85 protein-coding genes, 1 tRNA gene, 1 pseudogene and 1 riboswitch (1 of these 88 only partly in view) are annotated in these 97,124 nt (G+C 65.6%); of the genes and pseudogenes, 45 read left to right on the top strand and 42 right to left on the bottom strand.

The window, feature by feature from the left end:
• Positions 1–335: 335 nt before the first annotated feature.
• Positions 336–695 (bottom strand): hypothetical protein, encoded by a 360-nt coding sequence (locus ACIBG0_RS34590; protein ID WP_397038474.1) that lies wholly within the window; start codon positions 693–695, stop codon positions 336–338.
• A gap of 130 nt (positions 696–825) precedes the next feature.
• On the opposite strand from ACIBG0_RS34590, the gene ACIBG0_RS34585 reads away from it, so the two are divergent.
• Positions 826–2,832 (top strand): APC family permease, encoded by a 2,007-nt coding sequence (locus ACIBG0_RS34585; RefSeq protein WP_397038473.1) that lies wholly within the window; start codon positions 826–828, stop codon positions 2,830–2,832.
• Between the two features lie 136 nt (positions 2,833–2,968).
• Here the strand turns inward: ACIBG0_RS34585 and ACIBG0_RS34580 are convergent, their stop codons facing one another.
• Positions 2,969–3,814 carry an alpha/beta fold hydrolase gene (locus ACIBG0_RS34580; RefSeq protein ID WP_397038471.1) on the bottom strand — a complete coding sequence of 282 codons (846 nt, stop codon included), beginning with the start codon at positions 3,812–3,814 and terminating at the stop codon, positions 2,969–2,971.
• 505 nt (positions 3,815–4,319) lie between these two features.
• Here ACIBG0_RS34580 and ACIBG0_RS34575 point away from each other — a divergent pair.
• Positions 4,320–4,757 (top strand): annotated as a pseudogene (locus ACIBG0_RS34575) (CBS domain-containing protein); the annotation flags it as partial.
• Positions 4,758–4,763: 6 nt separating this feature from the next.
• On the top strand, positions 4,764–6,356 hold the full coding sequence (locus tag ACIBG0_RS34570; RefSeq protein ID WP_397038488.1) for a recombinase family protein: 1,593 nt from the start codon (positions 4,764–4,766) through the stop codon (positions 6,354–6,356).
• Positions 6,357–6,368: 12 nt separating this feature from the next.
• Here ACIBG0_RS34570 and ACIBG0_RS34565 read toward each other — a convergent pair.
• Positions 6,369–6,453: transfer RNA gene (locus tag ACIBG0_RS34565), tRNA-Leu, on the bottom strand.
• A gap of 157 nt (positions 6,454–6,610) precedes the next feature.
• On the opposite strand from ACIBG0_RS34565, the gene ACIBG0_RS34560 reads away from it, so the two are divergent.
• On the top strand, positions 6,611–6,967 hold the full coding sequence (locus ACIBG0_RS34560) for a winged helix-turn-helix transcriptional regulator (RefSeq protein WP_397038486.1): 357 nt from the start codon (positions 6,611–6,613) through the stop codon (positions 6,965–6,967).
• A gap of 4 nt (positions 6,968–6,971) precedes the next feature.
• Here the strand turns inward: ACIBG0_RS34560 and ACIBG0_RS34555 are convergent, their stop codons facing one another.
• Complete coding sequence (locus ACIBG0_RS34555) at positions 6,972–7,847, bottom strand: lysophospholipid acyltransferase family protein (RefSeq protein WP_397038470.1); 876 nt, start codon at positions 7,845–7,847, stop codon at positions 6,972–6,974.
• A 193-nt stretch (positions 7,848–8,040) separates the two neighbouring features.
• On the opposite strand from ACIBG0_RS34555, the gene ACIBG0_RS34550 reads away from it, so the two are divergent.
• Together ACIBG0_RS34550 and ACIBG0_RS34545 are read left to right on the top strand one after the other, a co-directional pair.
• A complete protein-coding gene (locus ACIBG0_RS34550; RefSeq protein WP_397038468.1) occupies positions 8,041–9,402 on the top strand; it encodes a M20/M25/M40 family metallo-hydrolase in 1,362 nt (453 codons plus the stop codon).
• An 18-nt stretch (positions 9,403–9,420) separates the two neighbouring features.
• Positions 9,421–9,957: a YbhB/YbcL family Raf kinase inhibitor-like protein gene (locus ACIBG0_RS34545; protein ID WP_397038466.1), complete on the top strand. Its 537-nt coding sequence runs from the start codon at positions 9,421–9,423 to the stop codon at positions 9,955–9,957.
• Positions 9,958–10,010: 53 nt separating this feature from the next.
• Here ACIBG0_RS34545 and ACIBG0_RS34540 read toward each other — a convergent pair whose 3' ends face one another.
• The 3 genes from ACIBG0_RS34540 to ACIBG0_RS34530 form a co-directional block, all read right to left on the bottom strand.
• Entirely contained in the window at positions 10,011–11,843 is a 1,833-nt protein-coding gene (locus tag ACIBG0_RS34540; protein WP_397038464.1) for an AMP-dependent synthetase/ligase, read from the bottom strand.
• A gap of 183 nt (positions 11,844–12,026) precedes the next feature.
• Positions 12,027–12,761 (bottom strand): GTP cyclohydrolase II, encoded by a 735-nt coding sequence (locus ACIBG0_RS34535; protein WP_397038463.1) that lies wholly within the window; start codon positions 12,759–12,761, stop codon positions 12,027–12,029.
• Between the two features lie 141 nt (positions 12,762–12,902).
• A complete protein-coding gene (locus ACIBG0_RS34530) occupies positions 12,903–14,405 on the bottom strand; it encodes a PfkB family carbohydrate kinase (RefSeq protein ID WP_397038461.1) in 1,503 nt (500 codons plus the stop codon).
• Between the two features lie 458 nt (positions 14,406–14,863).
• On the opposite strand from ACIBG0_RS34530, the gene ACIBG0_RS34525 reads away from it, so the two are divergent.
• Together ACIBG0_RS34525 and ACIBG0_RS34520 are read left to right on the top strand one after the other, a co-directional pair.
• A complete protein-coding gene (locus ACIBG0_RS34525) occupies positions 14,864–15,187 on the top strand; it encodes a hypothetical protein (protein WP_397038459.1) in 324 nt (107 codons plus the stop codon).
• Positions 15,184–15,573, top strand: coding sequence for a hypothetical protein (locus ACIBG0_RS34520; protein WP_397038458.1), 390 nt, complete (start codon positions 15,184–15,186; stop codon positions 15,571–15,573). Before ACIBG0_RS34525 ends, ACIBG0_RS34520 begins: the two co-directional genes overlap by 4 nt.
• Positions 15,574–15,643: 70 nt before the next feature.
• Here the strand turns inward: ACIBG0_RS34520 and ACIBG0_RS34515 are convergent, their stop codons facing one another.
• The 3 genes from ACIBG0_RS34515 to ACIBG0_RS34505 are packed head-to-tail and all read right to left on the bottom strand — an operon-like array spanning position 15,644 to position 18,028.
• The gene (locus ACIBG0_RS34515; protein ID WP_397038456.1) at positions 15,644–16,720 is read right to left on the bottom strand and encodes a quinone-dependent dihydroorotate dehydrogenase; all 1,077 of its coding nucleotides are present in this window, start codon (positions 16,718–16,720) and stop codon (positions 15,644–15,646) included.
• A gap of 4 nt (positions 16,721–16,724) precedes the next feature.
• The gene (locus ACIBG0_RS34510; RefSeq protein WP_040691094.1) at positions 16,725–16,970 is read right to left on the bottom strand and encodes a DUF5703 family protein; all 246 of its coding nucleotides are present in this window, start codon (positions 16,968–16,970) and stop codon (positions 16,725–16,727) included.
• Positions 16,970–18,028: a YncE family protein gene (locus ACIBG0_RS34505; protein WP_397038454.1), complete on the bottom strand. Its 1,059-nt coding sequence runs from the start codon at positions 18,026–18,028 to the stop codon at positions 16,970–16,972. The genes ACIBG0_RS34510 and ACIBG0_RS34505 overlap by 1 nt, the downstream gene beginning before the upstream one ends.
• A 154-nt stretch (positions 18,029–18,182) precedes the next feature.
• Between ACIBG0_RS34505 and ACIBG0_RS34500 the strand changes: the two genes are divergently transcribed.
• The 4 genes from ACIBG0_RS34500 to ACIBG0_RS34485 are packed head-to-tail and all read left to right on the top strand — an operon-like array spanning position 18,183 to position 21,552.
• Positions 18,183–18,539 carry a hypothetical protein gene (locus tag ACIBG0_RS34500; RefSeq protein WP_397038453.1) on the top strand — a complete coding sequence of 119 codons (357 nt, stop codon included), beginning with the start codon at positions 18,183–18,185 and terminating at the stop codon, positions 18,537–18,539.
• Positions 18,540–19,076 (top strand): hypothetical protein, encoded by a 537-nt coding sequence (locus tag ACIBG0_RS34495; protein ID WP_397038451.1) that lies wholly within the window; start codon positions 18,540–18,542, stop codon positions 19,074–19,076.
• Positions 19,077–21,170 carry an MMPL family transporter gene (locus tag ACIBG0_RS34490; protein WP_397038449.1) on the top strand — a complete coding sequence of 698 codons (2,094 nt, stop codon included), beginning with the start codon at positions 19,077–19,079 and terminating at the stop codon, positions 21,168–21,170.
• A gap of 31 nt (positions 21,171–21,201) precedes the next feature.
• Positions 21,202–21,552, top strand: a complete 351-nt coding sequence (locus tag ACIBG0_RS34485; RefSeq protein WP_397038447.1) for a YrdB family protein — start codon at positions 21,202–21,204, stop codon at positions 21,550–21,552.
• Positions 21,553–21,716: 164 nt separating this feature from the next.
• On the opposite strand, the gene ACIBG0_RS34480 is transcribed toward ACIBG0_RS34485, so the two are convergent.
• The 4 genes from ACIBG0_RS34480 to ACIBG0_RS34465 form a co-directional block, all read right to left on the bottom strand.
• Entirely contained in the window at positions 21,717–22,550 is an 834-nt protein-coding gene (locus ACIBG0_RS34480; protein ID WP_397038485.1) for a heme ABC transporter ATP-binding protein, read from the bottom strand.
• Positions 22,551–22,641: 91 nt separating this feature from the next.
• Positions 22,642–23,715, bottom strand: coding sequence for a FecCD family ABC transporter permease (locus ACIBG0_RS34475; protein ID WP_397038484.1), 1,074 nt, complete (start codon positions 23,713–23,715; stop codon positions 22,642–22,644).
• Between the two features lie 65 nt (positions 23,716–23,780).
• Positions 23,781–24,818 carry a hemin ABC transporter substrate-binding protein gene (locus ACIBG0_RS34470; RefSeq protein WP_397038445.1) on the bottom strand — a complete coding sequence of 346 codons (1,038 nt, stop codon included), beginning with the start codon at positions 24,816–24,818 and terminating at the stop codon, positions 23,781–23,783.
• A 28-nt stretch (positions 24,819–24,846) separates the two neighbouring features.
• The gene (locus ACIBG0_RS34465) at positions 24,847–25,824 is read right to left on the bottom strand and encodes an aldo/keto reductase (RefSeq protein WP_397038443.1); all 978 of its coding nucleotides are present in this window, start codon (positions 25,822–25,824) and stop codon (positions 24,847–24,849) included.
• A 237-nt stretch (positions 25,825–26,061) separates the two neighbouring features.
• On the opposite strand from ACIBG0_RS34465, the gene ACIBG0_RS34460 reads away from it, so the two are divergent.
• The 4 genes from ACIBG0_RS34460 to ACIBG0_RS34445 all read left to right on the top strand — a co-directional run bounded on the left by ACIBG0_RS34460 (position 26,062) and on the right by ACIBG0_RS34445 (position 29,211).
• A complete protein-coding gene (locus ACIBG0_RS34460) occupies positions 26,062–26,991 on the top strand; it encodes an undecaprenyl-diphosphate phosphatase (RefSeq protein WP_364348478.1) in 930 nt (309 codons plus the stop codon).
• Between the two features lie 16 nt (positions 26,992–27,007).
• The gene (locus tag ACIBG0_RS34455) at positions 27,008–27,748 is read left to right on the top strand and encodes a histidine phosphatase family protein (RefSeq protein WP_397038441.1); all 741 of its coding nucleotides are present in this window, start codon (positions 27,008–27,010) and stop codon (positions 27,746–27,748) included.
• 83 nt (positions 27,749–27,831) lie between these two features.
• A complete protein-coding gene (locus ACIBG0_RS34450; RefSeq protein WP_397038439.1) occupies positions 27,832–28,416 on the top strand; it encodes a DUF3090 domain-containing protein in 585 nt (194 codons plus the stop codon).
• Positions 28,417–28,419: 3 nt separating this feature from the next.
• Complete coding sequence (locus ACIBG0_RS34445) at positions 28,420–29,211, top strand: SCO1664 family protein (RefSeq protein WP_397038437.1); 792 nt, start codon at positions 28,420–28,422, stop codon at positions 29,209–29,211.
• A gap of 303 nt (positions 29,212–29,514) precedes the next feature.
• Here the strand turns inward: ACIBG0_RS34445 and ACIBG0_RS34440 are convergent, their stop codons facing one another.
• A complete protein-coding gene (locus ACIBG0_RS34440) occupies positions 29,515–30,387 on the bottom strand; it encodes an LLM class flavin-dependent oxidoreductase (protein WP_397038435.1) in 873 nt (290 codons plus the stop codon).
• 238 nt (positions 30,388–30,625) lie between these two features.
• Between ACIBG0_RS34440 and mshC the strand changes: the two genes are divergently transcribed.
• Both mshC and ACIBG0_RS34430 read left to right on the top strand, forming a co-directional pair.
• Entirely contained in the window at positions 30,626–31,864 is a 1,239-nt protein-coding gene (gene mshC / locus ACIBG0_RS34435) for a cysteine--1-D-myo-inosityl 2-amino-2-deoxy-alpha-D-glucopyranoside ligase (protein WP_397038433.1), read from the top strand.
• A gap of 125 nt (positions 31,865–31,989) precedes the next feature.
• Positions 31,990–33,027, top strand: a complete 1,038-nt coding sequence (locus ACIBG0_RS34430) for an MBL fold metallo-hydrolase (protein ID WP_397038431.1) — start codon at positions 31,990–31,992, stop codon at positions 33,025–33,027.
• A 337-nt stretch (positions 33,028–33,364) separates the two neighbouring features.
• Here ACIBG0_RS34430 and ACIBG0_RS34425 read toward each other — a convergent pair whose 3' ends face one another.
• Positions 33,365–34,024, bottom strand: coding sequence for a TetR/AcrR family transcriptional regulator (locus ACIBG0_RS34425; RefSeq protein WP_397038430.1), 660 nt, complete (start codon positions 34,022–34,024; stop codon positions 33,365–33,367).
• A 109-nt stretch (positions 34,025–34,133) separates the two neighbouring features.
• Here ACIBG0_RS34425 and ACIBG0_RS34420 point away from each other — a divergent pair, with 109 nt between their 5' ends.
• Positions 34,134–35,564, top strand: a complete 1,431-nt coding sequence (locus tag ACIBG0_RS34420; RefSeq protein ID WP_397038482.1) for a cytochrome P450 — start codon at positions 34,134–34,136, stop codon at positions 35,562–35,564.
• Positions 35,561–35,752 carry a ferredoxin gene (locus ACIBG0_RS34415; protein WP_397038429.1) on the top strand — a complete coding sequence of 64 codons (192 nt, stop codon included), beginning with the start codon at positions 35,561–35,563 and terminating at the stop codon, positions 35,750–35,752. The genes ACIBG0_RS34420 and ACIBG0_RS34415 overlap by 4 nt, the downstream gene beginning before the upstream one ends.
• 29 nt (positions 35,753–35,781) lie before the next feature.
• Here ACIBG0_RS34415 and fadD11 read toward each other — a convergent pair whose 3' ends face one another.
• The 3 genes from fadD11 to ACIBG0_RS34400 form a co-directional block, all read right to left on the bottom strand.
• Positions 35,782–37,626, bottom strand: a complete 1,845-nt coding sequence (gene fadD11 / locus ACIBG0_RS34410; protein WP_397038427.1) for a fatty acid--CoA ligase FadD11 — start codon at positions 37,624–37,626, stop codon at positions 35,782–35,784.
• Between the two features lie 143 nt (positions 37,627–37,769).
• Positions 37,770–38,903 (bottom strand): methyltransferase, encoded by a 1,134-nt coding sequence (locus ACIBG0_RS34405; RefSeq protein WP_397038425.1) that lies wholly within the window; start codon positions 38,901–38,903, stop codon positions 37,770–37,772.
• 375 nt (positions 38,904–39,278) lie between these two features.
• A complete protein-coding gene (locus ACIBG0_RS34400) occupies positions 39,279–40,448 on the bottom strand; it encodes a lipase family protein (RefSeq protein ID WP_397038423.1) in 1,170 nt (389 codons plus the stop codon).
• Positions 40,449–40,639: 191 nt separating this feature from the next.
• On the opposite strand from ACIBG0_RS34400, the gene ACIBG0_RS34395 reads away from it, so the two are divergent.
• Positions 40,640–41,353, top strand: coding sequence for a dienelactone hydrolase family protein (locus ACIBG0_RS34395; RefSeq protein WP_397038421.1), 714 nt, complete (start codon positions 40,640–40,642; stop codon positions 41,351–41,353).
• Positions 41,354–41,480: 127 nt separating this feature from the next.
• On the opposite strand, the gene ACIBG0_RS34390 is transcribed toward ACIBG0_RS34395, so the two are convergent.
• A complete protein-coding gene (locus tag ACIBG0_RS34390; protein ID WP_397038419.1) occupies positions 41,481–42,140 on the bottom strand; it encodes an enoyl-CoA hydratase-related protein in 660 nt (219 codons plus the stop codon).
• Positions 42,141–42,148: 8 nt separating this feature from the next.
• Positions 42,149–42,775 carry a TetR/AcrR family transcriptional regulator gene (locus ACIBG0_RS34385; protein ID WP_397038417.1) on the bottom strand — a complete coding sequence of 209 codons (627 nt, stop codon included), beginning with the start codon at positions 42,773–42,775 and terminating at the stop codon, positions 42,149–42,151.
• 216 nt (positions 42,776–42,991) lie between these two features.
• Between ACIBG0_RS34385 and ACIBG0_RS34380 the strand changes: the two genes are divergently transcribed.
• Positions 42,992–43,549 (top strand): TetR/AcrR family transcriptional regulator, encoded by a 558-nt coding sequence (locus ACIBG0_RS34380; RefSeq protein WP_397038416.1) that lies wholly within the window; start codon positions 42,992–42,994, stop codon positions 43,547–43,549.
• Here ACIBG0_RS34380 and ACIBG0_RS34375 read toward each other — a convergent pair.
• Entirely contained in the window at positions 43,538–45,397 is a 1,860-nt protein-coding gene (locus tag ACIBG0_RS34375; protein WP_397038414.1) for a Na+/H+ antiporter, read from the bottom strand. The two genes, ACIBG0_RS34380 and ACIBG0_RS34375, sit on opposite strands and share 12 nt — an antisense overlap.
• Positions 45,398–45,534: 137 nt before the next feature.
• On the opposite strand from ACIBG0_RS34375, the gene ACIBG0_RS34370 reads away from it, so the two are divergent.
• From ACIBG0_RS34370 to ACIBG0_RS34355, 4 genes are all read left to right on the top strand, one after another.
• A complete protein-coding gene (locus ACIBG0_RS34370) occupies positions 45,535–46,425 on the top strand; it encodes an alpha/beta fold hydrolase (RefSeq protein ID WP_397038412.1) in 891 nt (296 codons plus the stop codon).
• 42 nt (positions 46,426–46,467) lie between these two features.
• Entirely contained in the window at positions 46,468–47,094 is a 627-nt protein-coding gene (locus ACIBG0_RS34365) for a TetR/AcrR family transcriptional regulator (protein ID WP_397038410.1), read from the top strand.
• 432 nt (positions 47,095–47,526) lie between these two features.
• Complete coding sequence (locus ACIBG0_RS34360; protein ID WP_397038408.1) at positions 47,527–49,809, top strand: molybdopterin-dependent oxidoreductase; 2,283 nt, start codon at positions 47,527–47,529, stop codon at positions 49,807–49,809.
• Positions 49,810–49,948: 139 nt separating this feature from the next.
• The gene (locus ACIBG0_RS34355) at positions 49,949–50,335 is read left to right on the top strand and encodes a hypothetical protein (RefSeq protein WP_397038406.1); all 387 of its coding nucleotides are present in this window, start codon (positions 49,949–49,951) and stop codon (positions 50,333–50,335) included.
• Positions 50,336–50,534: 199 nt separating this feature from the next.
• Here ACIBG0_RS34355 and ACIBG0_RS34350 read toward each other — a convergent pair whose 3' ends face one another.
• From ACIBG0_RS34350 to ACIBG0_RS34340, 3 genes are all read right to left on the bottom strand, one after another.
• Positions 50,535–52,736: a molybdopterin oxidoreductase family protein gene (locus tag ACIBG0_RS34350; protein ID WP_397038404.1), complete on the bottom strand. Its 2,202-nt coding sequence runs from the start codon at positions 52,734–52,736 to the stop codon at positions 50,535–50,537.
• 397 nt (positions 52,737–53,133) lie between these two features.
• Positions 53,134–55,080: a glycoside hydrolase family 15 protein gene (locus ACIBG0_RS34345; protein ID WP_397038403.1), complete on the bottom strand. Its 1,947-nt coding sequence runs from the start codon at positions 55,078–55,080 to the stop codon at positions 53,134–53,136.
• 288 nt (positions 55,081–55,368) lie between these two features.
• Entirely contained in the window at positions 55,369–55,638 is a 270-nt protein-coding gene (locus tag ACIBG0_RS34340) for a hypothetical protein (protein WP_397038401.1), read from the bottom strand.
• Between the two features lie 539 nt (positions 55,639–56,177).
• On the opposite strand from ACIBG0_RS34340, the gene ACIBG0_RS34335 reads away from it, so the two are divergent.
• Entirely contained in the window at positions 56,178–56,930 is a 753-nt protein-coding gene (locus tag ACIBG0_RS34335) for a FadR/GntR family transcriptional regulator (RefSeq protein WP_397038399.1), read from the top strand.
• Positions 56,927–57,658 (top strand): cache domain-containing protein, encoded by a 732-nt coding sequence (locus tag ACIBG0_RS34330; RefSeq protein ID WP_397038398.1) that lies wholly within the window; start codon positions 56,927–56,929, stop codon positions 57,656–57,658. The genes ACIBG0_RS34335 and ACIBG0_RS34330 overlap by 4 nt, the downstream gene beginning before the upstream one ends.
• A 273-nt stretch (positions 57,659–57,931) precedes the next feature.
• On the opposite strand, the gene ACIBG0_RS34325 is transcribed toward ACIBG0_RS34330, so the two are convergent.
• Together ACIBG0_RS34325 and ACIBG0_RS34320 are read right to left on the bottom strand one after the other, a co-directional pair.
• A complete protein-coding gene (locus tag ACIBG0_RS34325) occupies positions 57,932–59,407 on the bottom strand; it encodes a flavin-containing monooxygenase (protein ID WP_397038396.1) in 1,476 nt (491 codons plus the stop codon).
• A 313-nt stretch (positions 59,408–59,720) separates the two neighbouring features.
• A complete protein-coding gene (locus ACIBG0_RS34320; RefSeq protein ID WP_397038394.1) occupies positions 59,721–60,353 on the bottom strand; it encodes a YitT family protein in 633 nt (210 codons plus the stop codon).
• 639 nt (positions 60,354–60,992) lie between these two features.
• On the opposite strand from ACIBG0_RS34320, the gene ACIBG0_RS34315 reads away from it, so the two are divergent.
• The 5 genes from ACIBG0_RS34315 (at position 60,993) to ACIBG0_RS34295 (ending at position 67,339) form a co-directional block, all read left to right on the top strand.
• On the top strand, positions 60,993–61,409 hold the full coding sequence (locus ACIBG0_RS34315; protein ID WP_397038480.1) for a Fur family transcriptional regulator: 417 nt from the start codon (positions 60,993–60,995) through the stop codon (positions 61,407–61,409).
• Between the two features lie 39 nt (positions 61,410–61,448).
• Positions 61,449–63,680, top strand: coding sequence for a catalase/peroxidase HPI (gene katG, locus ACIBG0_RS34310; RefSeq protein ID WP_397038392.1), 2,232 nt, complete (start codon positions 61,449–61,451; stop codon positions 63,678–63,680).
• A 192-nt stretch (positions 63,681–63,872) separates the two neighbouring features.
• Entirely contained in the window at positions 63,873–66,131 is a 2,259-nt protein-coding gene (locus ACIBG0_RS34305) for a serine/threonine-protein kinase (RefSeq protein ID WP_397038390.1), read from the top strand.
• A 123-nt stretch (positions 66,132–66,254) separates the two neighbouring features.
• Positions 66,255–66,578 carry a DUF4913 domain-containing protein gene (locus ACIBG0_RS34300; RefSeq protein ID WP_397038388.1) on the top strand — a complete coding sequence of 108 codons (324 nt, stop codon included), beginning with the start codon at positions 66,255–66,257 and terminating at the stop codon, positions 66,576–66,578.
• A gap of 44 nt (positions 66,579–66,622) precedes the next feature.
• A complete protein-coding gene (locus tag ACIBG0_RS34295) occupies positions 66,623–67,339 on the top strand; it encodes a metal-dependent hydrolase (RefSeq protein ID WP_397038386.1) in 717 nt (238 codons plus the stop codon).
• A 287-nt stretch (positions 67,340–67,626) separates the two neighbouring features.
• On the opposite strand, the gene ACIBG0_RS34290 is transcribed toward ACIBG0_RS34295, so the two are convergent.
• A complete protein-coding gene (locus tag ACIBG0_RS34290) occupies positions 67,627–68,112 on the bottom strand; it encodes a carboxymuconolactone decarboxylase family protein (RefSeq protein ID WP_397038385.1) in 486 nt (161 codons plus the stop codon).
• Positions 68,113–68,280: 168 nt separating this feature from the next.
• Here ACIBG0_RS34290 and ACIBG0_RS34285 point away from each other — a divergent pair, with 168 nt between their 5' ends.
• The 3 genes from ACIBG0_RS34285 to ACIBG0_RS34275 all read left to right on the top strand — a co-directional run bounded on the left by ACIBG0_RS34285 (position 68,281) and on the right by ACIBG0_RS34275 (position 71,845).
• Complete coding sequence (locus tag ACIBG0_RS34285; RefSeq protein ID WP_397038479.1) at positions 68,281–69,219, top strand: RNA polymerase sigma-70 factor; 939 nt, start codon at positions 68,281–68,283, stop codon at positions 69,217–69,219.
• A gap of 428 nt (positions 69,220–69,647) precedes the next feature.
• The gene (locus tag ACIBG0_RS34280; RefSeq protein ID WP_397038383.1) at positions 69,648–70,547 is read left to right on the top strand and encodes an SMP-30/gluconolactonase/LRE family protein; all 900 of its coding nucleotides are present in this window, start codon (positions 69,648–69,650) and stop codon (positions 70,545–70,547) included.
• A gap of 47 nt (positions 70,548–70,594) precedes the next feature.
• On the top strand, positions 70,595–71,845 hold the full coding sequence (locus ACIBG0_RS34275) for a lipase family alpha/beta hydrolase (protein WP_397038381.1): 1,251 nt from the start codon (positions 70,595–70,597) through the stop codon (positions 71,843–71,845).
• A gap of 15 nt (positions 71,846–71,860) precedes the next feature.
• Here ACIBG0_RS34275 and ACIBG0_RS34270 read toward each other — a convergent pair whose 3' ends face one another.
• Complete coding sequence (locus ACIBG0_RS34270; RefSeq protein WP_397038379.1) at positions 71,861–72,955, bottom strand: hypothetical protein; 1,095 nt, start codon at positions 72,953–72,955, stop codon at positions 71,861–71,863.
• Between the two features lie 170 nt (positions 72,956–73,125).
• On the opposite strand from ACIBG0_RS34270, the gene ACIBG0_RS34265 reads away from it, so the two are divergent.
• Positions 73,126–73,923, top strand: a complete 798-nt coding sequence (locus ACIBG0_RS34265; protein ID WP_397038377.1) for a HugZ family protein — start codon at positions 73,126–73,128, stop codon at positions 73,921–73,923.
• Between the two features lie 194 nt (positions 73,924–74,117).
• Here the strand turns inward: ACIBG0_RS34265 and ACIBG0_RS34260 are convergent, their stop codons facing one another.
• Entirely contained in the window at positions 74,118–74,492 is a 375-nt protein-coding gene (locus tag ACIBG0_RS34260) for a hypothetical protein (RefSeq protein WP_397038375.1), read from the bottom strand.
• A 572-nt stretch (positions 74,493–75,064) separates the two neighbouring features.
• Here ACIBG0_RS34260 and ACIBG0_RS34255 point away from each other — a divergent pair.
• Positions 75,065–75,751, top strand: a complete 687-nt coding sequence (locus ACIBG0_RS34255) for a three-helix bundle dimerization domain-containing protein (protein WP_397038373.1) — start codon at positions 75,065–75,067, stop codon at positions 75,749–75,751.
• Positions 75,752–75,877: 126 nt separating this feature from the next.
• Here the strand turns inward: ACIBG0_RS34255 and ACIBG0_RS34250 are convergent, their stop codons facing one another.
• The 4 genes from ACIBG0_RS34250 to ACIBG0_RS34235 form a co-directional block, all read right to left on the bottom strand.
• Positions 75,878–77,149, bottom strand: coding sequence for an ABC transporter substrate-binding protein (locus ACIBG0_RS34250; RefSeq protein WP_397038371.1), 1,272 nt, complete (start codon positions 77,147–77,149; stop codon positions 75,878–75,880).
• 37 nt (positions 77,150–77,186) lie between these two features.
• Entirely contained in the window at positions 77,187–77,963 is a 777-nt protein-coding gene (locus ACIBG0_RS34245) for an ABC transporter ATP-binding protein (protein WP_397038370.1), read from the bottom strand.
• On the bottom strand, positions 77,960–80,647 hold the full coding sequence (locus ACIBG0_RS34240) for an ATP-binding cassette domain-containing protein (RefSeq protein ID WP_397038368.1): 2,688 nt from the start codon (positions 80,645–80,647) through the stop codon (positions 77,960–77,962). Before ACIBG0_RS34240 ends, ACIBG0_RS34245 begins: the two co-directional genes overlap by 4 nt.
• 294 nt (positions 80,648–80,941) lie before the next feature.
• Entirely contained in the window at positions 80,942–81,574 is a 633-nt protein-coding gene (locus tag ACIBG0_RS34235) for a TetR family transcriptional regulator (protein WP_397038366.1), read from the bottom strand.
• A gap of 108 nt (positions 81,575–81,682) precedes the next feature.
• Between ACIBG0_RS34235 and ACIBG0_RS34230 the strand changes: the two genes are divergently transcribed.
• The 3 genes from ACIBG0_RS34230 (at position 81,683) to ACIBG0_RS34220 (ending at position 84,159) form a co-directional block, all read left to right on the top strand.
• Positions 81,683–82,189 carry a VOC family protein gene (locus ACIBG0_RS34230; RefSeq protein WP_397038365.1) on the top strand — a complete coding sequence of 169 codons (507 nt, stop codon included), beginning with the start codon at positions 81,683–81,685 and terminating at the stop codon, positions 82,187–82,189.
• 18 nt (positions 82,190–82,207) lie between these two features.
• On the top strand, positions 82,208–83,080 hold the full coding sequence (locus ACIBG0_RS34225) for a TIGR03619 family F420-dependent LLM class oxidoreductase (protein WP_397038363.1): 873 nt from the start codon (positions 82,208–82,210) through the stop codon (positions 83,078–83,080).
• 194 nt (positions 83,081–83,274) lie between these two features.
• Positions 83,275–84,159, top strand: coding sequence for an RNA polymerase sigma-70 factor (locus tag ACIBG0_RS34220; RefSeq protein WP_397038361.1), 885 nt, complete (start codon positions 83,275–83,277; stop codon positions 84,157–84,159).
• Between the two features lie 205 nt (positions 84,160–84,364).
• Here ACIBG0_RS34220 and ACIBG0_RS34215 read toward each other — a convergent pair whose 3' ends face one another.
• The 4 genes from ACIBG0_RS34215 to ACIBG0_RS34200 form a co-directional block, all read right to left on the bottom strand.
• Complete coding sequence (locus tag ACIBG0_RS34215) at positions 84,365–85,210, bottom strand: fructosamine kinase family protein (RefSeq protein WP_397038359.1); 846 nt, start codon at positions 85,208–85,210, stop codon at positions 84,365–84,367.
• Positions 85,211–85,498: 288 nt separating this feature from the next.
• Positions 85,499–86,284: a helix-turn-helix domain-containing protein gene (locus tag ACIBG0_RS34210; RefSeq protein ID WP_397038478.1), complete on the bottom strand. Its 786-nt coding sequence runs from the start codon at positions 86,282–86,284 to the stop codon at positions 85,499–85,501.
• Between the two features lie 57 nt (positions 86,285–86,341).
• Positions 86,342–86,872, bottom strand: coding sequence for a pyridoxamine 5'-phosphate oxidase family protein (locus tag ACIBG0_RS34205; protein WP_397038357.1), 531 nt, complete (start codon positions 86,870–86,872; stop codon positions 86,342–86,344).
• A 38-nt stretch (positions 86,873–86,910) separates the two neighbouring features.
• Entirely contained in the window at positions 86,911–87,507 is a 597-nt protein-coding gene (locus tag ACIBG0_RS34200) for a type 1 glutamine amidotransferase domain-containing protein (protein WP_397038355.1), read from the bottom strand.
• A gap of 112 nt (positions 87,508–87,619) precedes the next feature.
• Here ACIBG0_RS34200 and ACIBG0_RS34195 point away from each other — a divergent pair, with 112 nt between their 5' ends.
• Positions 87,620–88,723, top strand: a complete 1,104-nt coding sequence (locus ACIBG0_RS34195) for a glutamate--cysteine ligase (protein ID WP_397038353.1) — start codon at positions 87,620–87,622, stop codon at positions 88,721–88,723.
• A gap of 71 nt (positions 88,724–88,794) precedes the next feature.
• Positions 88,795–89,568: a DUF72 domain-containing protein gene (locus ACIBG0_RS34190; protein WP_397038351.1), complete on the top strand. Its 774-nt coding sequence runs from the start codon at positions 88,795–88,797 to the stop codon at positions 89,566–89,568.
• On the opposite strand, the gene ACIBG0_RS34185 is transcribed toward ACIBG0_RS34190, so the two are convergent.
• Positions 89,555–89,833 carry a hypothetical protein gene (locus tag ACIBG0_RS34185; protein ID WP_397038349.1) on the bottom strand — a complete coding sequence of 93 codons (279 nt, stop codon included), beginning with the start codon at positions 89,831–89,833 and terminating at the stop codon, positions 89,555–89,557. The genes ACIBG0_RS34190 and ACIBG0_RS34185 overlap by 14 nt on opposite strands.
• Before the next feature lie 179 nt (positions 89,834–90,012).
• Positions 90,013–90,129, top strand: a riboswitch (TPP riboswitch).
• On the opposite strand from ACIBG0_RS34185, the gene ACIBG0_RS34180 reads away from it, so the two are divergent.
• Positions 90,124–91,494 carry a purine-cytosine permease family protein gene (locus tag ACIBG0_RS34180; protein WP_397038347.1) on the top strand — a complete coding sequence of 457 codons (1,371 nt, stop codon included), beginning with the start codon at positions 90,124–90,126 and terminating at the stop codon, positions 91,492–91,494. Its footprint overlaps the riboswitch before it by 6 nt.
• A gap of 390 nt (positions 91,495–91,884) precedes the next feature.
• Positions 91,885–93,300: an alpha/beta fold hydrolase gene (locus ACIBG0_RS34175; RefSeq protein WP_397038345.1), complete on the top strand. Its 1,416-nt coding sequence runs from the start codon at positions 91,885–91,887 to the stop codon at positions 93,298–93,300.
• Between the two features lie 11 nt (positions 93,301–93,311).
• On the opposite strand, the gene ACIBG0_RS34170 is transcribed toward ACIBG0_RS34175, so the two are convergent.
• From ACIBG0_RS34170 to ACIBG0_RS34160, 3 genes are all read right to left on the bottom strand, one after another.
• Positions 93,312–95,336 (bottom strand): DUF4153 domain-containing protein, encoded by a 2,025-nt coding sequence (locus tag ACIBG0_RS34170; protein ID WP_397038343.1) that lies wholly within the window; start codon positions 95,334–95,336, stop codon positions 93,312–93,314.
• Between the two features lie 143 nt (positions 95,337–95,479).
• Positions 95,480–96,469 (bottom strand): ATP-binding protein, encoded by a 990-nt coding sequence (locus ACIBG0_RS34165; RefSeq protein WP_397038476.1) that lies wholly within the window; start codon positions 96,467–96,469, stop codon positions 95,480–95,482.
• A 65-nt stretch (positions 96,470–96,534) separates the two neighbouring features.
• Positions 96,535–97,124, bottom strand: the 3' portion of a protein-coding gene (locus ACIBG0_RS34160) for a response regulator (protein WP_397038341.1). It continues 112 nt past the right edge of the window; only the last 590 of its 702 coding nucleotides appear in the window; its start codon lies off the right edge, out of view; the stop codon is at positions 96,535–96,537.

Genomic DNA, 97,124 nt, shown 5'->3' with positions numbered 1-97,124 from the left:
AGCCACCCTATCGGTGGTTCGGATTGCTCTCCGGGGCTTCTACAACCCAACCATCGACTAGTCCGGACCACCTCCGGCGACCGCGCCAGGCCACGTTTCGGCTGCGGAACACATGGGTCAGAACCTTGAATCCGGCACGCCTTGCGCGATTGAACCTTCCGGAATGCCTTCTGAGGTTCGATAGTTGAGCATGTCGGCGCGTGTTCTGATCGTGGACCGTTGGCGATCCTGTTCCCGCACTCGGCCGGGGCCGACGCTACCCTCGGGTCGTCGGGTCGTCGGTTCGATCATGTGGTGTGCCTGTTATGAACGTTCAGCGAGTCCGGTGCTCGGATTTATCGCTCGCAGGCGTGATCGGTGTGTTCATAGAGTGCGCTCCATATGGCGAGGTGCGACAGTGATGCGACGGTGTCGACGCCTCGGCTGGTCAATCCGATCGCGTGGGTTGCGGTGGGAGGGCGGTCCCAGCTGCCAGGGCTGTCGGTGGTGATCAGTCCGTGCGCGGCGAGCACCCGCAACGCGGGTATCAGAGCGCTGCGACGGCCCGCGATGGTGGTGGCCAGCTCGGCGATGACATGCGGGCGGTTCGACAGCGCGTCGAGGACTTCGACGACGTGGCGGTGGCTTACCAGCTCGCGCAAGCTCGCGAGGTCGTCGGGTTGGTCGTTCACCGAACGGTGGGTGTGAGCGGACATTATGTTCGGACGGTAGCGGCGGATGAGTTGCTCGAGGTGTCTTCTTGACGCGCGTTTTTGGTGATCGGGCCGAATTATTTACGGAATGTCTACGGCTGTGCGTGCGTCGAGAGCCTTAGGCTGGCCCATCGTGGTTTCACCGGTCGACGTGGTCAAGCGTCTTGTGCTCGGGCGTCCGTTTCGTAGTGATCGGCTCGGTGAGACGCTGCTGCCGAAGCGTTTGGCGCTGCCGATTTTCGCCAGTGACCCGTTGTCGTCGGTGGCGTATGCGACACAAGAGATTCTGCTGATCCTCACCTTGGGTGGGCTCGCCTATATCCATTTGGCGCCGTGGGTGGGGGGTGCGGTCGTGGTGTTGCTGGCGGTGGTCGTTTTGTCCTACCGGCAGGTGGTGCAGGCCTACCCCTCCGGTGGTGGTTCCTATGAGGTGGTCGCGGAGAATCTGGGGCCGGTCCCGGGGCTGGTGGTCGCGGCGGCGCTGCTCGTGGACTATGTGATGACGGTGGCGGTATCGGTCGCGGCGGGTGTGGACAACATCATCTCCGCGGTTCCGGATCTGAATCCGTATCGGGTGGCGATAAATATCGGGTTCATCGCTTTCTTGACCGCGATGAATTTGCGTGGTGTGCGGGAGTCGGGGCGGGCGTTCGCGGTGCCGACGTATGCGTTCGTCGCCGGTGTGCTGGTGATGATCGCGGTTGGTCTCGGCCAAGCGTTGTTCGGTCACGCGCCGGTGGCCGAGAGCGCGCACTACGAGATCAACGCCCAACACATCGGTCTCAGTGGTGCGGCGGTCGCGTTTCTGGTGTTGCGTGCCTTTTCCTCGGGTTGTACCGCGTTGACCGGTGCGGAGGCGATTTCCAATGGTGTTCCGGCGTTCCGGAAACCGAAGGCGCTCAACGCGGCCCGCACCATGTCGGCGATGGGCATCATCTCGATCATGATGTTCTCCGGGGTGACCGCGCTGGCGATGATCTCCCACACCCGGGTCACCGAGGACACCTGCGATCTGATCGGGTTCCCCGGCGACTGCCACACCGATCCGCAGCGCACGGTGATCGCGCAGATCGCCGCGGCGGTATTCGGAGGCAACAGCGTGGTCTTCTACTACCTGATGGTGACCACGGCGCTGATCCTGGTCCTGGCGGCCAACACCGCCTACAACGGGTTTCCGCTGCTGAGTTCGATTCTGGCGCAGCATCGGTACATGCCGCGCCAGCTCCACACCCGCGGTGACCGGTTGGCGTTTTCCAACGGCATCATCCTGCTCGCGGTCGTCGCGGGCGCGTTGATCTACGCCTTCGATGGTTCGGCGACCCGGTTGATCCAGCTCTACATCGTCGGGGTGTTCACCTCGTTCACGCTGTGTCAGGCGGGCATGGTGCGGCATTGGAACCGTGAACTGGCCACGGCCACAACGGCCGGCGAGCGGGGCCGCATCCATCGAGCCAGGGCGATCAACGCGTTCGGTTCCTGTTTCACCGGCATCGTGCTGGTCGTGGTGATGATCACCAAGTTCAGCCACGGCGCGTACCTGGTGGTGTTCGCGATCCCGATGCTGGTCGCGTTGATGTATTCCATCCACCGCCACTACACCTCGGTGCGCGCCGAACTCGACATCGCCGACGGTGACGAGGAAACCCTGCCCAGCCGGGTGCACGCCATCGTGCTGGTCTCGGGCTGGACCAAAGCGGCGCGGCGCGCGGTGCAGTTCGCCCGCGCTACCCGCCCGGACACCCTGACCGCGATCACCGTCAACGTCGACGATGCCGATACCCGCCTGCTGGACCAGCAGTGGGAGCGCCGCAACGTGATCATTCCGTTGAAGGTGATCGAATCCCCCTACCGCGAGATCACCCGCCCGGTACTCGACTACATCAAACGACTCCGCCGCGACCAGCCCCGTGACGTCGTCAGCATCTTCATCCCCGAATACGTGGTCGGGCACTGGTGGGAGAACCTGCTGCACAATCAGAGCTCGCTACGGTTGAAGGCCCGGTTACTGTTCGAGCCAGGTGTGATGGTGACCAGCGTGCCGTGGCAGCTGCGATCCTCGGCATCGCGGGACTTATCGCGCGCCGAACACCACCCCGGCGAAGTACGCAAAGGCATCACAGCCGCGCCGCCGCCGAACTAGGCCGTGCTGATCAAGTGGTTTCGGGGGTGGGGGGCTGCTGTGGCAACCAGACCACGACACGACTGCCCACGCTGAGCTATAACGGTACGAATGCTGGCTTGGTGCATCTGTTGATCTGGGTTCAGGTAGTGGGCAGTTAGGCAACCTCGGCGACTAGTGACACCACATTGTCGAGGTGGCCTGGTGTGGTCAGGTGTCCCATGCCGGGGAAGACCCGAAGGTCGAGGTTCATGGTTCGGCGCACTGCCGGTGCCAGTCGCCGCGGTGGCAGGAACCGGTCATATTCCCCCACCCCGACTACACAGGGCCGCTCGGCGCGGCGGGCCAATAGCGCGGCGGGCAGCGGCGGCGGGGCTAGGGTGGTGCGGCAACAGGCGGCCATGAGGGTCATCCATTCCACCTCGATCTCTGGCGGGTCCTCGCCTGGGGCGACGAACAACCCGAGCATGCGGCGGGTGTGTTCGGCGGTGGGACGCCGTAGCCAAACGGCCGAAGCCAGCGCCAGTTTCGGGTCCACCGTCAGACGCATGAAACCAGCGGGTGAGACCAGTGCCCGTCCCGCGATCCGGGGCGAGTCGGCGGCCAAGGCCACTGCGGCGCCCAGCGAATTGCCCACCAGCACCACCCCGTCCACCTCCATGGCGGCCAGGACCTCCTCCAGCATTCGGCCGTACCAGGCCAGCCGGCCGCGGTGCGGCCGATGGGGGTCGCTGAGTCCGGGCTGACCGGGCAGATCCAGCACCGTGGTCGCCCAGCGGGCCGACAGCGCCTGCAACCACGGCAGCGCCACTGCGGCGTTGGAGCCGGTCCCGGGCACCACGACGACCCGCGGCCCTCCGGTTCCGGCTGAGGTAAGTTCGATTCGGCCGACGCCGGTGTCCAGAGTTGAGTTGACGAGTGGGAAGTCCGCTCGCGCCAGGGCTTGCGAACACCATTGCCGCACCGTGCGCTGACCACGCGGGTTCTTGTATACGGTCGGCATTGCGCCAGTGTGCCCCGGCGGGTCGTGCTTCGTCCAGCTCTCATGACGGGTGGTCGAAGTTGCAATACAGCGTTGGAATGGGATCGTTGGAACTCGATCTGAATCGGTTGGGGTGGGAGAACTCACTGCACAACCAGAGTTCGCCGCAATTGAAAGCGCGGCCGCTGTTCGTGTCGGGTGTGATGTTAACCAGCGTGCCGTGGCAGCTGCGGTCCTGACGATCCCGGGACCTGGCAAAGACCGAACATACTGCAGGCGATATACGTCGCGGAATCACCGGTCCGCCGTCCCCTCGGTGACGCCGACTCGGCATCAACCGACTTGCTCCGAGGCATCGTTTACGGCGTCTTTACTGTTGGCGCGTCGGGAAGTCTGGTCGGCAAACGTGGCCCGAGACCTCGGGGCACGTGGACCGAGCCGGGGAGTGGGCGCATGGTAGTGGCGTATTCGATCTTGACGTCTTTCCTACAGGTGATCACGCCGCTCGCCGACGTATCCTGCACATGTGCGCGCTGCTCAGATAGCCGAGGAATATCCGGTGGTCGCCATGGACACCGATGCCTCGGATGCGGCTTGGCTGCTGGCCCAGCATCGTTTGCCGGGCATTGTGGTGACCGATGGCGCGGGCGCCCCGCAAGCGGTGCTACCGGCCTCGCAGGTGGTTCGGTTCATCGTCCCGCAGTATGTGCAGGACGACCCGTCGCTGGCCGCGGTGCTCAACGAATCGATGTGCGACCAGGTCGCGGCGAAATTGCGTGGCAAGAAGGTTCGCGATGTCATCCCCGAACGGCTGAGCAAGGTGCCGCCCGCCAAAGCCGACGACACCATCATCGAGGTCGCCGCGGTTATGGCGCGGCTGCGCTGCCCGCTGATCGCGGTCATGAAGGGCAACGAACTCGTCGGGGTCATCACCGCGTCGCGGCTGCTCGAGGCCGCATTGCAGGGGCGGGTGTCGACCGAGGATCAGCAGGATCCGGAGGCGTCCCGGAATTGGCAGAGGGCGCGGGCGTTGACTGATCGGCACGGCGAGATTGTGGCCGAGTTTTTCGATGTCGGTCAGTCTCGGTCGATTCCCTGGAAACGTCGACCGCAAGCGACGCGGCTGCTGGAGGCGATAAGGGACCCGGATCGTGGTTTCGACGCGGTGGTGATCGGCGAACCGCAGCGAGCGTTCTACGGCAACCAGTACGGCCTGACCTTCCCGGTCCTCACCCACTACGGACTGCAGTTATGGGTACCTGAGGTCGGCGGTGCGGTCGATCCGGACTCCGAGGCCCACGACTTGGTGATGTCGGTGTTCGGAGGTATGAGCAAGGGCGAGCGCAACCGGATCAAGATACGGGTTCGTGCGGCGATGGCCGCCCAAGCCAGTGTCGAGGGCCGCTTCCTGGGCGGGCGGCCTCCGTATGGGTACCGGTTAGCCGACGCGGGGCCGCATCCGAATCCGGCCAAGGCCGCCGACGGGAAGCGGTTGCATCGGTTGGAAACCGATCCGGTGACCGCACCGATCGTGCGACGGATCTTTGCCGAATATCTCGGTGGCCGAGGGATTTACGGGATCGCGGAGGCGCTGACCCGCGACGATGTCGCGTCGCCGTCGGCCTACGACCCCGCACGAAACCGACACCGCCCCGGCGTGGCCTGGTCCAAGGGCGCGATTCGAGTGATCCTGTCCAACCCCCGCTACACCGGGCGGCAGGTGTGGAACAAACAACGCAAAGACGAAATCCTCATCGATGTCGAGGACATCGCTTTGGGGCATGAGACCCGGATGCGATGGAACGACCGTGACCAATGGGTCTTCTCCGATCAGCTGGTGCACGACCCGATCATCGACACCGACACATTCGAACGCGCCCAGCAGGTCTTGGCCGCGAAGGGAGCGGGCCGCAGAACGCGGGAACGACACCGCACCCACCACACCTACATGTTTCGCGGTCGGCTGCGGTGTGGACTGTGCCAGCGGCGGATGCAAGGCCAGCGAAGCCGGGACATGCTGCTCTACCGATGCCGGTACCCCAACGAGTACGCCCTGGCGAACAAAGTCGTCCATCCCCGCAATGTGTATTTGGCCGAACGGGATCTACTCGGCCCACTCGATGATTGGCTGGGCACCTGCTTCGCCCCGCACCGAGTTGCCGAGACCATAGATGCCCTCTACCGGGCACAACCCGACCATGACCTCGACCCGTCAGCGGCGGCCGTCGCACAGGCGATCGAGGATTGTGACCGGATCCTGGCCCGACACCGGGCAGCCTTGGAAGCCGGTGCCGACCCGCATCTAGTGGCGCACTGGATGGCCGAGGTGCAAGCCCGCCGTGCCGAAGCCCTCGCCCGTTCGCGGCCGATCACAAGGCAACGGCGAATGACCAGCGAGGAGATCGGCTGTCTCATCAAGGAACTCGGAGATATCCGGCACGTGCTGTCCGGGGCGGATCCGCTGGACAAAGCCGAGGTCTACCGGCACCTCAACCTGCAAATGACCTACCACCCCGCAAAACGACTCATGCGGGTCGAGACATCTCTCGACCCGCACAGTTGAGGTTATGGTAAGTGTCCGGAGGGGGACTTGAACCCCCACGCCCGATAAAGGGCACTAGCACCTCAAGCTAGCGCGTCTGCCATTCCGCCACCCGGACCGGTGTGCTCAGCAAGGTTATCGGATCGTGGCGGCGTTGACCAAATCGCGGGTTTAGCTGGTGATTTTCATGTTGCGGGCCCGTCTTGCCCGGGCTGGTGATGAGTACCTACGATTCGATCCAGTACTTCCCGATGCGCATGTGGAAACGGGTGGCGATGGGTGCGAAAAGATCCGGACCGTACTTCTGCGGCATCGACGCGGCGATGGATGTGGTGGGCGGTAAGTGGAAGGCGCTGATCCTGTGGGAGTTGGCGAATCACGGCGTGCGACGCTTCGGAGAACTGCGCCGCGGCCTGCCGGGTGTATCGGAGAAGATGCTGATCCAGCAGCTGCGGGAGCTGGAGGAGGACGGCATTGTGGATCGTGAGATCTACCGCGAGGTGCCGCCGAAGGTCGAATACCGGCTGACCGAATTGGGGAGCGCACTCAATGCGGCGCTGGGACCGCTTGGTGCGTGGGGGCGCGATCGGATCGACCGGATCGGCGCCGGGCGCGTCCACCCGCCCGCGTGATGGCTCATCCCAGGATCGGCAGCGTGCGTTCTTCGGCCAGCTTCGACAAGGCCTCCTGCATGATCCCGGTGACGTACTCGTAGCCACGATCCACATCCAGCTCCGACCCCAATATCTGGTTCAGGTCGATCGGCGGCAGGAATTCGACCGTCACCTTCGTCGGCAACGGAATATGCCCGGCGAGGTCGCTGATATTCAGGCCCCACGGCAGCGCCAGCGAAATCGGGAACACCTTCAATCGCAGCGTCCGATCCAGCCGCAGCAGCCGAGCGATCCGGTCGCCACGGGTGAGCATGAGGGCGTTCTGCTGCGCGCCGTAGTTCACGAACGGCACGATCGGCACGTCTTCTTCCCAGGCCAGTCGCAGGAATCCGGTGCGTCCGGCGAAATCGAGCTGGTCCTCCTCCCAGGTCGGGCGGTGCACCTCCCAGTCGCCGCCGGGATACACCAGCACCGCCGCACCGCTGCGCAATGCCGCCTTGGCACTGTCGCGATCGGCCGCCACCGTGCCGAAGCGGGACAGGAACATGCCGAGCAGCGGTACGGCCATCACCAGATTGTGGGCGAGTTGATAGAAGGGACGGTCGGGTCCGAAATAGTGCGCGAGCGCGAGGATCGTCACGACTGCCTCGGGGGAGACATTGCCACCGGAGTGGTTGCCTACCAACAGCACCGGGCCTGTTTCCGGTATCCGCTCCATACCGCGTACCTCCGCCCGGAAGTACGCGCGAACCAGCTGCCAGGACGGTCCGACCGTGTGGGCGATGAAGGCGGGGTCCCGGTCGTTCATATTCGCTTTGGGAACCCGCGCTCGGACCTGCTGGGCGACCCAGTCGGTCGCGCTATCGATCGGCGGCAATGACAGATTCGGCAGCTTCATGGGTCCGGCTTTCCGGTCAAGGATTTGCCCGAGACATACCCTGCAATGCCGCGACCACACAGCATCGGCGATTGCGATCAGCGTGAATCGACCCGAACCCGCGCGCGATCGTGCACCTCGGCGATGGCGGCGGATGCCATGCGGGAACGGCTATGGCGCCATGGGGGCCGTGTCAGGTGGTAGGAAAGGGTACGTGTCTGCAACTGGCGAAGTATCCGGTCCGAACACCACATCTCGTGCTGTCTCCGAGGTGGTCGAATTGGTCAGTACGCTGATCCGGTTCGACACCTCCAACACTGGGGATCTGGCCACCACCAAGGGGGAGCGCGAATGCGCGCAGTGGGTGGCCGATCAGCTGCATCAGGCGGGGTACACGACCGAGTACGTGGAGTCGGGCGCACCGGGTCGCGGAAATGTGTTCGCACGACTGAAGGGGGCCGATTCCAGCCGCGGCGCGCTGCTGATCCACGGTCATCTGGATGTAGTGCCCGCCGAAGCCGCGGACTGGAGTGTGCACCCGTTCTCGGGCGCGGTGCGCGACGGCTATGTGTGGGGGCGTGGCGCGATCGATATGAAGGATATGGTCGGGATGATGCTGGCCATCGCGCGCCAGTTCAAGATCGAGGGGACGGTGCCGCCGCGCGATATCGTCTTCGCCTTCCTCGCCGATGAGGAGAACGGCGGCAAGTGGGGTTCGCAGTGGCTGGTGCAGAATCGGCCCGATCTGTTCGAGGGCGTCACCGAGGCGGTAGGGGAGGTCGGCGGTTTCTCGCTGACCGTGCCACGCCCGGACGGCACCGACCGCCGGTTGTATCTGGTGGAGACCGCCGAGAAGGGACTCGGTTGGATGCGCTTGCGCGCCAAGGCCCGTGCCGGTCACGGTTCGTTCCTGCACGAGGACAATGCCGTGACGATCCTGGCCGCGGCGGTGGCGCGCCTGGGCAAACACACTTTCCCCCTGGTGCTTTCGGATTCTGTCGCCGAGTTCCTGGCGGCGGTTGCCGAGGAGACCGGCTTGGAGTTCGATCCGTCTAGTCCCGATATCGAGGGTCAGCTCGCGAAGTTGGGCACGATCTCGCGCATCATCGGCGCGACACTGCGCGATACCGCGAATCCGACCATGCTGCAGGCGGGTTACAAGGCGAATGTGATTCCGCAGACCGCCGAGGCGGTCGTGGACTGTCGCGTGGTGCCGGGACGGCAGGCGGCATTCGAGCGCGAGGTGGACGAGCTGATCGGCCCGGATGTCGAGCGCGAGTGGATCACCAAACTCGATTCCTACGAAACGACCTTCGACGGACATCTCGTCGATGCGATGAACGACGCCATTCTCGCCCACGACCCGCAGGGCCGCACCGTGCCCTATATGCTCTCCGGCGGCACCGACGCAAAGGCCTTCGCCCGCTTGGGTATTCGCTGCTTCGGTTTCGCACCGCTGCAACTTCCGCCGGAATTGGACTTCACGGCACTGTTCCACGGCGTCGATGAGCGGGTTCCGGTGCAGGCACTCGAATTCGGCACCCGGGTGCTGGAACACTTCCTGTTGAACAGCTGACGATCGAAAGGACTCACCGTGCCCGACTACTCCTACAACCCGTACGACGCACTGCCCGAGGTACCCAGCTTCACGGTGACCTCGGAGGATGTGGCCGATGGCGAGAGCTTCGGCAACGATCAGGTCAGCGGCGTGTTCGGCGCGGGCGGCAAGGATGTCTCGCCGCAGCTGTCCTGGTCCGGATTCCCCGCGCAGACAAAGAGTTTCGCGGTCACTGTCTACGACCCGGACGCACCGACCGCAGCCGGTTTCTGGCACTGGGCGGTGGCCAATATTCCGGTGAGCACCACCTCGCTGCCACGCGGGGCGGGCAGTGAGGGCGGGGTGCTGCCCGAGGGTGCGGTCACGTTGCGCAATGATGGCGCGTTCCCGGGATTCGTCGGTGCCGCGCCTCCGGCCGGACACGGTTACCACCGCTACTTCATCGTCGTGCACGCGGTGGATGTGGAGCGGTTGGAGATCGATGAGAACGGCACGCCCGCCTTCCTCGGGTTCAACCTGTTCTCCCACACTCTGGCCCGCGCCACCATCGTCGCCAAGTACGAGGTCGCCTAGCAGATAGTGGAAAATGACGGTGGCCCTGAGCTTTTGCTCAGGGCCACCGGTCGTTAGGAGACGTTCACCACCGATTCGGGCAGCGGCGTGGCGTAGAGCGAGGCGATCTCCTCGGCATATTTCGCCGCGATCGGGTTGCGCTTGAGCTTCATGGTCGGGGTCAGCTCGTCACCACCCGGCTCCCACGGTGTGCCGACTACCGTGAACCGCTTGATCTGCTCGACCCGCGACAGTTTGCGGTTGCCCGCGACGACCGCGGCCAGCACGTCGTCGAGGATCTCCTTGCGGGTGGCCAGTGCGGCCAAATCGTCGGCGGGCGCGTCGATTTCCTTGGCTCGAATGGCGGCGGTATCCGGATCGAGCACGATCAGCGCCGAGATGAACGGCTTGGCCTCACCGATCGCCACCACCTGACCGACCAGCGAGGAGGCCGCCTTGACCGCGTTCTCGATATTGGTCGGGGAGATATTCTTACCCGACTCGTTGATGATCAGTTCCTTTTTGCGGTCCACGATGCGCACATAGCCGTCGGCATCGATGGTGGCGACATCGCCGGTGGCCAGCCAACCGTCGGCGTCGAGTGCCTCCTTGGTCTTATCGGGCTGCTTGCGGTAGCCCGGGGTGACGATCGCGCCGCGCACCAGCAGTTCGCCGTCCTCGCCGAGCCGTAGCTCGAGGCCTTCGACAGCCCGGCCGACCGAACCCGGGCGCGGCTTGGCCAGTTCGGTGTAGGTGGCCACGCCGGTGGTTTCCGACATGCCCCACACCTCGCTGACGGTGAACCCGAGTCCGAGGAAGTATTCGAGAGTTTCGGCCGGGATCGCGGCGGCACCGGAGGCGGCAACCTTGAGGTTGTCCAGCCCGAGTGCGGCCCGCAGCTTCGACAGCACCAGCGCGTCGGCGAGCTTGTACTGCGCGGCGAGTACCGGGCTGCGCCCTTTACCGGCGAGATCGGCGCGCGCGGCGGCGATGCCGGTGTTGATAGCCCAGTTCGCCAGTGCCTTCTTCACCGGGCTCGCTTCGGTGGCCACCTTGCCGTCGATACCGGCCTTGATCTTCTGCCACACCCTGGGCACGCCGAAGAAGACGGTGGGACGCGCGTCGGGCAGTGCGGAGGCGATCTCACGCGGATCCGGCACACAGGTGATCAGGATGCCGGTGAGCAGGCTGATGGCATGGCCGGAGATGCGGTCGGCGACGTGCGCGGCGGGCAGATAGGAGATGGCGCGGTCGTCGAAGCCGACCCGCAATGGACCGTTGACCAGTGCGATGATTTGGGCCAGCACATTGCGGTGGGTGATCTCCACGCCCTTGGATGGGCCGGTGGTGCCCGAGGTGTAGATCAGTGTGGCGAGATCGTCGGGGGTCACCGCCTGCCAGGCGGCGTCGAAATCGAAGTCGGCGGCGGGATTTGCCTCGAGGTCGGCCAGGCTGACCGTATCGGCGGCCGGCCCGTCCACCACCACGATGTGCTCGAGCTGCACGCCCGCACCCTTGATGACGTCGAGGAAGGCGCGCTCGGTGATCACTACCTTGTTCTCCGCATTGGTGAACAGATGCGTGATCTGCTCGGGGGAGCTGGTGTTGTAGATCGAGAACGGGGTGGCGCCGAGATGCAGGGCGGCCGTATCGATCAGATTGAACTCGGGCCGGTTGGTGAGCATGATGCCGACGGTGTCGCCGTGGCCGACGCCGAGCCCGGCCAGTCCTGCCGCCAACGTGCGCACCCGCTCGCCGTATTCGCGCCAGCTGATCTGCGTGGTGCCCCCGACCGTCCGCAACGCGACCTGATCGGGTCGTAACTTCACGGTCTCCTGGAATGCCTCCGGCACCGTGTACACCGTCTTGCCGGACTCATGCGCGAAACCGATTTCTGTTGTCGTCATCTTCCCGTTCCCGATATCTCTGGCGTGAACCGCGCCCGGCATGCGACCGCATGGTTTCCATACGGTTCGAGACCCGCTGCTACTGATAGATTGCAAGCGACTCTATCTCATCGTGTCACGCGGTGTGATAGCACCATGTGGCGCGGCTCACTCATGGTAGCCAGACCGGGGTAATCGTGTCCGTTACTTGGACGCGGGGGGTGCTGGTTGCGTGGCGCGGCGACGAGCGCGCCGAACCGGGCCGCGGATGGTGAAAATGCGCCAGATGCGGCTCTTGCGTTTGAGTACCGGTTGTACGTCCGGAGCCCATGGCACCTCGCCCGTCGGGATGAGATGGCCACGGCGACGACGCTTCGATTCCAGATATGCCGCGGCCCGCGCACTGAGTGCAGTAGTCAGCAGCGGTTCCATGATCACCGTGAGACCGGCGGCACGCAGTTCGGCGACCTTGTCCGGATTGTTGGTGAGCAGACGCACCCGGGTCAGTCCCAGATCCTGCAGGCTTTTGGCCGCGTGCAGATAACTACGACTGTCGGCAGGGAATCCGAGCCGCTCGTAGCTGGTGAAGGTGTCAGCTCCCGACTGTTGACTTTCCCGGTAGCCCAGCGCCTTGGCGACCAGCCCGACACCGCGGCCCTCTTGTTCCAGGTAGACCAGGACACCCCTGCCCTCAGCCCAGATCAGGTCCAGGGACTTGTCGAGTTCCGGCCCGCAATCGCAATCATCCGAACCGAGACCCTCGCCGTATAGACACCGCGAATGCACCCGGACCAGACACCCATCGTCGGCTTCGCCGAAGACGAGCACATGCCCGTACTCGGCGCCGCCGGCCACTTCCATCACACGAACCTGCAGATCCTGCCCCTTGCGGGTGAGCCGATGGGCGGTCTCACCAAGCGTCGGCACAGCTGTGGTCAATGCTCCTCCGAAGACGATGGAATAGTTGGGTTTGCCGCCGTTTGCGGCGTGAGAAGATCCGGGCTGCCAGCGAACGACAAACTGTAACTCGATCACCGATTTCAGCGCTGTAAATCTCTTCGAGCCGCACCCTCGCGCATGTTACGCGCCGGCGCACTCTTCCCCGGCGAGCTGGACGATGCGGTCGATATCCCGAACCGATGGCATCGCGTCCGGAATGTCACCGAACGACTGGGTCGCGACCATGGCCGCGGTCGCCCAGCGGAATACCGGTTCGTCGGCCGGTCGGCCCGTTGCGACGATCTTCGACACCAGCGCGGCGGAGAAAGCCGCTGCGGCGCCCGGCGCATCCTCCAGTGCCACCGGAAAATCCGCGATATCGGCAGTGATCTCGTCAGACCTGACGATGCAACGGAAGCCATCGATCACGCAGACCCCGCGCACACCCAGACTGCGCAGCCGTTGCGCCACCTCGGTTGCCGACGCGGGCGCGTCCCCTGGCAGCAATGCGCGCAGTTCCCACGTCGAGCCGACGAGATAGTCGATGGTGCCGAAATGCTGGTAAAGGTACTGCGGCGCATTGATCGGCGGCGAGGGGTTCACCACCAACGATGGCCGCCGGTCCATCTCCCCGATGGCCGCCAACACATCTTTGATCGCATCGGAGGGCTGCTCGAAGGTCAATACGACCGCATCCGAACCTGCGAGCACCTCGCGAAACCGCGGTTCGCTCACCGCGTGCGCTCCCTGCCAGATGCGGTCGTCCTCGCAGCCGATTTTGCTGGAAACACCCGTGCTGGTGATCATGACCGCGGAGACATTCGTCGTCGCGCCATCGACCACCTTGACCAACTCGGTATCGACGTTCTCAGTCCGCAAATAGTTGAGAATGTGCTTACCGGCATCATCGCTGCCGACCGCTGAGACGAGTCGAGCCCGTAGCCCGAGGCGTGCGGCCGCCACCGCACGGTTGAGCCCCTTACCGCCCGCATGCACTTCAAAGCTGCCCGGCGTGGATTTGCCCGCCGATGGGATCTGGCCGATCCGGTAGATGTGGTCGATGAGCGCCGAGCCGATGACCGTGACCACACCACGGCGCGGCAGCGTATCCGGCAGCGTGATCAGCACTTTCGGTTCAGGGGTGAACCGGTAGTTCGGGGTCGAATAGGCCGCCGCGGCCGCGAGCTTGCCCGCCAATTCGGTAAATGCGCGTCGCTCGGGTGTGGCCCGCAATGAACGCACAGTCGGTGCGGGCGGTACGAAATCGGCGCCGTACGTCTCGTGCAGGCTCCGCCACTGCTCGGTCAGATACTCGCGACGCTCGCCGAGGTCGGCCGCGTACAAGCGCTCGAGATCTATTCCGGCCGGGGGCTTTTCACGCAACAGTCCCAACGACAGTTCGGCATCGGCGATCAACCGATTGGTCGGGTCCAGTTGTCGCGCGAGGTCACGAACGACGGGCAACACGACTTCCTCCGCCGACAGCCCCTCCTGCTGCGCCCGCTGGCGGATGACGGATAAATCCAGCAGGGCAGCCACGTCGATTTCGGTAGTACGCAACCGATCCGCACTCAGCCCCGAGCGTTTGCTGAGCCTGGTGAGGATGTTGCGGATGGCAATCGTGCGTGAGTCCAGCTGGACCATAGGCGGGCTTGTCCTCCATGACGCCGTGATCGTTCCTTGTACCACTCTCACGATATGCCAATCGTCCAGGGTTTAGCCGTTGAGCGAACCGGCAATTACCAACTTACAACGGCAATTGACCACACGGAACGGCAAATGCCGCACTGAGTTACGGCGACCAAGCGTCGTCCGCCAGATGACTCGGGAGGGCCCTGGTGATGAGAGTGATTCTGCTGATACGGCACGCACGGCGACGCGGGGAGCCAAGGGCCGGCGGCACACAAACCGAGCTCGCCGCGAACCTTGCCACGGTCTAGGCGAATCGAGTTCGCCGGGATGCTATTTCACCCGATCCCGCCGACTTCCTCGCCTGCTCCATCCGACAGTAACGAGCCCCGGCTGACCGTGAGGCAGGTCGACCGGGGCTCAGTGCGCCGAAATGCGGTCGGGGACAAGCTCTGGCATCCCTGGAGACAGTCGTGACGATCTATGAATGCAGCCGGTCGATGACCAGCAGCCGCACGCCCGAGGAATGGGCGTGGCGGGCGGGCCGCGAGGAACCGGCATGGCGATTGAGCTGGCTACCGGACCGGCTCAGCCGCGAACAGGCCTGGGCCGGAATGCGATTGCAGGAGATTCTGAGCCACCCGGACCTGGCATCGGACCACGAGACGCACGCGCGGACATTGGCCGAACAACTCGGTATCACCGTGCAGCAGGCACTGCGCACGCTGCACCAACGGATGCTCGACAGGAGCCCATTCGTGACCACGCTCGAATTGCTACACCGGAGGCACCCATGACCGTCGACACCACCGACTGGACCATGATCAGCGATATCACCCCCGAGTCGGCGTACCGCCAGAACAGGTCGGGGGCCGCGGTCTGGCGATTGAGCTGGCTGCCGGATCGACTGCTGACCCGCGAGCAGGCGCTCGCGGGCATGGAACTCGACGAGATCCTCAGCGATCCGGATATCGTGCACGATCGGCATGCCCATGCCGACGCGGCCATCCTGGCCGGACGTGTCGGCATCATCTCGGAGCAGGCGGTGATCCTGCTGTCGAAACGGATGCTGGCCCGACTACGCCACCGTCCCAACGGGATCCAGGGCGCCCCGATGGACTGTGAAGCCGCCGGGCGCGCCCGGATGTCGCTGCACGCCGACCGAACGCCGTGGGTGTTCTGAAAGCGGGCGGCGCCGCGAAGCATCGGCCGTCGGAGGGAACCTTCGGAGGCCATGGTGGTCGTGCGGTAGATCAGGTATGTGCTACGTGCTCCGCGCCGACCGCCTCGGCGATCGAGTGGTAACCGGCTTCGCGCAGCCGCTGGGCGATGCCGCGGTGGATGTGGCGCATCCAGAATGGTCCGCCGTAGATGAAGCCGGTGTAGCCCTGCAGCAGGGTCGCGCCGGCCAAGATGCGCTCCCAGGCCTGGTCGGCGGTTTCGATACCGCCGACCGAGATCAACACCAGACGATCGCCCACGCGCCGGTAGAGCCGCCGCAGCACTTCCAGCGAGCGCTCGGCGACCGGAGGACCGGACAACCCACCCGCACCCATGGCCGCGACCTCGCCGGGATCGGTGCGCAGGCCGTCGCGACGGATGGTGGTGTTGGTGGCGACGATCCCAGCGAGGCCGAGTTCCACCGCGAGATCGGCGACGGCGTCCACATCGTCATCGGACAGGTCGGGGGCGATTTTCACCAGCACCGGGACCTCGACGCTGTCGAGGACGGCCTGCAGCACCGGGCGCAGGGATTCAACGGCCTGCAGATCCCGCAGACCCGGGGTATTGGGGGAGCTGACATTGACGACGACGAAGTCGGCCAGCGGCCCGAGCAAGGATGCGCTCACCGCGTAATCGGCGGCCGCGTCGGCGGGTTCGACGATTTTCGTTTTACCGATATTCGCGCCGATCGGGACACCGCCGCGTCGATTGCGCAGATAGTCGGCCGCTGCTGCGGCACCGTGGTTGTTGAACCCCATCCGGTTGATCAGGCCATGGTCGGCGGGCAACCGGAAAAGCCGCGGCGTGGGATTGCCCGGCTGAGCCTGCGCGGTGACGGTGCCGATTTCAGCGAATCCGAATCCTAGGGGCGCCCAAGCGTTCACACCGTCGGCGTTCTTGTCGAATCCGGCCGCCAGCCCCAGCGGCGCGGGAAAGTCGATACCGAAGGCGTGGTTGCGCAGGATCGGGTCGTCGGTGGTCAGCATCTTCGTCATCGCCCAGCGCGACAGCGCGAACCGGGCCGCAAGCCGCATGACCGTGAACGCCAGATGGTGGATGCGTTCCGGCGGCAGCAGGAACATCAGGCGCAGCAGCAGTGAATACATGGCCTCACATTCCCGGTTCGGGCTGGGGTAGTAGTGCGGTTTTTCGGCGCCGCAGCAGCACCCGCCTGCTGCCGTCGGTGTAAGCGCGCACCCGCGACAATTCCCAGCCGCCGAATTCGGCTTGGATGGCCAGTCGCATCGAGGCCGTCACCCGGGTTACCTCCGGTGGGAGCCGCAGCGGCACGTATTCGTAGTCGTCACTGGTGGTTTCCCAGCTCGCCGGTAGCGCTGCGCGTGATTGTGGCGCCATCACTGCCCTTTCTTCCGCTGGTCCGCCCGGATCCGTTGCAGACCGTCTCCGGTCGCGGAACCGACGAACAGGTCACCGGTACGCTCGTCGATGGTCACCGAGTTCGGCTGGCGAACCGTCGGATAACGACCCACCTCTTTCGGTATACCCGTCGACAGGTCGAATCCGACGACTTCATTGCTCTGGGTACACGTCACCCACACGGTGTCGGACCGCTGATCGTAGGCAAGCGCGTAAGGCGACGATCCTACCGGGAATCGCTGCCGCAATACGAGCGGTCCGGCAGTGTAGACCAGCAGTTCGTCACCGGCGGTATCGGTGACGGTGATACGGCCGAACGGATCGGTGATCAGGTTGGTCGCGCCGTCACCCGCGCGCAGTGCCAGACCGAGGCGGTCTTTGCCGAGGTCGAGCTGGGTCAGCGAGGTCTGGCGGCGGTCCAGGACCGAGACATGGTTGCCAGTGACGGCGAGGGCATCGGCGGAGGCTAGCCCGGAAATGGTGCCGGTGACCGTGCCGTCGGGGGATAGTTCGCGCACTTTGCCATCGGCGGTGCCGACGAACAGCGTGCCGTCGTCGCGGTAGCGCACCGATCTGGCATCACCGTCCACCGGCACCTCGGTGGTCACGCCGGAGGTGATGTCGACTCGCATGATCCGGTGGTCGCCGGGGATCAGCACTTCACCCGGCTTGCCCTGTGCCAAGCCGGCACCGTTGGCGGGCAGCAGGAGGGTGCGCATCTGCTCGTTCGGCGCGCCGGTGGGATCGAGGCGGGTGAACGTCACGGGGTTGATGACGAACAACATTCTGCTGGTCTCGCGGCTCGCTTCGAGCGCGACAAGTTGTCCGGTGGCCGCCTCGGCCAATAGTCCGCCGACCGGGTTGCCGAGGCCCCATATGTCCCCGGCGGGGTGCGCACTCTGCTCGGGCGCGACCGCCGCAGTCGCCGCCGGTCGAGTCTCGAGCTTGTCGCTATCGGAAGCGGAGGAACATCCGGCGATCAGCGCCAGCACCGCCACACCCGCGAGCGCCGCGGGTAGCGAACCATATGGGCGCATCCACCGAACTCCTTACTACGACAAATCATCGGCTACCGCACCATCTGACCATGATGGCGCACTTGACCGGCGTACCGGGGTAGTCGCTGGCGGAGAATGTCGGCGATGGGGGTTACGGTTGACTTGAATCAATGTCCAATTCAGGGAGATCCGGTTGAAAGCCGACCATCCATCGGGATTTGCCATCGATGACATAACCGTTGGTCCGTTTGCTCACGGATTCGGCACTACGGCCGATGGCAGGCCCTATGCCTTTCGCACCGTGCGCTCCACCGTGGAGCTGGAGATCTACCGCGCCGACCTCGACAGTGATGTGCCCGGACCGGAGGACGTGGTCGCCGTCGCGCAGGCCCGCGCCACCGATATCGACCTCGACGACGAACGCAGCGTCGTGGCGCTGGTACGCGACATGATCCCGGATGCGATACCGGTCGAAACGGCCCCGGATCGAGACATGACAACCGTGCGGGCCCTGCTCGGGCGCATCAGTTCAGTCATTGATGGTATGTAGATGATGATGATGCCAAGCACACGATTCGTCCGTTCCGTGCTGACCGCGGCCACCCTGGTCGCGGTGGCCGCGGCATGCAGCACCGGGCCGGACGAGGCCTCGGTCGATGCCGCGCGTTCCTCGGCCAATGCCTCGCTGTCGTCCTCGATCGCTACCTCCTCCAGCGCCGCCCACCGACCACTGCCCTCCGCCACCGAATTGGACGCGCAGATCAAACGCGCCCTGGATCCGGCGCTGCCCGACTCCGAACGCACCGACCTCATCGAGGACGGCGAGGCCTTCCGCGACGCCATCCCGGACATGTACAAGGCGCTGCAAGACAATCCGCGCGCCGTTTACGGCGTCACCGACCCGGTCTTCGACAACCGCGACGGCACACTGACCGCGACTATGCGCCTGGACAAGGACGGCACCGGCACCGCGGTCCGCACCACCGTTGTGCATTTCGTGCTACTCGACGGTAAGTGGAAGATCTCGCGCACCGACCTGTGCGGCATTCTGCGCTCGGCCGACTACCGCACCGCGGCCTGCGGATAGATGATCGAATCCGGTTCGCTGCGGTGGGGTCGTCTCATCTACCGCCATCGCTATCTGGTGCTGGGCATCGCCATTGTCGCGGTGCTGCTCTCGGGCTGGTATGGCCGGGATCTGGCGGGCCGACTGACTCAGGAGGGCTGGTTCGACGACAGCAGTGAATCGGTGGCCGCCGCCAAGATCGCCGATACCACCTTCGGGCGCGACACCGACAGCGACATCATCCTGCTCTACACCGCACCCGAGGGCATGACCGTCGACGACCCGACCGTGCGTACGGCAGCGACGAATTCGCTGAAGCAGCTACTGGCCCATCACCCCGACCGGATCCTGAAAATCGACAGCTATTGGGACAGCCCCTTCGCCGGGCAGGCCACCGACGCCTCACACACCCATGCCTTCGCCAGTGTCGGATTGCGCGGAGAAGGCACCGCGACGGTCGAGAACTACACCGCGATCAAGGGTGAACTAGGTGCCGGGCACGCAGGCGGTGGGCCCGGCGGCACCACGGTGCAGTTGGCCGGGCTGCAACCGATTGTCGAGGGCATCAATCAGGGTATGCAGGACGATATCCGCCGGGCCGAGATCATCGCGCTGCCGATCGTGGCGATCCTGCTGTACTTCGTTTTCGGCGGGGTGGTCGGGGCGTTGCTGCCGGTGCTGATCGGCGCGATGACGGTACTGGGCACCCAGGGCACCATCCGGATGCTCACCGATCACATCGCCGTGAACGTCTTCGCCAGTGCGGTGGTCACTTTGGTGAGTCTGGGGTTGGCGATCGACTACGGACTGTTCACCGTGACCCGGTTCCGGGAGGAGTTGGCCGCCGGGCGCAGTGTGGAGGATGCGACGGCGCGCACCGTGGCCACGGCCGGGCGCACCGTGCTGTTCTCGGCCGCGATCATCGCGATCAGCCTGGCGGCGCTGTTCATCTTCCCGAACGGGGTGTTGCGGTCGGTGCCCTATGGCGGCATCAGCTCGGTGCTGCTCGCCGCGCTGCTGTCGGTGACGGCGCTGCCCGCGGTGCTGAGCATCGTCGGGCGGCGAATCGACCTGTGGGGTTGGCATCGGTTCTCGCGCAGCAAGACCGAGGCGCAAATCGACGCCGGATTCTTCTCGCGGTTGGCGACGTGGGCGATGCGGCGACCGTGGGCTGTGGTGGTACCGATCGTGCTCGGGCTACTCGCGTTGATTGTGCCGATCCGCAATATCGAGTTCGGCGGGATCAGCGAACGGTACCTCTCCGACGACAATCCGGCACGGGTCGCCCAGGAGCGGTTCGACCAGTTGTTTCCGAGTTTTCGCACCGAGCCGATCAAACTGGTCGTGGTCGGCGCGAATCCGCAGCAGCTCAGCGATATTCGCTATGAGGCGAGCCGAATTCCCGGTCTGACCGGGCGTTTCGAACCCGGTGCGCCGACCAAGGACGGGATCAATGTGCTCAACGCCGGTCTCGCCGACAAGCGCACCGCGGATGCGGTGATCGATGCGCTGCGGGCGATTCCGGAACCGTCCGGGGTGCAGATCATGGTGACCGGGGTGCCCGCGCTCGAACGTGACAGCATCAACGGGTTGCTGGTGCGGCTGCCGTTGCTGGTCGGACTCCTGGCGCTCGCGGCGTTGGCGATGCTGTATCTGGCCTTCGGTTCGATCGTGTTGGCGCTCAAGGCCGTTGCGATGAGCGCATTGAGTCTGGCCTCCACCCTGGGTGTGCTCACCTGGGTGTTCGTCGAGGGCCACGGGGCCGGGATCTTCGACTTCACGCCCGGGCCGCTGATGTTCGCGGTGCTGGCGCTGATCGTGACGGTGGTGTTCGGGCTGTCCACCGACTACGAGGTATTCCTGCTGTCGCGGATGGCCGAGGCACGCGCGGACGGCGCGTCGCCGCCGGAAGCCATCCGATCCGGCATCGCCCACACCGGCGGCGTAATCACTTCTGCCGCAGCGATCCTCATCGTGGTGACCGGCGCCTTCGGGTTCTCCGATCTGGTGTTGATGAAGTACATCGCCTACGGCATGATCGCGGCGCTGGTCCTGGACGCGTCGGTGGTCCGCATGCTGTTGACTCCCGCGGTGTTGAAACTCATCTGGCGTTGAGCGGGTCGCTGCGCGGGCGAGAGGATCGAGAATGACTGTGCTCAAAGGCGCGAACCTGGGCCTGATGTTTCTGCTGGAACTGGGCGTACTGGCCGCAGCGGCGAGTTGGGGCTTCACCCTCGATGCGAACCCGATCGTGCGCATCATCGCCGGAGTCGGCGCCCCCGCGGTATTCATCGCGGTGTGGGCGCTGTTCGCCGCGGGCGGCGGCACGAACGCGCGATACCCACTGACCGGACCGTGGCGCGGACTATTGGAAATCGCCTGGTTCGGCGGCGCTGCGGTGCTGATCGGACTTGCCTTCGCCGCGCTGGCCGGGATCGTGTTCTTCGCGCTGTGGGCGATCAACGGCGCGCTGCGGTTGCTGTGGCATCAGACCTGAGATCAACTGTTCGCACTCGGTCAGCCGCACTTCGTGTGGTCCAGTTGCGGCGCGGTGGTCCGTGATCGGGGCGGGACGGTGGCAAACTTCGGCAGCGCAGGTGGTCACGGACTTCGACGTAGGGAACGCGGCTGCCCTGTCGGTCGCGCGGTACGGCGGCGGGGTCAGCGGCGGACGGGGAGGACCAGTTGCGCGCCGGTTATCGGGTGGTCGAGGACTTCGACCGGGTGCTGGTAGACGCGGGTGAGCAGTTCAGTGGTGAGGACTTTGCGGGGTGGACCGTCGGCGGCGATGCGGCCGGATTCCAGGACGGCGACCCGGTCGGCGTAGGCGGCGGCTATGCCGAGGTCGTGCAAGACGACGACCACGGCGGCGCCCGCGGTGGCTCGGGCGGTGGCCAATCGCAGGACCGCTTCTTGGTGGCCGAGGTCCAGAGCGGCAGTAGGTTCGTCCAGCAGCAGGGTCGCGGTGTCCTGAGCGAGGACGCGGGCCAGGGCGACGCGGGCGCGCTCACCACCGGAGAGCGTCGGAAATGGCCGGGCGGCAAGGTGTTCCACATCCGCGGCGGTCATAGCGGCGCCGATCCGCTCGTCATCGAGATCCCGCCGCTGCGTCCGCACCCACGGCGCGCGCCCCATGGCGACCACCTCACGAGCGGTGAATGGGAATCCGACCGTGTGACTCTGCGGCAATACCGCCCGGCGCCGCGCCATATCCACATGCGACCAGTGGCCCAGCGCCCGTCCGTCGAGTTCGATCGTGCCCTGGCTCGGCTCCAATTCACCCGCGAGCGCCGCCAACAGTGTCGATTTGCCCGCGCCGTTCGGCCCCACGAGCGCGACGATCTCGCCCGCGACCACGTCGAAGTCGACCGCGTCGAGCACTCGCCGCGTATGCGCCCCCGACGCACCACGCCTGTCCACGCTCACACCGCTGGCCCGAAGCGTCACCGCACCCCGCTGCGGTGACACCGGCAACTCATGTGTGCGTGCGAACATCGAACCCAATCCCTCCAGAACTCCGCTCACACCCGCACCCCACCTGCGGGCGGGTACACCCGACCATTCGCCGATGATGCTGTCCGGCAACTCATGCCCAACCTCCCGCGCGAGCACGCGTACGGCGCAGGAGCCAGAAGAAGAAGGGTCCGCCGATGAGAGAGGTGAGCATGCCCAGCGGCAGGTCGGCATTGTGGACCAGGGAGCGGGCGGCAACGTCGGCGGCGAGGAGTACGACCGCGCCGACGATGGCGCTCAGTGGGATCAGGATGCGGTGGGCAGGGCCGACGAGCATGCGAACCACATGCGGCACGATCAACCCGACGAACAGCACGATGCCGGTGAAGGCGACACCCGCGGTGGCGAGGACGGCGACCACCACGATGACGTTGCGCCGCAAGCGCTCCACGTCCACACCCAGGTGTCGCGCGGCGGATTCACCGAGAGCGAGCAGGTCCAGGCGGGGCGCGATGAGCACCGCAGCGAGAATGCCGAGAGCGGCCAGTGGCGCCACGACGTGCACCGCATCCCAGGTGGCTCCGTTGAGACTGCCCAACTGCCAGAACACGATCTGATCGCGGGCTGCTGGAGTCGCGATGAACAGCAGGAACGCCATCAATCCACCCGCGAAGGCGTTGATCGCGACACCGGTGAGCACCAGCGTGACCACCTCGGTGCGCCCATTCGAGCGCGAGAGAAGATACACCAGCAATGTGGTGAGCAGCCCCGCCGCGAATGCGGCCGCGGCCACCGACCACGCCGCCACGAACGCACCACCCACCACGATCACCGTGCCCGCACCGACCGCCGCTCCCGCCGACACCCCGATCACACCGGGTTCGGCGAGCGGATTCGCGAACACCCCCTGCAACAATGCACCCGCTGTCGCCAATGCGGCTCCGACCAGGATCGCCAGCACCACGCGCGGGAACCGCACCTCCCACAGCGTCACCTCACCGGCCGGATGCGCGGGCATCGGCCCCCAGTCCAACCCGATCCGATGCAACACACTGCCCGCCACCTCGGCAGGCGTCGTCGGCACCTGACCGATCGCCGCCGACGCCAACGCCAATGCCACCAGCGCAGCCACCGCCACCGCGAACACGATCGCGGTGCGCGACCACCCCCGCGACTTGGGCGCAACGGGATGCGGACTGTGCGGCATCGCCGAGTCGGTCGTGGTGGTTCCCGCAGCCCTTTCGTTCACACCCACACCTGCCCGATCGCCGCTCATGCGGGTTCGGTGCCGTACACGGCCGCGCTGAGGGCGGCGATCACCCGCCCGGTATTGGGGCCGAAGCTCAACACCACCGAGTCGGCCATATCGACCACGCGCTTGTTGCGTCCGGCGGGTGTCTGCGCGATGCCGGGCACCTTCTCCAGCCCGTCGACGCCGCCGACCGACTTCAGCCCATCCGACATCACCAGCAGCACATCCGGCGCGGCCGCGATCATGGCCTCACTGGTGATCGCCACGAACGGCTCGGTCAACCCGGCCGCAGACCCCGCGTCGCGTGCGCCGAGAGCGGCGATGAGGGCGTCGGCGCCGGAGCCGGGTCCGGCGAGCATGGTGATGGCGGTGCTGCGCAGATAGAGGAATGCGATGGTGAGGGCTTTGTCTTGTGGGGGCACCGCAGCGCTGGCGGCGGCGATTTCGTCGCGGGTGCGCTGGGCCAGGGCCTGGCCGCGATCCGGTACACCGAGTGCGGCGGCGACGGCCTCGATCTGCGGTACCACCCCGTCCATCGTGCGCTGCGGATCGAAGTAGACGACGGTCACCCCCGCCGCGCGCAGTTGCTCGCGCACCTGAGGGGCGGCACTGGTGCTGTCGGTGAGGAAGACCGAAGGACGCAGCGCCAGAACGGATTCCACGTTCAGCGAACCACTGCCACCGGTCACGATCGGCAGATTCGCCACCGCGGGAAACCCGGCCGCGGTGCTGCGCCCGACCAGTTTGGCGCCCATACCCAACGCCCAGACCGTCTGCGCGAGGGTCCCGAAGCGGTCGGCGGCGATGATGCGACCGGCATCGGTGATGGTGACTTCGGCGCCGTCGAACGATCGGACGGTCGCAGGCAGTGTGGGCGTGGGTTCGGGCCCGATCGGCACCGGGTCGAGGTTTTCCAGCTTCGCGGTGACCGGCCCGCGCCCGCCCCTGCTCGTGACATCGCTGCTGGTACCGCAGGCCGAACCGACCAACAGGGTCAGTGCAAGCAGGACCAGGAGGGAACGCACCCCGCCGGATCGGACACGGTCGAGAAACCTCATGCAGGTAAGGCTAGCCTCCCTCATCGGTTCACCCCGCCGCGCGTGCGCTGACATCATCGAGCGCGGCCGCGATGGCGCGCGGCAGTTCCAGGGTCTCGGCGGCCAGCACCCCGGTCAGCTGGCCGATATCGCGTGCGCCGACGATCATGCTCGCGATGCCGGGACGGTCCCGGATCCAGGCCAGGGCGACGGCCAATGGTGAGGTGGCAAGTCCGTCGGCGGCGGTCACCAGTGCTTCGACCACCCGGGTCGCGTGGTCGTCGAGACGGTGCCGGATCTCGGCGGCGGTCGCCTCGTCCGCACCGCGCGAATCGGCGGGCACCCCGTCGCGGTATTTGCCGGTGAGAATGCCCCCGGCCAGCGGCGCGGTGGCGACCAAACCCACACCATGATGCTGGGCGGCGGGAATGAAATCGGTTTCGGTGTCACGGGTCAGCAGGGAGTACGGGGCCTGAGCGACGGTGACGGGCGCGACCGCCGCGAGGCTGGCGACCTGCCAGGCAGTGAACCCGCGCGCACCCGCATAGCGGACCCGCCCGGAGCGCACCGCGAATTCGAGAGTGGCGGCGACCTCGTCCAGCGGAGTCGCCGGATCCCAGGCGGCGACTTGCCAGATATCGAGATAGTCGGTGCCCAGTTCGAGCAGCGTCCGATCCAGCTGACGCAGCAGTGCCCGACGGGAAGTGTCCACCGCCGGACGCACCGGCTCCGGCTCGGGCACGTTCGGTCCGACGGGCGCGGAGGCGATCCGCGGTGTGACACCCGCGCAGCCACTGAGTACCAGATCGTCGCGGGAGACCAGGTCACCGAGCAGTTCGGCCAGAATCCGTTGTGCCGCACCACCGGCGTAGGCAGGGGAGGTGTCGACCAGGGTGCCACCCGCCTCGGCGAAGGCCACCAACTGCACCGCCGCATCGTCGGTATCGGTATGCGCACCCCAGGTGTGGGTCGCAAGTCCTATCCGGGACACCCGTAGGCCGCTGCGGCCGACCGTCCGCTGTTCCATCACCGTGCCCGCGCAATCGTCACGGCGCCAAGCCTAGAGTGTGGATACGCAACTCGACGCCCACCAGCGCCGTGGGTCGCAGGGTCGAGCCGGGCGTGCCGCCGCCGTCTCGGCACTGTACTGTCGCTGCGTGATTGCGGCGGTGGTCACAGTGATCGGATCGATCGCCGGACCAATTGCCCAGTAGGAACACATATTTCGGGCGGAAGTGGAGGCTGGTTCGTGGTCGGCGAGTCGATGACCTGGGTTCAGGCCTTGATTCTTGGTCTGGTGCAGGGTCTCACGGAGTTTCTGCCGATCTCCTCTTCGGCGCATCTGCGCATCGTGTCCTCGGTGTTCTTCGGCGATGACGCGGGCGCCTCGTTCACCGCGGTGACCCAGTTGGGCACCGAGGCGGCGGTGCTGGTGTTCTTCGCCAAGGACATCTGGCGGATCATCGTCGCGTGGTTCGCTGGCGTGCGCGATCGGCTGACCAGCCGCGGCGAGCCGGAACTGCCGCTGCACGATCAGCCCACCATGCGACTTCCGGTCATCACCGCCGATCACAAGCGCGTGCTGGACGAGCAGGCGCAGCGTGAACTGGACTACCGCATCGGCTGGTATGTGATCATCGCGACGATCCCGATCGGTGTGCTCGGGTTCCTGTTCAAGGATCAGATCCGCACCGGCGCCCGCAATCTGTGGCTGGTGTCGTTCATGCTGATCGCCTTCGCGCTAGTCATCGCGGCCGGTGAGTACTACGGTCGCAAGATCCGCCCGATCGAACAGCTGACCACTCGCGACGGTTTGATCATGGGCTTCGCGCAATGTCTGGCCTTGATCCCGGGTGTGTCGCGTTCGGGCGCGACCGCGACGGCGGGTCTGTTCCTCGGGTTGGAGCGCGAAGCGGCCGTGCGGTTCTCGTTCCTGCTCGCCATTCCCGCGGTGACGGCCTCGGGCCTGTTCAGCCTGCCGGATGCGTTCGAACCAGCGGGTGAGGGCCTCAATGCCAGCGGTCCGCAACTGCTGGTCGCGACGATTCTGGCGTTCGTGGTCGGGTATGCCTCGGTGGCGTGGCTGTTGAAGTTCGTCGGCAAACATTCCCTGGACTGGTTCGTCGGCTACCGCATCGTGCTCGGGCTGACGGTCATGGGCCTGCTCGCGAGCGGAGTGGTTTCGGCGACATGATCGTTAGGCTGGTGCCATGACGGTGATCCTGCTGCGGCACGGTGTTTCGACTTCGAATACCGCCCGCACCCTCGCCGGGCGTAGTGCGGGCGTCGATCTGACCGAGCACGGCAATACCCAGGCCCGCGCGGTCGCCGAACGCCTCGCCGCGCTGCCGATCGAGCACATCGTGCATTCGCCGCTACTGCGCTGTCAGCGCACGGTCGCGCCGCTGGCGGAAAAGCTCGGTCTGGAACCGGAATACGACGATCGGTTGATCGAGGTCGACTATGGCGACTGGACTGGTAAGGCGATCGCGGATCTGCTGAGCGAACCGCTGTGGAAGGTGGTGCAGCGGCATGCCTCCGGCGCGGTTTTCCCCAGCGGGGAAGGTCTGACGCAGGTGCAGGTCCGCGCGGTGGCCGCGGTGCGCGAGCATGATCGACATTTCGCCGAGAGGGCCGGTCACGATGTGTTGTGGGTGGCGTGCACGCACGGTGACGTGATCAAATCCGTGCTGGCCGACGCACTCGGCCTGCACCTCGACGGTTTCCAGCGCATTGTGGTGGAACCCGCCTCGATCAGCATCGTGCGCTATACCCCGACCGCACCGTATGTGGTTCGGCTCAATGACACGGGGGATCTGTCCGGTTTGGCAATCAAACCGCAACGGCCCGCCGCAGATTCCCCGGCTCCCGCGGACCCCGAAGCCGGTCCGGTTCCCGGTGGCGAGCTTGGTGCTACCCCGAGTGCGGATAATGGGAATGCGGAGCTTTGAGATTCCTTGTAAACGAGTAGGTGGCGTGTTGCGGAGTCCAGCGCCGCGGGTAGTCGATCAGGGTCACGTATCAGGAGGTGCAGATGTCTCGCGCAATCCACGTATTTCGCACCCCCGACCGTTTTGTCGCCGGGACCGTCGGTGAGCCGGGCGATCGCGCGTTCTACCTGCAGGCCGTGCAGGAACCACGGGTGGTCAGCGTGGCACTGGAGAAGCAGCAGGTGAAGGTGCTCGCCGACCGGATGGGTCTGCTGCTGGACGAGGTCGCGCGCCGCTTCGGCGCGGAGGTGCCGCCGCAGGCCGAGGACATCGCCGACAGTGACCCGCTGGTGACCCCGATCGATGCCGAGTTCCGGGTCGGCACCATGGGCTTGGGCTGGGACGCCGACGCCGGTGCGGTGGTGGTGGAGCTGCTCGCGATCACCGAAACCGAGGTCGACGAGTCAGTGGTACTCGATGACACCGAGGAGGGTCCCGACGCGGTGCGGGTGTTCCTGACCCCGATCCAGGCGCGGGAGTTCGCGTTGCGCTCCACCCGGGTGATCGCGGCCGGTCGGCCGCCGTGCCCGCTGTGCGGGGAACCACTTTCGGCGCGCGGACATATGTGTGTGCGAACCAACGGATACAAGCGCGGGGATATTTTCGGCGCGGCCGAGCTAGAGGAGTAGTCGGTGGCCGAGCCTCGGTGGCATACCGCGCAATTGACGGTGATCGGTCGGGTGACGACCGCGAGCAATGTCACCCTCGTCTGCGATGCGGATGGCTCCGACGGTGTTCGGGTGGTGTACAAGCCGGTGCGGGGGGAGCGGCCGCTGTGGGACTTCCCGGACGGCACGCTGGCCGGGCGTGAGGTGGCCTCGTATCGGGTCTCGGATGCGCTCGGTTGGGGTGTCATTCCGGAGACGATTCTGCGTGATGGCCCCTACGGGCCGGGCATGGTGCAGCGGTGGGTGGAGTCGGTGGACAATCACACCGATCAGGGCGACCGGCTGGATCTGGTGGATCTGGTTCCGATGGGCGCGGTGCCGGACGGGTTCTGCGAGGTGCTGCGCGCCCAGGACGCGGCCGGTAACGAGGTGTCGCTGATCCATGCCGACGATCCGCGGCTGCAGCGGATGGCCGTGCTCGATGTGTTGCTCAACAACGCCGACCGCAAGGGCGGGCACGCATTGGAAGGTGTCGACGGGCAGGTCTACGGTGTCGACCACGGCATCTGCCTGCACAGGGAGCACAAGTTGCGCACGGTGCTGTGGGGGTGGGCGGGCAAACCCATCTGTGACGGGTTGATGACCGATATCGCCGCGTTCGCCAAGGAGCTACCCGGCGCGCTCGCCGATGAGCTCGCACCGCATCTCACCGATGCCGAGATCGAGGCACTCGGCGATCGTGCGCAGCAGTTGCTGGACAATCCGGTGATGCCGATGCCGAGGACTTCGCGACCGATCCCGTGGCCCGCCTTCTGAGTCCGGGGGGCCTGCGATAGCGGACGGTGCGATGTTGCATCGAATGCCGAAATGCGCTGGCTGCCGAATTCGAGGGCAGATAACGGCGACCGGCTACCCGCCCCATCGCCACCATCGAATTCGGTCCGCGCCCGCAAGCCCATGCCGCCGAGCAGGGCGGCGCCGGCCGCTGATGCATTCCGCGCCATACCTATGACGCAACCTCGAATGCACCCAGATCGCATTCTCCGGAACGGACTCCGACAGCATCTTCGTCCTCGAAGCGGACCCCGTCATCGCGCCGGTCGAGCCGGCGTACCGCGGTCAGCTCAATAGCGGGCGGACCTCGGTCCCGGCGAAGCGGACGAATTCGATCAGGTCGGGATCGTCGTCGGTGGGTTCGAGCACGACGGTGTCCGCACCTGCCTCGGCGTAGCGGCGGACGGCTTGCGCGATGGCGTGTGCGTCGCCCGCGACGCCCGCCTCGGATGGGTGCTCGCCGGAGTTGCGTTGCTGGGCCGCCGTCAGGCGTTCGACCGCGTCCGGGCCCGTGGTGGTGAGCAGGTTGACGATGATCCGATGTGGCTCGCTGCGTTCGGCTTTCGCGCGACCTTCCTCGATGCGCGCTCGGGCGGCACGGACACCGTCGGGGGTGGTTCGCGAGGTGAGGATGGTGGCGTCGGCGAGTTCGCCGGACAGTCGTAGTGTCTGCGGGCCGGTCGCGGCGGCGGTGAGCGGTGGGGGCGTGCTGGGCGGCCAGTCCAGAGCCACATTGTCCAGGTGCACGTATCGGCCTGTGGCACTGACCTTCTCACCGTTCAGCAGTGCGCGCAGCGCATCCAACTGTTCACGCAGCAGCGTCATCGGCGATTCGACCCGTGCACCGATCTGTTCCATCCAGTCCTGCACACCGTGCCCGAAACCTGGCATCACCCGGCCCGGATGCAGCCGCAACAGCGCGGCCACCTCCATGGCCGTGAGCGCCACATTCCGCAGCGGCACCGGCATCACCCCGATCCCGACCCGCACCCGCTCGGTCCGCGCCAACACCGTTGCGGCGGTGGCGATCCCACCACCCCAGAAGCAGTCCTCCCACAACCACAGTTCTTCGAGACCGCTGTGCTCGGCCGCGGTCGCCACCGCGAGCAAGCGTTCCGGGGAAACCTGGGGCATCGACACCGCACCGAGAACAGTCACCCGTCCAACCTAGCGCGAGCCCGCCCGGCCCCGGCCGCATTCGAGCGCACGGTACTCGCAGCAAACTCAGCGACAGTGACCTGCGCCACTCGCGGCAATTCGATCCACCAGACGGCAAACATTGACATCCGAGTTTTACGACATCGGGGCAGGTCAGATCCGGGGTGGTTGCCATACAACCTACCGTTGCGAGCAGGGTGCGGCGCAACGGCCCACACCACACCTCTACCCTCGAATCATGCAGTCCTGGTCCGATACCGCCCTACCGACAATTCCCGGCGCAGGGCCACCGTTGCGGTTGTACGACACCGCTGACCGGCAGGTACGCCCGGTGACCCCGGGCCCTACGGCCACCATGTACGTCTGCGGGATCACCCCCTATGACGCCACCCATCTCGGGCATGCCGCCACCTACCTGACCTTCGACCTGGTCAACCGGTTGTGGCGGGATGCGGGCCACGAGGTGCATTACGTGCAGAACGTCACCGACGTCGACGACCCGCTGTTCGAGCGCGCCGCCCGCGACGGTGTGGACTGGCGCGATCTGGGCACCCGCGAGATCAATCTGTTCCGTGAGGACATGACCGCCTTGCGCATCGTGGCACCGCGCGACTACATCGGCGCCGTGGAATCGGTCGACGAGGTCATCGAATTCGTACAGAAGCTGCTGGCGTCCGGGGCGGCCTACACGGTCGAGGATGCCGAATATCCCGACATTTATTTCCGCGCCGATGCCACCGACCAATTCGGCTACGAGTCCGGCTACGACCGCGCAACCATGGAGCGTTTGTTCGCCGAGCGCGGCGGCGACCCGGACCGTCCCGGCAAGCGCGACAGCATCGACGCGCTGCTGTGGCGCGCCGCGCGTCCCGACGAGCCATCGTGGCCGGCGCCGTTCGGTGCGGGACGACCCGGCTGGCATATCGAGTGTGCGGCGATCGCGCTCAACCGCGTCGGCCCCGAATTCGATATCCAGGGCGGCGGCAGCGACCTGATCTACCCGCACCACGAATACTCCGCCGCGCACGCCGAGGCGCTGATCGCGGGCCGCCGCTTCGCCCGCCACTACGTGCACGCCGGTCTCATCGGCCTGGACGGCGAGAAGATGTCCAAATCGCGCGGCAACTTGGTGCTCGTCTCCACACTGCGCGCCGCGGGCGTCGACCCCGGCGCCATTCGCCTCGGCCTGCTCGCCGGTCACTACCGCCGAGACCGCATGTGGACCGACACCGTCCTCGCCGAGGCCACCGCCCGCCTGGACCTGTGGCGCCGAGCCACCGCCCTGACCTCCGGCCCCGCGGGCGAAGACACCGTCGCACGCCTGCGCCAACACCTCGCCGACGACCTCGACACCCCGAAAGCCCTCGCTGCCGTGGACAATTGGGCCAACCAGGCGCTGAACTACGGAGGCCAGGACCGCGAGGGCCCAACGTTGATCGCAACCGCCGTCGACGGTCTGCTGGGCGTACAGCTGTAATCCAGGCCGCGACAGGCATGGCACGGCATCCCACGCGTGACAAACTCGCGGGCATCTGATGTGGTACACGGGTGTGTGGGATTCATCCTCGAGGTTTGGTTGGGCGGTGGTCTGCGCTCGGTCGTGTGATCGGCGCGGGTGCGGCGGGGCGGTTGCACGTTTCGGCGGCGCAGGCGGATCCGCGGACGGTGGCGGCGCGGGTGCGGTTCTTCGGGGCTGATGTCGTGGATCCGGATACCGGTGCGGTGCGTGCGGATCGAGTGGTGTTGTCCTGGGTGGGGTGCACAACCTATGCCTTTGCCATGGCCGGGTCGGTGTTTCTGCTGGATGCGTGGGTGCCACGGCTGACGAGCACCGGTTATGTGCCCGCGACGGCGCAGGATCTGGCGGATCTGGCGCCGGAGGCGATCTTCATCGGGCATGGGCATTTCGATCATGCCGCCGATGCGGGGCGGATCGCCGAGGCGTCCGGGGCAGTCGTGTATGGAACCGCCGATCACGGCGTGACTATCCGTGCGCAGGTGAGGGATTCGACATTCCGGACGGTCGCGCTCGGGGATGGGACGTCGTCGCCGGGGGAACGGCACGAGTTCACCGTGGGATCGGTCGAGGTCACCGCGATCCGGCACGTGCACTCCGCGCCAACCGCTCCCGAGCGGCCCGGCGGATCCGCGCCGTTCTTCCCGCTACCGGAACTGGGTGCGCTGGTGCGGCATCCACCGACGCTGGCCGGTGTTGTGCAGAGCGCGGCGCGTCTGGGTGATCCGGAGGGCGGTAGCCTGCTCTACCAATTCCGTGTTCCCGGATTCTCGCTGGTCTGGCATGATTCCTCCGGTCCGCTCACCGAGAAGGCCCCGCAGGTCTTCGACGTCTTCGCCGATCTGGCACCCACTGACGTTCAGATCGGCGCGGTCCAGGGCTTCAACCAGATCGCCAACGGTCTGCGCGATCCGCGTCGCTACATCGAGGCCATCCGCCCCGGACTGTTCGTCCCTACCCATCACGACAACTGGCTGCCCGGTCTGACCGCCTCCGCCGCCACCTATGACATCCCACTGCGCGGCGAGCTGTCCCGCATCCCCACCGAGCACCGGCCGAACCTGCGTTCTCTACACGACCCGCTCGACTACGTAAACCCCCATCGCTTGACATTTCCGCTCTAACCCCCACTCCCACAGCGTTTTACAGCCAGCACCGTGTCGAGTGCCGCAGTCTCACCGCCTTCCGCGACAGCACGATTCCCGGAGCGGCTTAGGGCGAATTCCGGTTACCTCGGACGTCGCTTGTTCCATTCGTAGCCCTGACTCCCACCACCTTTCGGGGCTATTCGCTCGATCGGCGGAGGCCACCCGGGCGGTCAGCGAGCGTCCTGGGCAGCGCAATCGTCGGCCTTGCCCATTCATCGATCCGCTCGAACGCCGCCAGCCATGCGGGCGCCGCACTCCGATCGAGGCGATCGGATCCGACCCGCTCGCCACGGCGTCCAGACCGAAGCGCAGCTCAGGGGGCTGGTTTGGGGAGGCGGGCGGCCATGGTCGTGAGGTTGTCGGCGAAGGTGAGGACGAATTCCACGCAGAGGTCGATGAGTTCGTCGCGACTCACCTCGATGCCGCCGTCGAGCCAGGCCAGGATCAGTTCGGCGGCGCCGCCGGTGATCATCAGCGAGACCGCGCGCACCAGGGTGTCGCTGCCCGGTGGCGGATCGAGCAGAGCGCGTTCCTGATCGGCGACGACGTCGGCGATGGTGCGCATGGCGGCAGCACGGCGACGCATCAGGGTTTCGCTGCCGTGGGCTTCGGCGAAGGCGATGCGGGCCCGGCGTGGGTCGTCGATGACGGAGGTGAGGATGGCGGTTACCGCCGCGCGTGTTTTGGCGGGAATGCCCTGGGGGGCCGCGGCCAGTGCGTCGAGGGAGCTGCGGACGGCGGTGTCGATGATCTCGTCGTGCACGGCGGCGGCGAGGGCGTCGAGGTCGGCGAAGCTCTCGTAGAAGAAACGTGGCCCGACCTTGGCCTGTTCGCAGACTCCGCGCACGGTGGTGGTCGCCCAGCCCTGGGTGCCGATGATGTCCAGGGCCGCGTCCATCAGGCGACGGCGGCGTTCCTCGCGCCGCTGCTCGGCGGAGGCGCCGCGGTAGATCCCGGTCGCTGCCCGTGTCACAGGCTCAGTATGCCGCAGGCAAATCAGGAAACAACCGTTTACGGAAACCATTGATTCCGGTATGGTGTGGATCACATGATTTTCGCAAGGTTGCGAGAGGACGACCATGATGTCGACGATGGGCCGACGCGCAAAGTACGCCGCATCCGCGCTGGCCGAGCGCTATCCGACGCGGACCCGAGTCCTCGCCGAACCACCCGCCGGTAGCCAATTGCGGCCGATACTAGGCGATTACGGGTTACCGGTGATCGGGCACGCCCTCCCAGCCATGACGGACAACCTCGATTTCGCGCGGCGGCGCGTCGAGAAATACGGTCCCGTGCAGTGGTCGGGACTGCTCGGGCGACAGGTCGTGATGGTGGTGAGCCCGGAGGCGATCGAGGAGGTGCTCGCCGACCGAGACAAGGTGTATTCCGCCAAGGGCGGCTACGACTTCTTCATCGGCCCGTTCTTCCGTGGCGGCATCCTGCTGCGCGATTTCGACGAGCACCGCTATCACCGGCGCATCCTGCAGCAGGCCTTCACCCGGCCCCGGCTGGTCGGCTACCTCGACATCACCACACCGGCGATCGCGCGCGGTATGGATGACTGGTTGCCCGCCAACGACTTCCAGCTCTTCCCGGCGACGAAGCATCTGCTGCTGCGCATGGCGTCGGAGGTGTTCATGGGCGCACGTCTCGGTCCAGAGGCCGCGCGCCTCGAACGCGCGTTCATCGATGCGGTGCGCGGCGGACAGGCATTGGTGCGCGCCAATCTGCCCGGCGGCGTGTGGGCGAAGGGCTTACGCGGGCGCAAGGTGCTCGAAGATTACTGCCGCCGGGAAATGCCCGCCCGACGTGCGGGCACCGGCGACGACCTGTTCAGCGTGCTGTGTCACACCGCAAGCGATGAGGGCCATACCTTCACCGATCAGGACATCGTCGACCATCTGATCTTCGTGCTGATGGCCGCGCACGACACCAGCACCATCGCACTGGCGATGATGGGTTATCAACTCGGTCTGCACCCCGAATGGCAGGACCGGCTGCGCGCCGAATCGCAAGCGCTGGGCAAGGATTGGCTCGATTACGATGATCTGGACCGGCTGCCCGCCCTGGATCTGGTGTTCAAGGAGATCCTGCGGATGTACTCCCCGGTCGGTCAGCAGATCCGGGAGACGGTGCGCGACACCGCGATTCAAGGTCACTTCCTGCCCGCGGGCACCCTTGTCATCATCGGCTCGCATCCGGCGATGCGCATCGACCGGTGGTGGCGCGATCCGGATGCCTTCGATCCGGAGCGTTTCACCACCGAACGTCAAGAGGACAAATCCCACCGCTATGTCTGGGCGCCCTTCGGCGGCGGTGCGCACAAATGCATCGGCCTGTACTTCGGCGGTATGACCGTCAAGGCGATCATGCATCGGATGCTGTTGCGCTACCGGTGGTCGGTGCCCGCCGGATATGTGCCGCCGATGGGCTGGGCGACCGGCCCCATCCCACTCGACGGCCTCCCGATCCGGCTGCAAGCCGCACGCATCGAAACCCGGCGGCCCGCATGAAAATCACCGCCGACCGAACCCGCTGCCAAGGCCACGCCATGTGCGAAGCCCTCCTTCCGCACATCTTCGAGGTCGACAACACCGGCAAGGTCCGCATCCTCACCACCCCCATCCCCACCCCCGACCACTCCGACGCCCGACTCGCCATCGACACCTGCCCCGTCGAGGCCCTGCGCGCCGAGGCGTGAGAATGCGCTCTCGACCTTCGCCGCCACCGCTACATGGTGATCGCTTGTCCAGGTCCGGATCGGATCTGGGCGGAAACTCGAGTGGCTGGTTCGTGGGTGGTGGCGGATAGCGTTGGGGCGTAGAGGGTTTCGATTTCGGTGGCGTATTTGGTCGCGATCGGCTTGCGGCGCAGTTTCATGGTGAGGGTGATTTCGTCGCCACCGGGTTCCCAGAAGGTGGGCAGTACGGTGAAACGTTTGATCTGCTCCACTCGGGACAGTTTCGCGTTGCCCGCCGCGATACCCTGCGCGATTTCGGCGATAACGCCCGGGTCGGCCGCCAAGGCGGTGGCGGAGGCGTCGGGCAGACCGTGTTGGGTCGCATAGGGTGCCGCGGATTCGGCGTCGAGCACGATCAGGGCGGTGTTGTAGGGGCGGGCGTCGCCGATGGTGACGACCGAGCCGACCAGTGGGGTCGCGGCCTTGATCGTGTTCTCGATATTGGCCGGGGACATATTCTTTCCGGCCGCGTTGATGATGAGTTCCTTCTTGCGGTCGACTACGCGTAGGTAGCCGTCGGCGTCGCGGGTGAGGATATCGCCGGTGTGTAGCCATCCGTCGGCGTCGATGGCTTCGGCGGTCTTGCCTGGTTCCTTGCGGTAGCGCTGCATGACGAGCGGTCCGCGCACCAGGAATTCGCCGTCGTCGGCGATTTTGGCTTCCGAACCGGGCAGCATGCGTCCGACGGTGCCCAGACGCGCCTCGGCGGGTGGGCTGGCGCTGGCCACACAGGTCAGTTCGGACATACCCCAGATCTCGGAGATGGGGATGCCGAGGCCGCAGAAGAAGCCGAGGGTCTGCGGCGGTATCGGCGCGGCACCCGACATCGCCCACTTCACCTGGTCCAGGCCGAGTTTCGCGCGCAGCTTCGACAGCACCGCCTCGTCGGCCTTCGCCCATTCGGCGGCCAACTCCGCATTGATGGTTGCGCCCTCCAGCAGCGCGGCGGCCTTGCGCGCGGCCACACCCAGTGCCCATTGCAGTGCGGCCCTTGTGGTGTCGTCGGGCTCATTGGCGACCGAGAATTCGACCGCGGCCTTGAATTTCTCCCACACCCGCGGCACCGCACCCCAAATCGTGGGGCGCGCATCCAGCAGCGCCGCGGGCAGTTGATTGCGGTCGGGCACGACGGTGATCTGGATGCCGTAGTACTCCTGTAGATATAGCGCGGTGAACCGATCGGCCATGTGAGCGGTCGGCAGGTAGGAGATTTGCCGGTCGCCGAATTCCACGGGCAGTACAGCGTTGAAGGCATGCGCCTCTGCGGTCAGGTTGGCGTGGGTGATCTCGACGCCCTTCGGATTTCCGGTGGTGCCGGAGGTGTAGACCAATGTCGCGATATCGTCGGGACGCACCGAGCGCCATGTCGCCTCGAAGTCGAAATCGTTGCGGCCCTTGGCCTTCAGCTGCGCGAGGCTGATCGTTGCGGCGTGCTCGGCATCGATGCACACGATGGTCTCGATCTGGGCACCGCAGGTGCGCACCCGCTCGACGTACTGTTCCTCGCAGATCACTACCCGATTGCCCGCATTGGCAAACACATAGTTCAACTGCTCGGGCGCGAGGGTGTTGTACACCGAGAACGAGGTCGCCCCGGTGTGCTGCGCGCCTACCTCGATGGGATAGAACTCGACCCGATTGGCCATCATCAGCGCGACGGTATCCCCGCGCCCGATGCCGATCCCATGCAGTCCCGCCGCGATATGGCGCACCTGCTCGGCGTACTCCCGCCAGGTCAACGTGTGGCCGCCACCAATGGAGCGCACCGCGATCGCGTCGGGCTCGATCGCCGCCACCCGCTGGAAGGCGGCACAGGAGGTATTCGGTTCGGTCATCGCACACCACAATCACTACGGCCACAATTACTTCCAGACCGTAAGTTGCCACTCGATCCCCGCGTGCCGTTTTCACCCGATTTCGCCCGAGCCCAGCCACCTTCCACGGTTCGTCGCCACGGATGGACCCCGCCGCCGAGGGGTCACTTGATGAGTCCTGGGTGCTGCTCGACCAGACGCCACAGGGAGGTCACCTCCGCAGCTCTGGCCGCGTGCAGCGGATCTGTAGTGTCACGGGGTCGGGAGTGGCGGGGTCGGGTGTCGATCCGGTCGATAACCCGCAGGCCCGCTGAGTCGATGGCGGTGAGAAGTTCTGCGCGGGTGCGCAGGCCGAGGCGTTCGGCCAGATCGGACAGGACCAGCCAGGCCTCGCCGCCGGGTTCGAGGTGAGCGGGCAGCTCGGTCAAGAAAGCCCGCAGCATGGTGCTGTCCGGGTCGTAGACACCTTGTTCGACGGTCGAGGTCGGACGGACCGGAAGCCACGGCGGATTGCACACGATCAGGTGCGCTCGGCCGTCGGGGTACAGGGCAGGGCCACACACCTCGATGCGATTCGTGAGACCGAGGCGGTCGATATTGTCGCGAGCGCAGTCGAGTGCGCGCGCATTGATATCGGTGGCGACAATGTGGTCGACGCCGCGGCGGGCCAGCACCGCCGCGAGCACACCGGTTCCGGTTCCGAGATCGAAGGCGCTACGGTGCTGCACCGGCAACGGCGCGTTCGCGACCAGATCGACGTATTCGCCGCGCACCGGAGAGAACACCCCGTAGTGCGGGTGAATCCGCGCGCCGAGAGCAGGTACCAGGACACCGTTTTCACGCCACTCGTGCGCCCCGATCGCACCGAGCAGTTCGGTCAACGCGATCACCATCGGCTCGCGCGCCGACCCATATGCCTCGGTGCACGCCTGCCGCACATCGGGTGCGCGCCGCAATGCCAGCGAATGGTCCGGCTCCAACTGCACCAGGATCCTGCCCAACACCCGTGCCCGCTGCCCGCGCGCCTGCCGATACCGGTGAAAGGATTCGGGCGGTCCCGCCCCCGCCGATGGGGGTTTGCGGTCGATGCGCCGGCTCAATGCCCGCAACAGCTGACGCGCATTATGGAAATCGCCGCGCCACAGCAGCGCCGTCCCCTGGCAGGCCAGACGGTAGGCGGTATCTGCGCGCATACGGTCATCGGCGATGGTGACGTGTGCGGGCGCTGTCGCCGCGCTTTCGGAATGCCACCGCGCGCTGTGGTCGGTGTGTGATTCGGTCCAGTGGATGCTCGACATGGGGTGCTCCTCGTGATCGGACGTGCGATGGCACGGCGAGCACTTCGACGAGGAGCGGGAGAACGGCCAGAGTCAGCCGGGGCTGCGCGGACGGACTAGCGCCGCGTCGAAGTGCGAGCACCGAAGTCGCCGAGGACCATACCGAGCGTCATGAGCAGCCCTTTCCCTGAGTCGACACATCAAGAGTCGCATATGAGCCGCCGCCACCACACGCCGGGCCCGATCCAGCGGTAGCCCGCCACGGCGAGCCTCGATCGGGGTGGTGTGAACTCGAGGCCGTGGCATCTTCACAGCGACACCATCAACTGCTGCCACGTGGCCCGGTGCGAGGTAGTCACTGGGTAGGCGACGGCAACTCCGAGATGGCTGATGTGCTCAGGAGATGCCCATCCACGTGTCGATCCGATCGATCGCCCCGGGAGCGAACGCACAGGTGACGTGGTCGCACGGCAGCAGGGTAAGCGACACCTCCACCCCCGCGCTCTTCCACTGCTGCTGTAGTGCTTGCGCGCCGGCGGCTGGAATCCATTCGTCGAACAGGCCGTGCCACAGGTAGATCGGCATCGTCGGGGTCAGGCCGCCGGCTTTGGTTTCGCGGTAGATCCGCTGCACGACGTCGGTCGGGTAGGGGTCGAGTGTGGTCAGCGTGCGCAGCGGCACCGGCGCGGCACCGAGCAGGGCGGCATTGGAGCAGAGGTTCTTGTTCTCCTGCGCGGTCCGCACCCCGAGGTCGTTGAGCAGGTCGAAAGCCTCGGGCGTGGCTCGGGCGACCCCGAGCGCCGCCATCAGATACAGCGCCCCGGCGGGTGGTTTCCCGTCCATCGTCTTGCGCAGCAGGCTCAGGTCGGCGGGTGTGCCACCGGCCGCGGCGCCGAGGATGCGCAGCTCGGGGGCATAGGTGGGCTGCAGCTGTGCCGCCCATACGGTGGCGATCGCGCCGCCGCTGTAGCCGATCATCGTGGTCGCACTGCCCGCCAGTCCGGCCGCCGGGAACTGAAGCGCGGCACGGATTCCGTCGAGCACTTCGCGTGCCTGGGTGGGTCCGTGCGCGTAGGCCATCTTCGGGCCTTCGTAGTCGCTCATCACGACCGCGTAGCCGTGGCCGAGTAGTTGGCGGGTGATATCGGGGGCTTCGATGGAGACCGAGTGGGTCAGCTGGTAGGACGGATTACATTGCAGCCCAACGCTGTCGATCGCGTAGTTGTTGCTGACGACACGGCCGTTCCAGGTCTTGGGTTTCATGATCGTGGTGAGCGCGGCGATCGAAGTGCCGTCGGCGGCAGTGGATTTGAACCATACCTGCCAGGCGGCGAAGTCGTTGGTGGTGGACAGGGGCGGCAGAATCCGCACCGATCGCGATGACAGGATCGCGCCGTTGGGCGCAGCGTCGGTATCGAAGTGTTGATCGAGGTAGGCGTCGCCGGTCGGGTCGGGATCGTATCGGGCGTAGTCACCACTATCGGCCGCGACGAGTGCGGTGGCCGTGACCGTGGTGAGCGCCAGGGTGGTCGCGACGCAGAAGGCGCGCCGCGGCAGCCGAAACATGAACATGTCGCCTTTCGCTCGAACAACGCGCTGACCGGGGACACCGCGTCGGCAGAGGCTAAACCAATCGAGGCCGCGTCACTGTGGGTTTCACGATCAACTGGCGAAAATTTCACGTCCCGCTACGATGCCCGCCACGCGATAGCCACCGATGGTTGTACATGTCTGGGACAGCGGCCTACATTGCTGGCATGAACACCATCGAGCTCGACGCACCCGACGGCGCTGTCGAGGCGATTCTGGCCCGCCCGAGCGGGGACGGTCCCTGGCCTGGTGTCGTGGTGCTGCACGACGGTGCCGGGTTCGGCCGGGATATCCGCGGCAATGTCGAAATGCTGGCCGACTACGGCTATCTCACGATTGCCCCGAATCTGTTCGCCAATGGCCGGGTGCGCTGCATCCGCGCGGTGCTGCGGTCGTTGGTCTTCACCGGCGCCAGTCCGACGATTCGGGAAATCCTCGCCGCCCGCGACCGCTTGGTCGCCGATCCGGACTGCACCGGCAAGACCGCCGTCATCGGCTTCTGCATGGGCGGTGGCTTCGCATTGCTCACCGCGCCAATGGGTTTCGACGCGTCCGCACCGTTCTATCCGGGCCTCTACGGCGACTACCGTGCCCAGCTCGATGGCGCGTGCCCGGTGGTGGCCAGCTACGCCCAGCGCGACCCCTCACTCGTCGGGGCGGACCGCAAGCTCGATCGCGCACTGAACGAGCTCGGCGTCGAGCACGACATCAAGACCTATCCGGGCACCACGCACGGCTTCGCGAACGTCTTCAGCATCGACCCGGTCCTGCGTGTCGCGGGTCTGGGCTACGACGCGCAAGCCACCCGTGATGCCTGGCATCGCATTTTCGCGTTCTTCGACAAGCACCTGACCGATACCGTGGCGGGCGGATCCGAGTAGTCGACTGGCCGCGACCCGATGACGGTTCAGCGGGCCCACCACGATTCACGCACCGCCTACCGCCGAGGTGACTTCCGGCGAACACCCTCGGGTCTGCTCGTGTCGAGTCGTCGGCGCATCCAGGCGTCTAGGAGCCGGATTCGGTCAGTTCGGCCACGACCTGGCCGAACATGGTGTTCTTGATCGCACTCAGTGTCGCGGGATCCTTTCCGCCGAGCGGGGCGAGCATCGCCAGGGCGGCCGTGGCGACCGCGCCTTCGCCCGCGGTGGCGTCGACGATATCCAGGTCCGAGGCATCGATTCCGCCGAAGCGGCGACCGGTGGTCATCGCGGCAACCGCGGCCTTGGGGCTCAGCTTGGACTGGATCAGCGCCGCCATACCGGGGGTGAACGGGATGCGGATATCGACCTCGGGCAGGCAGAAGAAGCCGCGGTCAGCGCGCATCACCCGATAGTCGTGGGCCAGGGCCAGCATGGCTCCGGCGCCGAAGGCGTGGCCGGGCAGTGCGGCGGCGGTGGGAATGGGCAGGGTGAGCACGCGGGCGAACAGGGCCTGGACCCGGTCGGTGTACCACTGGGTGCGCTCACCGTTGGCGAGCAGCCAGTCCAGGTCGAGGCCGTTGGAGTAGAACTTGCCGCTCGCGGTGGTCACCAGCGCGTGTGCGCCCTCGGCGAGGACGGTGTCGAGGTGGGCGTTGACCGCGTCGAGAAACTCTGGGCTGAAACGATTTTCGTCGTCGCCGAGGTCCAGCACGGCGATCTTTTCGTGGTAGCTCAGTGTGCTCATGATATTCCTTACTCCGGGTGTGATTCGGGTGGGCCGACCGCGAGTACCGCGCGCACGGCGGCGCGAAGGTGTTCGCGGGCAATGGGTGTGGAGATTCGGTCGCGGCGCAGCAGGATGCCGGTCGGCAGATCGACGACGCAGGTGGTGATCACATCGACCGCGGCGGCATCGCCGCGGCCCCACAGGGCGCGCGAGAGGCGGATGAGTAGTCGCACCAGCGCGTCATCGGTTCCGGCGAGTTCGGTGACGACCTGTTCGGGCAGTTCGTCGCCGAGCAGTTCGTCACGCGAGACGGTCAGCAGCAGTTTCGAGGAGTCCGGGTATCGCCGCGCGAACTCCACCGGTGTCTCGGCCGCGGCCACTACCGCCTCGAGCGCGCGTGGGGCGCCGTCGGCGGCGATCAGATGCGCCTCCACCAACTCGGTCTGCATCCGCAGAAACCGCCCCGCCGCCCGTAACCAGCTGCGCCCGAGCAGTTCGGCACGCGAACCGAAGGTGTGATAGATCGCGCCGTTGGACACCCCGGTCGCCGTCGCGACGGCTCGGATCGTGACCGCCGCCGGGCCCGAGCGCACCGCCAGCGACTCCGCGGCATCGAGCACGGTGTCGGGGTCGTGGGTCCGAGGGCGAGGCATGCTACGACTATAACAGAGCAGTTGCTCTGTTATGCACCGGCACCTGTCCGGCAACCCTTTCCCGCTACGCCACTGCATGTTTCGCCCGGTCACGGGTATTTTCGCGGGGCGACGACGTCGATGCGTGGACCGCGTTAGGTTTCAGCGCGAGGGCAATACGATGAGGTACTGTCTGGTCCTCCGCCTTGCCCGCACGAACAGAAACGGCGCCTGCGAATGTCACGAGTGGTCACCAAGGAGCAGTACTTCGACACCGCTCTGGAGGTCTTGGCCGAACTCGGCTTCAAAGGCCTCAATATCGGCGTGCTCTGTCGCCGACTCGGTGTCACCAGCGGGTCGTTCTACCACCATTTCGGCAGCTGGCAGGGCTTCGTGGACGCGCTGCTCGAGCACTGGGAGAACCGCCAGGTCATCATCCTGCGCACGCTGAAGTTCAACCAGGGCAATCCCGACGACGATATCCGCGCCATGTCCGACCTCGCCGCGGGCCTGCACCACGCCGCCGAGGCCGCGATCCGCGCCTGGGCCGCCAACGACGAATCGGTGAATCTGGCGCTCAAGCGCGTCGACGAATCGCGCCGCCGCACCGTGCACAAGGCGATCAAAGGCGTTGTGGGCGATGAAGAGACCACCGCGGTGGTCACCGCGCTCGGCATGTCGATGCTGATCGGCTACCAGCAGATCGCCGCGGGCGGGGAGGATATTTCACTGGATCAGTTGTTGGCCCAGTACGCGCGGTTGATCTACTCCCACGCCCGCCGCTCAGCCGAGTAGTTCGTCCACATAGCACCACCGCCACGCCTCACCCGGCTCGACGCTGCGCATCACCGGATGTCCGGTGCCGCCATAGTGTTTGGTGGCGTGATTGCCCACCGATGAGTCACAGCAGGCGACGTGCCCGCAAGTCAGACACATGCGCAGATGCACCCAGGTGTATCCCTCGGCGATGCATTCGGAGCATTCGTCGGGTTCGGTGGTTTCGCGCACCAGCGGCGCGGACTGCAGATGCGGGCAGCCCTCGACCGCCGCGGGGGCCGATAGCGGTTCGACGCGCTCCTCTTCGGTTTCGTCGAAGCGGTCGATCATCGATTCCTCGAGATCGAGCCGCGACAGCACATACTGCAGGATCTCATAGTCGGCACCGCCCGAATCCCGCACCCGCAGAACGGTTTCCCGTTCCGCACGCAGCATTTCCAGCCGTAGCCGCCGATATTCCGCGGTGGGTGTCGCCAGTTCCGATTCCGAGCGGCCGAGACGTTCCCAGGCGGCGTTGGTCTTCCAGGTGACCCGGTCGCGCAGTGTCTCGACCACACCGGGCGGCGTATCCGGGGTGATGTGTTTTTCCAGTTCGGCCAGTCCGGCGGCGGTCGCCTGCTGTAGCAGGTTCGCCTTCTGTAGCGCGTTTTCCGCGCGACTCGGACCGCGCACGTGCAGCCGCCGCACCACCCAGGGCAGCGAAGTCCCTTGCAGCAGTAGCGTTCCCGCGACCACGACGAGCGCGAGCAGTTTGAGTACCGGCAGTTGCGGGGTGTCGGCGGGCAGCAGCAGCACCGCCGCCAGGGTGACCACACCACGCATGCCCGCCCACGACACCACCAGCGGGTGACTCACCGGTACATCGGCATTGGACAATCCGAGCTTGCGCGAGAGCAGTGCGACCGGGAAGACCCACAGCGGCCGCGACAGCATCGCGGCCACCGTGACCGCTACCGCCGCCACGATCAGCGTGGTGTGGTCGAGGTCGCTGTCCCAGGCGCCCTCGATGATCGCGCGCATCTGCAGCCCGATCATCAGGAACACGACGCTTTCCAGGATGAATTGGATAGTGCGCCAGTTGGTGCGTTCGGCGATCCGGGAGGCGGCGCTCTGCCACACCGGCGCACCGTGGCCCAGGACCATGCCGCAGGTCACGACCGCGATCACACCGGAGGCTCCGATTCCCTCGGCGGGCAGATAGGCGACGAACGGCGCCAGGAACGACAGCGTGGTGTCCAGCACCGGATCGGTGATGCGCCGGCGCAGCATCGCCAGCAGATAGGCGACAACGATGCCCACCGCGGCCCCACCGCCCGCGGCGAGCAGGAAGTCGCCACCGGCCTTCCACACCGACGCCGTGCCCGCGGCCGCGGCGATCGCGGTGCGCACCGTGACCAGCGCGGTGGCGTCGTTGAACATCGACTCGTCTTCGAGGATGGTGACGATCCGGCGCGGCATGCCGATGCGCCGCGCGATCCCGGTAGCGGCCACCGCATCGGTCGGCGCGACCACCGCGCCCAGTGCCACCGCCACCGCGAACGGCACCGGCAGCAGCCACCACACCACCGCCGCGACCGCGAACGTGCTGAACAGCACCAAACCCACCGACAGCAGCGCGATGGTGCGCGCATTGGCCCGGAAGTCGACCAGGGAGGTGCGAATCGCCGAGGTGTAGAGCAGTGGCGGCAGGAAACCCAACAGGATGACCTCAGGATCGGGGTGGACCTGCGGAACATGCGGCAAATATGACGCGACCACCCCGGCCAGCGTCAATACCAGGGGTTCGGATATCCCGAACCGTCGCGCGAGCGCCGCGAGCGACGCCGCCGACGCGACTAGAACAACCAGGCCGATCGCGACATGCACTGTGGCATTCTCGCAGAGCAAACACCCGGCTCGAAAAAGACCATGCGGTACGTGACACGGACAGTGTGTTCGGTTCCCCGGAATGCCTGTGGCGGTAGCGTTCGCGCGCGATAGTTGTCGGCACAAAGGAGGTAGACATGGAAGAGTTTGCGTCCTGGCGGGCGAGCGGTCGGCGGCACACCCACCGCGGCCATCAGATTTTCTGGCAGGACAGCACCGGGGCCGGTGCGGGGAATCTGCTCTGTATCCACGGTTTCCCGACCGCGTCCTGGGACTGGCATGCGGTATGGCCGGGTCTGCGCGAGCGGTTCGGGCGCCTGATCGCCCCGGATATGATCGGCTTCGGCTGGTCGGCCAAACCCCGCAACTACGATTACCGGATCGCCGATCAGGCCGATCTGCACGAGAACCTGCTGCGTGAGCAGGGGATTTCCCGCACGCACATCCTGGCCCACGACTACGGCGACACCGTCGCCCAGGAGTTGCTGGCACGTGACGCCCAGCGCCGCGCCGACGGCGACGACTCCCTGGTGATCGAATCGGTATGCCTGCTCAACGGCGGCCTGTTCCCCGAAACCCACCATGCGCGCCTGGCGCAGAAGCTGCTGGCCAGTCCGCTGGGTCCACTGGTCGGTGTGCTGGGCACCGAGCGGGTCTTTCGCCGCAGCCTGGCCGGTGTCTTCGGCCCCGACACCCGCCCCAGCGTCCACGAGCTCGATCAGTACTGGATCCTGTGGTGCAGTAAGCACGGCAAGAGCAATGGCCACAAGCTGATCCGCTATATGGGCGAGCGCAAGGCCAACCGGGAGCGCTGGGTGGGCGCGCTGGTGCACACCCCGATTCCCGTCCGGCTGATCGACGGTCTGCTCGACCCGGCATCGGGTGCGCACATGGTGCGCCGCTATCGCGAGCTGATCCCGAAGCCGGATGTGGTCGAGTTGCCGAAGGTCGGGCATTACCCCCAGCTCGAAGCCCCAAAGGAGACCTTGGCCGCGGTACTGGATTTCCACACCAGCCGTGTGCGATGAACGCACACCCCAGCGTTATGGGGTGTCCCATACGATGGCTACATGGCAGCGACACGCCGATCGAATGACGAGGCTCCGGCGCGCCCGCGGCGGCGTGACGCGCGGCGGCGGATGGTCGAGGGAACGATCGAATCTCTGCGTATCCATGGTGCGAGCGCCACCAGCGTGGACCGGGTGCTGGCCGATACCGGCGCGCCCCGAGGGTCGGTCTATCACCACTTCCCTGGCGGTCGCACCCAGCTGATCACCGACGCGCTGACCGCCGCCGGTGCTTCGATGTCGGAATTCATCGAAGCGATCACCCGCGAGAACGATCCGGCGACCGCGCTGGATATGTTCGTCGCGCTGTGGCGACGCACGCTCGTCGACAGCGAGTACCGGGCGGGCTGCCCGATCTTCGCCGTCGCCGTCGAAACCAATGACGACGCACCGCAATTCGCCGCGTCCGCCGCGGCGATCTTCGCCCGGTGGAATACCGCGCTCACCGATCTGCTGATCCGTCACGGCATGGACGCGGTGCGTTCGCGTCGCACGGCCACTCTGACCGTCGCAGCGGTCGAGGGAGCGATCGCGCTGTGTCGCGTCGAGCGGGCCACCACACCGCTCGAGGACACAGTCCGCGAATTGCAGGATCACCTCGCGGCCGTCATCAGCGCCGCCGAGCAGTAGCGCTCCCGCCATCGACCCCGCGCATGCGGGTTTTCATTCGTGCGAAAAATGCACGCTCACACTCGCTTTTCTCGCTGTGCGGAGAACCATCTCGATACGACATGCCCTTGACACCTCGATTATGGTGGAGACCATAATCAGGGTCGTATGCAGATCCACTGCGCCCACCCCGAACCGGAGGAGACGCCGATGTCGCGCGCAGCCGAGATCGCCCTGGCCTGCGATATCCGGTATGCCGCCGATGCCGAGCACGTCGAACACGGCCGGATCGAATCGAGGGGCGATCGACCGGCTCGGCGACACCGTCGCCGGCCGAGCCGAAGGCGTGGACCGACGGCACTCGCGTCGAACAGACCAGTCGCACCCGCCCATCCCTATGTCGACAGGCGGTTCGCTTCCGCTCTCGATCAATGACCATTCAGAGGAGCATCGATGAGTACCGCCGCACCCCAAGACAGCCGAGCCGATAACAGCGCGCGGCGCGATGATCCTGCGGCGCGAGGGCAATGGCACAAAACCGCGTGCATCCTGTGTGAGAACAACTGCGGCCTGCTGATCCAACTCGACGGTCGCGGATTCGCCAAGATCCGCGGCGACAAAGACCACGTCGCCTCGGCCGGATACACCTGCAACAAGGCGCTGCGTCTGGACCACTACCAGAACGGCGGCACCCGCCTGAGCACCCCGCTGCGGCGGGAAGCCGATGGTAGTTTCACCGAAATCGACTGGGATACCGCGATTTCCGAGGTCGCCGCGCGGTTCACCGAGGTCAAGAACACATACGGCGGCGACAAGATCTTCTTCTACGGCGGCGGGGGACAGGGCAACCACCTCGGCGGCGCCTATAGCGGTGCGCTGCGGCGAGCGCTCGGCAGTCGCTACCGCTCCACCGCGCTGGCCCAGGAGAAGACCGGCGAGGGCTGGGTCGACGCGCATCTGACCGGCGGACACACCACCGGCGATTTCGAACACGCCGAGGTTTCGGTATTCCTCGGCAAGAATCCCTGGCAGTCGCACGGTGTGCCACGCGCCCGCACCGTCCTACAGCAGATCTCCAAGGATCCCGCGCGCACCATGATCGTGCTCGACCCGGTGCGCACCGAAACCGCCGATCTCGCCGACATACACCTGCAGGTCCGTCCCGGGACCGACGCGTGGTGTCTGGCCGCGATGCTCGCGATGCTGGTGCGCGATGATCTGCTCGATCACGCATTCCTCACCGAGCACGCCGAGCAGGTCGACGCCGTCATCGCGGTGCTGCGCGATATCGATATCGCCTCCTATGCCGAGATCTGCGGTGTGCCAATGGAATTGCTGCGTACCGCCGCGCATCGGATCGGCACCGCGAGCAGTGTCGCCACCTACGAGGACCTCGGCGTACAGCAGAGCCCCAACAGCACCCTGATCTCCTACCTGAACAAGCTGCTCTGGCTGCTCACCGGAAACTTCGCCAAACCCGGTGCCATGCAACCACATTCGTGGATGGTGCCGTTGGCGGGCTACAGCCGTGACATCAAACGCAGCCCGGTGACCGCCGCGCCGATCCTCGGCGGCATGGTGCCGTGCAATTCGATCGCCGAGGAGATTCTCACCGATCACCCCGACCGATTCCGGGCGATGATCATCGAATCCGCGAACCCGGCCCACTCACTCGCCGATTCGACCGCCTTCCGCCGCGCACTGGACGCCTTGGATCTGGTGGTGGTCATCGATGTCGCGCTCACCGAAACCGCACGTCACGCCGACTATGTGCTGCCCGCGGCGAGCCAGTTCGAAAAGTGGGAGGCCACCTTCTTCAATCTGGAGTTCCCGCACAACACCTTTCATCTGCGTGCGCCGGTACTCGAGCCGCTACCGGGCACACTGCCCGAACCCGAGATCTACGCGCGCCTGATCCGCGAACTCGGTGTCGTCGGGCGTGCCCAGCTGGCGGTACTGCGCAGCGCCGCCACACTGGGCCGCCGCCCCTACGCATTGGCCTTCGCGGCACTGCTGGCCATGGACAAAAAGATCGGTGGCCTCGCCCCGTACCTGCTCTATGAAACCCTCGGCCCGACCCTACCCGATGGCGCGCGTTCGGCCGCCGTGCTGTGGGCGCTCGCACAGCGCGTCGCGAAGGTGCATCCGGCCGCTATGCGTCGTGCGGGTCACCCGAATGCCGATGCGCTGTTCGATGCCATCCTGGCGGGCCGTTCGGGCGTCACCTTCACCGTCGACGACTATCCGGACGCCTGGGACTATGTGCCACACTCGAAAATCCCGTTGGCGATCCCGGAATTGCTGCATGCGCTGCGGGCACTCCCGACCACGCCCGCCGCGCACACCAGCCCCGAATTCCCCTTCGTCCTGTCGGCAGGGGAACGGCGTTCCTTCACCGCCAACACCATTTTCCGCGACAACAGCTGGCGGCGCCGTGATCCGGAGGGCGCGTTGCGGCTCAGCCCCGACGATGCCACCGCGCTCGGTCTCACCACCGGGGACCGCGCCCGCATCACCACCGGACGTGGCAGCGCCATCGCCGCGGTCGAGATCAACGAACGCATGCGGCCCGGGCACGCCTCCCTGCCCAACGGATTGGGCCTCGACCTGCCCGACGGCACCCGTACCGGTGTGGCCGCGAATGAGCTCACCGATGCGAGCTGGCGCGATGCGATCGCCGGAACGCCATGGCACAAGCATGTTCCGGCTCGTATCGAACCGCTACGCGAGGGCTAGCTTTTTCGCCCAGAACGGACAAATACGGCCCGCCCCGGCGGCGCTGATATCGACCGGCGTGACGCCGGGGGTGTGAGCTACCGAACTTCGTGATGCTCCAGTGCTTTTCGCGCACAGGGCGACACCGTACAGTCGGCCCATGGTTTTCCGGCTCGAGCTGCAACCTGCCCAACCCCTGCACCTGACACCGCGCTGCGTGGTGCATACCGGAACGGTGCGACTATTCGTCACCGGCACGCTCCGCCACACCGCCGCGGCCCCCGCCGAACAGTTCGGCTTCTTCCTCCCCAACACCCGCCCCCTGCCCGAAGACGCACCCGAACCATGTCTGTGGGCGGAGATGCATCTGATGACCGCCACCGCCACCGCGGCATCGGGAGACTTCCCCTTCGGCGTTACCCACACCCATGCCGCCTACGTCCCCGACCCGCGCGCCGGGCTGCACCGCTGGCTCCACCTCACCGCCGCCGCCCACCCCGCCAGAGAACTCCGCCTCGGCTACCGCGTCACCGTCCAAACGCCCTGACGGCGTGCATCCGGTGTGAGCTCATCCCAGCCGGTTCGCGCGACGGTGATCCCGCGCCTCCGAACAGTCGTGGGCGCATGTGATCGGCAGAATTCCCGATCAATCGCCGGGCCGGTAATGCCCGCGCAGGCACTACGCCGCCTGGCTAAGGCACGCGGCTACCATCGACAGCGCCGAGGGACAGACGGGCAGGGCACTCTTACGGTGTCGCCGCAGGCTCGCGATCGACCTCTGATGCGGGCGCGTGCGACGCCGGACTCACCGTCACCCACGTGTTGTTCACGGCGGCGTTTCCGGAGAACGTGTCGGTGACCGCCGGATCATGCAACAGGTTGACATTCGCGCCCGGCAGGGAGGCGGCGACCTGCCAGCCGACGCCGGGTTCACGGTGTCCCCAGCCATGCGGGATGGCGATGGTGCCGCGCCGGATTTCGTCGCTGACCTCCAGGGTGACCACGATCGAGCCGGTGCGGGAGGTGACCGCGACCCGGCTGCCGTCGGTGAGGGCGCGTTCGGCGGCGTCGGCGGGATGCATGAGGGCGGTGCAGCGGTCGCGGCCCTTGACCATGGACGGCACATTGTGCAGCCAGGAGTTGTTGCTGCGCAGGTGGCGGCGGCCGATGAGTTTGAGGTCGTAGCCGTCGGCGGGAGCGGTCAGCGCATTGCCGCGACGCGCGTTCTCGACCAATTCCCGTGCGGCCGTGACAAAATCGTCGGGCGCGAGGTGCACTTTGCGATCCTTCGTCGCGATCAACTCGCGCAATCGCGGCCGCAGCGGACCGAGATCGATACCCCCGGCCGCCGCGCGCACCTTCGCCACGGACAACCCCTTGCGTCCGCGCCGCAGCACCCCGTACGGACCAACCGCCACCCCAACGGTCGTCAACCGCATCGGACTGAACTGTTCCATCAGCGCGTTGACCGCGCGCGTGATGAATCGGCGCGCGGGCAGCGGCACTACCTCGGTGGTCAACCGCGCCAGGATTTGCCAGTCCTCGAGCCCGTCGGCCGCAGGTTCGAAAACTCGGGCGTCGTAGCGCAGATTGTTCCGCACACTGAACACCGGGAACAGAATGTTCACATCCTCGCGCTCCAGCGGGGAGATCGGCGGCAGGATGATATCGGCGTGCCGGGTCGTCTCGGTCACATACATATCCACGGCCACATAGAAATCCAGCGAGTCCAGTGCGGCGTCGAGCTTGCCGCGCTGCGGTGTCGACAGCACCGGATTCCCGGCGTAGGTGATCATCGCGCGAATCTGTCCGGCACCCTCGGTGAGGATCTCATCGGCCAGCACCGCGACCGGCAGCTCGGAGCGAAATGACTTGTAGGTGCCGGAGCGGTCCGTCCATGCCCCGTGCCCGACGGGCACATATTTCGCGAACCGCGGCGCATCGATCGGCGGTGTCGCGAACATCTGCCCACCTGGCCGATCCAGATTCCCGGTCACCGCGTTGACGGCGTTGACCAGCCAATGTGTGAGCGTACCGGTGACCTGGTGGCATATCCCGATTCGGGCATACAGCAATGCCGAATCCGCCGCGGCGTGTTCGCGCGCCAGCCGCCGAATCGTCTCGGCATCGACACCGGTGAGCGGTGCGGCCAGTTCCGGTGTCATGTCGGCGACCAGCGCTCGCAACTCCTCCCAGCCGGTGCACTGCGCGCGAATCCGGCTTTCCGCACACAGGTTTTCGCTGACCAGCACCTGCAACATGGCCAGCAGCAGATACACATCACCACCGGGTGCGATGGCTACATGCTCATCGGCCAGCCGCGCGGTCTCGGTGCGCCGCGGATCGATCACGACCACTGTGCCGCGCTTGCCCACGTCGCGAATGCGCTGCTTCGCATTGGGCATGGTGGTCAACGAACCGTTCGATACCGCCGGATTGGCGCCCATGATCACCAGCCGATCGGTGCGATCGATATCGGCCACGGGCATCAACACATTCGATCCGAACATCCGCCACGCGACGAACTCCTGCGGAAACTGGTCGATCGAGGACGCGGAGAAGAAGTTCCGCGTCATCAGCACCGCACGCAGCAGCGCGCCGTAGATCACCGACGAACTGTGGGCGGCCGGATTTCCGAAATACATGCCGATCGCGCTGGCCCCGTACTCGCGCCGCACCTGCCGCAGCCGCCGCCCGATCTCGTCGAACGCCTCATCCCACCCGATCGGCTCGAACCGATCACCGACCCGCCGCACGGGCGTGCGCAACCGATCCGGATCATGGTGCAGCCCACCCATCGCCGTCGCCTTCGGGCAGATATAGCCCTGCGAGAGCACATCATCGGGATTGCCCTCGATCCGCGTGACCTGATCATCCTCGACGGTCACCAAAATCCCGCAATGCGCCTCACACAACGTGCATTGCCGAGCGACGGTGGTAGCACCCATCCGTGTTCCTCCACACCATTGAGAGAGTTACCGTCTCATCGTAGCGGCGTCTACGGTGACGGGTGTACCGATCGGGCCCGGCCTGCGGATTCGCCCATGCGCACGGGAGCGGTTGCCCTACCGTCGATCACAGCCCACCCGTCCGCGACGCCGAACGGCACCGATCCGAAATCTCGGAAGCTGTTATGCGCCAACAGATTCCGCTACGAGCGTGCCGCCGAACTCGCACGGCGTATCCGACCTCGATGGCCTAGCGGGTCAACTGTCCGATGGCATACAACAGCGGGTACGCACGTCGCGCAAGGGTCGACCCGCAGGTGCTCACCTTGCAGGGGACCAGCGGCTTTACCACTGTGAGCATTCGGGCGCGGTCGTCGGACAAAGCGCGGCCGCGGCATCAGCGGTGCATGTATCCGAGTGTGAATGACGCATCATCGAGTCGTGGGGCGATCGATTCCCCGCCGAGCGCCTGCCGCAATATGGCTTGTTCGTCCTGGATGACGTGCATGACGGCGTTGATCAACGCCAGGTGGGTGAATGCCTGGGGGAAGTTGCCCCAGTGTCGGCCGGTGCGCGGGTCGATCTCCTCGGCATAGAGGCCAAGGGGACTGGCGTAGGCGAGCAGTTTCTCGCACAACTGTTTTGCTCGTGTCTTCTCGCCGATCTCCGACAGCGCCGAGACCAGCCAGAACGAGCAGATCGTGAAAGCACCTTCTTCCCCCGCGCAGCCATCGTCGGTTTCACTGACGCGGTAGCGCAAGACGAGGCCGTCTTCGGTCAATTCGTCCGCGATGGCCAACACCGTGTTGCGCACCCGGTCGTCGTCGGGGGGCAGGAAACGAACCAGCGGGATGAGCAGGGTCGAAGCATCCAGCGCCGTGCTGCCGTAATACTGGGTGAATACCCGCCGGGAATCGACCGCATGAGTGCATATATCGGCACGGATTTCGTCCGCGGCCTGCTGCCAGCGATGCGCGCGATCGAAGTCCTGGCGGATGCGGGCCAGTCGAGCGCCGCGATCGGCGGCAACCCAACACATCACCTTGCTGGAGGTGAAGTGTCGAGGCTCCCCGCGCACTTCCCAGATCCCATGGTCGGGCTCGCGCCAGTAGGTGAGGGCACTTTTCACCGCCCGGCCCAGCACCGGCCAGGCACGTGCGTCGATTCGGTCTTGATTGCGCGCGTAGAGATAGACCGCGTCCATCGCGGCACCCCACACATCGTGCTGGCGTTGCCGGTATGCGTCGTTGCCGATGCGCACGGGCCCGGCGTTTTCGTAGCCGCGCAGATGGGTGAGGGTCCGCTCGGTGAGATCGCTTTCGCCACCGATACCGTAGACGATCTGCATATTCCGGGCGTCTTCGGTCAAGCTGATGATGTAGGAGAAGAAGTCATCCGCCTCCCAGCTGAAGCCCAGCGTGTACAGACCCCACAGCGCGAATGCGGAGTCAGGTATCCACGAGTAGCGATAATCCCAATTGCGTTGTCCGCCCGGGGTTTCCGGTAATGACGTAGTGGCGGCGGCGCTGATGGCGCCGGTGGGGGCGAAGGTCAGACCCTTGAGGGTCAGTGCGCTGCGGGTCAGCTGGGCAGCCCACGGATGGTCCGGAAACCGCCCGCCGGCCAGCCAATGCCGCCAATGGTGGATTGTCCGCAGCATTCGCGCATCGGCCTCCTCGACGGTGCAGGGCGCATCGCGACTACCCCAGGCGAGCGCGCAAAAGCGAGTGTCGCCCGCCTTCAGCAAGGTACGGGCAAGCGCGTGCGTACCTTCCAACCCCAAGCGCAGATCGGTGCTCAGCGTCAACTGCAGATCGATCCCGTCGGCGCTGGCCTGCGCAATGTGGTAACTATCGAGATACTCCCACTGAGCGCGACTTCTGCCGTAGTCGAAGGACGGCTGACAGTCGAGCACGAACTGGATTTGTCCGGTCTCACAGTGCACAGTGCGCAGCAGAATGTGCTCGGCGTCGTAATCGGTGGGAGTTCGACAATGGGCGCTACGGCCCGGCGTCTGGTGTCGCCAGGGACCGACCAACAGCACATCGCGCACGGTCGCCCACCCTTCGCCGCTGCGCCAACTCGTCTCCATGACCATCGTGCCCGGGACGTAGCGGCGATCGGTGGGCACCATGAAGTCGGCGGGGGCGAACCGAAACGAACCGGCCGAACGATCCAGCACGGCCGCGAAGACACTGGGGGAGTCCATGCGGGGTAGACACATCCATTCGACAGTTCCGCTGGGGGCGATCAGTGCGGTGACCTCGCAGTCGGAGATGAAACCGTAGTCGTCGATCCGCGGGAACGCCGTGAGCTGCGGCGTGCCTTCGATGTCGTTGTCCATGTGTCGCTCCATCATCTCGGCGCTGAATCTGGCCGGCTACTCCATGCGATTGCCTGGTGTACCGCCTTTCTTCTCGACCGAACTGCGAGCGGGATCGCCGGACATGAGTGTTAGGCGTTTCCAAATAGCCCACCACCTCGTCGGTCGTATCGGCAAGCCCCGAATTTGCCGCGACGGCGTCGAGACACCCCCCGTCCTACCGATCGCGCGCGTCAGGCAACTGTTTCCGTGCGCGCGAGTGATTTCCCCGGCCGGTGCATGCTCCAGAGCGGTCGGCCATCGGCGACGTTATGCCAATACCCGCTTTCGAGCCGCCAGAGGCAGCGGCGGAATGAGTTTCGTCCAGAATTCGTGGCGGACCGCATCCCACAGCCTCGCCAGTTCCGGAAAGAGTTCTCGCGCATGCGCGAGATCCGGATAGTTGCTGGGGCAGAAGGACGCTACCTGCGAGGCGTCCGATGCGTTGTGCACGGCGACAATGGCGATCAGATGATGCTGAACCAAGCGCCACGTCACACAGAATCCGTCGACTTCGGTTCGGTGAAGATCCTTATCCATCTTCGATCCCCCGGCGCCGCCCGCATACGTCGTACATGTGGCGACCATTGTCAATCGGATGCGGTTGGCTATGCGCAGCCGTCTCGGCCGGCAACTCAGCACGGCCGCACCACCGGCTGCGCACCATAGGCAATGTCGGATTCTGGGACATGGGGTCTTCCTGCTTCAGGTATGACGCCGACGCGTCAAGGTGTCAGGTACTCACTCGCTAAACGTAAGACATTAGATTTCATAGTTCAAGGGACACGGGTAAACATCCGGTTAAGCCCGGTCTCGGCTCGCGCCTCCTCGACCAACGGTTCGACCAGCAGTGACGGCGGCCGGATAGCCGAAGCGGGCACTACGGCGGCAACTCGAGGGGTCGACGCATTTCGCGGCGCACATGTCCGATGGCGGTCTCGATCCGAGAGTCGAACTGTTGAGCGGCGCGAAGACACTCAGGATGACCCCGGGTGAAGCTTACATCTAACTTCATAGTTCATAATTCAAGTGTTAGTTGACTAGAATCCTGGTTACGTCCCGCCACGCGAGGAGTCCTATTGCCCCAGCAGAAGAGGGTCGGATTGACCGCGCTCGGTGCCGTGCTCTCACCGCTCGAGGGCGGCGGTCCGAAAACCGAGGCCGTGGTGCAGCGGCTGTCAGCGGCGATCAGCCTCGGTGTAATGGTCGACGGTCAGCAGTTGCCGAGTGAGACCGATCTCGCCAACCAGCTGGGTGTATCGACGATGACTCTGCGGGAGGCACTGGTCGTTCTCCGGCAGCAGGGCATCGTCCACACCAAACGCGGGCGCGGGGGTGGCAGCTTCATCAGCGCCTCAGCGGAGGTCTTCGAGAACACCTCGCTGGCCCGGTTACAACAGATGAGCATCCAGGAACTGCGCGATCTGGGAGACGAGCACTTCGCCGTCACCGGAGCGGTAGCCGTGTTCGCCGCACGCCGCGGGTTACAGGCCGATATAGCCCGGCTCCGTGCCTTGACCGACCGACTGCTGGACAGCACCGATCTCGTCTCGGCACGCCGGGCCGATAGCCGCTTTCATATCGAGATGGCGGTGTGCGCGCAGTCCACCCGGCTGACCCGCGCCGAGGTCGCTCTACAGGCCGAGCTCTCCGCCCTGCTCTGGCTGCCGCGACTGAGACTGGACCCGGCGGCCGAGGCGACCGCCCATCGTCACCTGGTGGACGCGATCGAACAAGAAGACGATGCCCGGGCGCGAGAACTGGCAGAATCGCATACCGAATCACGCATCCGCCGCCTCGTCGCCTTACGCTTGGAGCTCAGCGATAGATGAGGGATACCGATAGCTTTCCAGACCCTGCGACCATCGAGTCGCTCGCTGATTCCGTCGCGAAACTGGCCGACGAGATCTACCTCTCGCTGACAGTCATCGGAACCGCGCTGACAACCCTGTGGGATCGTCTCACCGAGAAGCCACGATCCGCTCCCCGGTCGACCGATCTGGCCCCGTTGCGCGAGACCATCATCGGCGAACTCGAGCGGCACGGAAAGCTGTTCGCTGGAGCAGGCGTAGTGATGGCCGACGGCGTCCTCACCGATCACCCCCGACACCTGGACTGGTGGCTTCCGGACGCGCAACGCCTGATGCTGGAATTGAATCCCGAGAGTGAATACTTCTACGACTACACCACGATGGACTGGTTCACGGTTCCGCGCGAGCAGGGTCGGCGTTGGGTGCAGGGGCCCCATCTCGACTACGCGTGTACCGATGAATACGTGTGCACGTTCTCGATACCGGTCACGAGCACATCGGGAACATTCCTCGGAATCGCCGGCGCCGACGTGCCGGTCGCCGCGATCGAAGAAGCACTGCTTCCGCGATTCCAGGCATTCGGTCGGCGGGTAGTGCTGGTCAATAGCGAAGGCCGCGTCATTATGGGGACCGATCCCGAATTCACGACCGGTTCCAAGACGAGCCGGATGGACAGACCTGCCGCGACAGTCCCGGTCGAGGCGATGCCTTGGTCGCTGTATCCGCTGGGATCCACCACATCACACTGAGCCTTTCCGCCAGGTACAGATAGTTCTGCACCAGGGTGTCCTTCGCGCCGTGCCGACACCTCGTCATGCACGCACCACAATGCGTACACAAGCGCCGCTGCGGCCTGACACCGCCGAAGAACGGATCCGCGACCACGGCTCTGGGCTGAGTTGCCTTATCGCGAACAACTCCGATCGGCGTTCGACGGTAGGTATCGCCGATACCCATAGCCTCGGCGACCTCCCGCAGCACCCGGATCCGACGGCGTGGTCGCCGGATAGTGCGCCAATGGGTTACCTTCCGGTGCGGACCAGCTCGTAGTCGCGGACATCGAAATGCGTCCGGTTGTCGTATTCGCTCATCCGACCCGGCCAGTTCGTCGTCACCCGACCGCTGGCCTCTCGGTACCAACTGGTGCACTTGGTCCACACCGTATGTTCGAGCCGCCCCTGGATCTCCTCGTCGAACCGCGCCTCCACCTCCGGCTTCACCGACAGAAAGCCACCGGCACCGCGCAGATACTCGACCGCTTGGCGCAGATAGCGCGCCTGGCGCTCATGCATGTAGATGATCGACCCCGCGCCCAGATTGGTATTCGGCCCGTACATGATGAACATATTCGGGAAATACGGCACGGTGAGGCCCTTGTAGGCCCGCGCACCGCCCGACCACACCTCACGCAGTTCCTTACCGCCGATCCCGCGAATCGTCATGGGCGCCAAGAACTCCGTCGCCTTGAATCCGGTGCAGTACACGATCACATCGACCTCATGCAGCGTGCCGTCGTCGGTACGCACACCGGACGGCGTGATCTCAGCGATGCGCGAGGTCTCCACGTACACATTCGGCTGCGAAACGGCCGGGTAGTAGTTGCTGGCCATCAACCCGCGCTTACAGCCCGCCTCGTAATCCGGCGTCATCTTCGCCAGCATTTCGGGATCGGCGATCTGCGAGGCCCGGTGCCGGTTCGCCCATCCAGAGAGCAAATCGGCGATGCGGCCGTTGCCTTCGAGTCCCGAGGTCACCAACTCGTAGAACGAATACCAGCCGAACCGCTCCGCACGCTGGATCAGCGGGAACTTCGCCACGATCGACAGCTTGCCCAGCGCATTGAGTTTCGGTGGCGCGTAATAGCTTTCGATCTTCGGAATGATCCACGGCGCCGACCGCTGAAACACCGTCAACTGCCCGACCTTCGGCTGAATCGCCGGAATGATCTGAATCGCACTCGCCCCGGTGCCGATGATCGCGACCCGCTTACCGGTCAGCTCGACCTCGTGATCCCATCGCGCCGAATGGAAAGCGTCCCCGGTGAACGAATCCATGCCCGCAATATTCGGCCACACCGGACGTGACAGCTGACCCACCGCGGGCACGAAGACATCCGCCTTGAGCAACTCACCGGCGGTCGTACGAACCTGCCAGACGCCACGGTCGGCATCGAAGTCGGCCGACTCGACCTCGACACCGAAGCGCATGTGCTTGTCGAGGTCGTAGCGGCGCGCGACATCGTGCATGTAGGCGAGAATGTCGGGCTGTTCGGCGAAGCGCTTGGGCCAGTGCGCATTCGGCGCGAAGGAGAACGAGTACAGATCCGACGGCGCGTCGCAGGCCGCGCCCGGGTAGGTATTGTCCCGCCAGACCCCGCCGAGCCCGGCGGCCTTATCGATAATGGTGAACGCGTCGTAGCCGCGGCGCACGAGCTCCAGCGCGGCCGCGAGGCCGCCGAATCCGGCGCCGACGATGAGCACGGATGGAGTGCTAGTCATGTCGATAACTGTATGAACGGTGACGCGGTTGCCGAGAGAGCGCTGCGGCCAGGAAATCAATATTTTCGGCCATCGAGTGTGTCGACCGCATCCGCAGTAAACGAACACCCGTCGAGCTCATACACTCTCCGCATCGCTGTGCGGCTATGACGAGGCGCATGCATCCGATCAACTGTCACAGTGACGATTTGAGGTGGGGTAGCAGAACGGGCGAAGGGGAGGGGTTCAACGGTAACTTGCTGCAGCCCAGGGCAATTCGGACGCTCCCCAGGTATCGAAGTTCGGCAGGTCTCGCCGGTTCGACCGGCCGCAGTCAAGGCGCCACCGGGACGACATCGGGCTCAGCCTTCCGATCCGCATGGAATCCGGGCAGATACCGATCAGCGAACGGAATCATCACCTGAATCAGCGGACCAATTCCGAACGCGTACACCACGGTGCCCACGCCGACGCTGCCCCCGAGCAGCCAGCCGGTCGTCAGCACTGTCACCTCGATCCCGGTCCGCACCAATCGCACCGACCACCCGGTCTGGCGAACCAGTCCAGTCATCAGTCCATCCCGTGGCCCTGGGCCCATACCAGCGCCGATATACAGCACCGTGGCCAGCGCATTCAAAACCACCGCGGCACCCATCGCGCCGACCCGCGCCGCCAGCACATCCCAGTCCGGCAACATCCACAACCCGACATCTACCGATACACCGATCACCACGACATTGCTCAACGTGCCGAGCCCTGGCAACTGCCGCAACGGAATCCACGCCAATAGCACCACAACACCCGTCAAAGCCGTCACCGCCCCGAAACTGATCGGCACATGCGCGGCCACCCCCTGATGAAACACATCCCACGGATCCAACCCGAGCCCGGCCCGAATCATCACCGCCATCGAAAACCCGTACAACCACAACCCGACATAGAGCGCCACCAGCCGCCGAATCAACATCACCTCAGCCTGCCGATAACTGGACTCCCAAAACAGAGCCAATCACTAACCACTGGCCTCATAATCCGAACCCAATCCAAGCCACGGAACCTCGCCTCCACCCCTTAAATCGTCACTGTGACGTTATAGGGGAGTTCGGGGACTCCGGGAGGGGATCCGCCAATAAACAGCCGGATCGCCGTCGTCGAGCCGATCCGATATTTCTCCGCCGAAATACAGTATCTGCCGAAATATTTACATCAGCAGATGCTGGCGGCAAGGGGACACCACGCATCCACAGCATGCGTTTTCCGCACACAGAACGCCGGTAAGCCAGCCAGCCGCTCGACAAGCGAAGCCCGAAATTCCGTACCTACCAACGTCATACAACCAAAGCCGCCCACTTCCAGCACCTCCGTTGCAACGCCGATAATCAACATTATGTCAAGTAACCCGGCGGCGATGGCGCCGACAGTTCATCCGACGCTCCCCTCCCGATAACCACGAACTCGTACCGGCAGCGGACTGCGGGGTTCATCAGACGCCGCCGCAGAGGAGCGGTCTGCGGGATAGATCGTCTCGAGTTTCGCAAAACCGCCCCGACAGAGACTTGAATGAGTCATACTCTTGAATGTGTCCACCAATTCGGAATTCGAGCGCATGTTGCGCGGGGCGTCGCTGCGCGTGACCGCGCCGCGCGTTGCCGTGCTGACTGCCGTGCACGAGCATCCGCACTCCGATACGGACACGATCCTCGGTCATGTGCGCCAGACGCTGGGTGTGGTATCCCACCAGGCGGTATACGACGTGTTGCGCGCACTGACGGCCGCCGGATTGCTCCGGCGCATCCAGCCGATGGGATCCGTCGCGCGCTATGAAACGCGAGTCGGCGATAACCATCACCATGTCGTGTGCCGATCATGCGGCGTCATCGCCGATGTCGACTGCGCCGTCGGCGAGGCACCCTGCCTGACCGCATCACACGACAACGGATTCGTACTCGATGAGGCCGAGGTCATCTATTGGGGCCTGTGCCCCAATTGCTCGGCAGCGCAAATGTCCGGATCACACCCGTGATCACAGCCCGATTCACTCACTCCCCCGAAAGGAAATGCCGTGCCTGAGGAACATCCGCCCATCGGAGAGGCCAATACGGAGCCCGCCGCCGGTGGTTGCCCCGTTACGTCCGGTCGCCTCAAGTCCCCAGCCGAAGGCGGAAGCAACCGTGACTGGTGGCCGAACCAGCTCAACCTCAAGATCCTGCAGAAGAACCCGGCTGTAGCCAACCCGATGGACGCGGACTTCGACTACGCCGCGGAATTCAAAACCCTCGATCTGGCCGCCGTGAAGGCCGACATCGTCGAAGTCATGACCACCTCCCAGGACTGGTGGCCCGCCGACTTCGGCCACTATGGACCGTTCTTCATCCGGATGGCCTGGCATGCTGCGGGCACCTACCGGATCAGCGACGGCCGCGGCGGAGCCGGCGCCGGTATGCAGCGCTTCGCCCCGCTCAACAGCTGGCCCGACAACGGAAACCTCGACAAGGCCCGACGCCTGCTGTGGCCGGTCAAGAAGAAGTACGGCAAGAAGCTCTCCTGGGCCGACCTCATGGTCTACGCAGGCAATGTCGCGCTCGAAGACATGGGCTTTCCGACCTTCGGCTTCGCCGGCGGCCGCGTCGACCAATGGGAGCCCGAGGAGGACGTGTACTGGGGCCCCGAGCAGACCTGGCTCGGCGACGAACGCTACACCGGCACCCGCGATCTGGAAAACCCGTTGGCCGCAGTCCAAATGGGTCTGATCTACGTGAATCCGGAAGGCCCGAACGGCAATCCGGATCCGCTGGCCGCGGCCATCGACATCCGTGAGACGTTCCGCCGCATGGCCATGAACGATATCGAGACAGCAGCGCTGATCGTCGGCGGCCACACCTTCGGCAAGACCCACGGCGCCGGCGATGCCGAACTCGTCGGTCCCGAGCCCGAGGCCGCCCCGCTCGAGGAGCAGGGCCTCGGTTGGAAGAGCGCCTTCGGTACCGGCGTCGGCAAGGACGCGATCACCTCCGGCCTGGAGGGCACCTGGACGCCGACACCGACCAAGTGGGACAACAGCTTCCTCGAGACCCTCTACGGCTACGAGTGGGAGCTGACCAAGAGCCCCGCCGGTGCGAACCAGTGGATCCCCAAGGACGGCGCGGGCGCGGGCACCGTGGTCGATGCCCACGACCCGTCGAAATCCCACGCCCCGGTCATGCTCACGACGGACCTCTCGCTGCGGATCGACCCGATCTACGAGCAGATCACCCGTCGCTGGCTCGAGCACCCCGAGGAGCTCACCGAGGAATTCGCCAAGGCCTGGTACAAGCTGACCCACCGCGATATGGGCCCGGTCGCCCGTTACCTCGGACCGCTGGTCCCGAAGGAGACCCTGCTCTGGCAGGACCCGGTTCCCGCGGTATCGCACGACCTCATCGGGGCCGCCGATATCGCCGCACTCAAGAGTCAAATCCTCGCCTCGGGTCTGACTGTCGCACAGCTCGTTTCGACCACCTGGGCGGCCGCGGCGTCGTTCCGTGGCAGCGACAAGCGCGGCGGCGCCAACGGCGGACGCATCCGCCTGCAGCCGCAGGCCGGCTGGGAGGTCAACGAACCCGACGAGCTCGCCCAGGTCGTACGCGTCCTCGAGGGCATCCAGGAGTCCTTCAACTCCGCCCAGACCGGCAACACCCGGGTGTCCTTCGCCGACCTTGTCGTACTCGGCGGCGCCGCCGCCGTCGAGCAGGCCGCCAAGAACGCCGGTTACGACGTCACGGTGCCGTTCACCCCGGGTCGCACGGATGCCACCCAGGAGCAGACCGATGTGGAGTCCTTCTCCGCGCTGGAACCCAGCGCGGACGGCTTCCGAAACTACCTCGGCAAGGGTAACCGGCTCCCCGCCGAGTACCTGCTCATCGACCGGGCAAACCTGCTGACCCTCAGCGCTCCCGAGCTGACCGTCCTCATCGGTGGTCTGCGCGTCCTCGGTGCGAACCACAAGCAGTCGCCGCTGGGCGTATTGACCGCCAACCCGGGATCGTTGACCAACGACTTCTTCGTGAACCTGCTCGATCTGGGCACGAAGTGGGAGCCGTCGGCCGCCGATGACGGAACCTACGAGGGCAAGGATCGCGCCACCGGCGCGGTCAAGTGGACCGGCAGCCGCGTCGATCTGGTCTTCGGGTCGAACTCGCAGCTGCGCGCCCTCGCGGAAGTCTACGCGACCGACGACGCGAAGGAGAAGTTCGTCAACGACTTCATCGCCGCGTGGGTCAAGGTGTCGAACCTGGACCGGTTCGACCTGGTGTGATGAAGAAGGAATGACCGGCCGACCCCGGCCGGACATCCCCATGCGGCGCCTCCGCGAACTTCCACGCTTCGCGGGGGCGCCGCTATGCGTGGGTCGGTTCCATGCGACCCCTGGCGAAGATCAGCAACCGACGACGATAATCGAATATTCTCGGTTCTGTCCGGGACACCAACCTGATCGAGTGAGCCGACGATGAATACCCATCTCGGCGCGGTACCACCGGAGCACGGTGGGGATCGCGCGACGGTTACTCAAGCCGTATTGGCCAGGGCGGTCGCCGATTTCGCGGGCGAGTGGGCGGCCGCGGGCGAACCACCCGAGCTGACCCCACATCTGCCCACCGAGACCGCACTGCGACGGTCGGCACTCATCGAGTTGATCAAGGTGGACCTGCATCACCGGTCGATCCGCAACAAGGCCGAAAAGCGCCTCGACGAATACCTCGCCGACTTTCCCGAACTCGACACCGCCCCACTGCCACCGGATCTGATCTACGAGGAGATCGCCGCGCGACGCCAGTTCGATAAGGACCTGGATCTCACCGAATACGAGCAACGATATTCCCAACAGATGGCACGGATCGCCGACCGCCTCGATGGCGACCACTTCCGCAGCACCGTCCTGACCGACCCTGCCGCACTCGCGACGCTCGACTCCATCAATCCCGGTGCGACCGTTGACGATTTCGATATGTTGATCCTGCTCGGCCAAGGCGCGTTCGGCCGAGTCTTCCTGGCACGGCAGCGCTCCATGCAGCGACTCGTCGCGGTCAAGATCTCCCATGATCGCGGCAGCGAGGGACAGACGCTGGCCCAGCTCGATCACGAGAACATCGTGCGGGTCTTCGATCAACGCCAGATCGCCGATCAGCACCTGAAATTGATGTACATGCAGTACGTTCCGGGCGGCACCCTACTCGGCGTGCTGCGGCTGCTGCGCCGCACCGGGGTCGAGGGCAAGACCGGTCGACTACTGCTCGACGCCGTCGACGAGGCAGCCGCCAGCGGCGGGGTGCTCGAACCACAACCGTCCCCCACCCGCACCGAAGTCGCTCGGCTGAGCTGGCCGGAAACCGTTGCCTGGCTCGGCAGTCGACTCGCCTCCGCCTTGGACTACGCCAATCACGCAGGCGTGCTGCACCGTGATATCAAACCCGCGAACGTACTGCTGACCGTCGACGGACAACCCAAGCTCGCCGACTTCAATATCAGCTTCAGTCGTCACATTCCGGGTGCCAGCCCCGCCGCCTACTTCGGCGGATCACTGGCCTACATGTCCCCCGAACAGCTCGAGGCCTGCCATCCGACCATGGCCACCACCGCGGCGGACCTCGACACCCGCAGCGACCTCTACGCACTCGCGGTCGTGCTGTGGGAACTGCTTACCGGCCGACTCCCCTTCGACGACGAACGCGGTGCGGGCGAATCGGATACCTCACTGGAACGGATGATCGAACTCCGCCGCCAGCCGGTCACCGACCGCTTCGCCGCCGACATCCCGCCGGACTGTCCACCGGTACTGCAGCATGCCCTGCTCACCTGCCTGTCTCCCGATCCCGCCGACCGCTTCGCCACCGGCGCCGAACTCGCCACTCAACTCGATCTCACCCTGGACCGCACCGCCCGCGATCTCGTCGACCCGCCGGCGCGCAGTATCCGCGCCAAACTGCGGATGCGGCCGATGCCTGTGGTGACGCTGTCGAGCATGCTCGGGCAGCTCCTCGGCGCGCTCTATCTTTCAGCGCACAACACCCGACTGCTCGACGCGCAACTCACCGCCGAGGCGAGCGGCCAACTCCAAAACCTCGCAACGCTGCTCGGCGCGATCGGCTACCCGCTCGGCATTCTGGCCCTGCTGTATTGGTGCCGTCTGGTCTTCCTGGTTCCCGACGGACTACGCCGCGGTAAGCACTTCGACGAGCAGACTCTCACGCGGGCGCGCGCCGATACGCTCGCCTGCGGCGACCGCATCGCGGTGGTCGGATTCGCCGGATGGGCGTTATCGCTGGTGATCTTCCTGACCCAGCTGCATTACACCGCGGACCTGTCCGCCGGATTCACCATCAACCTCATCGCATCCCATCTGGTCGCGGCCTCGGTCGCGGTGGTGTACTCGTACTTCCCTGTCACCTTCTTCGTACTGCGCTGGTACTACCCGGGTTTGCTCGGTACCGGGCAGTCCTCGCCCGATGACGCCCTCCGATTGCGACGGCTCGCGCGACGCATCCGGATCTACCTCGGCATCGCCGCCTCGGTCCCGCTGATCGGGGTGGCAGGTGGTCTGGTCTATCTCGATGCGGCACAGCAGCAGATGGTCATCGGTCCCATCGTGATCCTCTGCGTGGTCAGCCTTTTCGCATTCGTCGGCGCCCTGCGGGTGTTCTACGCATTGGAATCGGATCTGCACGCGCTCGGTCGCATCGTAAATCCGCGTTCGCAGCGCAACGGTTAGGTTTTTCCAAGATTTCCCAAAGGAACTCAGCAGGTTTCGTGACTACTCTCGAAGCTGTCTGGAATGCCACTGGGCCTCGGGGGCACCATGAAAGAGCAGCGTACACAGGTCTACGGATCGGTCGTGGAGTTCGTCGAGAACTACTTGGCCCAGGTTTATCGGCGCAAAGTGGCCGATAACGGCCTGGCCTGGTGCCCGGAATGGTGGCGGCACACCGAAGCCGTGGCACGGCTGGAGGCCCTCTGGCAATCCTGGGAACTCTATCGGCTCAACGGCGAATTGGGCCTGTCACTATGGTTTCTCGACCATGCCGACAGTCATATGGACATGCTGTTCGACCCCAACGGACCGTTCGCTGCCTGTTCCATGCACAACGGACACACCGACCGCGTCTGGCCGCTTTCCGTGAAATCCCCTCCTCCCGACACATTTTCAGCCGCTGGTTAGTCGCGGTTGTTTGAAACAGCTTGTAGTCAACTAATCTTCATGCGGTGCTAGGACATTCACATGCGACCAGCGGCGCTTTCGCCTGGTCGGTGGCAGCGGCGACGCTGCCCATCTCGGCGTTGGTCTATCCGGTATTGCCCACTGGCGACACGCATCTCGGTGCCGTCGAGGTACTGCTCGGAACCTTTCTGACGGCAGGGGCCGCGCTGCTGCCGGATGCGGACCATCCCAACGGCACCATCGCGCATGTGCTCGGCCCCATCTCCTATCACCTGTGCCGCTTGATTTCCTGGATCTCCGGCGGACATCGGCATGCCACACACTCGTTCGCCTTCGTTATCGCCGTCGGCTATGGGACCTGGGCCGGTGAGCATTGGCTCGGACGGTATTTCACACTCGGATTGGTCTTCTTCCTGCTCGCACTGGCCGTGCGGGCACTGCATCTGTGCCCGTCCGGAGAGGGCATCGAGGCCTGGGGCACGGTCATAATCCTCGCCGCAGCCGGGACGTTCGTGATGGACCACTGGATCACCGATAAACCGGCATGGTTACCGTTCGCTGTCGGACTCGGGGCGCTGGCCCACCTAGCCGGCGATTGCCTCACCGATAAGGGGTGCCGACTGTTCTGGCCGTTCCCATTGCGTACCTGCGTGCCGGTGATCGAACGCACCGGCAATAAGGTCGAAACCTGGATTCTGTCACCGTTTTTCACGGTTGCCACCCTTGCCGTGCTCTGGCACGTCTTCTCGGTCAACCCCTAGCCCCCTGCCGCTGCGCCCACCATGGTCGTAGCGGCAGGGCTCCTCTGCTCTATGCGGTTTTTTAGGTGTGTGAGCTTTCGCGAGTTAGGAGTGTTAGATCATATCGTTCGATACGCATATCTACATACTGCGATGCAATTTCGGCGAGCTAGGTGCACGGATGCTTCGGATACATTCCCCGCGAAGCACTTCAGATCCCCCATCACTTCGTGGAACCGATCCCGTCGCAGTGCTCCCCTATCCGCTGATCCCGGCCCGAATAGCCTGGGCCGGGATCAGCGTGTGGATCAGCTCGCCACGCTCTCGAATGTGCCGGGCACGTAGGAGCCACCCTTGGTCTGCGTGATCACCAGGAGCCGGTTGGCGGCGTTGATCATGGCGACCAAGTACACGAGTGCGGCGATCTGGTCGTCGTCGTAGTGCTTGCGCACCTGCGCCCAGGTCTCGTCGGACACACCCAGATTCGCGTCGGCGAGGCGAGTGCCCTCCTCAGCGAACGCCAGCGCGGCCTGCTCGGCCTCGCTGAACACAGTGGACTCACGCCAGGCGGCGACCAGATTGATTCGAACCGCGGGTTCACCAGCGGCCGCCAGCTCGTTGCTGTGGGCGTCGACGCAGTAACCGCAGCCGTTGATCTGGCTGGCGCGCAACTCCACCAGCTCCACGGTGGACTTCGGTAGCGACGATTGCATGATCGCCAGGCTGGTGTTGGCGAACCGCTTACCGATCTTCGCGCCGAGCTCGTTGCCGTTCAGGTTGAAACGGGGTTCCATGACTTCGGTCCTCACTCATTGTGCTGAATTGAACAACCATCAGACGGCGCCGCCCCGATCCACGTAACAGCGCCTCGATGTGATGCACACCACCACGTTCGGCTGTTACGAAACGACAGGATCGGACGTCTGATGGGTGACAAAGTCGAGAGTGAACAGGAGCCGCCCATGCACGGCATGTCGCAGTCCACGCCCGCCAACCGCGGTGCGCGCAGCAGTCGCGACGACCGTCCGGACTCCGCGACGCAAGCGTTCGTCACCCACCGCAACCTGCTCTTCACCGTCGCCTACGAAATGCTCGGCTCAGCCGCCGACGCCGAAGACGTCCTCCAAGAAACCTGGCTGCGCTGGGCAGGCGTCGACCTCCACACAGTCCAGGACCAACGCGCCTACCTAGTCCGAATCACCACCCGCCAATCCCTCGACCGACTACGCGCACTCGGACGCCGCAAAGAAACCTACATCGGACCCTGGCTCCCCGAACCACTACTCACCACACCCGACGTCGCCGAGGACATCGAGTTGGCCGACAGCGTCTCGATGGCGATGCTCTTGGTATTGGAGACGCTCACGCCCATCGAGCGAGCGGTGTTCGTCCTGCGCGAGGTATTCGATCTGGAGTATGACGAGATCGCCGAAGCGGTCGATAAGAGCCCGGCTGCGGTTCGCCAGCTCGCGTACCGGGCGCGTTCACATGTCGCCGCGCGCCGACCACGTGGGGTGGTTTCGGTAGACGAGACCCGAGACGCGCTCGCGGCGTTCCAGCGAGCCGTCGAAACCGGCGAACTGCAGAGCCTGCTGGACATTCTCGCACCGGATGTCGTCTTCCTCGGCGACGGCGGCGGAATCGCACAGGCCGCGCTGGTGCCCATCGTCGGCGCCGATGCGGTGGCGGGCTTCCTCGCCGCCGCCCTCGGAAACCTCACGGCGAGGTCCGCGCAACCTGTCCTCGTCAACGGCTATCCGGCGCTGATCCTGCGACGCCACGGCGCTATCGACGCCGTCGTGGCGGCGCGCATCGACGACGGCCTCATTACCGGGATCTACTCCGTGCGCAACCCGGAGAAGCTATCGCGTTTGCAGCACGAGACCGCTCTGTACCGCTGATACAGTCGCCAACCATACTTGCGGTCGCCGACGTCGGTAGCGCTCGAGTGCCGGGGTGAGCGCTAGTCCCGAATCCGCGGTGTCCAGCGCTCCCCTCCCCGCCCATGCGCCCCCAAAAAAACGTGTATCGACTTGTGCAGCTTCGTTATTCGGAAGGGACGGAACCCCCGCCGTCCTGTCTATGCTGCGTTCGCCTCCGCCGAACGGTTGGCCTCTTTATCGAGGAGTGATATATGTTTAGATGCGCATATCTACGTAGCAGCATGTTACTGTCCGGGCCGCTTATCGAGCAAATGGGCGTCGATACCGGGATAAGGTGAGCCATGATCGCTGGATCGCCAATGCAGCCGCAGCGCTGGACACCACCGCATGCCCCACCCCGGGCTCGCGAAACACATAGCGCCCCACCGCTTCCCCAGGTCGCGCGATTGGAACTGCCTGGCGCGGCACCCGAGGATGTGGTGCGCACTGACGCGGGGCGGATCATTGCGGGAGTCGATGATGGTTCGATCTACAGCGTCGATCCCGCGAACGGCGCGGTGAGCCTGCTGGCGAACACCGGCGGCCGTCCGCTCGGTATGCATGCCGACACCGATGGGTCGCTTCTGATCTGCGATTTCGATCGCGGCCTGCTGCGACTCGACAGCGCAGGCGGCATCGAGGTTGTCGTGGCCGAAGTCGACGGTGAACCACTCCCCTTCGCCAGCAACGTGGTTCGCGCCGAGGACGGCACAATTTACTTCTCCTCTTCGTCGCGCCGTTATCCGCTGGACGAGTGGATGGGTGATCTGCTGGAGCATTCCGGCACCGGCCGCCTGTTCCGCCTCGATCCGTCGGGCAAGCTCGAGACGCTCATCGATGGACTGCAATTCGCCAATGGCGTGGTCCTATCCCCCGACGGCTCCTGCGTGCTCGTCGCGGAAACCGGCGCCTACCGCGTGACTCGATATTGGCTCACCGGACCGAAGGCGGGCACCTGCGATCGCCTGATCGAGAACCTGCCCGGCTTCCCGGACAATATGGCCCTCGGCAGCGACGGTCTGGTGTGGATCACCCTGCCGTCACCGCGAAATCCATTGCTGGACCGCCTACTTCCCCTGCCCGGCCTGCTGCGCCGGATCGTCTGGGCGCTGCCGCAATGGGTACAGCCCAAACCACCGCGCACGGTCTGGGTGATGGCCGTCGACTTCGATGGCAAGATCGTGCACGACCTGCAGACCGAGGGCACCGACTTCGCGATGGTCACCGGCGTTGTCGAGCACAACGGCACCCTCTACCTCGGCAGTCTCACCGAAACCGCGGTCGGAGTCAGCCACATACCGTCCTAGGCCGCGCACATCCACGAAATCTCAGTGCACAGTTGTACACTGGGCCGATGAGTGAGCCCGAGCGGCAACGACAGGCTGAGATTCAGGCGCTCGCCCGGTTGGCGGGCGATGAGCTGGGTGGTGCGATCGAGGGGATCGCCGCGGTGCATCGAGCCGTGTCGGACCGAGTATTCGCCGCGGTGCGATTGGGTGTGGGCCCGGCCGCGCAGCCGGTCAAGATGGTGCACGATGCGATTACCGATGGGGTGTATCGGCTGGTCGGCGGTACCGCCGTGGCGGCCGGAGCGTTTGCCGAGCGCGCCGTGGATGTGCCCGACGCTCGGGCGCCCTCACGCACGGTGTACGGCTCTGGATTCCTCGCCGCGCTGCAGGGTTTGATCGGAGACACGCTCGAGGATGAGCGGCCGATCCTTGCCGGGCCGATGACATTTCGGATCAATGGTGAACCGGTCGCACCGGGGTGGGTCGGCGATGTCGTGTCGAATCCACGCTCGAGCATCGTGGTTTTCCTGCACGGTCTGGTCGAGACCGAACACGCTTGGCGCCTTGGCGGGCGGGCCAGCTATGCGGAGCGACTCGAAGCCGACCTCGACTGCACGACACTGATGGTTCGATACAACAGCGGATTGCACATCTCGGAGAACGCCCGTCTACTGAACGGGATGCTGCAGCGATTGGTCGAGAACTGGCCGGTGGAGGTCGAACAGATCGCTCTCGTCGGCCATTCCATGGGCGGCCTGATCGCACGGAGTGCGTGCTATGACGCCGATCAGGCCGACTTGCCATGGGTGCGCCGGGTGCGGCATATCGTCTGTCTCGGATCACCGCATTTGGGCGCGCCGTTGGAGCAGTTGGTCCACTACGCCTCCGCCGCGCTGGTGAGAATTCCGGAGACGCGACCATTCGGTCGGCTGCTGCGCCGGCGCAGTGCGGGCATTCGCGACCTGCGCCACGGTTCGCTGGTGGATGAGGACTGGCATGACATGGACGCGGATGCCTTGCGCCGAAGAGTCATTCGCGAGGTGCCCCTGCTCGACTGCGCCGACCACTACTTTGTCACCGCTTCGGTCACCCGCAGCCCGCGCCATCCACTAGGTCGCATCGTCGGCGACGGCCTGGTCCTGCATGCCAGTGGCTCCGGTCGAAATCGGGCTCGCCGCATCGGTTTCGACGATGAGAACGGCCTGCATATCGTCGGAGCCAACCATTTCTCCCTGCTCAACCACGAGGCCGTTTACCAGGCGCTGCTGCGCTGGCTCGCCGGCGGTGCGAGCCGGAAGTCTGTGCGGTGTGGTTGAGCAGCGATGCCCGGGTCAGAACAGCTGGTCGGGGTGGGTGTCGGCTTCCCCCCTGACGTCGGCGGCGAACTGGGCTTCAACTTGCGCGTCGGCGCCCGCGGTGTGGGCCGAGTAGAGCAGCAGGCAGCCGCGGATGCCGTCGAGGAGATCTTCCAGCAGGTCCAGAGCCGGGCGGGTGGGGTCGAGGCGGCTGATCCGGAATTCGTCGAGCAGGGCGGCGCGAGAGACGCCGTCGAGATCGAATTTGCGGGCCTGTTCTTCGATTTCTGCGACGCGGCCCACGACTGCCCATGGTGCGGGCACATGTCCTTCGGATACGGCCATGGCCTCGGCAATGAGGTCGACGACGATCTCGGTCGGGGTCTCGCCCCCGGTTAGCCGCTCCAGCACCAGGGTCGGCGTTTCGACCTGCAATGCCTCTATATCGTCGGCTTCGACGACTACCTCGGCGGTTGGCACGCCCGCGAGTTCGCCCGCGACCTCGGCGGCGGCATAGAGCCAGTGCGCGGCCGCGACGGATGCGGAGGCGGGGTCGAGTTCGGTGAACAGTTCCACGGTGCCGAGGGGGTCGGCGCGCAGCAGGTCGTCGGCGGCCTGCACCTGAGCTGGTGAGACATCGGGGCGGGAGAGTTCGACCGCTTGGCGTGCACGGCCGGAAAGGTCGCCGAGTTCGGCGGATTCGATGGCGGCCTGTTCGGTGCGGACCTCGGCCGCGATGGTGTCGCGTAGCGCGGAATCGTCGATGGCGTGCAGGGTGCGCCCGACGCGGTGCGCGGATTCGACCACGCCGCTGTAGGAAACGACGAGGCCGTGGTCGGTCGGCAGGTTCGGGGTGCGGATTCCGGCCTCGACCTCTTTGAAGTTGCGGCGCTCCTCCGCGCGCCGCCAGGCTTCGCTATTGGGGACGTCGGGATCGCCTGCGGCACTTGCGGGATGGGTGTAGGTGCGCCACTGGAACCGGGACAGGGTGGTCAGATTCGACGCCAAACTCGTTGCCTGGTCATGATTTATCGGTGGCAGATCGGCCACCGTGGTCGTGAGATCGCCGCGTCCGGTCGCCCAGATGGCGACGAGGGCGTTGCGGTCGGCATCGAATGCGTATCTGGTCACGCACGCCAGTCTTGCCGATCCGCGGCGGTTGCGCGCGCGATCGATCGCTTCGAGATGTGGTCGTCGGCGTTTCGACTGGCCGATGTCAGCTGTTCCATGTCTCGGTGGCTAGCACGTGCCGGGCGGGATACCGTCCTGGATGGCGGTGGGTACCTGCGAGGATGGACAGTATGACTCTCGATCACGGTGATCCCGGCGACGCGCCTTCGATTCCGCAGCCGACCGCGCCGGTGTTGAATCCGGCCCGCCCCTCGGCGGCCGAAGAGGCCAGAACTGTTGCGGCGGCGACGAATATCGCCACCTTGGCGAGTTTGAGCGAGGACGGCGGCCCGTGGGCGTCGTTCGTCACCTACGGGTTGCTGGACGGTCAGCCGGTGCTGTGTGTATCGCGGATGGCCGAGCACGGACGCAATCTCGCGGCGGATCCGCGGGCCAGCCTGTCGGTGGTGTCGCCCGATGTGCCCGCCGATCCGCTGGCCGGAGCCCGGATCACGCTGGCCGGCGTGGTGGAGCGTCCGGTCGGTGATGAGGTTGCGGCGGCGCGTGCAGCGCATCTGGCGGCGGTGCCAGCGGCGAAGTACTACGTGGATTACAGCGATTTCTCGCTGTGGGTGATGCGGGTGCGGCGTGTTCGATGGGTCGGTGGGTACGGGCGGATGGATTCGGCGACGGCAGAGCAGTATCTGGCGGCCGCGCCGGATCCGGTCGTTGCGGTGGCGGGGCGGGCGATCACGCACCTGAATGACGATCACGCGGACGCGCTGTTGTCGATGGCGCAGGTATTGGGTGGATATCCGGATGCAACGGAGGCGAGTTGCGAACGCGCCGACCGGTACGGGCTGGACCTACGAGTGGTGACACCACGTGGTGTGGCGCGGACCCGCGTCGGCTATGCGACGCCGCTCGATTCGGCGGAGGAATTGCGCGCGGCGACAGTCGAATTGACGCGGCGTTCGCGCGAAGGCTGATGGCGCATTCCGGCCGTGTCCGGACCGCGCTCGGACGGCTGGGGTCCTCGGACAGTCCGAGATGCCACGTTGCGCGCGTCGGGTTCAGACGGAGAGATGACCGAATTGGTGCAAGGACGCATATATCGCCACACGAGCACAGCTCCGACAACGACCGGTACGAGGATCAGCACGATGATGGCCACGGCCATAATTCACCTACCCGCAGTGTGGGCAAGATGGACGAGGACTCCGCGCGCGAACCGCCACTGGAGATGGATCGCAGTGAGGTTGACAGCCGAAGCGGCGAGCGCGAGCAAATAGATGTAAAGCATCACATTGCTCGCGTCCGGATTCCTTGCGATCTCGGTGATCAGCAGCGCCGACCAGAGGGCGGTGAGTGCGATGAACGGGCCACGCAGCCGCATCGGGGCGTAGCCGAGATTGGGCATCCAATCCTGCGGCCCGTTGGGCGGAGTGGCCAGGCTGCGGCGCCGCTGCGGAATTACCAACCGGCGCAGGAGCCCGGCGATGACTGCAGTCAGCACAATGACGGCGATGCGATGCACAGGATGCGTGTCTTTCCTCATGTGAGATTTCGTCGGCTTGCATGAATAGATTCGGTCAGGTGTGCCGTTGGCGATAGCCACCTATGGGGTGGACATTGCCCACCCCGAAGGGCTTCTCCAAACCGCCAACCACCGTTGTCACAGCGGCCAGCGGGGGCGCTGACCGCACCCTTGGGTGCCTTGATCGGATGCCGTCCGCCGCGGCGGCCTATTCATAGCCGGATTCCCGGACCCCATCGAAGAGGAAGGCAATGACAACTTCCGAACAACCGACCAGCGCCCGACGGCGTTGTGGTGGAACGCTCCCCCGCCGGGGAATCAGCGGTCACGGCGCGGCGGACCGGCCGCCGCGGGCGTGGAGTTGAGGGCGTATCGAGCGATGAACCCCTCGACGAATTCGCGCAGTTGGTCGTTACCTTGCACCAATGCCCACCACCCGGCGGAGGTTCTCTGCGCTAACGGTTTTCGCGACACGCGTCGTATCGAGGGGCTTCTTCGGCGGTACGCCGCGTTGTGGTCTGCAGGTTCGATCCGGTTCATCCCCAGTTTGGTTGCCGCGCAAGGGCGTCGGTGTCACCCTCACTACTGTGCCTATGCCCGAGCAGCCGAACCGGGCCGGATATGCCGAGATCACCCCGGCGTACCGACTCCTCGACATCGTGCACGGAACGGCGCTCGCCCGGGCCGAGCGGCGGCTGCACCGCGAATTCACGATCTTGTTCGACGCCAATACGATTCACCATTTCCTGCACGACTCCTACGCGCAGATCACGGCGCGGGCGCCGGTGAAGCTGTACCTGCCGCTGCTGGCCGAGCGCTTCGCCCGCCAGCAGTTGCACACGCGGGCCAAGGTAGAGGGCCGCATGGAACATCAGATCCCGGTGGTGCTGTTCCTGTGCACATTCAATGCCGGGCGTTCACAGATGGCGCTGGGGTTCTTCGAGCACTACGCACAGGGGCGGGTACTGGCCTGGTCCGGTGGATCCGAGCCGAGCGGGGCGCTGAACGCCGCAGCGGTCGCGGCCATGGCCGAAGTGGATATCGACATCTCCCACGAGTTCCCCAAGACCTGGACCGATGAGATCATCCTGGCCGCCGACGTCATCATCACCATGGGGTGCGGCGATATGTGCCCGCTGGTGCCTGGCATCCGTTACGAAGAGTGGGGCGTGGACGACCCGGCCGGGCTGCCGTTGGCCGACGTGCGACCGATCCGCGACGATATCCGCGAACGCGTAATCGACCTGCTGGCCAGCCTCGACCTCCCGGTCACCTGCTGACCCAACCCCAATGTCGCTTCGCGCGCCGGCACGGTGATCATGTCGATGATTCCTGCGGTGCCCCTCGCCGTCCTTGGTGGCGAGGCGGTGCGACACCACCGCCTCGCCGACTACGGGTTCGGATGGTTATGACGGCGTGAGTGCCTTCATCAGCGCAGCGGCAGTTGCCTGGTCGATGCACGTCGGCTTACCACCATTGGCGGAGTGGAATACACCGCCTTTGGTGTTTCCGGTGAAGTAGCACAGCGGGAACCCCGGTTGGCCTTCGGGGAAGGTCAGTGGCGGAGCGAGACCGTCGAGGGTCTCCTCACGCAGTGCACGCAGTCCCTTGATCGCATCCGCGCTGGTCGAAGACGGGGAGAGGTTGGCCGCTTTGGCCGCCGCCAGGAACAGTTGCCCACCTGCCCACGGCCACAACAGCGGCGCGCTGAAGTCCCCGCTGCCCCGAAGACCGGGAATGTATTTGTCGAGGGCGTCGCCAAAGTCCTTGATGGCGGGAATCGAGTCATCGGTGTACAGCGCGTTCGAGCCCGCGAAGATGCTGCCGTCGAAGTTCGGGTCCGTGGCCCACGCTCTCTGCAGGCTCACGCCGGTAGGAGCCTGAATCGGTGTGTAACCTTGCTGTGCGCACGATGCCGCGATGCGCGAAATCGCCTCGACGGAGACGCCGGGGAATACGGCGTCGACACCCTTATCCTTGAATGCGAGACAGGGAGCGATGTAGTTCGGCGCGGCGATCGCGACTTTCTCCGCGGAGAATCCCAGACCGGCCTGTTCGGCCATTGGTTTCAGCATCTGTGGAAGCTGCTCGCAGACAGGGATTTCGGCACAGTAGTAGACGCCGAGGGTTTTCGCGCCCACCTGCTTGGCCTGGGCCACCTCACCCAGCATCAGCACCGGCAGCGTGGTTCCTGAGGCGAAGAAGTTCGGGTCGGTGATGAACGGGGCGTCGACCGGCTGTCCGCCGATGACCGGAATGCCTTTGCTGTCGACGTAGTTCTGCCAACTACTACTGACCAGGCTGGTCTGGCCGACGATTGCGACCACCCTGTCCTGTTCGACCAGCTTCTTCGCGACGGCCAGCGCTGTTGTCGGATTCTGCTCGTCGTCGTAGGAGACGAGTTTGACCGGGTGCCCATTGATTCCGCCGCGATCGTTGACCCACGACGCCCATGCCTGCAGCACGTCGCTGGCGTGTCCCACCGACGCCGCGGCTGGGCCGGTACAGCTGCAAATCGACCCGATGAGGATCGGATCGCCCTTCAGCCCGCCATCGGAAACCTTCACCGGGCCAACGGATTCAGGCCCGCCACTCGTCGAGTCGGCGGAACACGACGTGAGCGCGAGCGCCGCCGCCAGCATCGGCGCGGCCCACCACAGAAACCTTGTTTTCTTCATTACTGCACTCCTGTACGGATTCCGAGCATTCGATTCGCTACGCCCATCGCCCGGCCGCGGTTCCGGGTGGGTGTCCCGCCGGCAACGCCGGCAAGTCTGTGTGGCTGCCGTCGATGCCGAGATAGTTGTGCAGCACGGCATCTCGGTCGATATCTGCGGCGGGCCCGGCAAACGCGACGGTGCCGCGGCTGAGCAACACCACGTGATCGGCCATCGTCATGGCGTGGTCGACGTACTGCTCGACCAGCACAATCGCCGAGCCGGTAGTACGCAATTCGCCGAGCGCCGTGAAGATCTCGTCCACGACCAGCGGAGCCAGGCCCATGGACACCTCGTCGAGCAGGACAACCGATGGATCGGCCAGCCAGGCGCGCCCCAGTGCCAGCATTTGCTGCTGGCCACCGGATAGCGAGCCGGCCCGTTGATCGAGCTTCGCCCGCAGCGCGGGGAAGATATCCAGCACATCGTCGGTGCTACCTCGGCGCCACGGCGGCATCAGTAGGCGCAGGTTTTCCCGAACCGTCAAGTCCGCGAAGACACCTCGGCCTTCGGGGATCAGGCACAGGCCCGCGCGGGCGCGGCGCACCGGACGAGTGCGGGTCAGATCGGCCCCACCTATCGACACCGTCCCCGATCGCGCCGGAAGCAGTCCGGAGGCCACCCGCAGCAGCGTCGACTTCCCGGCGCCGTTCGGCCCGAGCAGCGCCACGACCGATCGAGGTGCAACCGCGAGGTCAACGTCGTGGAGCACGATCGTGCTGCCGTATCCCGCGGTGATCGACCTCAATTCGAGTGCGTAGTCGATGTCGGTCATGCGACGGGCTCCGTCATCCGGCGTTCGTCGGTGACCGGCTCGCCGAGGTAGGCGTGCTGCACCACCTCCGAAGCGCGGACCTGCGCGGGCGAGCCCCGGAATATCAGGCGACCGAAGTCGAGTACGAAGATCTCCTCGCAAATCTCGAGCACCAGCGACATATCGTGCTCTACCAGCACGATTCCGACGCCACGTGCGGTGACGACCTGCCGCAGGATCTGCCCGAAGCGCGCGGTTTCCGAGCGATCGAGGCCGGCACTCGGCTCGTCGAGCAACAGGATCCGATATGGCCCGGCAAGACATCTGGCGAGCTCGACCAGTCTGCGTTGCCCGGTGGACAGTGCACCGACGCGAGAATCCGCGATGGATTCGATACCGCACAACGCGATAGCGGAGGCCGTCGCGGTGCGCACCCGCCGTGCCTGTCCATGGGGCGAGACCAGCTGGGCCAGCGGGTTTGCGCCGGCGAGTGGACCTTCGGCGCCCATCGCGACGTTTTCGGCGACAGTGAGAGAGTCGAACAGTTCGGTCTGCTGAAAGGTTCGCCCGATGCCCAGCCGTGCCCGGTGAGCGGTCGAGGCTCGGCTGATCACCAGGTCCCGCAGTCGCACCTCGCCGGCGTTGGCCTGGACGAGACCGGTACAGGCATCGAAGGTGGTGGTCTTGCCCGCCCCGTTAGGGCCGATGAGTCCGGTGATCCGCCCGGTGCACGCCTGGAACGTGAGGCCGTCGACTGCCACTACGCCCCCGAACCGAACGGAAAGATCGTGGACACCCAGCACCGTTGTGGGCTGCTCGGTGGTTGGTTCCGCCACGCAGACCGCCGAGGATCGGTGGCGGCGAAACGCGTTGTCCAGCCAGGATCGAATCGGCACGGGAACTTCGAGGCGGCCCGCGGCCGCGGCCCGCAGCACCACCAGAACGCCGAACAGGACCTGGAGCCACAGCGACATACCCGCGACTTGGACATAGGACGGCACCAGGATCAGCGCCACCGCGGCCAGCAGCGGATACCAAGGCTCCCGGCCCACCACCACGACGATGACCGCGAAATAAGTGACCGATAGCAGCGGCTGGTAATTCGCCGCCGAGGCGGTGGTCTGGGCCATTCCGGCGAGTGCGCCACCCAATGCCGCAAGAAATGCCGAAACACAGAAGACGAGAACGCGGGTGATTTCGATCGTAACACCGTTGGTCCGCAGCGCGGTCGGCGATTCGGCCAGCCCCCGGAGCAGTCGTCCGAGCCTACTCTTGTCCAAGGCCACCACAATCAGCGTGCCTACCGTGGCCAGCACCAGCACGAAACGGTAGAACGATGGGTCGGAATCGAGTCCGAATACGTTGGGGCGCGGCATTTTCAGGCCCAGACCACTGGTGCCGAACATGTAAGGCTCGCTGTAGAACATCATCTGTACTACGACGCCGAATCCGAAGGTCGCCAACGCCAGATACAGGCCGCTGAGGCGAATGGCCGGAATCGACAACACCGCACCGATCGGAAGGACCACCAGTCCGCAGCCGATGAACGCGAGCGGCCACGGCAAATGTCGATCGACGGCCAGGTGCGAGAACGCGCAGGATCCGATCGCGGTGAAAGCCATGTGGCACAGCGAGACTTGACCGGATGTGCGGACCAACAGACCGAGCGACAGAAAGACGAGCGTCATCGCCAGCGCCACAGTCCAATCCGTCAAATGGATGCCCGCGAACGACGGAACCAGCGCGAGCACCACCAACACCACGACCCCACCCGCGGATTGCAACGCTGGCGGCGCAGTCCAACCGGACCGGATCCGCCGGACTACCCGGTCCCGGTCCACCAGGTAGCGTCGCGGCATGATCAGCAGCACCAGAAACAACGCCAAGAACGGCAATGCGGTGGGAATTCCCGCGCCAAGCCCGGCGGTAAAGTAATGCGTAGCCAACGCGGCGAGCACCCCGATGAGCAGGCCACCGCCGAAACTCCAAGGCAGACTGGTGAAACGGCCGATGGCCGCCGCCCCGAACGCTTGGACGACCAGCAACGTCAACTGCATCGGATCGAGCGGAATCAACGGCGCGAACAGCACCCCGGACAGCGATGCCAAACCAGTGCCGACACACCAGGCCGTTCGTCGCGTGCGCACCGAGCTCGTCCCGGCCAGATCCAGCAATGCCGCATTCCCGACGACCGCCCGCATCGCGATGCCACCTCGGGTGAATCGCAGCCCGACCGATAACGCGACGGTCGCCAGTACCGCGACGCCGAACGTTGATACATCCGACCACTGCACCCGCACATCGAAGGCGGCGAATCCGCCCTGGGGCAGGAAGATCGGAACAATCCGCGGCGTCGTCTGCCCGTAGTACAGACTCACCCCCGCCTGGACGACCAGCAGAATGCCGACCGTCGCGGCGATCCGCAGTTCCGAACTCGCCCCGTCGACAACCCGGGCCAGCAATTCCAGTGCCACGCCCATGGCCGGGCCGATCCCGAGCACACACATCGCCAGGGCGAGCGGCCACACGACACCATCGATGATGTGCAACGTGTAGAACGCGTATGCCGACACGGTGGCCATGGCGCCGTGGGCGAAGTTGAACACTCCCGAGGTCTTATAGGTGAGCACCAAACCCGTTGCGGCCAGCCCATAAACCGAGCCGGATACAATTCCGGCGATCACGAACGGCAAGAGATCTGCCACGATGGACTCCAATTTTCGCTGATCACCGACCGGCCGCGACCGTGCGCAAGTGCCGGCGCGGACTTGCCTGACCTGGTCGGCAGCTGATCGAACGGCTGGGGCGAGCTGTGCCAGGTCAGTGTCGACGGCTGACGCACGCCTCGCCACGGGATCCCGCCGCCCGTGCCTCGCAACAGAATTCGACGGCGCAAAAACAAAAGCCGGACAGCTATGCCCTAAATGGGAGCTGCCGGTGCCCCACTGTCGAGAAGATCTGGAACTGTCGCCGCGCGCTGGGCGGCGCGTAGAAAATCCCTACGCACCACCTGAGGTCGCTTCGCGCACTGGCACGGTGAGCATTGCGACGATCATGTCGATGATTTCGGCGGTGTCGCCGTCGGGGTCCGCGGTGCGCACGCCCGCTTCGAGTGCGCGTTCGTAGTCGGCGATCAGGGCGAACATGACGGTCGCCATGGTCTCCAGGCGCTGGCGGCGTCGGCGCGGTGGGATTTGGGGCAGGGCCGCATCCAGGCGGGTGGCGATGATGCGGACGGCGGCGCGGTCGGCGCCGGCGAGGCGGCGGGCGTCGGCGATCACGGGGTGGGCGCGCACCACCTCGAGGAAGCGGCCGTAGTGGGTGACCTGTGCGGTGTAGATGAGTTCCAGGATGGGGGCGGCGAGCATAGCGACCAGTGTGCGGATCTCGTGTGCGGTTCCCTCGGTCTCGTATCGGGCGAGCAGCCCCATTCGGCGCTCTTCGAGCCAGTTCATGCGGCGGTCGACGATGGCCTCGAGCAGACCGCCGCGGGAGTCGAAGTAGTAATGCACCGCGGAGTTGTTGCGCTGGCCTGCGGCTGCGGCGATATCGCGCAGCGGGACGTCGACGCCGCGTTCGGCGATGAGTCGTTCGCCCGCGTCGAGCAGTGCGGCACGCGGATCGGTGGGCATGTCAGCACTGTACTGAACCCAAGTATTGACGATGTTAAGCGGAAATGCTTAATTGAGGCCGTACGGAACGAAGGCGCTACCTTCGTGCAGCAGACCCGAGGTGACCCGATGACCATCGCGCGCGGCCCGATCTTCCAGCTGTGCTGGGTGGTGCGCGATATCGATGCGGCCCAGCGGGAGTTCACCGAGCGATACGGCGTCGCGAAGTGGTTCACCATCCCCGACGTGCACTTCGGACCGCAGTTGTGTGAATTGCGTGGCGCGCCCGCCGATTACACGATCACGGTGGCGTTGGGGTACGCGGGCGCGCAGCAGTTGGAGTTGATCGAGCCCAAGTCCGGGACCAGTTTGTATTCCGAACACCTGGATCGCGCCGGACCAGGACTGCATCACATCGCGTGGGTACCCGAGGACTATGACGCGGCCCTGGCCGAAGCGAAGGCGAGCGGGGCCGAGGTGCTCGCGCGCGGCGCGTTCGAGGGCGTCGGCATGGAGTTCGCCTATTTCGACGGAGGCGCGCTCGGTTCCGCCGTCGAGCTCATGCGGCTGTCCGCGGATATGAAGGCGATGTTCGATTATCTGATCCCGGAAGGGTTTTCGAACCCGTGGGCCTAGGAATGGAAGGCGATTGAGATGCGATTCACCTATGCCGAGACGATGACGGACCCGAGCTTCTATGTGCCCTTGGCACAGGCCGCAGAAGCAGCCGGGTACACGTCGATGACAATCGCCGACAGCGTGGCCTATCCGAAGGAATCCGACGCCACTTACCCCTACACCCCTGACGGAAATCGGGAGTTCCTGGAGGACAAGCCGTTCATCGAGGCCTTCGTGCTGTCGGCGGCCATCGCGGCGGCCACGACGACGCTGCGGCTGACGCCGTTCGTGGTGAAGCTGCCCATTCGCCCACCGGTGCTGGTCGCCAAGCAGGCCGCCTCGATCGCGGCATTGAGCGGGAACCGATTCGGCTTCGGCGTCGGCATCAGCCCGTGGCCGGATGATTTCGAAATCATGGGTGTGCCGTTCGAACATCGCGGTGCACGCATGGACGAGTGCATCGATATCGTGCGTGGGCTCACCGCGGGCGGCTATTTCGAATACCACGGACAGTTCTACGATCTGCCGCCCATCAAGATCAGCCCGGTGCCGACCGAGCCGATTCCGATCCTCATCGGCGGACACAGCGGCCCGGCACTGCGGCGCGCGGCCCAGCGCGGCGACGGCTGGATGCATGCCGGTGGCGATCCGGCCGAATTGGACCGGCTGCTGGCGAAACTCGATGCGCTGCGCGCCGAATACGGCACCCGCAAGGATTTCGAGATCCACGTCATCTCGCTGGACGGATTCACTGTCGACGGTGTGAAACGGTTGGAAGACAAGGGCGTGACCGATGTGATCGTCGGTTTCCGCTACCCCTACACCACCGAACCCGATACCGAATCGCTGGACACCAAGATCGCGCACCTGTCCCGGTTCGCGGAGAAGGTCATCGCGAAGACGAGCTGAACCCATCTGCAGACCGGGTCGGGGCTCCTTATCGTCGCGATCGGGGTGCCTCGAACCTGGTGACACCGCCTGTGACGCCCGTCACGAGCGCCTCATGTCACAGAATGTTGTGGTCCGGCGTCTGGTGAGTGACGCAGATCCAACAGACAGGAGCCGCCAGTGGCCAGACACTTCCGGATGCCGGGGGCACAGTCGTGAGTGCCGATCCTGCCACCGAAGTCTTCGTCACCCACCGCAACCTGCTCTTCACCGTCGCCTACGAAATGCTCGGCTCAGCCGCCGACGCCGAAGACGTCCTCCAAGAAACCTGGCTGCGCTGGGCAGGCGTCGACCTCCACACAGTCCAGGACCAACGCGCCTACCTAGTCCGAATCACCACCCGCCAATCCCTCGACCGACTACGCGCACTCGGACGCCGCAAAGAAACCTACATCGGACCCTGGCTCCCCGAACCACTACTCACCACACCCGACGTCGCCGACGATATCGAGTTGGCCGAGAACGTCTCGATGGCGATGCTGCTGGTGCTGGAGACACTTGCCCCGACCGAGCGCGCGGTATTCGTGCTGCGCGAGGTATTCGACCTGCCCTACGACGAGATCGCCGAAGCCGTCGATAAGAGCCCGGCCGCGGTCCGCCAGATCGCCCATCGTGCCCGAGCACATGTGGCCGCACGCCGACCGCGCGGACCGGTTTCGGCGGCACAGAGCCGAGAGGTGCTCGCGGCGTTCCAGCGCGCGCTCGAAACCGGCGATATACAGGGCTTGTTCGATATGCTCGCGCCCGATGTCGTGCTGCTGGGTGACGGTGGCGGAATCAAACAAGCCCTGCCGCGCCCTATCACGGGAGCCGACAAGGTGGCCCGCCTCCTCGCCGCCTTCCCTGGCAGAGTCGCTGCTGCCCTGTCGCTGCGACCGGCGCAGGTCAACGGCTATCCGGCGCTGGTCATACGACTCGACGACGAGCTCGATACGGTCATGGCGGTACGCATCGAAGACGGGCTCATCACCGGCATCTACGCCGTGCGTAATCCCGAGAAGTTGTCGCATGTGCGGCAGGAAACCGCCTTGCGCCGCTGAGTCCGTTGGCCTCCGATGAGCACTGCCCATCTGCCAGCCGCTGTCGCGGCATGATCGCCAGGCCAGCGGGGCGCGCTCGCCGCCGAGGTCGGCCTGTCTGCGGCGTGTGTGGCCGGACCGCTGCACGCGACGCACTGCACCCGACAACACGTGACCGTCCTGCGCCTCGAGGAGTGCGCAGTCTGAGCGAACGGCGTTATGGATGCTATACGGCGAGGGCGGCCTTGGCAGCAGCGAGAGTTTGCGATCGATAGGAGCCACCGAAGAGCACCACGTGCACGAGCAGCGGGTGCAATTGGTGCAGTGGGATCCGCGCCTGCCAGTCGTCGGCGAGAGGATGGGTTTCGTGGTAGGCGGCGCGGATCCGGTCCAGGTGTGGGGTGCCGAAGAGGGCGAGCATGGCGAGGTCGGTTTCGCGGTGACCACCGTGGGCGGCCGGGTCGATGACCAGCGCGCGGTCGGCGGTCCACAAGACGTTGCCGGACCACAGATCGCCATGGATGCGGCTGGGTGGTTCGGGTGGGCCCGCCAAGGTTTCGATATTCTCGATCACGCGCTCCACCAAGCCAACTCCGTCGCGACCGAGCGCTGCGGCGGCCTTCGGCAGGTACGGAGCGAGGCGATAGTCGGCGTACCAGCGCGCCCACGAGATACCGACCTGGGAGTTGTCCAGCGGCAGATCGGCGATCCAACCCGGCCACGGCGCGCCGAACGATCCCGGTGAATCCGCGTGCAGCGCGGCAAGTTCGCGCCCGAAACGCTGCGCGGCGGCTGCGCTCGGCGCGGCGGCGGAAACCCAGGGTAATACCAGCATCGCGTCGTCGACAGCCAGCACCTCGGGCACCAACCCGGGAGCCACCGCGGCGAGCCAGCGCAGCCCGGCCGCCTCGGCCGCGAATACCGGCGTCTGGTCATGCGCGGCCTTCACGAACACCTCGCGGCCGTCACCGAGTACTGCCCGATGCAGCGTCCACGAATGATGTGATCCCAGATCGGTCATCGAATCCACCGTCACACCGATCAGGGCCGCGAGATCCGTCGCACCCGTCACTTCGATCCCCTGCCCATGCCCCGAACCTACCCGCCAGATCCACTCCGGCGCAGTAACTCCGGGGGCCGCTCCTGCGCGCCACGTGCGAACCAGGTGTATCGAATCAAACGCCGTTGAGCTCGCCGCATGACGAAGCCGACGCGGCCCTTCACCGCCAGGGAATGGCGATAGTCCGACAACGGACTCGGCGCGCACCGCCGCCGTGTGCTCGGTCGAGCCCAGTCGCCTCGGTCATGCCGGACGCCGTAGCCACTGGCGTCTGTCACCACCGACGTACACAACCCCTGCTCACGACGCGGCGTTGAGGCGCTTCTTGGTGTCCTCGTCGGCCGGGAAGAACGATTCGATGGCGAGTTCGGCGACGGTCACGTTCATCGGGGTGCCGAAGACGGTGGTGACGCTGATGAAGGACAGTTCGTGGTCGTTGTGGCGCAGGCGTAGCGGGACAACGGCTTGGTCCGGTTCGGGAAGGGTGAGATCGACTGTGCCGCCGGGGTATTCGCGCAATTCGTCGCGGAGCTCGATCAATTCCGGCGAGCCGGTGACTTCGATCTGGCGCGATAGTCGCTCGAAGATGTGGCCGCGCCATGCGGCCAGATTGACGATGCGGCTGGCCATACCGTCGGGGTGCAGGCTCAGGCGCAGAGCATTCACCGGCGCGGTGAGCAGTTCTGGGTCGATCCCCGTCAAGAGCAGTGCCACACCGGAATTGGCGTCGATCATGTTCCAGCTCTGGTCGATGGCCAGCGCCGGATAGGGGTCGTGGCCCGCGAGGATCTGACGCATCGCGCCGCGCACCGCGTCCATCGCGGGTGTATCGAGGGATGGTTGGGCGTAGGCGGGCGCGAATCCGGCCGCGAGCAGTAGCCGATTGCGTTCGCGCAAGGGGATTTCCAACTGCTCGCACAGGTGCACCAGCATGGTGCGGCTCGGATTCGCGCGACCCGTTTCGATGAAACTCAGGTGCCGCGCGGATGTTTCGGCGCGCCCGGCCAATTCCAGCTGGCTGAGCCTGCGCTCGAGCCGCCAGTGGCGCAGCAGGTCACCGGCTGTCTGCGTACTCACCCTGCCGATCCTACGAACCCCACGGCCCTGGCACGATTACCTGAGGGGTAATCGGGGTGCGGCCGATCAGAACCGCCAGCGGGTCGCGCCACCGGGTTCCACCGTCGAGAGCGCGGTAGCGGTGAGTGCGGTCAGACGGTAGACGTGCCAAGGCGGCGGGCCCGCGGAGGGGGCGCTGTATGCGGCGGTGAGCGCCTCTCCGGTGTCCTCCACGCGACACGGCCAGCCGCCGTCGGCCCAGCGCCGGGCCATATCGGCGACGGCGGAGGGATCGGCGATCCTGGTCGCGGTGCCCTCGACGACCAGATCGAATTCGTGGGTGGCCACACTCATCGCGCAGCGCGGATCGTGAGCCAGATTGCGGCCCTTGCGGCTGCGGGCGCCGGTGGTGAACCAGAAGGCGCCGTCGACCCAGAGCGCGCCGACCGCGGTGACGTGCGGGCTGCCGTCCGGATTGATCGTGGACAGCCAGCAGGTGTGCCGGTCCAGACCGCCGGAGCCGGGCGCTTGTTCGATGCCCGCGTCGAGTCGTCGGCGAATGCTGTCCCAGTCAATCGGCGGCAGCTCGTAGCGGTCGGCGAGGTTGATTGTGTCCATATCAGTAGGACGATCCGTGTCCGGGGAACTCACCGGCGTCAGAAGATTTCATCGCCGGCGAAGGCCTGGGCCGACGGGGCGGCGGTGAGCTCGGCGCCGATCGCTTTGGTGAATTCGGTGAGGTCGCCGGGACTGCGGGAGGTGATCAGCGGCCAGCCGTTCTCGTCCGAACGCACCACCGCCCGATCGATCCAGCGGCCCTCGGCGTTGACGACGTCGGTGCGCAGCGAGTGATAGGAGGTCAACGTCTTGCCCGCGAGGACGTCGGCCTCGACGAGCAGCCATGGACCGTGGCAGATCGCCGCGACGGGTTTGCCCGCACGCACGAACTGCTGCGCCACTTCCACAGCGCGCTCGCAGACGCGCAGTTTATCCGCGTTCACCGTTCCGCCCGGCACGACGAGCAGGTCGAAATCGTCGGCCTCGAGGTCGTTGAGCGCCGCATCCGGCTGCACGACCTCGTCCTTGTCGACATCGTGTCGAAAAGTCTGGACCTCGCTTCGTTCGGGGGTCGCGTGTACGGCGACGGCGCCGTGTTCGCGCAACCAGCCCAGTGGCATCAACAGCTCGTCGTGTTCGACGCCGGTATTCGCGGTGATGACCAATGCGCGCACGCCGCGCAATTCCTCGGACATACCGGACCCCTTTCTCGCCGATCCTTCACTAAGGTCGACCTACCCCGACGCGGAGCACTCAAACGACTCCGGCATCCGTCCGGATCGGCGATTTGCGCAGTAAAATCCAGTAATGGCCGTGGTCCTGCCCACTGTCGGCGTGGAAGAGGAATTCCTTCTGGCGGATCCGATCACGGGTGCGCCGAGTCCGCGCAATGTCGAAGTCGCGGCCGCGGCCGCCGATGTCGGTATCGATCTGCAGTTGGAGTTGACGCGCTGCCAGGTCGAGATCAATACCGAGGTGCATACCCGGACCCCTGAATTACTCGATGACCTGCGCCGACTGCGCCGCAGCGTGGCCAATTGCGCGGAGAAACACGGTGCGCGGTTGCTCGCGGTGGCGGTACCGCCCGCGATACCGGATGCGTATCCGGTCACCGATACCCCGCGCTATCGACGCATCGAACGCTATTTCGGGATGCTCGCGCATGAACAGGGCTTGTGCGGTTGCCATGTCCATGTCGGGGTCCCGTCCCGTGACGTCGCGGTGCTGGTCGGGAACTACTTGCGGCCCTGGTTACCCGTGTTGTTGGCGTTGACGGCCAATTCCGCGGTCTACCGTGCCACCGATACCGGATACGCCAGTTGGCGCAGCATCATGTGGCGGCGGTGGCCCAGTGCCGGTCCCCCACCGTTCTTCGATTCGCCCGCGGATTTCGACCGTATGGTGCAAATGATGTTCGCCAGCGGCAGCATTCTCGATACGGCGATGGTGTATTGGGACGTGCGGCCCTCGGCCTCGTACCCGACGGTCGAGGTGCGTGTCAGCGATGTACCGGCGACAGTCGAGGAAACGGCGTTGTTGGCCACGCTGATTCGCGCGGCGGTCGTCATGGCGCAGACGGCGATCGAGGATGGAGTGCCGCCACCCCCGGTGCCCGCGGAGGTTTTGCGGGCCGCGTATTGGAAGGCGGCCCGGTCCGGCCTGGACGGAGACGGCCTCGACACGATCAGCGGGCGCGCGCTTCCGGCCAGCACTCTGCTCGCCGGGCTGGTCGACTATCTCACTCCGGCACTCGAACAGTCCGGCGAGCAGCAGTTCGTCGCCGATACCGTCAAAGCGGTGCTTGCGCGTGGCAACGGCGCACGGCGACAACGGATTGCGATACATGCCCACAACGATGTCGCCGATGTCATCGATGTGGTCGCCGCCGCCACTCTCGAAGGGTGCTACTGACCGGACAAGCCGAATATCGGACGCGGGCCACCATCCCGGATGATCTGTGCGGAAAGTGCTTCGATAGAGGTATGCCCCTACTTGTCGGCACATCGGGTTGGCAGTACCGAGACTGGCGCGAGGTGCTGTATCCGACGGACGTGCCGCAGCGTGCGTGGCTGGAAACCTACGCCGCGAGCTTCGCGACGGTCGAGAGCAACAATGCCTTCTATCGACTGCCCAGTGGCGAGACCTTCGCGGCATGGCGGGATCGGACACCGCCGGACTTCTGTTTCGCGGTCAAGGCAAGCCGTTTCCTCACCCACATCAAGCGGCTACGCGAACCCGAGGAGCCGGTCGAGCGCTTGATGGAGCACGCCCGTGCACTCGGCGACAAGCTGGGGCCGGTGCTGTTGCAACTTCCGCCGACGCTGCGGGTCGATCCGGCACTGCTCGACGCGTGCCTACGCTGTTTTCCGCCCGAGGTCCGGATCGCGGTCGAACCCCGGCACGATTCCTGGTGGATTCCGGAAGTTCGTGCCGTGCTGACCGAATGCGGTGCGGCGCTGTGCTGGGCCGATGTCCGCTCCCGTCCGGTCGCACCGCTGTGGCGGACGACGGACTGGGGTTATCTGCGACTGCATTCCGGACGTGCGACACCCGCACCGCGCTACGGACGCACGGCACTGTCCAGTTGGGCGCGACGGCTGGCCGACACCTGGTCCGATCGCGAAGAGGTATTCGTCTACTTCAACAATGATCCCGGCGGTGCGGCGGTGCACGACGCGATCGTCTTCGCACGCGCCGCCGCCGCGGCCGGAGCCACCGTCAGCCGAACACCCGCAACGGTTTTCAGCCGACGATAGCGTTCATGATGGTGCCCGCACTGGTTGCGATGACACCACCGAGCATCGCGCCGGCGAGCATCTTCGGCGAGTCCAGGGTGCCGCCGCTCCACTTCTCCCAAGCGAACCGGCCGCCCGCATAGGTGATGCCGCAGACACCCGACAGCAGCACAAACCAGGTCAGGTAGCGGACCATCTGCAGGATCTTCTCCGAATTGGGCGGCGCCTCCGGCGTCGGGTTCCCGATTTGAGCAAGAACGGTCTCGTGCAAGGTGATCAGCATCATGGGCACATACTCATTCCAGTCGAGGTGAGCGATGAGCGGCAGATAACCGAGCAATAACCAGATCGGTACCGGACAGTATGGGCGGTGCTTGCGGTTTTCGGGGCGGTCTCCGCGCAACCTGTCTGGAATGTCCGAAGGCGCGGCGCGACACGCCGGTGCACGGGTGTAGCATTTCGCCCGAAACCCAGCGCGGGAGCTCGGGCACGGCCGGGCTGAGAGGGCGGACCCCACGTTTCGCCGACCGCATGAACCTGTCCGGGTAATGCCGGCGTAGGGAGAGCGGTACCGGGATGTCTGCAACCACCGTTGATCGATCCGAGCGGCGCGAAGCACCGCTGACCCTGGACCAACCAGCGCCGAAGGTGCTCTCGTTCTGGGACCAGAGCGCATTCTGGGCGAACCTCGGGGTCAGCCTGTTCGCATTCTCCGGTGCCTACACCGTGCTGGCGCCCAATTCCGATGGCGCCGCCCAGATCTCCATCGCCGCGGGCATTCTCGCGATGATCATCGGAACGGTGGTCGGCGGACTCATGCTCGGCTTGGCCGCAGTGCCCGGAGCCAAGACCGGTAAGCCCGCGATGATGTTGCTGCGCGGCCTGTTCGGCGCGAAGCTCAGCTATCTGCCGACCGTGCTCAATATCGCGCAGCTGATCGGCTGGGGCACCTTCGAATTGATCGTCACCGGCGATGCGGCCGAGGAGTTGTTCGGTGGTGGGCCGCACTGGATTTATGTGGTCACCGCGGGTGTGCTGACGACGGTTTTGACGATCTGGCCGCTCGGTTCGGTCCGGATGCTGCGACGGTTCGTGACCGTCGGTGTGGTGATCGCGTTGATCTGGTTCTACGTCCAATTCGTGCGCGCGGGTCTGCCGGATCTCACCGCCAACCCGGGCGCGGCGGGCGGTGGGCCGTTCGGCGTGGACTGGAATCTGTTCTGGGTCGCGACCGATGCGGCTCTCGCGGTTTCGATTTCGTGGGTGCCGGTGGCCGCGGACTACACCCGGCACTCCCGCAGCACCGGCGCGGCATTCGGCGCGGCCAGCGGGGCATATGCGTTCACCCAGATCATCGCGTATGCGCTCGGGCTGTTCGCGCTGGCGCTGGCATCCGGCGACGGCGGGGTGTACTCGCCGTTCCTGAAGGTGACCCTCGGAGCGGTGTACTTCTTCATCTTCGTCTTCCGTGAGGCCGACCAGTCGTTCGCGAATGTGTACTCGACAGCCGTATCGATCCAGAACCTCGCGCCCCGGGTGGATCGCCGGGTGCTGTCGATCGGTCTGGGTGTGCTGATCACGCTGCTCGCGCTGCGGCTGAACATGGCGAACTACTTCGGCTTCCTCGGGCTGATCGGGTCGGTTTTCGTGCCGCTGCTCGGCGTGCTCGTCGCGGACTTCTTCCTGCGGGCGCGCGACCAGTGGGATACCTCGGCGCACGCGCCGTCGCGATGGGGCATGGTTTTCGCCTGGCTGGTCGGGCTGTCGGTCTACCAGCTGATCAACCCCGGCGACGCCGGAGTGTGGACCGACTTCTGGGTGGGCGTGCAGGAGAAGCTGCACTTCACCAAACAGGCGTGGATGAGCGCGTCACTGCTGTCATTCCTGGCCGCGGTGGTGGTCGCGTGGGGTGTGGGACGTCTATCGATGCTGCGCAAGTCTGCGTAGCCTCCGGACCATCACGCCGGTACCGCAGCAATCGCGTACCCGACACACGCGATGCCGGTTCTCCGAGCGTCATTCACCGCCGAACGCCCTCGCACAGAGTTCGACTGATGCACTGTCGCATATCCAGTGAGGACCTCGCACAGGTGCGCGGCTTGTGCGAGCTGCTCACAGGGGTGTGCGAGGCCTGCGGTCGGCCGACTTCGTGAGTGCCGACCAGTTCGTACGCCATTCGGGCGGCCTCGGCGAGTGTTTCGTGAGCGATTCGCCGAGACAGAGTATGGCTGTTCTGATCTCAGATCACGGCGGTCGCGGGTTTTCGATCTCTTTGCGGCACAAACTTTCTGATCACGCAATCTTGCGGGGCACGCAAGTTTGCGTATCGTGAAAGGCGTGGCATTCGTACTCGGGCTGCGGGAACGCAAGAAGCTCGCGACTCGGGAAGCGCTCGGATTCGCGGCTCTGCGGCTGGCGGTCGAGCGTGGGCTCGACAGTGTGCTGGTGGAGGACATCGCGGCGGCGGCGGGTGTTTCGCCACGTACGTTCAACAATTACTTCGCCAGTAAATACGAGGCCGTGTGCTCGGTGGCGGTCGATCGGGCCCGGCGGATCGCGAACGGACTGCACGACCGTCCGGCGGCCGAAGCGCTGTGGCCCGCGGTAATCCACGCGGTACTCGCCGAATTCCACGACGACGAGCTGCCCGATCCGGCATGGACTCACGGTATTCGGCTGATCACCGGCAAGCCTGCGCTGCAGGGTGAATATCTCAAGGCACAGGCCGTCATCCAGGAGGCCCTCGCGACCGCCATCGCCGAACGCACCGGCCGCGACCTGCACACCGATATGTTCCCGCGGATCATGGCTGGCGCGATCGCGACGGCACTGCAGGTCGCCATCGATCGCTGGGTCGCTGCGGACCCACCCACCGCGGCACTGCCCGTCATCCGGGAAGCGTTGCGGCAACTGTCCTATCTACCAGGAGCCTTTCCGATGGACGTCCCCACCAACCACACCCTGGCCGTGCCAGGTGCGTCGCTGTACTACGAGATCCGCGGCACCGGACCGCTGCTGCTGCTCATCCCGGGTGGCAATGGCGACGCCGGGAGCTTCGATCAGATCGCCGAACGCCTCGCGGATCGCTATACCGTGGTCTCCTACGATCGACGCGGCTTCTCCCGCAGCCCAGGGCAGGACCACAACGCGCAACTCGACGGCGCAGATGCCGCCGCACTGCTCACTCACCTCGGCGATCAACCCGCCGCCGTGCTCGGCAGCAGCTCCGGCGCCATCGTCGCGCTCGAATTGCTCACGACCCGACCCGAACTCGTGCATACACTCATCGCACACGAACCGCCGCTGGCGACCGTACTGCCCGATGCCGACAAGTGGCTCACCTTCTTGGACGAGGTCTACCAGACCAGCAAATCCGAGGGCTTCGTCGCCGCCATATCGCTATTCGCCCAGGGTGTCGGGCTGCGCCGAACACAGCCCGCCGAAGACCCCACGGCCGAAGCCGCCGCGATCAGTGCGCGCATCCAGCAGAACATGCAGTTCTGGATGGAATGCGAAATGCGCCAGTACGTTCGCTACACACCGGATTTCGACGCACTGCAACCCGTCGCCGACAAGCTCGTCCTCGCCATCGGACACGATTCGAAGGAAATGTTCCCGGCGCTGCCTAATGCGGTACTCAGCGAACGTCTCGGACTCGACATCGTGGAATTCCCGGGCGACCACGTCGGATACCGAAGCGCCCCCGAGGAATTCGCCACTCAACTCCATACGTTGCTCGACAAGCGCGGATAGGTACGAGTGTCCTAGCGGGCATTGGCGCGAGACAGATTCCAGCTCTGCCACATGTCGTCGTCGAGACTCGTGCGGATGGGACCGACTATTTTCGCGCGATGTGGCTGCGGGAGTCGGTCGAGGGCGGGGAAGATATCGGGAGAGAGTCTGCTGAGGTAGAGCGTGTCGAGGTTCTCGCCGTGCTGCCAGCGATCGATATTTCGTGCCGCGACAAGGCCTTCCGGGTTGAGCACGGCCAGCACGAACAGCGTCGAGATGGCGGTGCCGATGGCGGCGCGCGGCAGCCAGGTGCCGTCGAGGCGCAGCACCGCCGCGATCATCAGCAGGTACACCAGCCCCAGCCACAATTCGCATACCTCCACGAGCACGCGCAGGACAGTGAACCCATAGGCCTGCTGATAGGTCCACATGCGGCCGAGGGCCGAGGCGACGATGATCAGCGTCAGCACGCCGATCGCGCACAGCAGGATGCGCAGCCAGGCCCGGTCGACGGCGGATTCCTCTGCGGCCCAACGTAATACGACGGCGATTACGGCGAGGGTGAGGATAGTGACGATCGAGAGCTGCCAGAATCCGCTGCGCGCGTATTCGGCGTAGGTCAGATTCGCGGTGCGCTGGACGTAATCGTCACCGCCGAACAATGCGACGAACTGGGCACCGACGAAGACCGCGAACAGGATGGTCAGAGCGCCCACCGGCAGTGCCCATTCCATCCGTCGCAGGCATCGGCCGGACGGCTCGCCTGTCGCCGCGGCTCGCGGACCCGCAAGCAGATACATCGCCCCGACGCTGCCGAGCCCGAGTACCGCGAACAGCACGATCCACTGCACGACCGATGCCGCGTCGACCTGTGGCGTCAACGCGTCGAGCAGTGTCGCGAATGTCGCATCGGCGCCGCCCAGCAACGGCACGAACACCGCCAACAACGCGAGCGTCACCGCAACCGACATCCCGGCCCGCCACGACCGCCGCGCTGGACCTTCACCGATCCGCCCGAACGCCGAATACACCCACGGAATGCCCGCAATAGACTCGATCGGCACCGCGATCACGTCGTACCACGCGCCATATACCGACCGCCGCCCAACGACAGCCAACGACCCGGCCACCACGGCCCCTACGACACAGAGCGCGAAAAGCCACCCTGCGGCCCGCACCGCACCCACGGCCAGCAACGCCAACGCCAGGGCTGTCCACCACACCCGCCCCCAATTCGCAGCGCGACCACGGAATACCGATCCGGCCGCAACAGCCTCCGCACCACGGTCCCCCAGCGTCGAGCGACTGCCGATGACGACTGGACCAGCGGTTTCCGCAGCACGCTCTCCTGCCCCCGATGCGGGCGAATGCGCCGATTCGAACGGATCCGCTATCAACGACGCACCCTCATCCACCGCGCCCCGACTGTCCGAAGAATCAGTTCGACCTGGCTCTACCCCACCCGTGGGGAGCATTTCAGCACCGTCAGCCACGGGGACAGGCGGCTCCAGCTCGTGCTCATCTGTCGTCGCCGTGGGCGATTCAGACAACGGATTCGGTATCGATGGTGCATCGTCGCGCACCATGCCGCCGCTGCTCCCATCGGACTGGTCGAGCTGCGCGCCAGCACCTTCGACCGACGTCGTGCCACCGGGCACCTCAGGGGCCGAGCGCCCTGGGCGCGGCTCCATTGTTTGCGAGGCGGCCGAATGATGTGTCGAGACCGCCGCTTCGGCCGTGCGTCGGGCGCGGCGGTCCACCGTGAATACCGCGGCCGCTGCCACCGAACCGGCGAGTACCCAACCGATTCCAGGTCGGTCCAGCGGGACGAAGACCGCGCCCGCGAGGCCCGCGATACCCGCTGCGGGCAGTGCGCCCGCCGGGCAGGCAATGCGCCGCCACCTCGGCAGTTGCACCGGCCAGGGTCGCGGTGCCGGGAATCCGGAACTCGGCGGCGGAACCGGCGGCATGGTCGGTGGCAGACTGATCAACACATTCGACGGGCTCGACCACACACTCGGTGAGGTCGGCGCATCCGCTACCGACTGGTCTCCCACGTTCGGCTCCGATTTCGCTGCGGATGGCGCAGGTGATTCCGGTCGCGCTGGTTCGGGTTGGTCTGGCATGAGTGTCCCCTCCTACGGGCGTGCGGGATCATCCCGGGACCTCGTTGGTCCGGGCTGCGGAATATCGGAGTGCGTTAAGGGGCCGGGAGAACCACGCGAATGCGCGAGCCCGGATCGGTGACGGCTATTGTGCCGCCGTGTAGGTCGACGATCCAGCGCGAGATGGCAAGCCCCAGTCCGGTACCGCCCCCGTCGGCGCGCCCGCCGCGGGTGAAGCGGTCGAAAATGGTGCCGCGCTCGGCGATCGGAATGCCGGGGCCTTGGTCTTGGACGTCGATGACCAGCCCGCCGCGGTCGGCGCGGGCCTCGATGCATACTTCGCCACCGGCGGGTCCGTGGCGGGCGGCGTTGTCGAGCAGGTTGAGCAGCACCTGATGCAAACGTGCACGGTCTGCGAAAACGCTTGCGCTGCTTGGTTGCACATCGGTGCTGAAGCGCACGCCGCGCCCGAGCGCCGCGGCGGCCACCTCGGCCTCGGCGATGACTTCGGCCAAAAGCGGTGTGACGCTGAGTTCTTCGCGGCCCAGCGCCCGGGCGCCGGATTCGATGGTGGACAGGTCGAGCAGTTCGGAGACGAGTCGGCCGAGCCGTTCGGTTTGGGCGAGTGCGGTGCGCAGGGTTTTGTCGTCGGGTTCGCAGACACCGTCGACCATGTTCTCCAGCACCGCATTCAGCGCGGTGATGGGCGTGCGCAGTTCGTGGGAGACATTGGCGATCAGGTCGCGGCGCTGCTGGTCGGCGGCGGCCAGATCGGCGGCCATCTGGTTGAAGGCCACCGCCAGTTGCCCGACCTCGTCGCGGGAACTGGCCCGCACTCGACGGGTGTAATCGCCCTGCGCCATGCGCTTGGCCGCCGCCGTCATCTCCCGCAACGGCCGAGTGGTGCCGTGCGCGAGGATTTGCGAGGTAATCAACGCGATCACCGTTGCCGCGATGGTCGTCCTCGGCGGCAGCCAGCCGATCCGCAGCCGGAAGAACCCGAATGCCACTCCGGCCGACCCGAGCATCAGAATCGCGAACTTCAGCTTGATCGATGTGACCGGATCCAGCGGCCGCGGCAGCATCTCCGCGACCGCGTCCGATAGGCCACGCAGCTTCCGCGAAATCGCCGCGCGCGCAACATCCTCGCTCATCGCGCATCCAGCGCATAGCCGACACCGTGCACTGTGCGGATCACATCCGCTCCGAGCTTGCGGCGCAAAGCCTTGATATGACTGTCGACCGCCCGAGTGCCCGCGGCTTCGGCCCAGTCCCAAACCTCTTCGAGCAATCGCTCGCGGGCCAGCACCACGCGGGGACGTCGTGCCAGCCGAGCCAGCAGGTCGAATTCCAGCGGGGTGAGCTGCGCTTCGATATCGGCGCGCCACACGCGACGCTGATCCACATCGATGCGTAGGTCGCCGACGATGATGGTGGCGCCATCGCGTTCGACGGCGCGGTCCATGCGGCGTAGCAGCGCGTGGACGCGGGCAGCGAGAATACGAAGCGAGAACGGCTTGGTCAAATAGTCGTCCGCGCCGACGCCGAGTCCGATGAGCTGATCGGTTTCGTCGGTGCGCGCGGTGAGCATCAGGACCGGAATCGGGCGCGCGGCCTGTATGCGGCGGCACACCTCGAGACCGTCGAAGCCGGGCAGCATCACATCCAGCACCACCAGATCGGGCACGACCGCTTCGGCCGCCGCGACCGCCCCCGGACCGTCATGGGCCAGCTCGACGC

This window comes from Nocardia sp. NPDC050630 (assembly GCF_044457245.1).
GTDB lineage: Bacteria > Actinomycetota > Actinomycetes > Mycobacteriales > Mycobacteriaceae > Nocardia.
Note: the sequence above shows the minus strand (reverse complement) of the source record. Positions and strands in the feature narration are given on the sequence as shown.

What these genes read in the sequence shown, in the direction of transcription:
- ACIBG0_RS34370 (WP_397038412.1), top strand. Translation starts at nt 45,535, where the DNA reads ATGGAAGAGTTTGCGTCCTGGCGGGCGAGCGGTCGGCGGCACACCCAC.
- ACIBG0_RS34230 (WP_397038365.1), top strand. Translation starts at nt 81,683, where the DNA reads ATGACCATCGCGCGCGGCCCGATCTTCCAGCTGTGCTGGGTGGTGCGC.
- ACIBG0_RS34485 (WP_397038447.1), top strand. Translation starts at nt 21,202, where the DNA reads ATGACTGTGCTCAAAGGCGCGAACCTGGGCCTGATGTTTCTGCTGGAA.
- ACIBG0_RS34560 (WP_397038486.1), top strand. Translation starts at nt 6,611, where the DNA reads ATGGGTGCGAAAAGATCCGGACCGTACTTCTGCGGCATCGACGCGGCG.
- ACIBG0_RS34510 (WP_040691094.1), bottom strand. Translation starts at nt 16,970, where the DNA reads ATGGCGCCACAATCACGCGCAGCGCTACCGGCGAGCTGGGAAACCACC.
- ACIBG0_RS34395 (WP_397038421.1), top strand. Translation starts at nt 40,640, where the DNA reads ATGAACACCATCGAGCTCGACGCACCCGACGGCGCTGTCGAGGCGATT.
- ACIBG0_RS34200 (WP_397038355.1), bottom strand. Translation starts at nt 87,507, where the DNA reads ATGTCCGAGGAATTGCGCGGCGTGCGCGCATTGGTCATCACCGCGAAT.
- ACIBG0_RS34290 (WP_397038385.1), bottom strand. Translation starts at nt 68,112, where the DNA reads ATGGAACCCCGTTTCAACCTGAACGGCAACGAGCTCGGCGCGAAGATC.
- ACIBG0_RS34515 (WP_397038456.1), bottom strand. Translation starts at nt 16,720, where the DNA reads ATGTATTCACTGCTGCTGCGCCTGATGTTCCTGCTGCCGCCGGAACGC.
- fadD11 (WP_397038427.1), bottom strand. Translation starts at nt 37,626, where the DNA reads ATGACCGAACCGAATACCTCCTGTGCCGCCTTCCAGCGGGTGGCGGCG.
- ACIBG0_RS34330 (WP_397038398.1), top strand. Translation starts at nt 56,927, where the DNA reads ATGAGGGATACCGATAGCTTTCCAGACCCTGCGACCATCGAGTCGCTC.
- ACIBG0_RS34505 (WP_397038454.1), bottom strand. Translation starts at nt 18,028, where the DNA reads ATGCGCCCATATGGTTCGCTACCCGCGGCGCTCGCGGGTGTGGCGGTG.
- ACIBG0_RS34455 (WP_397038441.1), top strand. Translation starts at nt 27,008, where the DNA reads ATGACGGTGATCCTGCTGCGGCACGGTGTTTCGACTTCGAATACCGCC.
- ACIBG0_RS34205 (WP_397038357.1), bottom strand. Translation starts at nt 86,872, where the DNA reads ATGGACACAATCAACCTCGCCGACCGCTACGAGCTGCCGCCGATTGAC.
- ACIBG0_RS34385 (WP_397038417.1), bottom strand. Translation starts at nt 42,775, where the DNA reads ATGCCTCGCCCTCGGACCCACGACCCCGACACCGTGCTCGATGCCGCG.
- ACIBG0_RS34420 (WP_397038482.1), top strand. Translation starts at nt 34,134, where the DNA reads ATGTCGACGATGGGCCGACGCGCAAAGTACGCCGCATCCGCGCTGGCC.
- ACIBG0_RS34250 (WP_397038371.1), bottom strand. Translation starts at nt 77,149, where the DNA reads ATGAAGAAAACAAGGTTTCTGTGGTGGGCCGCGCCGATGCTGGCGGCG.
- ACIBG0_RS34165 (WP_397038476.1), bottom strand. Translation starts at nt 96,469, where the DNA reads ATGCTGCCGCGGCCGCTGGATCCGGTCACATCGATCAAGCTGAAGTTC.
- mshC (WP_397038433.1), top strand. Translation starts at nt 30,626, where the DNA reads ATGCAGTCCTGGTCCGATACCGCCCTACCGACAATTCCCGGCGCAGGG.
- ACIBG0_RS34325 (WP_397038396.1), bottom strand. Translation starts at nt 59,407, where the DNA reads ATGACTAGCACTCCATCCGTGCTCATCGTCGGCGCCGGATTCGGCGGC.
- ACIBG0_RS34265 (WP_397038377.1), top strand. Translation starts at nt 73,126, where the DNA reads ATGACTCTCGATCACGGTGATCCCGGCGACGCGCCTTCGATTCCGCAG.
- ACIBG0_RS34255 (WP_397038373.1), top strand. Translation starts at nt 75,065, where the DNA reads ATGCCCGAGCAGCCGAACCGGGCCGGATATGCCGAGATCACCCCGGCG.
- ACIBG0_RS34580 (WP_397038471.1), bottom strand. Translation starts at nt 3,814, where the DNA reads ATGCCGACCGTATACAAGAACCCGCGTGGTCAGCGCACGGTGCGGCAA.
- ACIBG0_RS34275 (WP_397038381.1), top strand. Translation starts at nt 70,595, where the DNA reads ATGAGTGAGCCCGAGCGGCAACGACAGGCTGAGATTCAGGCGCTCGCC.
- ACIBG0_RS34415 (WP_397038429.1), top strand. Translation starts at nt 35,561, where the DNA reads ATGAAAATCACCGCCGACCGAACCCGCTGCCAAGGCCACGCCATGTGC.
- ACIBG0_RS34185 (WP_397038349.1), bottom strand. Translation starts at nt 89,833, where the DNA reads ATGATGCTGATCACCTTGCACGAGACCGTTCTTGCTCAAATCGGGAAC.
- ACIBG0_RS34540 (WP_397038464.1), bottom strand. Translation starts at nt 11,843, where the DNA reads ATGACGACAACAGAAATCGGTTTCGCGCATGAGTCCGGCAAGACGGTG.
- ACIBG0_RS34195 (WP_397038353.1), top strand. Translation starts at nt 87,620, where the DNA reads ATGGCCGTGGTCCTGCCCACTGTCGGCGTGGAAGAGGAATTCCTTCTG.
- ACIBG0_RS34460 (WP_364348478.1), top strand. Translation starts at nt 26,062, where the DNA reads ATGACCTGGGTTCAGGCCTTGATTCTTGGTCTGGTGCAGGGTCTCACG.
- ACIBG0_RS34340 (WP_397038401.1), bottom strand. Translation starts at nt 55,638, where the DNA reads ATGGATAAGGATCTTCACCGAACCGAAGTCGACGGATTCTGTGTGACG.
- ACIBG0_RS34520 (WP_397038458.1), top strand. Translation starts at nt 15,184, where the DNA reads ATGACCGTCGACACCACCGACTGGACCATGATCAGCGATATCACCCCC.
- ACIBG0_RS34305 (WP_397038390.1), top strand. Translation starts at nt 63,873, where the DNA reads ATGAATACCCATCTCGGCGCGGTACCACCGGAGCACGGTGGGGATCGC.
- ACIBG0_RS34180 (WP_397038347.1), top strand. Translation starts at nt 90,124, where the DNA reads ATGTCTGCAACCACCGTTGATCGATCCGAGCGGCGCGAAGCACCGCTG.
- ACIBG0_RS34390 (WP_397038419.1), bottom strand. Translation starts at nt 42,140, where the DNA reads ATGAGCACACTGAGCTACCACGAAAAGATCGCCGTGCTGGACCTCGGC.
- ACIBG0_RS34260 (WP_397038375.1), bottom strand. Translation starts at nt 74,492, where the DNA reads ATGAGGAAAGACACGCATCCTGTGCATCGCATCGCCGTCATTGTGCTG.
- ACIBG0_RS34480 (WP_397038485.1), bottom strand. Translation starts at nt 22,550, where the DNA reads ATGTTCGCACGCACACATGAGTTGCCGGTGTCACCGCAGCGGGGTGCG.
- ACIBG0_RS34400 (WP_397038423.1), bottom strand. Translation starts at nt 40,448, where the DNA reads ATGTTTCGGCTGCCGCGGCGCGCCTTCTGCGTCGCGACCACCCTGGCG.
- ACIBG0_RS34590 (WP_397038474.1), bottom strand. Translation starts at nt 695, where the DNA reads ATGTCCGCTCACACCCACCGTTCGGTGAACGACCAACCCGACGACCTC.
- ACIBG0_RS34490 (WP_397038449.1), top strand. Translation starts at nt 19,077, where the DNA reads ATGATCGAATCCGGTTCGCTGCGGTGGGGTCGTCTCATCTACCGCCAT.
- ACIBG0_RS34245 (WP_397038370.1), bottom strand. Translation starts at nt 77,963, where the DNA reads ATGACCGACATCGACTACGCACTCGAATTGAGGTCGATCACCGCGGGA.
- ACIBG0_RS34225 (WP_397038363.1), top strand. Translation starts at nt 82,208, where the DNA reads ATGCGATTCACCTATGCCGAGACGATGACGGACCCGAGCTTCTATGTG.
- ACIBG0_RS34350 (WP_397038404.1), bottom strand. Translation starts at nt 52,736, where the DNA reads ATGGGTGCTACCACCGTCGCTCGGCAATGCACGTTGTGTGAGGCGCAT.
- ACIBG0_RS34365 (WP_397038410.1), top strand. Translation starts at nt 46,468, where the DNA reads ATGGCAGCGACACGCCGATCGAATGACGAGGCTCCGGCGCGCCCGCGG.
- ACIBG0_RS34465 (WP_397038443.1), bottom strand. Translation starts at nt 25,824, where the DNA reads ATGGAACAGCGGACGGTCGGCCGCAGCGGCCTACGGGTGTCCCGGATA.
- ACIBG0_RS34475 (WP_397038484.1), bottom strand. Translation starts at nt 23,715, where the DNA reads ATGCCGCACAGTCCGCATCCCGTTGCGCCCAAGTCGCGGGGGTGGTCG.
- ACIBG0_RS34285 (WP_397038479.1), top strand. Translation starts at nt 68,281, where the DNA reads ATGCACGGCATGTCGCAGTCCACGCCCGCCAACCGCGGTGCGCGCAGC.
- ACIBG0_RS34555 (WP_397038470.1), bottom strand. Translation starts at nt 7,847, where the DNA reads ATGAAGCTGCCGAATCTGTCATTGCCGCCGATCGATAGCGCGACCGAC.
- ACIBG0_RS34315 (WP_397038480.1), top strand. Translation starts at nt 60,993, where the DNA reads ATGTTGCGCGGGGCGTCGCTGCGCGTGACCGCGCCGCGCGTTGCCGTG.
- ACIBG0_RS34495 (WP_397038451.1), top strand. Translation starts at nt 18,540, where the DNA reads ATGATGATGATGCCAAGCACACGATTCGTCCGTTCCGTGCTGACCGCG.
- ACIBG0_RS34345 (WP_397038403.1), bottom strand. Translation starts at nt 55,080, where the DNA reads ATGGACAACGACATCGAAGGCACGCCGCAGCTCACGGCGTTCCCGCGG.
- ACIBG0_RS34190 (WP_397038351.1), top strand. Translation starts at nt 88,795, where the DNA reads ATGCCCCTACTTGTCGGCACATCGGGTTGGCAGTACCGAGACTGGCGC.
- ACIBG0_RS34380 (WP_397038416.1), top strand. Translation starts at nt 42,992, where the DNA reads ATGTCACGAGTGGTCACCAAGGAGCAGTACTTCGACACCGCTCTGGAG.
- ACIBG0_RS34405 (WP_397038425.1), bottom strand. Translation starts at nt 38,903, where the DNA reads ATGTCGAGCATCCACTGGACCGAATCACACACCGACCACAGCGCGCGG.
- ACIBG0_RS34355 (WP_397038406.1), top strand. Translation starts at nt 49,949, where the DNA reads ATGGTTTTCCGGCTCGAGCTGCAACCTGCCCAACCCCTGCACCTGACA.
- ACIBG0_RS34360 (WP_397038408.1), top strand. Translation starts at nt 47,527, where the DNA reads ATGAGTACCGCCGCACCCCAAGACAGCCGAGCCGATAACAGCGCGCGG.
- ACIBG0_RS34530 (WP_397038461.1), bottom strand. Translation starts at nt 14,405, where the DNA reads ATGGTCCAGCTGGACTCACGCACGATTGCCATCCGCAACATCCTCACC.
- ACIBG0_RS34450 (WP_397038439.1), top strand. Translation starts at nt 27,832, where the DNA reads ATGTCTCGCGCAATCCACGTATTTCGCACCCCCGACCGTTTTGTCGCC.
- ACIBG0_RS34235 (WP_397038366.1), bottom strand. Translation starts at nt 81,574, where the DNA reads ATGCCCACCGATCCGCGTGCCGCACTGCTCGACGCGGGCGAACGACTC.
- ACIBG0_RS34470 (WP_397038445.1), bottom strand. Translation starts at nt 24,818, where the DNA reads ATGAGGTTTCTCGACCGTGTCCGATCCGGCGGGGTGCGTTCCCTCCTG.
- ACIBG0_RS34320 (WP_397038394.1), bottom strand. Translation starts at nt 60,353, where the DNA reads ATGTTGATTCGGCGGCTGGTGGCGCTCTATGTCGGGTTGTGGTTGTAC.